Below are 113,463 nucleotides of genomic sequence, written 5' to 3'. Positions count from 1 at the left end.
ACGCGTCCCGGTACGGCAGTCTCTTCCCTCGTGGGGAGCGTTCCGTATCAGAGTGGTGTGCCGGACGGCACGGGCGTGCACATGGTGGTGTGCGGGGACGACGGGCTTGCGCACCGGTTGGTCGCCGAGTTGCGGGGGGTGTACGGCGAGCACGTGACGCTGGTCGTGCCGCCCTCCGAGCGCACGGTGCGGCCACCGGTGGTGGGCCGCACCCGCACGGCGTCGGCGCTGCTGGACCGGGTGGTGAGCGCGGCCGTGAACCGGGCGGGAGTCGGGGCCGGCGGCGCGGGCAACGGCACAGGCGGGGGCGCGGGCGGTGCCGCGGGCGGCCCACCCGCCGGTGCGAACCGGCTGTTGGAGGCCGCCGAACTGACCGAGGCCGTACTCGCGGACGCGGGTGTGGAGCGGGCGGCGGCGCTGGCCCGACGAGACCAACATCCGCGCCGCCCTGACCGCCCGCCGCCTCAACCCGCGACTGCGGCTCGTGGTGCGCCTGTACAACCGGCGGCTGGGCCAGCACATCGAGGAGCTCCTCGACCAGACCGCCGCGCTGGCGGTCGGCGGCGACCACGCGGCGGGCGCCGACGCGTCCACGACCGTGCTGTCCGACGCCGACACCGCCGCGCCCGCGCTGGCCGCCAGTGCCGTCGTCGGCACCAGCAAGGTCGTCCAGACCGACGGGCTGCTGCTGCGCGCGGTGGAACGGCCGCCGCCCGCGCCGGGACAGGTCGCCGACCCCGGGCTGTGCACACTGGCGCTGCTGTCCGCGACGACCAGCGATCCGGCCGGCGCGGACGGTTCCGAGGACAGCGGCGACCAGCGGCCGCAACTGCTGCCGGACGAGGCGGCGGTACGGGCGGCCACCGGGCGCGCGACCGTGGTGCTGGAGCAGGTCTCGTACGCCGCCGGTGCGCCGCTGTCCGCCAGGCGCGTGGTGGCGGCGGCCGTACCGCCGCTGACGTCGCTGTTCTCGCGGCGGCTGCGGTGGACGGTGGCGGGTCTGCTGGCGTGCGTGTTCGCGCTCGCGGTGGCGTTGTGGGTGGTGGCCGGGGTCCATCCGCTGGGCGCGGTGTACCTGACGTTGCTCGACCTGTTCGCCATCGACGACCCCGCGCTCGGCGAACCGGTCGGACGGCAGCTCCTGCAACTGCTGACCGGGCTGGTGGGTGTGCTGCTGCTGCCGGTGGTGCTGGCTGCGGTGCTCGAGGCGCTGGGCACGTTCCGGTCGGCGTCCGCGCTGCGCAGGCCGCCGCGAGGGCTCGGCGGGCACGTCGTCCTGCTGGGACTCGGCAAGATCGGCACCCGGGTGCTGACGCGGCTGCGGGAGCTGCGCATTCCCGTGGTGTGCGTGGAGTCGGACCCGGAGGCGCGCGGCGTGGCCACGGCGCGGCGGCTGCGGGTGCCGGTGGTGCTCGGGGACGTCACGCAGGAGGGCGTGCTGGAGGCCGCGAAGATCCACCGCGCGCACGCGCTTCTCGCCGTGACCAGCGCGGACACGACGAACCTGGAGGCGGTGCTGTACGCGCGGTCCGTGCGCCCCGATCTGCGGGTGGTGCTGCGGCTGTACGACGACGACTTCGCCACCGCGGTGTACCGCACCCTGCGGGCCGCGCACCCGAACGCCCTGACGCGCAGCCGGAGCGTGACGCACCTGGCGGCGCCCGCGTTCGCCGGCGCGATGTTCGGCCGGCAGATCCTGGGGGCGATCCCGGTGGAGCGGCGGGTGCTGCTGTTCGCGTCCGTGGACGTGGGCGGGCATCCGCAGCTGGAGGGCAGGACGCTCGCGGAGGCCTTCCGGCCGGGGTACTGGCGGGTGCTGGCGCTGGACGTGGGGATGACCGCGGACGAACGGCGGGATCCGGCCGCACCGGAGGCGGCGGGCGAGCACCCGGGCCGGGCCTCGGATCTGGTGTGGAACCTGCCCGGCACCTATGTCCTGCGGAAGGAGGACCGGGTGGTGCTCGCGGCGACCCGGCGCGGTCTGGCGGAGCTGCTGGGCCGCAGGTCGCGGGAGCGGCCGGGGACGCAGGGACCGTAGGAACGGGGGCCCAGGGAGCGTAGGAGGTGCGGGGGGCGCGGGTGGCTCAGGACGCGCGGTCCTGGACCTCCTGCGCCCCGCGGCTTCCCTACTTCGGCAGATGCCGCTCCGCGAAGTCCAGCTCCAGGCGGATCTGCTTGATGCGTTCGTCGACGACCAGGGAGCCGTGGCCGGCGTCGTAGCGGTACACCTCGTGGACGGCTTCGCGTGCCTTGAGGCGCTTGACGTAGTTCTCGATCTGGCGGATCGGGCAGCGCGGGTCGTTGACCCCGGCGGAGATGTAGACGGGCGCCTCGACCTGGTCGACGTAGGTCAGCGGCGAGGAGGCCTCGAAGCGCTCGGGCACCTCCTCCGGGGTGCCGCCCAGCAGGGTGCGGTCCATGGCCTTCAGCGCTTCCATCTCGTCGTGGTACGCCGTGACGTAGTCGGCGACCGGGACCACCGCGATGCCCAGCGCCCACAGGCCGGGCTGGGTGCCGAGACCGAGCAGGGTGAGGTAGCCGCCCCAGGAGCCGCCGGTGAGGATCAGTCGGGCCGGGTCGGCCAGCCCCGAACCGACGGCCCACTCGCGGACCGCCGCGATGTCCTCCAGCTCGATCAGGCCCACCCGGTGCTTGAGCGCGTCCGTCCACGCCCGGCCGTAGCCCGTCGAGCCGCGGTAGTTGACCCGGACCACCGCGTAGCCGTGGTCGACCCAGGCGGCGGGGCCCGCGGCGAAGGAGTCGCTGTCGTGCCAGGTGGGGCCGCCGTGGATGTCGAAGACCGTGGGGAGCGGCCCGGTCGCGCCCGCGGGCCTCTGCACCAGGGCGTGGATACGGCCGCCGGGGCCCTCCACCCACACGTCCTCCACCGGCACCGACCCCGGGGACTTCATGCCGGGCGGGTCGAGGACCACCCCGCCGTGCGTCGAGCGGACCGCGGAGGGCTCGGCCGCCGAGGACCACAGGTACTCCACGCTGCCGTCCGGGCGGGCGGTCGCGCCGGAGACCGTGCCGAGTGGAGTCGGGATCGTCGTCAGTTCACGGGTGGCCAGGTCGTAGCGGAACAGCTCGCTGCGGGCCTCGAAGCCGTGCACGACGAGCAGCCCGCCGCCGTCCGGGCACCACTCGGCGCTCACGTCGCCGGGCAGGTCGAGCGCCAGGTCGTGCTCCTCGCCCGTCGCCACGTCCCACACCAGCGGCTCCCACCGGCCGCGTCTTTGGTGGCCGACGAGCAGCCGCGTGTCCCCGTCGACCGGGGCGAAGCCCAGCACCTCGAGGCCGAGCTCGACCGTCCCGCCCTTGGTGTCGTCCAGTTCGGCGACCTTCGTGCCGTCCGGGCGCAGTACGCGCAGCGCCGAGTGCATCGCGTCGCCGTGCTCGGTGTGCTCCAGGGCGATGAGCGAGCCGTCGTGGGAGAGGTCGCCCACGCCCGCCGACTCACGGTGCCGGTAGATCTCCGTCACCCGGCCGTCGCGGGCCAGGTGCAGGGTCGTGCCGTCGTCGTCCGTCGAGCGCCCCACGACCGCCGTGCGGCCGTCCCGGCCGAGCGCGAGGCCCGCCGGATACGACGCCGCGAGGCCAGGCACGGCCGCCTCGTCGGCCCCGCCCTCGAAGGGCTGCCGCCGCCAGACGCCGAACTCGTCGCCGTCCTTGTCGTCGAACCACCAGATCCAGCGCCCGTCCGGCGAGAGCACACCGTCCGTCGTGCCGTTCGGCCGGTCGGTGACCTGCCGCTGACCGCCCGTCGCCCGGTCCCAGGCGTACAGCTCGTACGTCCCCGTCGCGTTCGACACGAACAGGGAGCGCTCCGGCGCGTCCTCCGCCCAGTCGGGCAGGGACACCCGAGGCGCGCGGAAGCGCTTCTCCCAGTCCGGCATCTCCTCGATGAGTGCCCGCCGGTCGAGTTGCTGCGGCGAGTCGGACCCGTTGCTCTCAGTCATGACCCCATACTGCCCGGTCCCGCCGACAAATCGCCGACCGGTCTCCCCAGCCTGTGGACAACTCCGCCCGGACTCTTCGCATCCTCTTGCGGTTTCCACACCTTTCCCACCCGCCGGGCGCCCCGCGTCCCGGCCACCCGGCGCCCCTGAGGGCCGACCCCGCGACCGGGGCGGAGCGTGCGGCACCGTACCGTTGAGGGCGTGTACCGGTTTCTGCTGACACCTCGCTGGTGGGGCATCAACGTCTTCGTGCTGCTCGCCATCCCCTTCTGCGTGTTCATGGGGTCCTGGCAGCTGAGCCGGTTCGAGGCCAGGGTGCAGGACCACCGGACCGCGACCGAGCAGGCCGCTTCCTACCGCGAGGAGGCGCCGCGCCCGCTGGACCGGCTGCTGCCCGTGGACAAGCGCACGTCCGGCATGCAGACCACCGCGACCGGCCGGTACGCCGATCAGCTGCTGGTCCCGGACCGCGAGCTGGACGGCAAGCCCGGGTACTACGTGCTGACGCTGCTGCGCACCGACTCCGGCAAGGCGCTGCCGGTCGTACGCGGCTGGCTGCCGGGGACCCCTGACCCGGCCCGGGTCCCGGCGCCGCCCACGGGCGAGGTCGCGGTCACCGGAGCGCTCCAGGCGTCGGAGACACCGGGTGACAACGGGGTCAGCGCCCGGGGCGGACTGCCGTCCGGGCAGACCGCGGCGATCAGCGCGGCCTCGCTGGTGAACCTCGTGCCGTACGGCGTGTACGACGCCTGGGTCACCCTCAACCACGCCGACCCCGGGATGACGGCGGTGCCGGCGAAGGCCCCCTACAACACCGGGCTGGACCTGAAGGCGTTCCAGAACCTCGGTTACACCGGCGAGTGGTTCGTCTTCGCCGGCTTCGTGGTCTTCATGTGGTTCCGGCTGGTGCGCCGCGAGGTGGAGGCCCTGCGGGACGCGGAACTGGGGCTGGCGCCCGCGGAGGCCGACGAGGCCCCGGTGCCGGCGCCCGTGTCGAGCGGCGCGTCCGGCGCCTGACCGGCCCCTACGACGCCGGGAGCACCCCGGTCCGGTAGATCGTCCCCGCACACGCGTTCGTCACCGTCACCGACGCCGAGGGCGAGCCTGCCTCCGGGGTGTGGGAGACCACGACGCTGCCGTCGGCCGTGCCGTCCGCCAGGAGCATCTGGGTGTTGGCGCCGCCCTCGCTGCCGGTGCTCGTGGCACCCGTGGTGCTCGCGCCCTGGGACGGGGACGGGTCGGCCGAGGGCCCGCCGGTCTCGTTGCCGCCGGTGCTGCCGCCGCCGCTGGTCGGACAGGTCTGGGAGGGCACCCAGGCGAACTTCACCTCGTACGCCGAGCCGGACGGCAGGAGCAGTCCTGGCACCTCGGTGGAGGGGTCGGGCAGTTCCGCCGCCGCGTCGCCGGAGGTGTGTGCGACCACGGTGATCCTGGTGGCGTCGGCCGCGCCCTGCGCGAGAGTGCTCACCGATCCGGAGCCGCCGACCCGGCAACTGCCGGCGGAGACGTTGGTGACGTGGAAGGTGCCGTAGACGACACCGGCCGAGTCGGGGGCGTCGGCGGTGGCCGTGGCGGGGCCGAGCTGGGCGGCCGTGCACACCGGGGCGTCGCTGCCGGAGGAGGCCGAGGGGCTTTCCGGACCGCCGGTGGGTCCGCTGTCGGCAGCCGTGTCCGGGCCGCCCTTGTGGTCGTCCTTCCGGTCCTCCGTGCCCCCGCCGGCGGCCTTGTCCGAGGAACCGCCGACGCTGCTCTCACCGCCGTCCGGGCCCTTGCCCTGGCTCGTACCGCCCTGGGCCTGGGTGGCCTGCCCGGCGATGGCCGGGTTGGCGTCGGAGTCGGCGGTGTGGGACACGTGCACGAGGGCGGGGATGGCGGAGCCGACGAACAGGGCCGCGGCCGCCATGCCGACGACGGCCTGCCGCTTGCGGGCCCTCCGTGCCGGGACCGCGCGCCGCAGGTGGTTCAGCGTGCCGTCCCGCGGCTCGACGTCCTGGACCGCCTGGTGCAGCATCCTGCGCAGTTCCAGCTCGTCCGAGTCGAGCCCGTCCGGGCCGAGTTCGTCGGGGCTGTGGTTCACGGTTACGTTCCCAGCGTGCGATTGCGTGTGCTCTTGATGCTCCGGCTCGCGCGAAGCGCCGGGTTCGTCCGGCTCGCGGTCGTCGCGGTCCTCGTCGTGCGTCCTCATGCCGACGCCCCCATCGCGACCCGCAGCGCCGCGATGCCGCGCGAGCCGTACGCCTTCACCGAGCCCAGCGAGATCCCGAGGGTCTCGGCGACCTGCGCCTCGGTCATGTCCGCGAAGTAGCGCAGCACCAGGACCTCGCGCTGGCGGCGCTGGAGGCCTTTCATCGCCTTGATCAGGGAGTCGCGCTCCAGCTGGTCGTAGGCGCCCTCCTCGGCGCTGGCCATGTCCGGCATCGGCTTGGACAGCAGTTTCAGGCCGAGGATGCGGCGACGCAGGGCCGAACGGGAGAGGTTGACGACCGTCTGCCGCAGGTAGGCGAGGGTCTTCTCCGGATCCCGGACGCGTTTGCGGGCGGAGTGGACGCGGATGAACGCCTCCTGGACCACGTCCTCACAGGAGGCCGTGTCGTCGAGGAGGAGCGCGGCCAGGCCCAGCAGCGAGCGGTAGTGCGCGCGGTAGGTCTCGGTGAGATGGTCGACGGTGGTACCGGCCGCCACGGTCTCCTCGGCGGCCTCACGCTGACTGGGTATGCGGGCGGGCCGCGCGGCGGGCATGGGCGCGATCACCGGCATGCCGCCGGCAACGCGCGGACGCAGCGCCGCGCGAGGCGGCCGCAGTGCGGTGCCGCGGGTCGCCGCTGGGGATACCTCCCGCTCGAAGAGCCTGGGAGTGAACTCGAGAACCTCTGCCACGCCAGTTGGACACGCCTCCCCCCACCGAGGTTGTACGTGCCGGGCAAGTCATTTGCGCCGTGTGACACGTCCGGCGACGTTCTCGCGGCAGGCGGCACAACCGAATGCGCCTGGTATGGCCTCATACGTCCCGCTCATCCCCTATGCCTGAATCACCGGGACGTCCCCACGTCCCGCAGCGTCCCCACGCCCCCGAAGGGCGACCGCAAAGACGCTCCCCGCCCTTCGTGCGGTTGCAAAGGACGGGGAGGCAAATCATCAGCCGCCGAACGGCATGGATCAAGTGGTCCAGCCCACCGGCCGGACCATGATTCTTACATGGATCCTACAAACAAACAGGCCCCTGGCCACGGTATTTCCGGCCGGGGGCCCACTCGCGCGACAGGAGTCACGGCGCCTCGGCCGCCACCAGTTCCGCGATTTGCGCGATGTTCAGCGCCGCGCCCTTGCGCAGGTTGTCACCGCACACGAAGAAATCCAGCGCCGTGGGATCGTCCAGCGCCCGGCGCACCCGCCCGACCCACGTCGGATCGGTGCCCACCACGTCGGCGGGCGTGGGGAACTCGCCCGCCGCAGGGTCGTCGTACAGCACCACGCCGGGCGCGGTGGCGAGGATCTCCCGCGCCTTGCCGACCGTGACCTCGCCCTCGAAGCGGGCGTGCACCGTCAGGGAGTGCGTGGTGACCACCGGGACCTGCACGCAGGTCACGGCGACCGGCAGCCGCGGCAGCCCGAGCACCTTGCGGGACTCGTCCCGCAGCTTCATCTCCTCCGACGACCAGCCCTCGTCGCACAGCGAACCGGCCCACGGCACGACGTTCAGCGCCACCGGCTCCGGGAACGGACCGGTGTCGTCCCCGACGGCCCGCCGCACGTCACCGGGGCTGGTCCCCAGCTCGGTGCCCGCCACCAGGGACAGCTGTCGGCGCAGGGTCTCCACGCCCTCGTGTCCGGCCCCGCTCACCGCCTGGTACGAGGAGAGGACCAGCTCGCGCAGGCCGAACTCGGCGTGCAGCGCGCCCAGCGCCACGATCATGGACAGGGTGGTGCAGTGGGGGCTGGAGACGATCCCGCGCGGGCGCCGCCGCGCCGCGTGCGGGTTGACCTCGGGCACGACGAGCGGCACGTCCGGGTCGGTGCGGAAGGCGCCCGAGTTGTCGACCACCACCGCGCCCCGGGCGGCGGCGAGCGGCGCCCAGTGCGCGGCTGCCTCGTCGGGGACGTCGAACAGGGCGATGTCCACCCCGTCGAAGGCGTCCTCGGCGAGCGCGGCCACCTCGACCTCCTCGCCGCGCACGGTCAGCCTGCGGCCGACCGCGCGCTCGGACTCCGCGCCGCTCGGACGCGGGTGGGAGTCCGGGGGAATGGCGAGCAGGCGGATGTCGCCCCAGATGTCCGCGCGCTGGGACAGGATCCGGAGCAGTACCGTGCCGACGGCTCCGGTCGCACCCACGACCGCGAGCGTCGGTCGGTCGCTCATCGCCCGGTGCCTCCGTAGACGACGGCTTCGTCGCTGTCGGAGTCGAGCCCGAAGGCGGTGTGCACGGCGCGCACGGCCCCCGGCACGTCGTCCTGGCGGGTGACGACCGAGATACGGATCTCGGAAGTCGAGATCAGCTCGATGTTCACGCCCGCGTCGGACAGCGCGGTGAAGAAGTCGGCGGTGACGCCCGGGTTGGTCTTCATACCCGCGCCGACCAGGGAGATCTTGCCGATCTGGTCGTCGTAGCGCAGGGAGTCGAAGCCGATGCCGGCCCGGTTCTTCTCCAGCGCGTCGATGGCCTTGCGGCCCTCCGCCTTCGGCAGCGTGAAGGAGATGTCCGTCAGTCCGGTGGAGGCGGCGGACACGTTCTGCACGACCATGTCGATGTTGATCTCGGCATCGGCGATCGTACGGAAGATGGAGGCGGCCTCGCCGGGCTTGTCGGGCACGCCGACGACCGTGATCTTGGCTTCGGAGGTGTCGTGTGCGACACCGGAGATGATGGCCTGCTCCACCTTCTTGTCCCCTTGCTGAATCGGCTCGCTGCTGACCCACGTGCCCTGCAATCCGCTGAAGGAGGAGCGGACGTGGATCGGGATGTTGTACCGGCGCGCGTACTCCACACAGCGGTGGAGCAGCACCTTGGAGCCGGACGCGGCCAGCTCCAGCATGTCCTCGAAGGAGATCCAGTCGATCTTCCGGGCCTTCGCCACCACGCGCGGGTCGGCGGTGAACACGCCGTCGACGTCGGTGTAGATCTCGCACACCTCGGCGTCGAGGGCGGCCGCGAGCGCGACGGCGGTGGTGTCGGACCCGCCACGCCCCAGCGTGGTGATGTCCTTCCGTTCCTGGCTGACGCCCTGGAAACCGGCGACGATGGCGATGTTGCCCTCGTCCAGCGCGGTCCGGATACGGCCCGGCGTGACGTCGATGATCCGGGCTTTGTTGTGCACCGAGTCGGTGATGACACCTGCCTGGCTGCCGGTGAACGACTGGGCCTTGCTGCCCAGGTTTTTGATCGCCATGGCCAGCAGGGCCATGGAGATCCGCTCTCCGGCGGTCAGCAGCATGTCGAGCTCGCGCCCGGCAGGCATCGGGGAAACCTGCTCGGCGAGATCGATCAGCTCGTCCGTCGTGTCGCCCATCGCGGAAACCACGACAACCACGTCGTTGCCGTTCTTCTTGGCTTCCACGATCCGCTTGGCGACGCGCTTGATGCCCTCGGCATCGGCTACGGAGGAGCCTCCGTACTTCTGCACGACAAGGCCCACGTGCGCTCCTCGCTCAGTCCGTGTCCATCGCACTCACGCATATGCGGTGCGGTCGGCTCAGTCTATCGAGCGTCCGAATTTCCCTTTCGCGATATCGCATGGTGAGATACCCGGCGCCCGTTCGTCAGAACGGCTCATGCCCAGGGAGTGGAATACCACTCGGAAAGTGCGCCGCGTCACACCGTGCGGTCAGCGCGCCGGCGCAGTCCCAGCGGATCCGCGATCTCCTCCGCCATGACCTTGCCGGCCTCGAACTCCAGGGTCTCGTCGCCCATGCCCTGGTCGGTGTCCAGGCCGTCCAGCTCCTCCAGGGGCTGGTTGAGGCGGACGTGGGCGACCAGGGACTGGAGGGCACGCAGCGTGGCGGAGGCCGTGGAGCCCCAGTTGGAGAAGTAGGAGAACTGCCACCACCACAGGGCCTCGGTGGTGCGGCCGGCGCGGTAGTGGGCCATGCCGTGCCGCAGGTCGGCCATGACGTCCGCCAGGTCGTCGGAGATACGGGCGGGCACGGGTGCCCGGCGCGGCTCGTAGGGGTCGAAGACCTCGGAGTAGACGTCGATCGGCTCCAGCAGGCGCGCGAGGTTCTCGCGGAGCTGGTCCACGTCCTGCTCCGGGCCGGAGTCGGGTTCGTAGCGCTCGTCGGGGACGATGTCCTCGTGCGCGCCGAGCCGACCGCCGGCCAGCAGCAGCTGGGAGACCTCCAGCAGCAGGAAGGGCACCGCCGAGTCCGGCTCGTCGCCCTTGGCGACCTCGGTGACCGCGACCAGGAAGCTCTCCACCTGGTCGGCGATCTGGACGGCGAAGTCGTCCGGGTTCTGGCTGGTGGCGTGCAGCGTGGCGTCAGACATCTAGGAGTCGTCTCCCCTCGAAGGCGCGGCCGAGGGTGACCTCGTCCGCGTATTCCAGGTCACCGCCCACCGGGAGGCCGCTGGCCAGGCGGGTGACCTTCAGGCCCATGGGCTTGATCATGCGGGCGAGGTACGTCGCCGTCGCCTCGCCTTCGAGATTCGGGTCCGTGGCCAGGATCAGCTCGGTGACCGTGCCGTCCGCCAGACGGGCCAGGAGTTCCCGGATGCGCAGGTCGTCCGGGCCGACGCCCTCGATGGGGCTGATCGCCCCGCCGAGGACGTGGTAACGGCCGCGGAACTCGCGGGTGCGCTCGATGGCGACGACGTCCTTCGGCTCCTCGACCACGCAGATGACCGAGGGGTCGCGGCGGCTGTCGCGGCAGATCCCGCACAGCTCCTCCTGCGCGACGTTGCCGCAGGTCGCGCAGAAGCGGACCTTCGCCTTCACCTCGAGCAGGGCCTGGGCGAGCCGCCGTACGTCCGCCGGTTCCGCCTGGAGGATGTGGAAGGCGATCCGCTGCGCGCTCTTGGGACCGACGCCGGGCAGCCGCCCGAGCTCGTCGATGAGGTCCTGGACCACGCCTTCGTACACCGGACTGCCGTCCTTCCTGCTCGCTTCGGTACGTACGGTAGTTGCCCGGAGCCCGCCTCAGAAAGGCAGACCCGGGATTCCGGTGCCGCCGCCCAGGCCCTGGGCCAGCGGGCCGAGCTTCTGCTGCTGGAGTGCCTGGGCGTTCTCGTTGGCCGCCTGGACGGCGGCGACGATCAGGTCGGCGAGGGTCTCGGTGTCCTCCGGGTCCACCGCCTTGGGGTCGATCTTCAGCGCGCGCAGCTCGCCGGAGCCGGTGACGGTGGCCTTCACCAGACCGCCGCCCGCCTGCCCGTCGACCTCGGTCCGCGCCAGCTCCTCCTGGGCCCGCTGAAGGTCCTGCTGCATCTTCTGAGCCTGCTGGAGCAGCTGCTGCATGTTGGGCTGGCCACCACCGGGAATCACGATCAGCTCCTGCTTTCGTACGGCTTTCCGGGCGGGGGGCCGATTCGCCGGTTCCCCGCTGGCACGAGCCTACGTGGTCCGGGCAGGCAGCGCCCCGCCACTCTTTCGAGTGAGTCCTGGATGAGTTCTATACCTGATCAAGGCCCCCTTACGGGCGGAAAAGCCGTACTTCCCGGCGCCTCGCCACCCATTGGGGGGTAGGAAGGGTCCGGCGTGTCAGCCAGCGTCACGGATCGTAATCAGTAGGGAGTGCCGGGTGGGTCAGCCGGAGATGCAGCCCGAGCGGCCGCCGCAAAACGGGCGGGACGACGGGGCGGCCGGGCTGCGGCCGGGCGATCTGACCGGGCGGCCGTTCCCGCTCGGCGACTGGGGCGAGCCGGCGCAGCGGCTGGACGAGCTGTACCGCTGGGTGGAGCGGGGGGCGCTGCAGACCGTGGCCTGGTATCTCGGGGAGCGGGTGTGGAAGCGGCGCGGGGCGCGTGCGCTGCGGGCCGGGGCTGCGGCGGGGGCGGTGACGGGGGCGGCGCTGCCCCTGCTCGATCTGACCGGGGCGGCCGACGGCGTGGCGCCGTGGGGGTATGTGGCGCTGCTGCTGTGCGTGGCGTGCGTCGGGATCGACCGGTACTTCGGGGTGACGGCCGGGTGGATGCGGGACGTGGCGACCGCGCAGGCCGTGCAGCGCCGGTTGCAGGCGCTGCAGTTCGACTGGGCGTCCGAGAACGTGCGGGAGGTGCTGGGCCCGGCGGAGGGAACGGCCGGCGAGGCCGCCGAGCGGTGCCTGGGGGTGCTGCGGCGGTTCTCGGAGGACGTCAATGAGCTGGTGCGCACGGAGACGGCCGACTGGATGGTGGAGTTCCACATCGGCTCGGCGCCGATGGGCCTTCAGGCGGCGGGGCCGGGGGCGACCGGGCGGTCCGAGCCGGGCGGCGGGCACGGGCGCCTGCCGCTGCCGCCGGGCGCCGCACGGCCGAACATGCCCCGGCAGCGGCCGCCGGAGCCGCGCTGACCCCGGTCACCGCCCGGTGGCACCGACTCCGGCACTGTCCGGTGGCGCCGACGCCGTCACTGCCTGGTGTACGCCAGCTTCTCCCCGCTGCCGGTGTTCACGCGCTGGAGCGTGCCGTCCGGCAGCAGGGTGACCTGCGTGGCAGCACCCGCGTTGCACCCCTCGCTCTGCTGTCCGATCGTGACGACGGAGGGGCCGATCTCCAGCGGGCCGCCGCCGCTCGGGCGCTGGGCGAGCCGGGCCTCGAACACGCAGTGATAGGTGCTGCCGCTGTCGGTGGGGCCGTCGGCGACGAGGGTGAGCACGGTGTCGCCCACGTTTCCCTGGGTGATGGTGAGCCGGCGGCTGTTCGCTCCGTAGGCGTTGTGGATCGTCGCCGTCCAGCTGCCGAGGTAGCCGGCCGGGACCACGCCGTCGGCCGGTGACGGGGACTCCGGCTGGGACGCCGCGGGTGACGGGTCGGAGCTGTCGGGGCCTGTGGCGTCGTGCGTGGTGGGCACGCTGACGGCCGGCGTCGGGCCGGCCCCGCCGCCCTTGTCGTCGCTGTGGCCGCCGCCGCGCATCAGGGCGTACACGGAACCGCCCGCGCCGAGCGCCACCACCAGTGCCACCGCGACCAGCGCCGCGGTGGAGCGGACGCTGCGGCGCGGCTCCCGGTCCGGGAGCGGGCTCGGGCCGTACGGCGAGGTCGAGCCGATCGGGGGCGGGCCGTACGGAGGGGTCTGGCCGAGGCCGCCGTACGGGTGGTGCCCGGGCGGCGCGCCCCAGCCGCCCTGCTGCGGGTGCTGCTGGGGGTAGCCGTACGGGACGGGAGCGGGCGTCGAGCCCGGCGGCACCTGTCCCGCGATCATGGTGGGCAGGTGATTCACCGGGGTGTGACCCCCGCCGCCGGGCTGCCCGGGCGGCGGCACGGAGGCGTCGGAGACGGGCGCGTGCTCGGGGGAGGCGTACGACTGCGCCCCAGCGGGACCGGCAGCGCCAGAGGCCGCACCCGACCCCTGCGAGCCACCCCCGGCGGCCCCGGAACCGGCAGCGGGCGCCCCGGAGACAGCCTCAGCCCCTCCAGGAGTCCCGACGGCTCCCTGCGCACCGGGCGGTACCGAGGCCCCATGGGGGCCGGGCGCACCCGAAGCGGCGGCTCCGAGCCCGGCAGCCGGGGCTCCCGACACTTCCCCGGGAGCCCCGGACTGTTCGTACGGGCCGGGCGCACCCGCCGCCTGCCCCGTGGGGCCCGTCGGGTTCTTGGTGAGGGGTGCCGCCGGCTCCCGCGGTTCCTCCGGGTTCTCCGCTTCCAGGAGTTGGACCGCGTGGCGTCCGAGCTGGGCGACCAGGGCGCTCGGCAGCCACGGGTCGCGCAGGCGGCCGTCGGCGATCGTGTGCTCGGCGCCGGTGCGCTGGATGATCTGGTCCACGGTGGGCCGGGCCGCCGGATCCTTCTTCAGGCAGGCGCGGACGAGGTCGGCGATGCCCTCGGGCAGCGCCTCGAGATCGGGCTCCTTCTCGGCGATGCGGTACATCAGCGCGTGCACTCCACTGTCGGCGCCGCCGAACGGAAGCGCGCCGGTCGCCGCGTACGCGAGGACCGAGCCCAGGCAGAAGACGTCGCACGCGGTCGTGACCCGGTCGCCGCGGACCTGCTCGGGCGCCATGAACCCGGGCGATCCGACCAGCGCGCCGGTCCGCGTGAGCCCGCCGTCCGTGACGGTCTCCAGCGCGCGGGCGATGCCGAAGTCGATGACGCGCGGCCCGTCGATCGTCACCAGCACGTTGGAGGGCTTGAGGTCGCGGTGGATGAGACCGGCGGCGTGGATGTCCTTCAGCGCACCCCCCAGCCCGGCCGCGAGGATCCGCACCGACCGCTCGGGCAGCGGGCCGTGGTCGTGCCCGACGACCTGCTGCAGGCTCGGCCCGGCGACGTACCCGGTGGCCACCCACGGCACGGCGGCCTCGGTGTCCGCGTCCAGTACGGGCGCGGTCCAGTACCCGCCGACCTGCCGCGCTGCCCGCACCTCCTGCCGGAATCGCGCCCGGAACTCCTCCTGCTGCGCCAGCTCCGGCCGCACCAGCTTCACGGCGACGGTCCGCCCCCGGTCCGACCGGGCCAGGAACACCTGCCCCATGCCGCCGGCCCCGAGCCGCGCCAGCAGCCGGTACGCGCCGATACGCTGCGGATCGCCAGGCCCCAGCCGCCTCTCCATGGCCGAACCGCCTCCCCCCGATATCCCCCGATACGGTCCCTGTGCGTCAGACCGACAATAGTGCGGCGCCCGTCCGGCCGGGCGCCCCGGTGTCTACGGTTCCGTAACAGGTCCGATCCGGAACAGGTCCGACCCGCGCGGGCCCCCTCCCGACAACCTGTCGCTAAAACCCCGCGTCCGCAGACAGGGCGCCGATGTCGCGCTCCCGTCCGCGCCGTTTACCCTCGGCCGCATGACCCCTCAGCCGAATCCCGAAGCCGGTGCAGTCGTCAAGGCCGCGGACCGGGCGCACGTGTTCCACTCCTGGTCCGCCCAGGACCTCATCGACCCGCCGGCCGTGGCCGGTGCCGACGGTTCGTACTTCTGGGACTACGACGGCAAGCGTTTCCTGGACTTCACCAGCGGGCTCGTCTTCACCAACATCGGCTATCAGCACCCCAAGGTCGTCGCCGCGATACAGGAGCAGGCCGCCACCCTGGCCACGTTCGCGCCGGCGTTCGCCGTCGAGGCACGGTCCGAGGCGGCACGGCTGATCGCCGAGCGGACGCCGGGCGACCTGGACAAGATCTTCTTCACCAACGGCGGCGCGGACGCCGTCGAGCACGCGGTGCGCATGGCGCGGCTGCACACCGGGCGGCCCAAGGTGCTCTCGGCGTACCGCTCGTACCACGGCGGCACGCAGCAGGCCATCAACATCACCGGCGACCCGCGGCGCTGGGCGTCGGACACCGGCTCGGCCGGCGTGGTGCGCTTCTGGGCGCCCTTCCTCTACCGCTCCCGCTTCTACGCCGAGACCGAGGAGCAGGAGTGCGCGCGGGCGCTCGAGCACCTGGAGGCGACGATCGCCTTCGAGGGGCCTGCGACCATCGCCGCGATCATCCTGGAGACCATCCCCGGCACCGCCGGGATCATGGTGCCCCCGCCCGGCTACCTGGCCGGGGTGCGCGAGCTGTGCGACAAGTACGGGATCGTCTTCATCCTGGACGAGGTCATGGCCGGCTTCGGGCGGACCGGTGAGTGGTTCGCGGCGGACCTCTTCGACGTCGTGCCGGACCTGATGACCTTCGCCAAGGGCGTGAACTCCGGGTACGTGCCGCTGGGTGGCGTCGCCATCTCCGGGAAGATCGCGGAGACCTTCGGCAAGCGGGCCTACCCCGGCGGTCTGACGTACTCCGGGCACCCGCTGGCGTGCGCGGCGGCCGTCGCGACGATCAACGTGATGGCCGAGGAGGGCGTCGTCGAGAACGCCAAGCGGCTCGGCGCCGAGATCGTGGAGCCGGGGCTGCGCGAGCTGGCCGAGCGGCACCCGAGCGTCGGCGACGTGCGCGGCGTGGGCATGTTCTGGGCCCTGGAGCTGGTGAAGAACCGCGAGACCCGCGAGCCGCTGGTGCCGTACAACGCGGCCGGGGAGGCGAACGCCCCCATGGCGGCCTTCGGCGCCGCCGCCAAGGCGAACGGCCTGTGGCCCTTCATCAACATGAACCGCACGCACGTCGTCCCGCCGTGCAACGCGACCGAGGCCGAGCTGAAGGAGGGCCTCACGGCGCTGGACGCCGCGCTGTCGGTGGCCGACGAGCACACCGCGTAGCGGCGCGGGCCGCGCGAGCCGGAATCGGCGGCATCCCGAACGCGTAAGGTGGCGTGCTCGTAGACATGGATGTACGAGTACGCCACCCGCACGCGCAAGGAGACGCCCCGACCATGCCCGGCATCAGCGGCAACGGCGCCGTGACGCGCAGCACCCTGCGGCAGCAGATCGCGGACGCGCTCCGGGACGAGGTGCTGGCCGGGCGGCTCCAGCCGGGGCAGGAGTTCACGGTCAAGGAGATCGCCGAGCAGTACGGGGTGTCCGCGACCCCGGTGCGCGAGGCGCTCGTCGACCTGTCCGCGCAGGGCCTGCTGGAGGCCGACCAGCACCGCGGCTTCCATGTGCGCGAGTACTCGCTGCACGACCTCCACGACATGATCAAGGCCCGTGCTCTGGTCACCGACGGCATGTTCCAGGCCGCCGTCTCGGCACCCGAGGCCTTCCGCCGGCCCGACGACCCGTACGTCAAGGCCACCCTCACCGGGGTGCGCCGGCGCGGCGAGGAGGCGCAGCGCGCGGCCACCGCCGGCGATCTGACCGTCCTGATCGGCTACGACCTGCGCTTCTGGCGGGAGCTCGGCGCCCTGTTCGGCAATCCCTACCTCTCCGACTTCCTGAACCGGCTGCGCGTGCAGTTCTGGGTGTGCGCGGTGCAGCACCTGCGCCGCCGCGGCGATCTGCGCGGCCTGCTGTGGTCAGCCCACACCGAACTCGTCGACGCCATGGTGAGGGGCGACGCCCCGGCCGCCCGGGCGATCGTCGCCGCCTACAACGCGCACGACCTCGCCCTCGTCGAGCGGCTGGCCACCGCATGAGCGGGACCGTCACCGGGACCGTCGACCTGTCCGTCGTCATCCCGGCCTACAACGAGGAACGGCGGCTCGGTCCCACCCTCGACGCGGTCACCGCCTACCTGGCCGACAACGAGGGCCGCTTCGGCTCGTGGGAGGTCGTCGTCGCCGACGACGGGTCCACGGACGGCACCGGCGGCCTCGTCACGGACCGCGGGGACCCGCGCGTCCGGCTCGTCGCCGGCGACCGCAACCGCGGCAAGGGCCACGCCCTGCGCCTCGGGGTGGCCGCCACCCGCGGCCGCCGGGTGCTGGTCACCGACGCCGATCTCGCCGCCCCCATCGAGGAGTTGGAACAGCTCGACAAGGCGCTCGGCGAGGGCGGCGCGGCCGCGATCGGCTCCCGCTCGGTGCCGGGCGCGACGATAGCCAGGCACCAGCACCGGGTGCGCGAACTGCTGGGCCGCGCCGGGAACTTGCTGATACGTCGCATCGCGGTGCCCGGCATCCGCGACACCCAGTGCGGCTTCAAACTCTTCGAGGGCGACCAGGCCCGCGAGGCGTTCGCCGCCTCCCGGCTGAGCGGCTGGGGCATAGACGTGGAGGTCCTCCAGCACTTCCGCCGCCGCGACTGGCCGGTGGCCGAGGTGCCGGTCCGCTGGTCACACCAGACCGGTTCGAAGGTCGGCCCGCTGGACTACCTCCGGGTCCTCGCCGAACTGGGCCGCCTCAAGGCCCGTTCCGTCCGCCCGGCCGACCTGTTCGCCGCCGCGCTCTTCCTGCTGATGGCGGTCACCCTCTACTCGGGCCGCCTCTTCGACCCCTCCCACCGCTACCTCCCCGACTCCCTCCAGGACCAGAACCAGTGGGAGTGGTTCTTCGCGGTCACCGCCGACAGCGTCGCCCATCTGCGCAACCCCCTGTTCACCGATCTCCAGGGCTTCCCCGACGGCGTCAACCTCATGGCCAACACGGTCATGCTGGGGATGTCCGTCCCCTTCGCCCCGGTCACGCTGGCCTTCGGTCCGGCGGTCTCGCTCAGCGTCTGCATGACCCTGGGGCTCGCGGCCACCGCGGCCGCCTGGTACTGGCTGATCGCCAGACGGGTCGTACGGCACCGGGGCGCGGCCTTCACCGGAGCCTGCCTGGCCGCCTTCGCCCCGCCGATGGTCAGCCACGCCAACGCGCACCCGAACTTCGTGATCCTGTTCATGATCCCGCTGATCGTCGACCGGGCGCTGCGCCTGTGCGAGGGCACCCGGGTGCGGCGGGACGGGATCACGCTCGGACTGATGACGGCGTACCAGATCTTCCTCGGCGAGGAGCCGCTGCTGCTCGCCGCGATCGGCATGACGCTGTTCGCCGCCGCCTACGGGCTCGTACGCAGGGAGGTCGCGCGGGAGGCCTGGCGGCCCCTGCTGAAGGGCCTGCTGATCGCCGCCGCGGTGTGCCTGCCGATCGTCGCCTACCCGCTGTACTGGCAGTTCGCGGGCGCGCAGAGCTACAAGAGCGTGCTGCACGGCGACAACGCCGGCAACAGTCCGCTCGCCCTGATCTCCTTCGCCGAGCGCTCCCTGTTCGCGGGCGACGCCCAGAAGGCGAACGCCCTGTCCCTGAACCCCACGGAGCAGAACGCCTTCTACGGCTGGCCCCTGCTCCTGCTCGCCTTCGGGATCACCGTACGGCTGTGGGAGCACGCGCTGGTGAAGGCGCTGGCGGTCACGACGGCCGCCGCGGCCCTGCTGTCCCTGGGCCCGAAGTTCCGCGTCCCGCTGACCGACACGGTCTACCCCGGCCCGTGGGCGCCGCTCGCCCACCTGCCGCTGTTCGAATCGGTCATCGAGGGGCGCGTGGCGATGATCTGCGCGCCGGCACTGGGCATGCTGCTGGCGATCGCCGTCGCCAGGATCACGGCGACCGGCCGCGTCGGCACGCTCTACGGCGGCCTGCTGGCGGTCTGCCTCGCACTGCTGCCGCTGGTCCCGGCGCCGCTCAAGGCCGTGGACCGCGCCCCGGTGCCGGAGTTCATCACGGCCGGCCTGTGGAAGTCCTACGTCCGCGACGGCGAGTCCCTGGTGCCGATACCGCTGCCCGACCCGGGCAACGCGGAGGCCCTGCACTGGCAGACCGCGGCCCACCTCGGCTTCAAGCTGCCCGGCGGCTACTTCAACGGCCCCTACGGGCCCGACCGCGTCGGCATCTACGGCGCCGTCCCCCGCTACACCTCCAACATGTTGCGGGACGTGAGCTACACCGGGTCCGTACCGGCCCTCGGCAAGGACTGGCGGGCCCAGGCGCGGCGGGACTTCGCCGACTGGCACGCCGGCGTCCTGGTCCTGGCGCCCCAGCAGCACGAGGAACCGCTGCGGGAGGCGGTGACGAAGCTGGTGGGCCGTCCGGGCACGTGGACCGGCGGGGTGTGGGTATGGGACCTGCACGAGGGGAGCTGAGCGGTTCCGCACCGACTACGCTTCTACACTCTTCTTCACGCTCTTCTTCACACTTTTCGACCACCGAACACGCTGGAAGCCCTGCCCTCCCGAGGAGCCCTCTTTGGCCTGTGACCTGTGGCTGGTACCGCTCGTCGACGTCTTGTGCCACACCCCGGACAACCCGTTCGCCGAGGAACTCGCGCAGTACAACAAGGTGCTCGCCGAAAACGGGCTTCCACCGGTGCCGGTGTACCAGTACATGCCCGGCCTGTCGGGGGAGGTGGCGCCGGTGGCCGGCTTCGACTACGACGCGCTGCACTTCCTGCGCCGCGCCTACCTCCTCCAGCTCTGCGGACTGCCGTTGACCCCGGTCGACGAACTGGGCGGCGACTACGAGCAGTTGCTGGAGATGTTCGAGACGACGGCCCAGCAGTCGCACCTGGTCTGGCACTACGACCACGCCGGCGCGTACGTCCCGCTGGACTTCCCGCACCCCTTGTCCAACGAGGAACTCCTTTCCGGCGGCGGCCCGTTGGGCTCCTCCCAGGCCCTCCTGCGTGAACTGGAGCACGTCGCCCCGTCGTTGGGCATCGACCCGGCCAACCCGCCGGCCGCCCCCGACCCGCCGCTCGGCCCCACGGAACTGGAACAGCCGGCCGCCCCCGCGCCGTACGACCCCAGCCCCTTCGCCCGCGAACGCCACGTCTGGCTGGGCCTCCACGCGGCGGCGACACGGAGCCTGGCCCAGGGCTCGATGATCGTCTTCAGCTGAGGTCGGATGACCCACTGCCCGCCGCAGATCGGCGGGCAGTGGGTGCACCCTCGCGACGAGCTGCCTTCCCGCCGGAGCCGACGGCACCCGCGATGCGACCGCGCCTTGTGACCACATAGGTCGAACGCGAGGGACGGCCTGTGCGGTGACTCCGCGCAGGCCGTCCCGTCGGACCTCCCGGAAGAGGGCGCCGTTCTAGAGGAACGAGTTGATCTCGATCGTCTCGTCGCGGCCCGGGCCGACGCCGATCGCGGAGATCGGGGCGCCGGACATGTCCTCCAGGGCCTTGACGTAGGCCTGGGCGTTCTTCGGGAGGTCGGCGAAGGTCTTGGCCTTCGTGATGTCCTCCTGCCAGCCGGGGAGGTACTCGTAGACGGGCTTCGCGTGGTGGAAGTCGGTCTGGGAGTAAGGGAGTTCCTCGACGCGCTCGCCGTCGATCTCGTAGGCGACACAGACCGGGATCTGCTCCCAGCCGGTGAGGACGTCGAGCTTGGTGAGGAAGAAGTCGGTGAGGCCGTTGACCCGGGTGGCATAGCGGGCGATCACCGCGTCGAACCAGCCGCAGCGGCGGTCGCGGCCGGTCGTCACACCCCGCTCGCCGCCGATCCGGCGCAGCGCCTCGCCGTCCTCGTCGAACAGCTCGGTCGGGAAGGGGCCGGAGCCGACGCGGGTGGTGTAGGCCTTGAGGATGCCGATGACGCGGCTGATCTTCGTCGGGCCGACGCCGGCGCCCGTGCAGGCGCCGCCCGCGGTCGGGTTGGAGGAGGTGACGAAGGGATACGTGCCGTGGTCGATGTCCAGCAGCGTTCCCTGGCCGCCCTCGAAGAGGACCACCTTGTTCTCGTCCAGCGCCTGGTTGAGGATCAGGACCGTGTCGGCGACGTACGGCTTGATCTGGTCGGCGTAGCCCAGCAGCTCCTCGACCACCTGGTCCACGGCGATCGCGCGCCGGTTGTACAGCTTGGTGAGGATCTGGTTCTTGGCGTCGAGGGCTGCCTCCACCTTCTGGGTGAGGATCGACTCGTCGTACAGGTCCTGAACCCGGATGCCGACGCGGTTGATCTTGTCCGCGTAGGTCGGGCCGATGCCCCGGCCGGTGGTGCCGATCTTCCGCTTGCCGAGGAAGCGTTCCGTCACCTTGTCGACGGTGACGTTGTACGGCGTGATGACGTGGGCGTTGCCGCTGATCAGCAACTTGGACGTGTCGACGCCTCGCTCGTTCAGACCGCTCAGCTCGGAGAGCAGGACCGACGGGTCGACGACCACACCGTTGCCGATGACCGGCGTGCAACCGGGCGAGAGGATTCCGGAAGGAAGGAGGTGCAGTGCATACTTCTGGTCACCGACGACGACGGTGTGGCCGGCGTTGTTGCCGCCTTGATATCGCACTACATAGTCCACGGAGCCACCGAGCAGGTCGGTGGCCTTCCCCTTGCCCTCGTCACCCCACTGAGCACCGAGCAGCACAAGTGCGGGCACGCGCGTACACCCCTTCCGGGCGGGGCATGTCCAGGGTCAGGGGCGTACGCGGAGGGTTCACCGCCGCGTGCACCGCGACCGTCGTCGGCCGCTCAACCGTCGGACCGGATGCCCCGGAATAGACGAAGCCCCCGGCGCAATAGCGCAAAGGGGCTCTTGCACAAAGATGCTACCCGAGGAAGCGAGGCAGGACCGAGGTGGCGACTTATCCGACGTCCGATCAGCTGCTGGTGGTCATCGACCCGGTCGCCCGGAGGACGGACGGGGAGTCCGTACGGATCGCGAAAGACGTGCTCAGCGCGGGTGCGGCCGCCAAGGTGTGCCTGCCGGACGGGCCGGAGGAGTTCACCCGGGCGCTGGCGCGGCGCGGCTCGCGGCGGCCGGTGGTGGTCGGCGACGACCGGGCGCTGCTGCGGGCGGTGTCGGCGCTGCACCGGCAGCGGGAGCTGGCCGGATGCGCGCTGTCGGTGGTGCCGGTCGGGGGCGCCCTGTCGCTGGTCCGCTCGCTGGGGGTGCCGACGGGACCGGTGGCGGCGGCCCGTGCGGTGCTAGAGGGCGCCGAGCGGCGGCTGGACCTGCTCGTCGACGACAGCGACGGGGTGGTGCTGGGCACGCTGCGCATCCCGCCGGTCCCCCCGCGCCAGGAGGATCCAGCGGGGTCCACGGCGGTCTCGTCCGGGGCGGGACATCCGTGGCTGCGGACCTGCCAGTCCCTCGTACGGACGCTGGTGACCCGCCCGCCGAGGGCCACGGCGGTCGCCGGGCCGGGCGGCCCCTCCCGGCTGCGGGTGGAGGTCGACGGGGAGACGGTCGTGGACCTGGAGCAGCCGGTGGAGGCGGTCTCGGTCACGCCGGGCGGCGGCACGGGGAAGGCCGAGGTGGAGGTGCGGCGGCTGTCGGTGGGCGCGGAGGCCTCGCCGCTGCTGGCCCAGGGCCGCACGGTGACCGTCTCGGGAGCCGGCTTCCGCTACCGGGCGGACACGGTGGTGGCGGGGCCGGTGCGGACGCGGACATGGCGGGTCGTGGAGGGGGCCTGGGGCCTGACGCTGCCGGTGACGGGGTGAGCAGGCCCCGGGGGGCCGGCCGGCCGCGTCACCCGCGGGGCTTCTCCTCCTGGTAGCGGCGCCAGCGCTCCATCATTCCGGCGACGTCCTGCTCGATGAACTCGAAGAAGGCCAGCGTGTCGGCCAGCCGACGTCCGGCCGGGGTCTCGACCCCCAGGTTGGCCACGCCTTCCCGCAGGGCGTCCTCCCAGCGCTTGATGAGCGCGTCACGGCTGGTGAGCGCCTCGTACCACTGCTCGCTGTGGACCCGGTAGCGCTCCCGACGCGAGCCGGGCTCCCGCTCGCGGGAGACCAGGTGCACCTGGGCGAGGTAGCGCACCGCGCCGGAGACGGCCGCGGGGCTGATCTTCAGCTGGCCGCCGAGCTCGGCGGAGGTCAGGGCGCCGGCGTCGGAGGCGAGCAGCGCGGCGAAGACCCGGGCCGGCATGCGCGGCACGCCCGCCTCGACGAGCTGGGCCGCGAAGTGCTCCACGAACTGCGACACCACCTCGGGATCCCGCTCCACCGCCGCTTCCCGCTCCGCCATCCCGGACCCTCTCCCCTGTTCGGACACCACCGTCGAGTCTAACCTTGCTTTTATACGCTTCCTTAACTTCACAAATTTGTGAAGTTAGCGTACGTTCCAAAGCATGACCACGGCAAACCCCGCCATCGAGGTATCCGGCCTGCACAAGTCGTTCGGCGGCACGCGGGCGCTGGACGGCCTCGACCTGAATGTCGCCGCCGGCGAGGTGCACGGCTTCCTCGGCCCCAACGGCGCCGGCAAGTCCACCACCATCCGGGTCCTGCTCGGCCTGCTGCGCGCCGACTCGGGCGCCACCCGGGTGCTGGGCCGCGACCCCTGGGCCGAGGCGGTCGAGGTGCACCGCCGGATCGCCTACGTGCCCGGCGACGTGACCCTGTGGCGCAACCTCTCCGGAGGAGAGGTCATCGATCTGTACGGCAGGCTGCGCCAAGGGGGCCGCGCGAAGCGCGTCAGGCAGGGTGGTGGTGGGCGACGGGCGGGCGGTCTCGACCGGCGGCGCCGGGACGAGCTGGTCGAACGGTTCGAGCTGGACCCGACCAAGAAGGGGCGGACGTACTCCAAGGGCAACCGGCAGAAGGTCGCCCTGGTCGCCGCCTTCGCCTCCGACGTCGACCTGCTGATCCTGGACGAGCCGACCTCCGGCCTGGACCCGCTGATGGAAGAGGTCTTCCAGCGGTGCGTGGAGGAGGAGCGCGACCGGGGCCGCACCGTCCTGCTCTCCTCCCACATCCTCAGCGAGGTCGAGGAGCTGTGCGACCGGGTGAGCATCATCCGCAAGGGCCGCACGGTGGAGAGCGGCTCGCTGGCCGACCTGCGCCACCTCACCCGCACCAGCGTCACCGCCGAACTGGCCGGACCGCCCAACGGGCTCGCCCGGCTGCCCGGCGTGCACGACCTCGACGTCCAGGGGCACCGGGTCCGCCTCCAGGTGGACACCGACAAGCTGAACGAGGTGCTGCGCTCGCTGAGCGAGTCGGGCGTGCGGTCGCTGACCTCCACCCCGCCGACGCTGGAGGAGCTGTTCCTGCGGCACTACCACGACGAGGCCGAGGCCGAGGCGGGCTCCGGGACCGGCGCGGAAGCCGCGGAGGTGGCGCGATGACCGCGGCCGTCTCCACGCCCGCCGCCGTACCCGCCGCCCGCTCCCGCAACCTGGCCGGCACCGGCACCCTGCTGCGGTTCGCCCTGCGCCGCGACCGCGTGATGATCCCGGTGTGGGTCGCGGTGAACGCGCTGATGGTCCTGTCCATGCCGAACACGCTCAAGGGCCTGTACGCCACCCCGGCCGAGCGCGCCGACCTGGTGCGCCAGATGGCGACGAACGCCTCCCTGCGCGCCATGGTCGGCCCGGTGTTCGGCGACTCGCTGGGCGCGCTGACGGCCTGGCGGGTGGGGGTGTACGCGGGTGCCCTCGCCGCCGTCATGAGCCTGCTCGTCGTCGTCCGGCACACCCGGGACGAGGAGGAGAGCGGACGGCAGGAACTGGTGTCGTCCGGGATGGTGGGCCGCCGGGCACCGCTGACGGCGGCGCTGCTGGCCGCGGCGGTCGCGAACGCGGCCCTGGCCCTGCTGATCACGGCCGGTCTCGCCGGGCAGGGCGCCGCCGGTGCCCTGGCCTTCGGGCTCGGGGTGGCGGGCGTGGGCATGGTCTTCGCCACGATGGCGGCGATCGTCGCCCAGCTCACGGAGAGCGCCCGGCTGGCCCGGGGCCTGACCTCCGCCGTCCTGGGCGCCGCCTTCGTGCTGCGGGCCGCGGGCGACTCCGGGACGGACGACGGTTCGTCGGTGCTGACCTGGCTGTCCCCGCTGGGCTGGCTGGAGGACCTGCGCGCCTTCGCCGCCGAACGCTGGTGGGTGCTGCTGCTGTTCGCCGCGGCGACCGCCCTCCAGGCGGGTATCGCCTACGACCTCGCCGGGCGCCGGGACCTCGGCATGAGCTTCCTGCCCACCAGGCCGGGACCGGCCCGGGGCCGCCTCGCCACGGCGGGCGCGCTGGCCTGGCGGCTGCAACGGGGCAGCGTGCTCGGCTGGAGCATCGGCTTCTTCGTCGCCGGAGTCGTCTACGGCGGGATGGCGGACGGCGCGGCCCAGCTCGTCGGCGACAACGCCAAGGCGCGGGAGATCTTCCAGCGGATGGGCGGGCAGTCCGGTCTGACGGACGCCTTCCTCGCCGCGATGGCCGGGATGCTCGGCCTGGTCGCCGCGCTCTACATCGTGGCGTCCGTGCTGCGCCTGAACGGCGAGGAGACGTCCGGCCGCGCCGAACCGGTACTGGCGGGCGCGGTGGGCCGGCTGCGCTGGGCCGCCGGGCATCTGCTGATCGCCTTCGGCGGCTCCGGCCTGATCATGCTCCTGGCCGGGCTGGGCATCGCGGTCGGCCACGGCAAGCAGGTCGGGCCGGTGCTCGGCGCGTGCCTCGTGCAGGTGGCCGGGGTGTGGGTGATCGGTGGCATCGCCGTCCTGCTCTACGGCGTCCTGCCGCGGGGTGCCGTGGCCGCGTGGGGTGTGGCCGGAGCGGTCCTGCTGATCGGCTGGATCGGCCCCGCCCTGAACGTCCCCCAGTTCGTGCTGGACCTCTCCCCCTTCGGCCACCTGCCGAAGCTGCCGGGCGGCCGGATGGAGTGGGGCCCGGTCGCCACCCTGCTCGCCCTCGCCGCACTCCTGGTGACCGGAGGACTGGCGGGCCTGCGCAGACGGGACATCAGCGGCTGAACGTGCGACGGGGCGTGCGGCTCGGCCGGCGCGGTGCTTGAGCTCCTCGGCGTCGAGTTCGATCGGATTCGATGCCGAGGAGCTCCCGATGCGTCAGCCCACCGCCACGTTCAGGCCGTGCAGTCCGCGGATCACGAAGTTCGGCTTCCGGTCCGGCTCCGCCGCGAGTGTGAGGGTCGGGGCTCGCTCCAGCAGGGCCTTCATGGAGGCGGCCAGTTCGATGCGGGCCAAGGGGGCGCCGATGCAGTAGTGGATGCCCGCGCTGAAGGAGATGTGGGGGTTGTCCCGGCGGGTGAGGTCCAGGCGCTCGGGGTCGGTGAAGACCGCCGGGTCGTGGTTGGCCGAGCCGAAGAGCATGGCGATCTCCGCGCCCCTCGGGATCGTGGTGCCCGCTATCTCGATCTCGTCCAGCACCCAGCGCTCGAAGAGCTGGAGCGGGGTGTCGTAGCGCATCAGCTCCTCGATCGCGGAGGGGATCAGGGAGTGGTCCGCGCGCAGGGCCGCCAGCTGCTCCGGGTTGCGGAACAGCGCCCACCAGCCGTTGACCGTGGCGTTCACCGTGGCCTCGTGACCGGCGTTGAGGAGCAGCACCGCCGTGGAGATCATCTCCTGCTCGGTCAGCCGGTCGCCCTCGTCGTACGCCGCGATCAGCCCCGAGATCAGGTCCTCGCCCGGCTCCTTGCGGCGCTCGGCGATCAGCTCCCGCAGATAGTCGGAGAACTCGACCGACGCCCGTACCGCCTTCGCCGCCGTCTCCTCGGACGGGTTCAGCTCGTACATCCCGCAGATGTCCGCCGACCAGGGCCGCAGCTGCGCCCGGTCCGGCTCGGGGATGCCCAGCATCTCGGCGATCACAGCCACCGGCAGCGGTTCGGCCACGTCCCTCAGCAGATCGCCGCCGCCCGCCGCCACCAGCGCGGCGACCAGCTCGTTCGCCAGGTCGTGCACGTACGGCTTGAGCCGCTCCACCGTACGCGGCGTGAACGCCTTCGACACCAGGCGCCGGATCCGGGTGTGGTCCGGCGGCTCCAGGTCGAGCATCCCGTGGTCGTTGAGGACGTGGAACGGCTCGTGCTCCGGCGGAGGCGGCGTACGGCCGAAGTCCTCGTGCGTGAAGCGGTGCTGGTACGTCCGGCCCAGCCGCCGGTCCCGCAGCAGCGCCGAGACGTCCGCGTGGTGCGGCACCAGCCACTGGTCGGTGGGCTCGTAGTGGAGCACGCGGCCCCGCGCGCGCAGCTCGGCGTAGGCCGGGTAGGGGTCGGCGAGGAACGCCGGGTCCCACGGGTCGAAGGCGAGGCCGGAAAGAGCGGACATGCCCGGACGTTAGCCCGGCCACCCCCGATCCGACCAGGGGTGTCGCCCACCTCGTACAGGGACCGCCCGGGGCGGCTCACCCCGGCGTGACCAGTCGCGCCTCGTAGGCGAACACCGCCGCCTGGGTGCGGTCCCGCAGGCCCAACTTGACCAGGACGCGGCTCACATGGGTCTTGACGGTCGACTCGGCGACCACCAGCCGCTCGGCGATCTCCGCGTTCGACAGGCCCTGCGCGATCAGCACCAGCACCTCCGTCTCCCGCTCGGTCAGCTCCCCGTACGCCGCCTGCGCGGTGGCCGCGAGCCGCGGGGGCTCGGTCAGCTTCGAGAACTCCGTGATCAGCCGCCTGGTGACCGAGGGGGCGAGCAGCGCCTCGCCGGCCGCGACCACCCGCACCCCGTCGGCGAGCTGCCGCGCCGAGGCGTCCTTGAGCAGGAACCCGGAGGCCCCGGCCCGCAGCGCCTGGTACACGTACTCATCCAGGTCGAACGTGGTCAGCACCAGCACCTTCGCCGTGCCGTCCGCGGCGACGATCTCCCGGGTCGCCTCTATGCCGTTCAGCTCCGGCATGCGGATGTCCATCAGTACGACGTCCGGGGCCAGTTCGCGTACCCGCTCCACCGCGTCGCGGCCGTTGACGGCCTCGCCGACGACCTCGATGTCCGGCATCGCGTTCAGCAGGACCGAGAAGCCCTCGCGCACCATCATCTGGTCGTCCGCGACCAGCACCCGGATCGTGCCCGTGCTCATGCGCCGGCCTCGTCGTCGTCCGTGCGCTCGACCACCGTGGCGACCGGCAGGAACACCGCCACCTCGTACCCGCCGTCGCCGGCCGGGCCCGCCGTCATCTCGCCGCCGAGCATCGTCACCCGCTCCCGCATGCCGGTGATGCCGTGCCCGGATCCGGGCGAGGGCTTGAGCAGGGACGGCTTGGGCGGCGGGCCGTTGACTATGCGCAGGGCCAGCCCGCCGAGGACGTAACCGATCTCGACGCGGGCGCTCGCGCCCGGCGCGTGCCGCAGGGTGTTGCTCAGGGCCTCCTGGACGATCCGGTACGCCGACAGCTCGACGCCCTGCGGGAGTTCGCGTACCGCGCCCATCGTCGTCCTGTCCACCGCCAGCCCGGCCTCCCGCACGTTCGCCAGCAGGGTGCCGAGGTCGGCGAGGGTGGGCTGCGGCGCCTCGGGGGCCTCGTAGTCCTCCGCGCGGACGACGCCGAGGACGCGGCGCAGCTCGGTGAGGGCCGCCACCGCGTTCTCCCGGATCGTGGCGAAGGCCTTCTCCAGCTCCGGCGGCGGGTTCTGCACCCGGTAGGGGGCGGCCTCGGCCTGGATGGCGACGACGGACATGTGGTGGGCCACGACGTCGTGCAACTCTCGGGCGATCGTGGTGCGCTCCTCCAGCAGGGTGCGGCGGGAGCGCTCGTGCGCGGTCACCGTCTGCTGGGCGGTCACCTCCTGCTCGGCGTCCTTGCGTATGTGCCAGACGGTGACGACGAGGAGGACGAGCGCGGAGAGGACCAGCATGGGTGCCGAGTTGTTGCCGTAGACGTAGCCGAACAGCGCGTCGCCGACCACGACGTAGAACGCGGTGGCCGCCCACATCCACGCCGCCGTGCGCGGCCGGGTGCGTATGGCCGCCACCGTGAGCACCGTCAGGTGCGAGATGTAGCTACCGGGCTGCCACGGCCAGGTCGAGTAGGACCCGACGAGCCACGTCGAGGCCGTGGCCGCCATCAGGGACACCCAGAACGCTCCGACCGGGCGGACCAGGGTGAGCAGCATCGGGGCGAGGGCCAGCAGACCCGGCAGCAGGGCCGCGCCACTGCCCGCGCTGCTCGCCCAGCCGACGAACAGCGCCAGCAGACCGGCCCCCGCCACCACGGCGTGCGGGGTCCAGGCCGCGTACGGACGTATACGGCCGGGCAGCCGCCGGGTCAGCGGGCCGTCGACCCTCATGGGCGGCAACGGACGGTAGGCGAAGGCGTCGTGGAACAGGTCCCGGCGCAGCCCGCCCAGAGCGTTCGCGGCGAGCTTGTACTCCGGGCTGCGCGGCTTGTACGGGCTGAAGGCGCCGTCCGGCGTCGTCTGCTGCGCCTGCTGCGTCTGCTGCGTATCGGTCACGCTGAAAACGGTAGGCGCAGGCGGCGGTCGCGGTCGTCCCCTGTGAGAGGGGTCCTTCGCGGTACGTCTCAAGTACTACGGGTAGTGCCCTGCTTCCCTCGTTCAGTACCCGGAGGGGCGGACCAGTCCCGACTCGTAGGCGAACACCGCCGCCTGAGTGCGGTCCCTGAGGCCCAGTTTCACCAGGATGCGGCCCACATGGGTCTTCACGGTCTGTTCGGCGACGACGAGATGTCCGGCGATCTCCGCGTTGGACAGGCCCTGCGCGATCAGGGCGAGCACTTCCGTCTCGCGTTCGGTCAGTACGCCGATACGCGACTTCAGCGGGGCGCGCGGTGTGTCCTTCAGCCGGGAGAACTCCGCGATCAGCCGACGCGTGATCCCCGGCGCCAGCAGCGCGTCGCCGGCCGCGACCACCCGGACCGCCTCGGCGAGTTGGTCCGCGGACGCGTCCTTGAGCAGGAAGCCGGACGCGCCGGCGCGCAGCGCCTCGTACACGTACTCGTCCAGGTCGAAGGTGGTGAGCACCAGGACCTTCATGTCCGGTGTGGCGGTCGTGATGCGGCGGGTGGCCTCGATGCCGCCGAGTTCGGGCATGCGGATGTCCATCAGGACGACGTCCGGGGAGACTTGCGCGGCCCTGGCGATGGCGTCCAGGCCGTCCACCGCCTGGCCCACCACTTCGATGTCCGGCTGTGTGTTGAGCAGCACGGTGAATCCCTGACGGACCATCTGCTGGTCGTCGGCGATGAGTACGCGGATGCTGCCGCTCGTCATGGAGTGTCTTCTCCTGTCGGGGACGGTGAGCCGGGTCCGGCGTCGGGGCCGGGGCGCGGGTCGGGGTCGGCGGGCGCGCCGGGCGGTTCGACGTGGACGACGAGGGTGTCGGCCGGGTCGGTGTAGATGACGGGCAGGCGGGGTGGGCCGATCCCGGTCACGGGCGCGATGCCGTCGCGGGGGAGGAAGGACGAGACCGCGAAGCCGCCGTGCAGTGTCCTGGCCGCCGTCACGTGCCCGCCCAGCATGGTCGCCCGCTCGCGCATGCCGAGCAGGCCGTGCCCGGCGCCCGGGGAGGGCTGGACGGGCTGTCGGGGGCGGGAGTTGACCACGCTCAGGAACAGGCCGTCGGGAACATGCGTGACTTCCACGCGGACCGTCGACCCCGGGGCGTGCCGCAGGGCGTTGCTCAGGGCCTCCTGGACGATGCGGTACGCCGACAGCTCCACGGCGGGCGGATACGGCCGGCGCTCGCGTCGCGAGTCCTCGGTGTCCATCGTGACCGTCAGACCGGCGGCGCGGGTGTTCTCGACGAGGGCGCCGAGGCGGTCGAGGGTGGGCTGCGGGGCGTCCGGGGCGGCCCTGGTGCCGGGTTCACCGAGGCCGTACGGGTCCTCGGGGTTCTCCGAACGCAGCACGCCGAGCACCCGGCGCAGTTCGGCGAGCGCCTCCAGCGCGTTCTGCCGGATGCCGTCGAGGTTCTCCTTCAGCTCCGGCGAGGGGTCCTGCGTGAGGTGCGGTGCCACCTGCGCCTGGATGGAGATCACCGACATGTGGTGGGCGACCACGTCGTGCAGCTCACGGGCGATACGGCTGCGCTCCTCCAGAAGCGTGCGGCGGGCCCGCTCCTCCGCGGTGAGCGTGGTCTGCTGCACCAGTTCCGCACGGGCCTCGCGGCGGCCGCGCAGGGCCGTGCCCAGCACCACCACGACCGCGAACAGCGCCGTCGCGAGAGCACCGGTGGGCTGGTAGTACGCCGCGCCCCACACACCCTGGAGGAGGTAGGTGACCAGCGCGGTCAGGGCCAGCGCCTCCGCGGCGACGCGGGTGCGCACCCGCAGGGCGAGCAGCAGCATGACGAACAGGTGGGCGATGATCCCGGACGCGGTCCAGGGCCAGGTGAAGTCGTTCACCTCGCGGGCGAGCAGCGGGCCGCGCAGCGCCACCGCCCCCAGCACCGTGGCCGCCGTCGACAGCCACCACGCCGGGATGGGCCGCCACAGGGCGAGCGCCACGGCACCGGCCTGTCCGAGCGCGATGAGGAAGACGTACCCGAAGGTCAGTCGCGCGTTCCCCTGGAGTTGGCCCGCGGCGCCCAGCAGCACCGCGAACGCGACCAGCCATACGATCCCGTGCGGCAGCCAGCGCAGCCAGACGGACGGGGGCAGCGGATCCAGCCGCGCGGTCCACAGGTCGTCGCGCAGCACCCGCAGTCCACGCCTGACGCGGCTTTGCCATCGCATCACGCGCCCACTTTAGGGTCTGGCGTGTGGGCCGCCCCGGGACGATGGGACCGGACCACCCGGGAACGGCGCCGGCCACCGTCCTGCTCACAGGTGCGGAAAGCGGCCCAGCACACGATCAGGGCGAGGGCGAAGACCGGGAGCCAGGCCAGCCGGGCCGCCACCCAGCCGAGGTCGTCGGGGAGCGTGTGCAGACCCGGGACGCGGCCGGCGAGCAGGCCCATGGCGGCGGTCGCCATCAGGGCCGTCTGATGCCAGAGGAAGATCGTCATCGCGGAGAGGTTGACCAGCACCACCGCCGCCCAGGCGAGCGGGCGGCCCATCGCGCGGCGCAGCCGCTCGCGCAGGAGCAGGGCCAGGCCGCACTGGGCCAGGCCGAAGGTGACGGCCGCCAGGGTCGGCGGGTTGAGGTTGGAGACCGCGGCCCCTGGTACGCCGACCATCGACGCCGGGTAGCCCGCCCAGGCGACGAGGCCCGCGGTCGCCGTCGCTCCGCAGGTCAGCAGTATCCAGCCCGCGCGGCGGCGGTCCAGCTCACCGCGGGTCCACGCCGCGCCCAGGGTGTACGGCACGAGCCAGCCTGCCGGCAGGTTCAGCCAGCCGAGCCAGGAGGGGGCGCCGAGGCCGAAGCGAAGGAGGTCCACATGCAGGACGACGGCCAGGGGCCACAGGGGGCTGAGCCGGGTGAGCAGGGGGGTCGCCGCCGTCAGCAGGGCGAAGACCAGGAGGAACCACAGGGGGGACAGAGCCAGCTTCACGAGGGTGCGGACGGTGTCGAGGTCCGCACCGGTCAGGAGGAGGGCGGCGGCAGTGACCGTCCAGAGGGCCAGTACGGCCGCGACCGGCTTGAACAGCCGGGACAGGCGGGCGCGGAGCCACCGCGGGTAGCTGGTCCCGCGGGCGCGGGCCGAAAGGTAGCCGCGGGTGGCGACGTGCCCGCCGACGAGGAAGAACACGGCGAGGGTCTGGAACGCCCAGGAGACCGGGGCCAGGGCGGGCAGGTAGTGGAGGGGGCTCGCGGTGCGCAGGGTGGGGTGGGGCTGGGTGCGGGTGTCCGCGACCAGGGCCGTGACCAGCCAGTGCCCCAGGACCACGCCGAGGATGGCGAGGGCCCGCAGGGCGTCCACCGCCCGGTCCCGGTGCGGCGGGGTCTGGTTGTGGAGGCGGTGGGCGGAGGATCGTACGCGGGCGAGTACCGGTGTGAGGCGGTCAGTCACCGTGCACCTCGTTCGTGGTGCCCAGGACGATCCGGGCCAGGTTGGTCAGGGACGGGGAGCCGGGCGCGAAGTAGGCGCTGTGGCCGCCGCTTCCGGCCGTGAACCTGCGGGCGCCGAAGGCGGGGTCCATGGGGTCGGTACCCAGACCGACGGTCGTGCCGAAGAGGTCGGCGTGGATGTGCGGCACGTTCGCCACCCAGTCGCCGGTGCCGCGGGCCGCCCAGACACGGGCCCGGGTGTGCAGCGCGGGCACGGAGTCCGCGCCGGTGCCGGGGCTGCCGATGAGGGCGATGTCGTTCACGTCCAGGCCTGCCGCGGCGCGCCCGCACACCACCGAACCGTAGGAGTGGCACACCAGGGTGATGTGCGGCGCCTGTCCCGCCACGGTACGCAGGTCGCGTATCAGCTCCCGCAGATGCGGGGCCGCCTGCTCGGCGCGGCCCGTGGTGAGCACCGAGGTGCTGACCGTGCCCGGCGTCTCGTAGCCGAGCCAGGCGACGACCGCTGGGCGCGGACCGGCCGCGGTCTCGCGGCCGAGCTCCTGGTACAGGGCGAGTGCGCCGTTCCGGAAGCGGTCGTAGGTGTCCAGCGAGGTGTCGGATCCTGGGACGAGGACCGCTGTGCGGTCGGCGTGCGCCAGGTCGCCGAACACCTCCGTCACGCGGCCGGAACCGCGGCCGTCGAAGGAGAGCAGACGACGGGAGGGTGACGCCAGCGCCCGGTCCACGGCCGCGCGGTGCGTGTCGCCGTGCGCCGCGGCCATGTCGGAGGCGCGGGCCGCGCCGGCGCGGTTCGCCCCGTAGGCCGCGTCGAGGGTGGCCCGGGTCAGGGGCGCGAGAGCCGCCGGAGCGGGCGCGGGAATCCGGGGACGGGCCGCGGCCGACAGAGGCACCACGAGGGCACCGGTGACGAGGAGGGCGAGCAGGGCCCGCCGCCATCCGCCGGCCCCGGCCCCGACACCGGGCATCGCTCCCGAACCGGCCCTCGGGCCCACTCCCGGGCCGACACTCGGACCCGCCCCCGGACCGGCACTCAGGCCCACTCCCGGGCCGACACTCGGACCCGCCCCTCGACGGGCACTCGGGCCCACTCCCGGGCCGACACTCGGGTGCGCTCCCGAACCGGCGCTCAGACCCGCCCCTCGACGGGCACTCGGGCCCATTCCCAGGCCGACACTCGGCGCCCCCGGACCGGCGCTCAGACCCGCCCCTGAACGGGCACTCAGGCCCACTCCCGGGCCGGCACTCGGACCCATTCCTGGGTCGGCAAGTGACCCCACTCCCAAGCCGGCACTCGGACCCGCCCCCGGGCCGGCACTCGGGCCCATTCCCGGGCCGGCGTGGGAGCCCGCTCCCTGACCGGCACTCAGGCCCGCTCCCGGACTCGCACTCGAACTCGCCCCCAGCCCGGCATCCGGCCCGGTCTCCGGGCCCGCGTCCAGTCCCGCAACCCCGCCCAGGCTCGCGGCTGTGCCCCGTCGCTCCCGCCCACGCCCCACGGCTCATCCTCCGGCTCCGACCGGCCGTCGGGCCGGTCCGGAAGGGAAATTACGGATCCGGAGGCGTAGCTCGCGTCACGCCAGGGAGGTGTTCGCGGCCGTAGCTCTCAAGTACTACGGGTACGACCGGGTTGCCCGGTCGGGACGGAGGCCGAAGTCACCACGCCAGTTGGGCGATCTCCTCCGCCACCACCGCGCACGCGTCGGCCGCCGGGTCGATCAGGGGGAAGTGGCCGACCGCCTCCAGGAGGGTCAGGCCCACCACCTCGCCCGCCTTCGCCGCGGCGTCGGCGTAGGACTCCGCGACCACCTGCGGTACGTCCAGGTCGTCGCGGCCCTGGACGAGGGTCGTGGCGATGCCGGTCGGCAGCAGCAGAGCCGGGTCGGCGTAGGGCTGCCGCTCGACGAACCCCTCTTCTCCGCCCAGCAGTTGACGGGCCGCCCCGCCGCACACGTCCAGCTTGTCGGCGACCGCGAAGTCGGCGATGGGGGCGAGTGCGACCACGCCCCGCAGCGGGGCGGGGCGGTCCGTGCGCCAGGGCGCGTCCGCGGGCAGGACGTGCCGGGCCGCCGCCCACAGGGCCAGATGGCCGCCCGCCGAGTGGCCGGTGAACACCGTGCGCCGCGTGTCGGCCTGCGGGAGCGCCTCCCGGGCCAGCGCGGGCAGCGCGTCGAGCGCCGCCGCCACGTCGTCGAACGTGTCCGGCCAGCGGCCCGCGACCGGGTCCTCGCCCGGCGCCGCCGGGGCGGCGCTGCCGCGCCGGTACTCGACGCAGGCCACGGCGTAGCCCCGGCGGGCGAGGAAGTCCGCGAACGGGGTGATGTGGCGACAGTCGTACGGGGCCCGCCAGGCGCCGCCGTGCAGCACCACCACGAGCGGGGAGGACTCCGAGGAGCCGGCCGCGCCGCGCGGGCGGTAGAAGTCGACGACCTGGTCGGGGTGGTCGCCGTAGGCGGCGGTGCTGTCGGGTGCGACGGGCGCGTGCGAGAAGACCGACTCCTCCTCCGCGGCGGCGCGCGCGGCCGCGTCACGGCCGCCGGAGTTCCCCGGTTCCGCGGCGGTGGGGGTTCCCTCCGCACGCTCGGACTCGAGCGCTCGGGGGAGGGGGGCGTCGGCTTCCGGCATGCTCCAACCTCTCAGCGGTGAAACGGTTTTGGCGGTCCGGGAAAGAAATCAACCGGCCGTTGGCCGGGACGGTATCAGGCCGGTGACGTGCGCCGACATGGGGATGTCACGCTGGGTGAGGCTGAACGGTTCTGCCGCACGATCCGGGACCGTGCGGCAGGAAACCTTCGTTCCGGTACGCCCGCAGGAGCCGGGCGTACGGCGGTGCGTCAGCCGGCCAGCACCTCCGCCAGCACCCGCGCCGCCCGCTCCACGTCCGCGAACCCGACGTAGAGCGGGGTGAAGCCGAAGCGCAGGACGTCGGGGTGCCGGAAGTCGCCGACCACCCCGCGTTCGATCAGCCGCTTCATCACGTCCCCGGCGTCCGGACAGCGCAGGGCCACCTGGCTGCCCCGCTCCTCGTGGACCGCGGGGGTCAGGGACTCCACGCGTCCGGCGGGAACGTACTCGGCGACGCACTCCAGGAAGAAGTCCGTCAACGCCAGGGACTTGGCGCGTACGGCCTCGATCGGCACCCCGTCCCAGACGTCCAGCGCCGCCTCCAGGGCGAGCAGGGAGAGGATGTCGGGGGTGCCGACCCGGCCGCGGACCGCGCCCGCCGCCGGTTCGTACTCGGGCCGCATGCCGAAGGGCTCGACGTGCGAGTTCCAGCCGGGCAGCGGGGAGTCGAAGCGGTCCTGCACATCGCGGCGGACGTACAGGAAGGCCGGTGAACCGGGGCCGCCGTTCAGGTACTTGTAGGTGCACCCGACCGCCAGGCGGACTCCGTGCCCGTCCAGCCCCACCGGCAGGGCACCCGCGCTGTGGCACAGGTCCCAGACGGCGTACGCGCCCGCCGCGTGCACCGCGGCGGTCAGGGACGGCAGGTCGTACAGCCGGCCGGTGCGGTAGTCGACGTGGTTCAGCAGGACCGCGGCGGTGCGCGGGGTCAGCGCCCCGGGCACCTCGGCCGGTGTCACCGGACGCAGCGCGCAGCCCGTCATCCGGGCCGCCGACTGCGCGATGTACCCGTCCGTGGGGAACGTCGTCGCGTCGACCAGGATCTCGTCCCGGTCACCGCCGCCGCTCTCCTCCCGGGCCATCCGGACCGCCGCCACCAGTGCCTTGAACACGTTGACGCTGGTCGAGTCGCCCACCACGATCTGGCCCGGCGCGGCCCCGACCAGCGGGGCGATCCGGTCGCCGACCCGCTCGGGCGCGGTCCACCAGCCGCTCTCCGTCCAGGAGCGGATACGCAGCTCGCCCCACTGGCGGCGTACGACGTCGGTGATGCGGTCCGGGACGTCCGCCGGGAGCGCGCCCAGCGAGTTGCCGTCCAGGTAGACGCCCTCGTCGAGGACGAACCGGTCGCGCAGCCCGGCGAGTTCGTCGGCGGCGTCCAGCTTCTCCGCTCGGATGGTCAACTCAGACATGGGACCTCGCCGTCCACAGCTCGGGAAAGACGTTCTTCCGGGCGCGCTTCTCCAGCCAGGCCACCCCGGCGGAGCCGCCCGTGCCGGACTTGGCGCCCATCGCGCGGCGCGTGGCGACGAGGTGGTCGTTGCGCCAGCGCCACACCAGTTCGGCGACGTCGGTCAACGCCTCGCCGAGCCGGGCGAGTTCGTCGTCCTGTTCACCGGAGTAGAGCGCCGCCCAGACGGCCTCGACCTCCTCGCTGGGCTCGTACCGCAGCGACACGTCGCGGCGCAGCACCGCGTCCGGGACCGCGTGCCCGCGCCGGGCGAGCAGCCGCAGCACCTCGTCGTACAGGCTCGGCTCGTGCAGCGCCTTCTCCAGTTCCGCGTGGGCGCGGGGGGCGCCGCGGTGCGGGACGAGCATCGAGGCGGACTTGTCGCCGAGCAGGAACTCCATGCGGCGGTACATCGCCGACTGGAAGCCGGAGCCCTCGCCGAGGGCGCCGCGGTAGCTGTTGAACTGGGCCGGAGTGAGTGCGGCGAGCGGCTTCCAGGAGGCGTTCAGCGCCTGGAGCTCCCGTACGGACCTCTTCAGCGCGGCGACCGCCGTCGGCACGTCGTCCGAGCGCAGGGCACGGGCAGCGGTCTCCCACTCGTGGACGATGACCGTGAACCACAGCTCCATCACCTGGGTGGTGACCAGGAAGACCATCTCTCCGGGGTCGTCGGAGAGAGTGTGCTGGAGGTGGGTGAGCACGTCCGCCCGGACGTAGTCCTCGTACGGCGTCGTGCCTGCGAAGTCGAGATGCGGGGTCTCGGGCTCAGGGGCCTCAGCGGGCTGAGAGGTCGAGTGAGCCGGTTGGGACATCGCTGTCTCCTGTTGTACTCCGGGTAGCGGTCCGCCCCTGCCGATTCCGGCACGGGGGCCCCGGTCCCCACGGGCATCCTGCGCATCACGTGGACAGATCGCAAGGCCCGCCTGGTCACACGGGCGGGCCTCGCGCTCGTACGGGGTCAGCCCAGGGTCCGCGCGGCCGTCTCCGAGGAGTCCTTCAGGAACTGCGTGCAGCGCTCGTACTCCGCCTGCTCGCCGATCGCCTGGGCGGCGCGCGCGAGGGCGTGCAGGGCGCGCAGGAAGCCGCGGTTGGGCTCGTGCTCCCAGGGGACCGGGCCATGGCCCTTCCAGCCGCTGCGGCGCAGGGCGTCCAGACCGCGGTGGTAGCCCGTTCGGGCGTACGCGTACGACTCCACGGCCGCCCCCCGCTCGAAGGCGTCGTCGGCCAGCTGCGCCCAGGCCAGCGACGACGCCGGGTACCGCGCCGCCACCTCGGCCGGCGAGGTCCCCTTCGCGAGGAGCTCACGGGGCTCGGGGTCGTCGGGGAGGTGCGTGGGCGGCGGACCGCCCAGGAGGTTCTCGTGAATGGTCATGGGGTCCAGTCTGCTGCATGGTCCGTGATCGGTAACGACTGCTCCCGGCCGGCGCGGAACGGCCCCTTCCACAGCTCACGAAGCCGGACCCGTACCGGAGGCCGCACCCCCGCGGCCCGTCTCCAGCGGCGGTGTCGTCACGCTGCCGTGGGTGCGGCACTCGGGCCGGCGGCAGCCCGGAGCCGGGCGGCGGACGGTGGTGAAGGCGAGGACCGCCCCCGCCACCAGGACCGCCGCGCAGATGGGCATGGCCCGGCGGAACGCGGCGTCGAAGGCGTCCGCCGAGCGGTACGCCTCCGGGCCCATCCCGGCCAGCAGCGGCAGCGCGGCCACCGCGATCAGGCCGGCCGCGCGGGCGGCGGCGTTGTTGATGCCGCTGGCCAGTCCGGCGCGGGAGGTGTCCACCGAGGCGAGCACGGTGGCGGTGAGCGGGGCGACCAGGGTCACCATGCCCGCGCCCATGACCAGCAGGGCCGGCAGCACGTCCGTGAGGTAGTCCGCCCCCTTGCCGACCCGCAGCATCAGCAGCAACGCCACCGCGCACAGCAGCGGCCCCACGGTGAGCGGCAGGCGCGGCCCGATGCGGTCGGCGAGGGCGCCCGAGCGGGCCGAGAACAGCAGCATGAGGGCGGTCGTCGGGAGCAGGGCGGTGCCCGCCTCCAGCGGCGAGTAGCCGGCCACCACCTGGAGTTGCAGGGCGGTGAGGAAGAAGAAGCCGCCGAAGGCCGCGTACACGCACAGCGTGACCAGGTTGACGGCGGTGAACTGGCGGGAGGCGAAGATGTCCGGCGGCACGATCGGATCGCGGCGGTGCTTCTCCACGTACACGAAGGCGACGGCGGCGAGCACGCCCGCGGCGGCGGTCAGGGCGACGGCCAGGGTGCCGCCGCGGGCCTCGATCAGGGCGTACGTCACCAAGGCCAGGGACAGGGCGCCGAGGGCCGCGCCCAGGACGTCGAAGCGGCCGTGCGCGGGGCCCCCACTGGACTCGGGGACGTGGCGCACGGCGATGGGAGCGCAGACCAGGGCCACCGGGACGTTGAGCAGGAACACCCAGCGCCAGCCGGGCCCGGCCACCAGCCAGCCGCCGAGGAACGGGCCGACGGCTGCGCCGATGCCGCCGAACCCGGACCACAGGCCCACGGCCCTGCCCCGGTCGTCCGGGTGGAAGGAGGCCTGGATGAGGGCGAGCGAGCCGGGGGTGAGAAGGGCGCCGCCGATCCCTTGCAGGGCGCGGGCGGCGACGAGGATGCCCACGTTCGGGGCGAGGCCGCACAGCAGGGAGGCGGTGGCGAACCAGACGACGCCGAGCACGAAGATCCTGCGGCGCCCGTAGCGGTCGCCGAGCGAGCCCCCGAGGAGGATCAGGCCCGCCAGGGTGACCATGTAGGCGTTGACCGTCCACTGGAGCGCGGCGAGGTTCGCGTCCAGGTCGCGGCCGATGCGGGGCAGGGCGACGTTGACGACGGTCGAGTCCAGCATGGCCATGCTGGAGCCGAGCACGGTGGTGAGCAGGATCCAGCGGCCGGTGGGGCTGGAGATCCTCACGGCGGGGGCGTGCTGTGCCGCGACAGCCATGAGGGGATCATCCCGCGCCGACCGGCTCCAGGCCAGGCGAAGGGACGGACGAGCTGCGGACGGACGGACGGACGACGGGCCCGGCGCCGAAGCACCGGGCCCGTCACGGGGAAACCGGGAGTTACTTGATCTTCGTGCCGGTCGAGCGGAGGTTGCCGCAGGCCTCCAGCACGCGCTTGGCCATCGACGCCTCGGCCACCTTGCCCCAGGTGCGCGGGTCGTAGGTCTTCTTGGAGCCGACCTCGCCGTCGACCTTGAGGACGCCGTCGTAGTTCTTGAACATGTGGTCGGCCACGGGGCGCGTGAAGGCGTACTGGGTGTCGGTGTCGATGTTCATCTTCACCACGCCGTTCTCCAGCGCCGTGCGGATCTCCTCCTCCGTGGAGCCGGAGCCGCCGTGGAAGACGAAGTCGAACGGCTGGCTGCCGGCCGGGCGGCCGAACTTCGCCGCGACGCCCTCGTTCAGCTCCTTCAGCAGGTCGGGGCGGAGCACGACGTTGCCCGGCTTGTACACGCCGTGCACGTTGCCGAAGGACGCGGCCAGCAGGTAGCGGCCCTTCTCGCCCAGGCCCAGGGCCTCGGCGGTGCGGATCGCGTCGTCGACCGTGGTGTACAGCTTGTCGTTGATCTCGTGGGTGACGCCGTCCTCCTCGCCGCCGGTCGGGGTGATCTCGACCTCGAGGATGATCTTGGCGGCGGCGGTGCGGACGAGCAGCTCCTGGGCGATCGCCAGGTTGTCGGCGAGGGTCTCCGCGGAGCCGTCCCACATGTGGGACTGGAACAGCGGGTTGCGGCCGCCCTTGACGCGCTCCTCGGAGATCGCGATCAGCGGACGCACGTACCCGTCGAGCTTGTCCTTCGGGCAGTGGTCGGTGTGCAGCGCGATGTTGACGGGGTACTTCTCGGCGACGATGTGCGCGTACTCGGCCAGGGCGACGGCGCCGGTGACCATGTCCTTGCTGTACTGGCCGCCCAGGAACTCCGCACCACCCGTGGAGATCTGGACGATGCCGTCGCTCTCCGCCTCCGCGAAGCCGCGCAGGGCCGCGTGCAGGGTCTGGGAGGAGGTGACGTTGATGGCCGGGTAGGCGAACTTGCCTGCCTTCGCCCGGTCGAGCATCTCGTTGTAGACCTCGGGGGTTGCGATGGGCATCTGTCCGCTCCTTGTATGTGCGGGGTGCGTTCTGCGTACTTACGGCCCTGACCTAGGGAGTGACGTCATCGTCGGCCCCATCTTCGCAGACGTCGACGGATGTGTCGGACACCCTGCCCGGCCGGTGGACGACCGGGTCGCGCAACACGGACTCGGGGCTGTCTCAGTCCAGACCCAGGTCGTCCTTCGAGTACGCGAAGACGTACGGCACACCGGCGCCCTCACTGATCTTCTCGGCCGCGCCCGTGGCCCGGTCGACGATCGTCGCCACGGCGACCACCTCGGCGCCGGCCTCCCGCACCGCCTCGACGGCGGCGAGCGGGGAGCCGCCCGTGGTGGAGGTGTCCTCCACCACCAGGACGCGGCGGCCCTTGATCTCCGGGCCCTCCACACGCCGTTGCAGACCGTGGGCCTTGGCGGCCTTGCGGACCACGAAGGCGTCCAGCCTGCGCCCGCGCGCGGCGGCGGCGTGCAGCATCGAGGCCGCGACGGGGTCGGCGCCCATCGTCAGGCCGCCCACCGCGTCGAAGTCGAAGTCGGCGGTCAGGTCCAGGAGCACCTGGCCGACCAGCGGAGCCGCCTCGCCGTCGAGAGTGACGCGGCGCAGGTCGACGTAGTAGTGGGCTTCCAGGCCGGACGACAGCGTCACCCTGCCGTGCACCACGGCCTTGTCCTTGATCTGCTGCAGCAGCTCGCCGCGAACGTCGCTCATGACAGCCAGCTTAAACGCGGCGCCAGGTCCAGGTCGTCGAGGCCTCCAGCGGTTCCAGCGGGGTGACCAGGCGCGGGAGGGTGTTCAGTCCGTCGGGCGGGCCGGTCTGCGGTTCCACGCACACGGCGGCCTGCTGCTCGTCGTAGACGACGACCCACTCCTCACGGCTGGTCACCCTCAGCTCCAGTTGGCCGGGCCAGGTGAACGTGACGTCGACGCCGCCGGGCATGCCGAAGCAGTCGTCCCAGGGGCCGGGCTTGGGCTCGACGCGGTGACCGGTGGGCAGATGGTCGTCGCCGCGCTCCTCCTGCCAGGCGGGCCGGAAGTCGACGCGGACGTCCTGGGCGCCGGCTCCCCCGAGGTTGCGGTGGAACCACGGGTGCCAGCCGATCTGCGCCGGGAAGGACGACTCGTACGTCTCCACCGACATCGTCAGGGTCAGGGCGTCCTCGGTCAGGGTGACGGCCTGGGTGACACGGCCGGGGTAGGGCCAGGGTTCGACGAGGTCGTACGTGATCACCGCCTCGCCCGCCGAGGTGCGGGCGGTGCGCCAGGCACCGTCGCGGGCGGTGCCGTGGATGGCGTGCGGTGGGGAGTTGAGCGGCATCTGGTGGACGATGGCGCCGTCCCGGAAGCGGCCGTCGCGGATCCTGCCGCACCAGGGGACCATCGGGAAGCAGCCGAACCGCTCTCCCTGGCGGAGCAGTTCGAGGCCGCCGACCCGCAGACTCCCGACGCGCCCGCCGTTCCCCGGCTGCACGACCACTTCCGCGTCGCCCGCGGTCAGCGTGATGTCTTCGTTACTCACCCCACGAGGCTACTTGTCCGATCAAGACGGCGTTCCGCGTCACGGTCGAACGGGTGGATCGAGCGGGGTGCGAGGAACAGGGCTGGAGCGGCCCAGCGGAAGGTGGGGACAGCGGAGATGGTCAACGGGGCGAGGACGGGGGCGTAACGCCCTGGGGGCGGGGACGGACGCCGCTCAACCGGGCGTGGGCCCGGAAACGGTGAGCGGAGCAGGAACGGGGGCGCCCAGTGGAGGCTGGACCCGGCGGAGACGGTCCCAGCCAGTAAAGGGTGGCCTGGCGAAGATGGGCAGCGGAGCGGGAGGGCGCGGAACGGCCGCGGTGCGGAGCCGGACGCCACTCAGCGACGGCGCCTCAGGGCCCGGCCCACGACGATCACCGACGCCACCACCAGCGCCGCCGCAGGCGCCGCCCAACGGAGCGTGGCCCGGCAGAGACGGTCAGCGGGGCGGGGACAGGGGCCCAACGCCCTCGGGGCGGAGCCGGACGCCACTCAGCGACGGCGCCTCAGGGCCCGGCCCACGACGATCACCGACGCCACCACCAGCGCCGCCGCAGGCGCCGCCCAGCGAAGGGTGGGCCCGGCAGAGACGGTCAGCGGGGCGGGGACGGGGGCGTAACGGCCGCGAGGCGGGGCGTGGTCCACCTCCTCGGCGCTGCGCCCGATCATCGTGCGCCGCGCGTGCGCCGCCTCGGCGGGCGGCTCGGCGGCCTCGGTGAAGTCCTCGGAGACGGGCGGCTCGTCGTCCTCGTCCTCCTCGTCGGCCAGCGGGTCGAGGGCGGAGGGCGGAACGTCGGCGTCGAAGACGGAACCGCGCCCGCCCGGCCCGGCCCGGTGCGCCTCGCCTTCGTCCCCGAGCGGCGGCGCCGGGGCGTCGTCCGCGTCCGGAGCGGCCTCGAAGTCACCACTCGCCAACGGAGCAAAGTCCTCGGTCGCCTCTTCGGCCAGCCCCACCACACCATGGGCCCCGGGCGCCTCGGGCCCGGCGTCCTGCGACTCGGTGGCTTCCGGCTCAGAGGCTTCCGCCTCGTCGTCATCCGCCCCGGCCGCAGCCGGCCCCGCAGCCGCTTCCGTGGACAGGTTTTCCGCGAAACGGTTCAGGAGGCGGGTCGTGGCGGTGTGTACGGAGTCCGGGGGCAGCTCGGTGACGCGGCCTTCGGCGGCGGCCGTGCCCTCGAAGGTGAGGGTGGAGCCGTCGTCGGTGTCGCGGAGGCGGAGCGTGAGCGTGAGTTTCACCGAGCCGGTGCCGCGGGACTCGGTCGCGTCGCCCTCCACGGCGTAGGAGCCGTCGTCGAGCGCGCGGACGCGCAGCGTGCCGCGGTAGGTGATGGAGTGGCCGCCGATCCGCATCTTGAGCCGGCCGCTGACGGGCTCGCCGCCCGCGTCCTGCTGGAGCCCGGGAACCGCCCGGGCAACCCGCGCGGGATCGGCGAGCGCCATCCGCAGCCGCCGAACCGGAACCGGAACGAACACCTCGTGCTCCATGTCAGCCGAGGGTACCCAGTGCTGCCCCCGATTACCCCCCCTCGCCCAGAACCCGTCCCCCGCACACCGCATAGGCCGGCGGCGGGCCCGGATCAGTCCGCGTACCGGGGGTGGACCAGCGTCGAGGGCGGAAGGCCGGGGACGCGGGTGCGGGCCGCGTCGCGGGCGGCCGCCGCGAGCGACGCCGGCGTGAGCGTGCGGGGAGCGGGGGCCTGCGGGTCCAGACGGAGGGCGGGCGGCATACGCGCCGCCAGGACGAAGCCCCAGTCGCGGGTGACACGCGGGGCGCCGGCCGTACGGTCGGGGCCGGCGGCGAGGCCGGCGTCGCGGCCGTCCACGCGGTATGGCAGGGTGCGCAGTCCGGCGGCCCGGACCGTGGCCTCCACCGTCCAGAACACCCGGGGCCGGGAGGAGACCGGCCCGGCGTGCGCCACCAGCCGCCCGCCGGGCGCCAGGGCCCGCCGGGCCAGGCCGTAGAACTCCTGCGCGTACAGCTTCGTGCTCGCCGTGATGCCCGGATCGGGCAGGTCCTCGATCACCACGTCGTACGCCGCCGCCGGCGCCCCGCGCAGCCAGTCGAAGGCGTCGGCGGTGCTCACGTGCACCCGCCGGTCGTCGAAGGCGTGCTCGTCCAGCCCGGCCAGTACCGGGTCGCCGCGCGCCAGCCGGACGAGGGCCGGGTCGCGCTCGACGACGTCCACCCGCTCGACGCCGGGGTGCCGCAGCACCTCGCGCGCGGCAAGGCCGTCGCCGCCGCCGAGGATCAGCACGCGCGCGTGCGGCCCGGTCATCGCGGGGTGGACCAGCGCCTCGTGGTAGCGGCGCTCGTCGCGGCTGCTGACCCGCAACCGCCCGTCGAGGAACAGACGCAGCGGACGGCCCGGGCCGCCGCCGGTGAGGACCACCTCCTGCTCGCCGGTCCGCAGCGCCACCCGGACGTCCCCGCCGTACATCGCCTGCCGCGCGGCCCGTTCGAAGTCGCCGACCAGGGCGGTGAGGGAGGCGAGCAGACCGAGCACGGCGAGGTTGGCCACGATCAGCAGCCAGCGGCCGCGCGGGGTCAGGTCCCGCGGGAACAGGCCGAGGACGAGGACACCGCCCGCCACGGCGTTGACGGCGCCGGTCACCAGCGCCCCGGTCAGCTGCCCCAGCAGCGGCAGCAGGAGGAACGGGAAGGCGAGCCCGCCGACGAGTGCGCCCACGTAGTCCGCCGCGAACAGGTCGGCGACCGCGCCGCCCGCGTCCTGGCGGCGGATCCGCTGGATCAGCTCCATCAGCAGCGGCACCTCCGCCCCGATCAGCAGGCCGATGGCCAGGGAGAAGGCGACCAGCAGGCAGCGCGGGCCGGCCGCCCACATGCCGCCCCAGCCGCCGGTCCAGGCGAACACCGCGTACAGCGCCATGGCACTGCACCCGCCGACCAGCGCGAGCGTCGCCTCGATCGCGCCGAAGGCGACGGCGGCGTGCCGGCGCAGCCGCTTCGCGGCGAGCGAGCCGATGCCCATCGCGAACACCATGACGGACAGCACGATCGACGCCTGGGTGACCGAGTCGCCGATCAGGTACGAGGCCAGCGCCACGAGTTCGAGCTCGTACACGAGTCCGCAGGCCGCGCAGACGAAGACGCCCGCGAGGACGAGGAACCGGCCGGTTCCCGGCCGGACGGGCAGTGCCGCGGGGCCGCTGAAGGACGGCGCCGCGCCGGGCGGGGCCGGGGCGGTCGGGGCCGGGGCATGCGGGGCCGGGGCGTGCGGTTCGATCACACCTGTGACGTTACGTCACCGCAGTGGTACGCTTCGTCACCCACACGTGTGGAAAAGGAAGTTGTCGCGCTTCGCATGTTTACCCGCGCTCAACTCGCTCCTGCCAGCGCGGAACGGCGCACCCCCACCCTGGTCCGGGTCGTCACCAACTGGCCGTCCTGCGGGTAGGCGTGCCAGGTCCGCCAGTGCACCTGGCCGTCGTACCACTGCGCCAGCATCGCGGTGAACGCGTTCGGGCTGCCCGGGAAGACCCCCGCCAGACCGTGTGGATGGTCGGAGACGAGGGCCAGCAACTCCTGGGCCCGGCCGGTGAACGACCCCGGCGAGAGGAACTCGACGCGGGCGGCGAACTCGTACTCCCAGTCGTCGGCCCGCTTGGCGACGCCGAGCGGCAGGGGTGTGCTGGAGCCCGGGATGCACGCCACGGTCTCCGAACAGATTCCCCGCTCCTCCTCGAGGAGCACCTGGTGGGACGCACCAAGAAGTCTCAACTGGAGTTTGGCGCCAGCCAGTTCGAGGTCCAGGGTGGCAAGTGCGGGCAGCGGCTCGCGTCCCAGGGCCCAGGCGAGGTCGGCCGCGCGCGTGTCGGTGTAGGAGGTGTTCAGGGTCGTGAGCATGGATCGGCTCCGCTAGCACGCAAAGAAAAAGAAGGAAGGAACGGGCCGGCACGCCCCGGTGGGCACGGGGACAACGGCCCGGCTCAGCCCAGCTCGGGAGGGGGTGTGCGAGACGTCCGAGGGGCTGCGTCGGTAGAGGCAATCATGAACCGCGGTTCCGCCACAGGGTTTTTACCCAACTTCGTGCGGTTTCCATCCCTCAGAGGGCCCCACAGCTCAACTGTTCAACCCTGGCATGCGCCAGGGCGTACGCGTGGGGGCCGGCGCACCCGCCGGAGACTGCCTCCCGACGGGCGCCGGCCCGGATGCGGTTCCCCTCACGGAGCTCGGCCGCCCCGGATCAGCTGCCCGGATCAGCTGCCTCCCCCGCATCCGCCTCCGCCTCCGCCTCCGCACGACGACCCTCCGCCGCACGAGGAGTTCCCCCCGCAGGAGTGACCCCCACACGAGTGGTGGCCCCCTCCCGAGTGACCCCCTCCCGAGTGACCCCCTCCCGAGTGATGGCCGCCACCGGACGAGCAGCTACTGCCGCCGCCATCCGACCCGGCCCACCAGCCGACGCCCCCGGCGCTCGCGCTGCTCCCGACCGACCCCTTGCGCCGGCCTCGGTACGACGTGGCGTACCGGTCGCGGCGGGCCTTGCGCCGCCCCGCCGCCACGGCGGTCACGCACAGCACCGCGATCACCGCCAGGACGATGCCCAGAACCATGGCGTCCTCCCTCCGATCCCCGGGACCCCGCCGACCGCGCCCGAGGTCGTTCCCCGGACGCCTCCGGACGTTCCCGGGGCGTTCCGCCGAAGCGGCCCCCCGTGGGCGCCTCGCAGCGTGCCCGGGAGATGCCCGGCCGCCGGACCGGCCAAAGCACACTTGAGGAAGTTCTGAGGGTCAACGCAAAGAAAAGGCCCCTGACCTGCACAGATTGGCAGATCAGGAGCCGTCCGAAGCACTCCTTGCCGTCAAGGGCGATCGACGCCGAGCTGCGGCGGAGTCCGTCCACGGCCGGCAGGGCGATACGCCGCAGTCGGCATCCCGAAGCCGCAGAAGCCGCCGTCCCGGCGCGGGGCCCGGCGGTCTGCGGCAGGCGCCCGCCCCTCGGACGGGAATGCTTTCAGCCCTCCTTGGCGAGGGCCGGGACGAAGCGGGCCGCGTCGATCGTGCCGACGCCGGTCGCCATGTCGTAGCCCTTCACCGCGGTGTGGCCGGTGACTCCCGCGTAGCTGTTGTTCGTGCCGTCCTTCACATCCACGATCCCGGTGGACGGGTTCCGCGAGGACCGCGCGGACAGCGAGTACAGCGCCTGGTGGATGTCACCCAGCCGGTGCCCGGCCACCTGGTCGGCCAGGGCCACAATGCCCGCAAAGAGCGGGCTGGCCGCGCTGGTGCCGACGTAGACATCCCAGCCGACCCGCTTCGGGTCGTAGCTGGAGTACACCCATGCGCCACCGTTCTTCGCGGCGGACATCGAAACGTCGGGGGTGCCGCGGCGCTCGCCGACCACCTGCTCGACCCCGTTCTGGTACGAGGGACGGGCGAAGACAGGGGACCGACCGCCGCCGCTCGCGCCGTCGTCGTTGTAGACACTGTCCGGCGCGATGCGGTCGCCCTTGGCGTCCAGGTGCAGCTGGGTGCCGCCGACCGAGACGGCCAGCGGGTCGGAGGACGGCCAGGAGTTGGCCTTGTACGGGTAGTTGGCGTTGCCGTTCGCGGTGGGGCTGGTGGCTCCGTCGTCGCCGGAGGCGGCGAGGACGGTCACATCGTGCCTGGCCGCGTCCTTGAAGGCGTACCGCAGGTTCTCAATGCTGGAGAAGTCACCGCTGCGGAAGCCGGGGAAGGTGTTCTCGGTCGCGCCGAAGCTCTGGCTGATCACATCGCCCACACCGCGGTCGATGAGCGACTTCTCGGCGTCCATCATCTCTCGCAGGCCGGTGGTGCCGTCCCCGTTCTGATTGATCCCGGTCTCCACCAGGACGATGTGCGCGTCCGGGGCGACGGCATGCGCCATCTCCACGTCAAGGGTGCTCTCCCCGGCCCAGTCGATGTGGGCGGGGTTGGCGGGGTCGAAGGGCGGGACGGTACCCCACTTGACCACGTCGACGTGGGTGCTCTTCATACCGAACCGGGCGCTGTAGACATCGAGGTCATGCTGGATGGTCGGCGAGCCGAAGGAATCCACGATCACGATCGTGCGCCCCTTGCCGGTGACTCCCGCCCGGTACAGCGGGTTCAGGTTGTACGCCTGCCGGATCTGGGTCGGGGTGTAACAGGAGATCTGCCACTTCGCCTGGCACTGCTCGGTGGTCAGCAAGCTGCGGGCCATGGTCCCCGATTGCTGCCCGGCTACTGCCGGCACGGCTTTGACCCCTTGCACCGAATGCACGGGTACGGCGGCCGCAGAACCGGACAAAATAGGTGATATCAGTGCGACATTGGCGAGGGTGGTGACCCAGGCCACTGCGACCGCGATGCGGCGTCGCGCGCGAACTCCGCGCATGGCTAATCCCCTTGCAAGGTGAGACCCCCACTCGAAAGTTGCCGCAATCTCACCCCGAGGCCATTCGCAGAGCAAGTACTTACCCCTGTGCGACTTCTCACTGATGTGCCGCTTATCACTGTTGTCCGATTCGGGACCGTGTGGCCATGCCGAGCTCGCACAGTACGACCCGGGTGGCATATCGAGACCCGCAAGTCGCCCCCGTTCTCGTGTAGCTGTAGCCGGGTGACAACTGGACCTTCAAGGGCTGTGGTTGTCTCGCGCACGGGTGGTGACGGCTGACCTGGCGTCCGCTGTATCGGCCAGTCAGCTCCATGCCACACTCAGGAGGCCCAGCTCGCGGGCGTACCTGACTCGGGAGTGCGCATGGATCCGCGCTTGAGGAGATTCGGCAACGGCCTGATGACCTGCATCGCCGTGGTCTGGTTCGGCCACCAGACCCTCTATGGCGAGGGGGTGCTGCGGATCTTTTCCGCCCTCATGTTGGTGATGAGCGTGATCGCGATTGCAGGCGCGGTCCTCAACGACATCCGCCCTCGACCGAAGCGCCGCCGATCCCGTGAGCGGGACGCTGGTTGAAATACCCGTGCCGCCACTTGCTCTCCAGGTTGATCTGCTTACAGGGCGCGAATCGGTGAAGCAGAGTTGAGGAAGTCCAGAACTTGGACGGAGGATGGCCGGCATGACCTCCAGCGCACGCCCGCTCCTCAACCGCCGGCTCGCCGAGTTCGGGACGACCATCTTCGCCGAGATGTCCGCGCTCGCCGTGCGGACCGGGTCGATCAACCTGGGGCAGGGCTTCCCCGACACCGACGGCCCCGAGGAGATCCGGGAGGCGGCCGTCCGCGCGCTGCGCGACGGGCGGGGCAACCAGTATCCGCCGGGCCCGGGCATCCCCGAGCTGCGCACGGCGGTCGCGGAGCACCAGCTGCGGCGGTACGGGCTCTCCTACGACCCGGACACGGAGGTGCTGGTCACGGCGGGCGCCACCGAGGCGATCGCGGCGGCGCTGCTCGCGCTGCTGGAGCCCGGCGACGAGGTGATCGCCCTGGAGCCGTACTACGACTCGTACGCCGCCTGCATCGCGATGGCGGGCGGGAAGCGGGTGCCGGTGACGCTCCGGCCGCACCAGGAGGGCGCCGGGTTCCGGCTCGACCTGGACGAGCTGCGCGACGCGGTGACCCCGCGGACCCGGCTGCTGCTCCTGAACACCCCGCACAACCCGACCGGCACCGTCCTCACCCGCCCCGAACTGGCCGAGATCGCCCGGCTCGCCGTCGAGCACGACCTGCTCGTGGTGACGGACGAGGTGTACGAGCACCTCGTGTACGACGACGCCGAGCACATCCCGCTCGCCACGTTCCCCGGCATGCGCGAGCGCACGGTGAGCATCTCGTCGGCGGGCAAGACGTTCTCGTTCACCGGTTGGAAGGTCGGCTGGGTCACCGCCGCCGCTCCCCTGGTCACGGCGGTCCGCTCGGCCAAGCAGTTCCTGACCTACGTGAGCGCCGGGCCGTTCCAGTACGCGGTCGCCGAGGCACTCGCCCTCCCCGACAGCCACTTCACCGGCTTCCGCGAGGACCTGCGCGCCAAGCGCGACCTGCTCGCCACCGGCCTGACCGAGGCGGGCTTCGAGGTCTTCCGCCCCCGGGGCACGTACTTCATCACCACCGACATCGCCCGGCTCGGCGAGAAGGACGGCATCGCCTTCTGCCGCGCCCTGCCCGAACGCTGCGGCGTGGTCGCCATCCCCAACGCGGTCTTCTACGACGACCGGGAGGCGGGCCGCACCCAGGTCCGCTTCGCCTTCTGCAAGCGGACGGACGTCCTGCAGGAGGCCGTCTCCCGTCTCCGGAGCCTCTGAGCCGGGATGCGCGCGGTCCCCGGTCCGCACGGCGAAGAGCCCGGTCCCGGTACGCAGCCAGTGGTGGCCTGCGTCCCGGGCCGGGCTCCCGTCCGGCTACGGCACGTATCTGCGCGCGCTCACACGGACACCGCTGTGGGCGATCGCCGAGGGACTACTCCTCGTCGTCCTCGGGCGTGTCCGCCTCGTTGATCTCCTGCTCGATGCCGAGCTGCTCGACGAGCCACCGGTCGAACTCGATGGCGGCCCGCACCCAGCTGACCGTCGAGGAGACGAAGTGCTCCAGGCTCACGCCCATGCCGATCAGCATCTGCGCCTCGCCGATGAGGCGGACGGTGCCGTCGTCGTGGGTGTGGCTGTACACCTTGGGCCACAGGGTGCGCCGGTTCCAGTCGTCGATGGACTCCAGCAGCTGCGGCTTCTCGTCGATCTTGTGGGGCCGGTCGTAGAACGTCCGCACCGAGAAGACCTGCTGGTCGGCCTCGCCGCGGAACATGAAGTACGTACGGAACTGCTCCCACGGCGCCGCGAGGTCGCCCTCGTCGTCGACGACGTACTTGAGCTCCATCTGGTCCAGGAGCTGCTTCACGAGGTCCTGATCCGGGACGACGGGGCCCGCCGCTCCTTGGGGCTGCGGCTCGGGCTGGCCCCCGAAGTTCGGAATCGAGGACGGGTCGATGCTCACCGTGTTTTTCCCTTCGTACGGATCTCGCCATCCTCCCTCATGCGGGGAGGGGGGTGGCAAGCCCTCCGGGAGGCTGTCAGCCCTGGGCTGACACGATCCGGCCGTCAGGTGGACGTCCGGCAAACGGAGGTGGGAGGTCATGACGCGGACACGAGGCGGGACGAAGGGACTGTGTCCTTCCTCGCCGCCTTCGCGGGCATCGTGCTGTCCGCCCCCGAGTACCCACTGAACGGCGGACCCACGGACATCCCCGCACCGGCCCCGACGCGGTTCCCGGCGTTCACGGTGTGACGCGGTCCGCCACCCACCGTGGTGGCGGACCGCGCCGGGGCTCACAGCGTCTTGCCGGTCGCCGGGCCCACCAGCAGGCCCTCGCCGAAGCGGTCGACGCGGACCGTGTCGCCGTCCTTGATCTCGCCGGCCAGGATCTCCTTGGCGAGGCGGTCGCCGATGGCGGTCTGGATCAGGCGCCGCAGCGGGCGGGCGCCGTAGGCCGGATCCATGCCCTCCTCGGCGAGCCAGGCCAGGGCGTCGGGGGTGACGTCCAGGGTCAGGCGGCGCTCCGCCAGGCGGCGGGCGAGCCGGTCGATCTGGAGCCCGGCGATCCGGCTCAGCTCCTCCTTCGTCAGGGCGGAGAAGACCACCAGGTCGTCCAGCCGGTTGAGGAACTCCGGTTTGAAGGAGACGCGGACCGTCTCGAGGACCTGCTCCTTCTTCTCCTCCTCGCTCGTCAGCGGGTCGACCAGGTACTGGCTGCCCAGGTTCGAGGTCAGCACCAGGATGGTGTTGCGGAAGTCGACCGTGCGGCCCTGACCGTCCGTCAGGCGGCCGTCGTCCAGCACCTGCAGCAGGATGTCGAAGACCTCCGGATGGGCCTTCTCCACCTCGTCGAGCAGCACCACGCTGTACGGGCGGCGGCGCACCGCCTCGGTGAGCTGGCCGCCCTCCTCGTAGCCGACGTAGCCGGGCGGGGCGCCGACCAGCCGGGCCACGCTGTGCTTCTCGCCGTACTCCGACATGTCGATGCGGACCATGGCCCGCTCGTCGTCGAAGAGGAAGTCTGCGAGCGCCTTGGCGAGTTCGGTCTTGCCCACGCCGGTCGGGCCGAGGAAGAGGAACGAGCCCGTCGGCCGGTCCGGGTCCGCGATGCCGGCCCGGCTGCGGCGTACGGCGTCGGAGACGGCGCGGACGGCCTCGCCCTGGCCGATGAGCCGCCTGCCGATCTCCTCCTCCATGCGCAGCAGCTTCTGCGTCTCGCCCTCCAGCAGGCGGCCGGCCGGAATCCCGGTCCAGGAGGCGACCACGTCGGCGATGTCGTCGGGGCCGACCTCCTCCTTGACCATGGTGTCCTTGGCGGCCTCCTCCTCGGCCTGCGAGGCGGCCTCCAACTCCTTCTCCAGGTCCGGGATCTCGCCGTACAGCAGCTTGGAGGCGGTGTCGAAGTCGCCGTCGCGCTGGGCGCGTTCGGCCTGACCGCGCAGGTCGTCCAGCCGCTCCTTCAGCTCGCCGACCCGGTTGAGGGCCTGCTTCTCCTTCTCCCAGCGGGCGGTCAGGCCGCGCAGCTCCTCCTCCTTGTCGGCGAGGTCGCGGCGCAGCTTCTCCAGCCGCTCGCGCGAGGCCGCGTCGGTCTCCTTGTCGAGCGCCAGCTCCTCCATGCGCAACCGGTCGACGCCGCGCTGGAGTTCGTCGATCTCCACCGGGGAGGAGTCGATCTCCATCCGCAGCCGGGAGGCGGCCTCGTCGACGAGGTCGATCGCCTTGTCCGGCAGGAAGCGGGAGGTGATGTAGCGGTCGGACAGGGTCGCGGCGGCCACCAGCGCGGAGTCGTTGATCTGCACCTTGTGGTGGGCCTCGTAGCGGCCCTTGAGCCCCCGCAGGATCGCGATGGAGTCCTCCACGCTGGGCTCGGCGACCAGCACCTGCTGGAAGCGCCGCTCCAGCGCCGGGTCCTTCTCGATCCGCTCCCGGTACTCGTCGAGCGTCGTGGCGCCGACCATGCGCAGCTCACCGCGGGCCAGCATGGGCTTGAGCATGTTGCCGGCGTCCATCGCGGAGTCGCCGCCGGCGCCCGTGCCGACGACGGTGTGCAGTTCGTCGATGAAGGTGATGATCCGGCCGTCGGAGTCCTTGATCTCCGCCAGTACGGTCTTGAGCCGCTCCTCGAACTCGCCGCGGTACTTCGCGCCCGCGACCATCGCCCCGAGGTCCAGCGCCACCAGCCGCTTGTCCTTCAGGGACTCCGGCACGTCGCCCTTGACGATCCGCTGGGCGAGCCCCTCGACGACGGCGGTCTTGCCGACTCCGGGCTCACCGATGAGGACCGGGTTGTTCTTGGTCCGGCGCGACAGCACCTGCACGACACGGCGGATCTCCTGGTCCCGGCCGATCACCGGGTCGAGGCGGCCCTCGCGCGCCGCCGCGGTGAAGTCCGTGCCGAACTTCTCCAGGGCCTTGTACTGGCCCTCGGGGTCGGGCGTGGTCACCCGGCGTCCTCCCCTCGCCTTCGAGAAGGCGTCCTGAAGCTTCCTGGCATCGGCGCCCTGCCCGGACAGTACCTCGCCGGCCGCGCCGCCCTTCGCGGCGATGCCGATGAGCAGGTGCTCGGTGGACAGGTACTCGTCCCCGAGGTCCCGCGCCCTGCTCTGCGCGTCCGCGATCACGGCGAGCAGCTCGCGGTTGGGCTGCGGCGGCGCGACCGTGGACCCGGTCACGCTGGGCAGTGACGCGAGCACGCGCTCGGCGCCGGAGCGGACGGAAGCCTGGTCGGCCTCGACGGCCGACAGCAGGTCGATGATGTTCTCGTTGTCCTGCCCCTCGAGCAGCGCGAGGAGCAGGTGGGCGGGGGTGAGGTCGGGGTGCCCCTCCCGTACGGCCCGGTTGCCGGCCGCGTTGATCGCGTCACGGCTCCTGTTGGTCAGCTCGGCGTCCACGGTCGCTTCTCTCCTCCTTGACGAGCGCTCTCTGCCACTTCTCCCAGTCCTGACTCAGTCAGCGTACACAAACTTGAGTCTATTCCACTCAAGGTCGGCGCGGGAGCTTTCCCGGAGAAGGGGGTTCGCGGCTCGCGGGGTACCGGGCGGGTTAGGTTGCGACTCATGGCCACCACCACGTACGCCCTCGACCCGGGCGCCCCCGACGCGTCGTATCTCGGCTTCTGGCGGGAACGGCACCTGTGCACGCTGACGACCCTGCGCCCGGACGGCACCCCGCACGTCGTTCCCGTCGGGGTGACCTACGACCCGGAGGCGCGGCTGGCCCGGGTGATCACGAGCAAGGCGAGCGCGAAGGCGGCACACGTCCTGGCGACCGGCCCGCAGGGCGCGCCGGTCGCGGTGTGCCAGGTGGACGGGCGGCGGTGGGCGACGCTGGAGGGACGCGCGTTCGTCCGCACGGAGCCGGAGCGGATCAGGGAGGCGGAGCGGCGATACGCCGAGCGCTACGAGCGGACCCCGGGGCCCAATCCGTCCCGCGTGGTGATCGAGATCGAGCTGACCCGGGCGCTGGGGCGCGGCTGAGCGGCGCTCTTTTTCAGCCAGCGATCGAATCCGCCGATACCCGGAGATTTCCAGGGAAAACTACAGCGGCGTCACCGTGTTCAGGTCACGGTGACGCCGCTGCGGGGGGAAGCACCTGAGCGATCTGTTACGACGGGGGAATCGCGTCAGGCACTGCGGGGGGTGGCGGTGATAGTCCTGAGGGCCGAGGGCTCCACTGCCACCTGGCGATGGTCCCTCTGGTCCAGGTTCACAAAGATCATTCCGTAACGGACGGCACACCGTACGGGCTGCGGCGCCCCCCGAGGCCGCCGCAGACACCGGTACGCCCGTACGTCTCCGTCCTCGTCCCGCGTAACGACGACCGGCTCACCGAAGACGGCCACCATCAACGAGTCACCGCTGTGGGGGAGGGCGGTGACCAGGTCGATGAAGTGCCAACCGGAGCGGTAGGCGGTGGCCATCTCACGGCGAAAAGAACGGTCGTCGGGTGGAGTGGTCACGTCAGCCCCCAGAACTCGTTGCCGAATCCGCAGGAGTTGTGTTCACGGCCACCGCCGGCCACTTGCTGTCCGCTCGGTCGTCGACCTTCTTCTCCATCTGGCCGCTCAGCGCCACGAGGGCCACAGCAGCGGAGAAGGTGGCGACAAGTATCGAGCGAAGCACTCTCTTACCCATAGTCGGCTTCATCCTCACTTGAAGGTCCCCTCTTCCCCCGTCGGAATACGACGATGGCTCATTCAGGCACGTCATGGCCACACAATCGGTGCATCATGTTCCTGCACGTTCAGGACCCTGGGGGGTGGAGATTTGACAACGAATCGGGCTAACGAGACACATCCCCATGGGGTGACCGAGATGTGCGACGAAGGTGGCCGACTTTATGCGAGTGCCCTGCGCGCCGGGCGCATCTCCCGCGCCGACGCCGAACCGGCCCCGTGCCTGATGGAGTTCGCCCTGCTCCATCCCGATCCCGACGATCCCGACTGGCTGCGCCCCGTCCCACCGGGCATCGCGCTGGCTCGGCGTCTCGGTCCGCTCGAGCGCGAGATCGCCGAGCGCCGACGGCGGTCGATCGAACTGTCCGATGCATTCGAGCCGTTCCTCTCACTCAGCGCGCAGACGACGTCCGCCACCCACGCCATCACAGTCCTGGAGGGCAGCAGCCGGATCAACACGTCGCTCGACCTGGCCACGTCCCAGTGCCAGGTCGAGATGCTCACCGTCCAGCCGAGCAACCGTTTCACGGAGCGGACCATCCTGCAGGGCCTGGAGCGTGACACGGCGCTGGTCGACCGCGGCGTGCGCATCCGCACCCTCTACCAGCACACGGTCCGCTACAACCTCGAACAGCTGGCTTACGTGGACCAACTCGCCAACGGCAAGGTGGAGTACCGCACGATCGACGAACTGGTGGAACGCCTGATCATCTGCGACGAGACGGTCGCCTTCATCCCCACCCGGGACGATCAGCAGGTCGCGCTGGAGCTGCGTCATCCGGGACTGGTCCGGTACCTCATCAAGGTCTTCGAGTTCATGTGGAACCGCGCGGTCCCGTTGAGTGCCGGCACCCCCTACGAAACGGCCCCCGACGGCATCACGGAGATCCAGCACTCCATCGCCAAGCTCCTCGTCGAGGGCCACGTCGACGAGGCCATCGCGCGTCGGCTGGGCATGAACGTGCGCACCTGCCGCGCCCACATAGCCAAGCTGGCCACGGCACTGGGCAGCGGCAGCCGGGCCCAACTCGGTTACCTCATCGCCCAGTCGGGGATTCTGGAGCAGGACCACTGACGGCGAGGGGACAAATGTCGTGACGTCGGCACCGCATCCGGACCACCGGCCGGAGGACCTGTGCTCCCCGGGCACGGCGCTGTACGAACGAGCCCTGCGCCAGGGGCAGGTGGCCGCTCGAGAGGCCGCCGTCGCACCCTGCCTGGTCGACTTCGGCCTGCTGCACCCCTCGGTCGCCGACGCGAGCCGGCTCGAACCGGTGCCGCCCGCCGCCGTCCTGCACCGGCTCCTGAGGGGCTCCGCCGAGCGCATCGCCGAGGAGCGACAGCGCGAGGAGCGGCTGACCGAGACGTTCGCGACGCTGATGCGCGTCGACGGACCGCGCACCGCCGGGCCGGACTCACCGGTACTCAGACTCCTCAGCGGTAACCGCCGGATCAACCAGGCCATCACCGAGACCATGGCCGAGGCGAGCTGGGAGCTGCTGTGCGTGCAACCGCACGCGGGCCTCGTCGGCCGACGCGTCGAGGAGGCCCGGGCCGTGTCGCTGGTGCGCGACCAGGCACTGCTGGACCGAGGTGGCCGCATCCGCACCCTCTACCAGCACACTCTGCGTCATGTGCCCTCGGTGCCCGCCTATCAGGAGCGGTTGACCGGCGACGTCGAGGCCCGCTCCCTCGACGAGGTCACCGCCCGCCTCGTCCTCGTCGACCGCCGGGTCGCCTTCATCCCCGCCAACGGTGACGCCACCCTCGCGCTCGAAGTGCGCCACCCGGCCCTCGTGGGGTACTTCGCCACCACCTTCGACCGGCTGTGGCGGCTGACCACCCCCATGTACCCACTGACCGTCCGACAGCCGTCCGCGGACGGCGTCACCCCCCGCCAGCGCGCCATCGCCGGCCTCCTCGTCGAGGGTCACACCGACGCCGTCATCGCCGACCGCCTCGGCATGAACGTACGCACCGCCCGTGAGCACATCGCCAAGCTCGCCGCCACTCTCGGCAGCGGCAGCCGGGCCCAGTTGGGCTACCTCATCGGCCAGTCGGGAATTCTTGACCCGGAACGGTGAACGGCCCCGCCACGGCGGTGCGCGGCGGCCCGTCCAGCCCCGCCTGGGCGATCCGCACGCCCAACTGCGTACGGCTGGCCGCGCCCAGCGTCTCCGACAGCCGGGCGATATGGGCCCGGCAGGTGCGGACGCTGATGCCCAGCCGCTCGGCGATCACCGCGTCCTGGTGGCCCTCGGCCAGCAGCGCCGCGATGGACCGCTCGCGGTGGGAGATGCCCTCGATGCCCGTGTCGGGCAGCGGCGCGGTCAGCGGGATCGCCAGCCGCCAGAGCCGTTCGAAGACCGTCCCCAGGTACTCCACCAGCGCCGGATGGCGCAGTTCCAGCGCCATGGTGCGGTCGGCGTTGGCGGGCACGAAGGCGACCGTGCGGTCGAAGAGGATCAGCCGGTCGATCACCTCGTCCAGCGTGCGCGCCTCGACCGCGTCGCCCATCAGCTCCAGGTAGTTGAGCAGCCCCTGGCCGTGCCGGGCCACGTGCGTGTACAGGTCCCGCATCCGCACCCCGCGCCCGCGCAGCGCCAGTGCCCGGTGCAGCCCCTCGGACAGCTCGTGCTCGCGGCGGATGCCGCCCGGCTGGACGGTCAGCACCTCGGTGGTGCACGCCTCGGTCGCCTCGTCCATAGCCGCCTGGATGCGGGACAGGCCGTCCAGGACCCGGATCGCCGTGCCCTCCACGGCCGCGGCGGACACGCGCACCTGACGGCCCAGCCCGGCGTACCGCTCGACGGCGGCCACCACCGAGCCCACCCGCCGGTGGCTCTCACTGACCTCGTCGTACATCCCGCGCAGCAGCCGGGTCATGACCTCCTGCGGCGCGGTCGGCACCAGGAAGTCCATGTCGTCGGGGTCCGGGTGCAGCAGGGCGAGTTCAAGCAGGCAGGGCACTGGCTCGGCGAGCCGGCGCGGCACCCGGCCCCGTCGTACGGCCCGGGAATACACGTGCTCGCCGGCCTCGCACAGTCGCTCGGCACCGTGTGGATGCTCCGCCGTCCCGTGCCCGGTCATGCCTCATCACACCCCCGGTCTCCGCGTCTTCCGCAGCGCAACTATGCGCGGCGCGGACCGGCTGTGCAACACGGCTCCTACCGGCGCGACCCCCGAAAACCAGCGGTTTCGACCGGTGTGCACCAACCTCCACTTGACGGACCGCAACGTGTCCGGAACCGACTGTTGAACCCGAACGGGTAACGACCGCACGGGAGTTACTTCAGAAGACCGATCGCCACGCAGGCCTCCCGGTACTTCGCGGTGCAGATGTCGGTCACCTTGTAGAAGTCGTCATCGATGACCGCGTCCTTGATGTTGTTCTTCGTCAGGGCGACCACGGAGACCAACTGGGCCGGAATGTTCCTGTGGGTGGGGCTGCTGACCCGGTCCCGGGTGAGGGAGTCGAACTGGATGTCCTTGCCCTGGACCTTGGCGACCGCCATCTGAGCGGCGGTCTGGGCCTCCGTCGGGTAGGACTTGTACACGCTCATGTACTGCTCGCCGGTGACGATCCGCTGCACGGCGTCGAGTTCGGCGTCCTGGCCGGTGATGTACGGCAGGTCGGTGACGCCCGCCGCCTTGAGGGCCTTGATGACGCCGCCCGCCATGCCGTCGTTGGCGGAGTAGACGGCGACGATGTTGTCCTTGCCCAGCGCGGCGATGGCCTGGGCCATGTTCGCCTCGGCGTTCTCGGGCTTCCAGTCCTTGGTGTCGTAGGACTTGTCGATCTCGAACTTCGGTCTGAGCTGGGAGAGCGCGCCGTCCTTGAACTGCTTGGCGTTCGGGTCGGTGGGCGAGCCGTTGATCATGACGATCTTGTCGTTGGTGCCGACGCCGGAACCCAGCGCCTCGAGCAGGGAGCGGCCCTGCACCTCACCCACCAGTTCGTTGTCGAAGGAGATGTACGCGTCGATCGGGCCCTCGGAGAGCCGGTCGTAGGCGATGACCGGGATGGCGGCGTCCTTGGCCTTCTGCACCATGTCGGCGATGGCGTGCGAGTCGACGGCGTCGAGCAGGATGACGTCGACCTTGTTGTCGATCATCCGCTGCATCTGGCCGGCCTGCCGGCCCGCGTCCGCGTCCGCGTTGGCGTACTCGACCTTGCCCTGGTGCCGGGTCAAGGCGGCGACCTTCTCCTTGATGATGGGGTAGTCGAACTTCTCGTACCGGGTGTTGGCCGTCTCCGGCAGCAGCAGACCCACCGTCAGGTCGTTGCCCTTGGTCGGGCTCGCGTCGCTGCTGCTCCCCGACCCGCCGAGCGCCCCGCAGGCGGCGAGCGAGAAGGTCAGCGTGGGCGCGACCACGGCTATGGCGATACGACGCATCGAGGTGCTCACTTCTGGTGCCTTCCGGACGTGGGCGCAGCATTGCGACCCAGGTGACTGAAAAGCCAACGCGGAGGCGACCACCGGCGTCAAGCGGAACCACTTAACGAGATGACAACGCAACGCTCCGCTGTGCGTGTGAAGACCTTGCGGAACCTTGCGGAATCGCCTCCAAACGCCCTTTACGGACCCCGCACTCGACGGCCGCCCGCCACCGGGCCAAGATCCGTACAACCAACTCCCCGCCACGCGAGTCGTGGTCACGGGAGCCTTGCTCCGGCGTTCCCGTCACGACCAGAGGACCGAATGAAGCCAGCCGGCCGTACCACGGCCACGACCGTCGCGCTCACCGCCCGGACTGCGACAGCGCGGTCAACGAGAACTGGGGCACGGGCGCACACGCCAAGGGCCTGCCGAAGGACAAGTTCGGCGTGCGCTGGACGGGACCGAGTCGGCGCCGGTGGGCGCCCACGCGTTCACCTGAGCCGGGCCGCGGCGGCACGACGAGGGGCCGGGAGGCTGTACGGCCTCCCGGCCCCTCGTCGTCGCTCGTGCCCGAGTGTGTCGTGCGCCGCCCGCGGCTGGGTGCGTGTCAGTCCGGCTGCTGCCGCTTGGGCCGCCACACCACCAGCGCGCTGGTCTGCTGGACCTCCTGGTAGGGGACCAGGTCCCGGCGGTAGGAGGCGTGGACGGCGGCCTCGCGCTGCCGCATCGCCGCCGCGGCGCCGTCCAGCGCCGCCTGGAGTTCCGCGATCCGGGACTGGAGCGCGGTGACCTGGTTCTCCAGTTCGATGATGCGCTTGATGCCGGCCAGGTTGATGCCCTCGTCCTGCGACAACTGCTGCACCTGGCGGAGCAGTTCGATGTCACGGGCCGAGTAGCGGCGCCCTCGGCCGGCGGTGCGGTCGGGGGACACCAGGCCCAGGCGGTCGTACTGACGGAGTGTCTGCGGGTGCAGTCCGGACAGCTGGGCGGCCACCGAGATGACGTACACCGGTGTGTCTTCCGTCAGTTCGTACGGGTTGCGACGGCGGCCGTCCATCACACTCATGCTCCCTTCGCGGCCTCGAACAGCTCGGCCCGCGGGTCCTCGCCCGCGGTGGCCTCGCGATACGCCTGAAGCGCGTCACGAGCCTTCCCCGACAGGTCCTTGGGGACACTCACCTCCACGGTGACCAGGAGGTCGCCGTGGCTGCCGTCCTTGCGGACCGCGCCCTTGCCGCGGGCCCGCATCGTACGCCCGTTCGGTGTGCCCGGGGGCAGCTTCAGCGTCACCGGAGGACCGCCCAGGGTGGGCACGCGGACCTCGCCGCCGAGGGCCGCCTCGGCGAACGTGACCGGCACGGTGACGGTGAGGTTGTCGCCCCGGCGGCCGAAGACCGGATGCTCCCCGACGTGCACCATCACGTACAGGTCGCCCGCGGGTCCGCCGCGCTCACCCGGGGCGCCCTTGCCACGCAGCCGGATGCGCTGGCCGTCGCTGACCCCGGCCGGGATGCGGACCTGCATCGTCCGGGACGACTTGGCCCGCCCGGAGCCCATGCAGACCTCGCAGGGGTTCTCCGCTATGAGTCCGCGGCCCTTGCAGTCCGGGCACGGGTCCGTCAGCGAGAACCCGCCGCCCGAGCCGCGCGCCACCTGTCCGGTGCCGACGCAGGTCGGGCACACCCGCGGTGTGCCGTTCTTGTCGCCGGTGCCCGAACAGGCCTTGCACGGCTGCTGGCTGGACATGCGCAGCGGCACCGTGGCGCCCTCGATGGCCTCCGTGAAGCTCAGCGTGACCTCGGACTCGATGTCCTGGCCGCGCCTGGGCTGGGCGCGCGTGGTGCCCGTGCCGCCCCGGTTGAACAGGCCCCCGAAGACGTCACCGATTCCGCCGCCGAAGCCGCCGCTGCCGCTCCCGCCCTGGGCGCCTCCGAAGAGGTCGCCCAGGTCGAAGTTGAAGGAGCCGCCGCCGGCGCCCGGCCCGGGGCGGAAGCCGCCGTTGCCGAACAGGGTGCGGGCCTCGTCGTACTCCTTGCGCTTCTTGGCGTCGCCGAGCACGTCGTTCGCCTCGGAGATCTCCTTGAAGCGCTCCTCGGCCTTGGCGTTGCCCTTGTTGGCGTCCGGGTGGAACTCGCGGGCGAGCTTCCGGTACGCCTTCTTGATCTCGGCCTCGGTGGCGTCCTTGGGGACGCCGAGGACCTTGTAGTAGTCCTTCTCGATGAAGTCCTTGGTGCTCATCCCCGACGTCCCTCCTCTCGTGCGTCGTCCGTTATTACGTCAGCCCTCCTCCGGGCCACCGCTCTCCTTGTCCTCGCCCTGCTCGGCGGCCTCGGCCGTGCCGGACTCCTCGGCCGACTTGACCGTCTGCGCGCCGGGCTGGGGCTCGGCCACCGCCACCCGCGCGGGGCGGATGGTGCGCTCGCCGATCCGATACCCGGGCTGCAGAATCGCCACGCACGTCGTCTCGGTGACGTCCGGTGCGTAGGAGTGCATCAGGGCCTCGTGGATCGTCGGGTCGAAGGGCTCGCCCTCCTTGCCGAACTGCTGCAGCCCGAGCTTCGCCACCACGGTCTCCAGCGACTCGGCGACGGACTTGAAACCGCCCACCAGTTCGCTGTGGTCCCGCGCGCGGCCGATGTCGTCGAGCACGGGCAGGAGCTCGGACAGGATGTTCGCGACAGCGACCTCCCGTACCGCGATCCGGTCGCGCTCGACCCGGCGCCGGTAGTTCTGGTACTCGGCCTGGAGCCGTTGCAGGTCCGCAGTGCGCTCGCCGAGCGCCGTGCGCACCTGGTCCAGCTGGGCCGTCGACGCGGCCGACTGGTCCGCGTCACCGGCCGGGGCCGCGCCCTTGTCCTGGGCGGCGGCCGGCGCGGCGTCCTCGGGGGTGGTGCCGGAGGCGGCGTCGGACTGCGGCGGAGGCTGCGGCTGGTGTTCCTCGAAGCCGGGGGTCTCCTCCGTCACGCCGCACCGTCCTTGCGCTCGTCGTCGACGATCTCGGCGTCCACGACGTCGTCGTCGGCCTTGGCCTGGCCCGCGCCGGCGTCACCGCCCGCGGCCTGCGCGGCCTGGGCGTCGGCGTACATGGCCTGGCCGAGCTTCTGGGAGACGGCGGCGACCTTCTCCGTGGCGGCACGGATCGCGGCGGTGTCCTCGCCCTTGAGCTGCTCCTTCAGCTCGGTGACGGCGGACTCCACCTCGGTCTTGATCTCGCCGGGGACCTTGTCCTCGTTGTCCTTGAGGAACTTCTCGGTCTGGTAGACGAGCTGCTCGCCCTGGTTGCGGGTCTCGGCGGCCTCGCGACGCTTGTGGTCCTCCTCCGCGTAGCGCTCGGCCTCCTCGCGCATGCGGTCGACCTCGTCCTTCGGGAGCGAGGAGCCGCCGGTGACGGTCATCTTCTGCTCCTTGCCGGTGCCGAGGTCCTTCGCCGTGACGTGCATGATGCCGTTGGCGTCGATGTCGAAGGAGACCTCGATCTGCGGGACGCCGCGGGGCGCCGGCGGCAGACCGGTCAGCTCGAACATGCCGAGCTTCTTGTTGTACGCGGCGATCTCGCGCTCGCCCTGGTAGACCTGGATCTGCACCGACGGCTGGTTGTCCTCGGCCGTGGTGAAGATCTCCGAGCGCTTGGTCGGGATCGTGGTGTTGCGCTCGATCAGCTTGGTCATGATGCCGCCCTTGGTCTCGATACCGAGGGACAGCGGGGTGACGTCGAGCAGCAGGACGTCCTTGACCTCGCCCTTGAGGACACCTGCCTGGAGCGAGGCGCCGATGGCGACGACCTCGTCCGGGTTCACGCCCTTGTTGGCCTCCTTGCCGCCGGTCAGCTCCTTGACGAGCTCGGCGACCGCGGGCATACGGGTGGAACCACCGACGAGCACGATGTGGTCGATGTCGTTGACGGAGACGCCGGCGTCCTTGATCACGTTGTAGAACGGCGTCTTGCAGCGCTCGAGCAGGTCGGCCGTCAGCTGCTGGAACTGGGCGCGGGTGAGCCTCTCGTCCAGGTGCAGCGGGCCCTCGGCGGACGCGGTGATGTAGGGCAGGTTGATCGAGGTCTCGGTGGACGAGGACAGCTCGATCTTGGCCTTCTCCGCCGCCTCACGCAGACGCTGCAGGGCCATCTTGTCCTTGGACAGGTCCACGCCGTGACCGGCCTGGAACTGCTTGACCAGGTAGTCGACGACGCGCTGGTCCCAGTCGTCACCACCGAGGTGGTTGTCACCGTTGGTGGCCTTCACCTCGACGACACCGTCGCCGATCTCCAGCAGCGAGACGTCGAACGTACCGCCACCGAGGTCGAAGACGAGGATCATCTGCTCGTCCTTGTCGAGGCCGTACGCCAGGGCGGCGGCGGTCGGCTCGTTGACGATGCGCAGCACGTTCAGACCGGCGATCTCGCCGGCCTCCTTGGTGGCCTGGCGCTCGGCGTCGTTGAAGTACGCCGGGACGGTGATGACCGCGTCCGTGACCTTCTCGCCCAGGTAGGACTCGGCGTCCCGCTTCAGCTTCTGCAGCACGAAGGCGCTGATCTGCTGCGGGTTGAAGTCCTTGCCGTCGAGGTTGATCTTCCAGTCGGTGCCCATGTGGCGCTTGACCGACCGGATGGTCCTGTCGACGTTGGTGACGGCCTGACGCTTGGCCACCTCACCGACCAGCACCTCGCCGTTCTTGGCGAAGGCGACGACGGACGGCGTGGTCCTGGCACCCTCGGCGTTGGTGATGACGGTGGGCTCGCCGCCCTCCAGAACGCTGACGACGGAGTTAGTCGTGCCCAGGTCGATGCCGACCGCACGTGCCATGGTGAATCCTCCAGCTGACTTGAGTGGAACGGACTCAAGTGTGCCCGAGGCTCACCGCCGGGTCAACAGACCTGAGCCGCATCGACTCAAGTCTTATCCATCCCTTATGCGCAAGGACGCTCTGACCTGCGGCGATGTGGATTGCCGGGGCGGAGGAGGCGGATATTCAAGTTGACGGCGAGGCACCTGAACGCCGGATGCGCCGGTCTCCGCGTCGTACGGAGCCCTGCCGCGCGGGGCTCTGGGAGCCCCCGCGCCGGACTGCCTCAGGGCACGGAGGACCCGGAAGGGCTCGGTGCGGGGACGGGCGCCGGAGGAGTCTGCGCGCACGCGTGGCGGCGCCCCGGAACCGGATGCGCCGGCACGCGCGCGCGTGGCGCCATCGGCGGTGGGCACGCCCCGGGCAGTCCGCTCCTCGGGCCGCCCACGGGTGCCGGGAACCCGGGACTGCGTGCGCGTACCGGAACCCGGGGTCTGCGCGCGGACGCTGTTGAGTTCGGTCGGCCGCCGCGGCGCGTACGCAGGCACCCGCAGCAGCCCGAGGACGACCGCCAGGGCCGCCCCGGCCACCCACAGTACGGCCGTCGGCTCGGCCCAGCCCGTGTGCACCAGCACCCCGACCAGCACCGCGGCGAAGGTGGCGAGACCGAACAGGACGGTCGCGCCCGGCGGAGTCGGCCCGAGCCGGCGCAGCCGGTGCGCGAGATGGTCGGGGCCGCGGCGCAGCAGGGGACGCCCGGCCAGCTTCCGCGACACGAGGACCAGCACGGCGTCGGCGCTCGCCGTGGCGGTGAGCGCGAACAGCACCGCCACGGTGGAGACCGTGCCGTACCCGGTACGGGTGAGGAGGGCCGCGGAGGCGACCACGAAGCCGGTGAACAGCGAGCCGCCGGACCCGAACGCGACCCGCGCCGGATGCCAGTTGTGCATCAGGAAGCCGGTGAGGGCGGCGGCCAGCACGCTCAGCAGCACCGCGAGGTCGTCCATCACCTCGGCCGCCGCGCACACGCCCACCCCGAACGCGGTGAGCACTCCCACGGTGCCCGCGAGGCCGTCCGCGTGATCGAGTCCCCGGAAGGCGGCGGCCACACAGGCGATCCAGACCACGGCGGCGATCCCGGCCACCGGCCCGATCTCGTCGTACGGCACCACGCAGGCCGCCGCGAGGGCCGTACCGACGAGCAGGAACGGCGTCTTCAGCCGCCATACGTCCGCGGCGGTCCCGAGTACGGCGACCGCCGCGCCCGCGGCGAGCAGCCTGCCCACCCCGTCGCCCAGCGGGGCGGTACCCGTCCAGCCGCCGGCCGCGGCGACCAGGCAGGTGCTGAGCACCACGGCCAGGCCGCCGAGCAGCGGCAAGGGGCGTGCCCGCCTCCTGCGGTCGACGAGACCCAGCCGGAGCGCGAGCACTCGGAGCAGCGCCGAGAGCAGGGCGGCGAGGAGGAGAGCGGTGATGGCGGTGGCGATCCCGTATAGCACGGTTCTTAAATTAGGGGTATATGGGGCGATCGGGTGCGAATAACACGATCGGAACGCGACTGGATTCCCGGGCGGCCCCCAGGCACCCCCCGGACGGCCCTCAAGGTGCCGCTCAGCGACCCAGATCACCCCGCGCCCGGCTGCATTGCGACAGAGGATGGGGGTAGTCTCAGACGGACTACATAAGTTACCGCTCAGTAATCTCGAGGCCGCCTCAGGAGCCCCCATGCAACTCGCCGCGATCATCGTGTCGCTGGTCCTGACCGTGGTCGGCGTCGCGCTGCTCGCCCGTGCCATCGGCCAGTTCATCCGGTACTTCAAGCTGGGCCAGCCCGTACCCGCCGGCACCCGTACCGACAACCCCTACCAGCGCAGCGTGACCCTGGTCCGGGAGTTCCTCGGCCACACCCGGATGAACCGGTGGGGCATCGTGGGCGTCGCCCACTGGTTCGTGGCCGTCGGCTTCCTGACGCTGCCGCCCACCCTCGCGCAGGCGTTCGGCCAGTTGTTCCGGGCCGACTGGACGCTGCCGGTCATCGGCGACTTCCTGCCGTTCGAGATGTACATCGAGTTCATCGGCGTGATGACCGTCCTCGGCATCGCCGTGCTCATCGCGATCCGGCTGCTGAGCCTGCCGTCCCGGCCCGGCCGCAAGTCCCGCTTCGCCGGCTCCAAGGCCGGCCAGGCGTACTTCGTCGAGTACGTCATCCTCACCATCGGCCTCGCGATCTACGTCCTGCGCGGGCTGGAGGGCGCGCTGCACCACGTGGAGCACTACGAGGCCGGGTACTTCGCCTCGTACCCGCTGGTGCTCGCCTTCAAGGGCCTGTCGGCCGGCACCCTGCAGAACCTGGTCTACCTGACCGCGATGATCAAGATCGGCACGTCCTTCGTGTGGATGATCGTGGTCTCCCTGAACACCAACATGGGCGTGGCCTGGCACCGCTTCCTGGCCTTCCCGAACATCTGGTTCAAGCGCGAGGCCGACGGCGGTACGGCCCTGGGCGCCCTTCAGCCCATGACCTCCGGCGGCAAGGCGATCGACTTCACCGACCCCGGCGAGGACGACGTCTTCGGCGTCTCCCAGGTCGAGCAGTTCTCCTGGAAGGGCCTGCTGGACTTCTCCACCTGCACCGAGTGCGGCCGCTGCCAGTCGCAGTGCCCGGCCTGGAACACCGGCAAGCCGCTCTCCCCCAAGCTGCTGATCATGTCGCTGCGCGACCACGCGCACGCCAAGGCCCCGTACCTGCTGGCCGGCGGCGGCAAGTCGATGGAGGGCGAGGAGAAGGCGTCCGCCGAGCAGCTGAAGGACGTCCCGGCGGCGGCGCTCGCGGAGGCCGAGCGCCCGCTGATCGGCACGCTCGAGGCGAGCGGCGTCATCGACCCGGACGTCCTGTGGTCCTGCACCACCTGCGGCGCCTGCGTCGAGCAGTGCCCGGTCGACATCGAGCACGTCGACCACATCGTCGACATGCGCCGCTACCAGGTCATGATCGAGTCCTCGTTCCCGTCCGAGGCGGGCACGATGCTCAAGAACCTGGAGAAGAAGGGCAACCCCTGGGGCCTGGCCAAGAAGCAGCGCCTGGAGTGGACCAAGGAGGTCGACTTCGACGTCCCGGTCGTCGGCAAGGACATCGAGGACCTCTCCGAGGTCGACTACCTGTACTGGGTCGGCTGCGCCGGCGCCCTGGAGGACCGCGCCAAGAAGACCACCAAGGCCTTCGCGGAGCTGCTGCACATCGCGGGCGTGAAGTTCGCGATCATGGGCGGCGACGAGAAGTGCACCGGTGACTCCGCCCGCCGCCTCGGCAACGAGCCCCTGTTCCAGGAACTCGGCATGGAGAACGTCACCGCGCTGAACATGGCCTTCGGCGAGGAGACCGACGACGAGGGCAACGTCACCCCCGAGTCCAGGAAGCCGAAGTCGGCGAAGAGGATCGTCGCCACCTGCCCGCACTGCCTCAACACGCTCGGCAACGAGTACCCGCAGCTCGGCGGCGACTACGAGGTCATCCACCACACCCAGCTGCTCCAGCACCTGGTGGACGAGGGCAAGCTGGTCCCGGTCACCCCGGTCGAGGGCATCATCACCTACCACGACCCCTGCTACCTGGGCCGCCACAACAAGATCTACACGCCTCCGCGCGAGATCATCGGCAAGGTCCCGGGCCTCAGGAACGAGGAGATGCACCGCCACAAGGAGCGCGGCTTCTGCTGCGGCGCCGGCGGCGCCCGGATGTGGATGGAGGAGCGGATCGGCAAGCGCATCAACGACGAGCGCGTCGACGAAGCCCTTTCGCTGAACCCGGACATCGTCTCGACGGCCTGCCCGTTCTGCCTGGTCATGCTCACGGACTCCGTGAACGGCAAGAAGAACGACGGAAAGGCCAAGGAGTCCGTCCAGGTCGTGGACGTCGCCCAGCTGCTCCTCGACTCCGTCAGGACGCCGGTCGACCCGGCGGGCGAGGCGGCCGACGAGAGCGAGCCGGAGCCCGCGCCGGTGAAGTAGGCGGCCCGGCGCCCCCGCGTCCGACGCCCCCGTGCCCGTACGGGCACGGGGGCGTCGCCGTGTTTCCGGGAGCGCTACGCGCTCTTGGGCGCGGCCTGCTGCACGACCTCGAAGGACCACAGGGTGGAGCCGGTGGCCGCGGGCTTCGGCCGCTCCCCTCCCTCACCCCCGCCGGCGCCCTGATGCGCGGCCTTCATCGGCCCCTCCAGCCAGGCCCGGAACGACTCCTCGTCACGCCAGCGCGTGTAGACGAGATAGGTGTCGGTGCCCTCGACAGGGCGCAGGAGCTCGAACCACTCGAACCCGTCGGAGTTCTCGACCGCGTGCGCCCGGGAGGCGAACCGCTTCTCCAGCGTCTCGCGCTGCTCGGCGGGCACGGTCAGTACGTTGATCTTGACTACGCTCATGGTCCCATCCTGCCCGGTGGCCCCCGGGCCGCCACTCAGCGCCTCCGTGGTCGCCGCCATGGTCCGGAAAGCTCCCGCCCGACGCCTCGGAGCACCCCGTGAACGCCCCTGAGAAGAGCCCGGAACGCCCCCTAGGGGATGTCACAGCTCGGACCCAAAGCCCTGCCGGAACACCCGGCCCCGCACGCGACTTGCCGGGCTCGGGTACGTTCGATGACGTGGCTGGATTCAGGAGCGGACGCGGCGGCAGGAACGACCGTGCCCCGCAAGCGCGGACCCAACGACCTCCGTACGGGCGGCAGGCGCCCCAGGCCCCCTCGTACGGCTATCCCCCGGCGCAGCAACGGCCGCCGTACGGAGGCGGCGGCGCCCAGTGGCCCCAGGCCGACGGCAGCGGCTACGGCGGCGGCCAGGGCGAGCCGGAGTACTTCGGCGGCGGCTACCCGCAGGGCGGCCCCGACCCGTACGCGGCCAACAACCCAGGCCACACGCAGGCGTTCGTCGTCGGCGAGGACCCCTACAGCCAGAGTGGGACCTACCGCGCGGGCTCGGCGCCGGCCGGCCCGATCGGCCCGCGTCTGCACTGGACGGACCTGCTGCGGGGCATAGTCCTGTCCCCCAAGCAGACCTTCCTCCAGATGCGCGACTACACGATGTGGGGCCCCGCCCTCATAGTGACGTTCCTCTACGGACTGCTCGCGGTCTTCGGCTTCGACGGCGCCCGCGAGGACGCCATCAACGCCACCCTCTCCAACGCGGTCCCGATCGTCCTGATCACCGCCGTGGCCATAGTGGTCAGCTCCTTCATCCTCGGTGTGGTCACCCACACCCTGGCCCGCCAGCTCGGCGGCGACGGAGCTTGGCAGCCCACGGTCGGACTGTCCATGCTGATCGCGTCGATCACGGACGCGCCGCGTCTCCTCGTCGCCATGTTCCTCGGCGGCGACGCGGGCTTCGTCCAGCTCGTCGGCTGGGCGACCTGGGTCGCGTGCGGCGCCCTGCTGACCCTCATGGTCAGCCGTTCCCACGACCTGCCCTGGCCCAAGGCCCTGGGCGCCTCGGCGATCCAGCTGATCGCACTGCTGTCGATCGTGAAGCTCGGCACGTTCTAGCGTTCCGGCCTTCCAGCAGCCCACCAGCACACAAGGGGCCCGGCGACGATGCGCCGGGCCCCTTGCTCGTCCTCTGCTGTCAGAGCTTGCCGCCGATCTCACACGCCCTGCACGGCGGCTGCCCGCAGGTGCACTGCATGACGGCCTCTACGACCCCGCGGTCGTGGTACAGGCACTCGTCCTTGCAGGTGTGGCGCGGGATGAAGCCCGCCGGGATCTCGCCGGGCCACGGCTCGTGGCCGTCCCGGCAGCGGGCGAACCGCTCGGGATCGGTGGAGTGCAGGTCGTGCATGCTCGACCGTGCCTTGTCCTCCAGCTCCCGCACTCGCTCCACCAGGCTCTTCAGCTCGGCGGCGATGCCGACGTACTGGTCGGTGCCGGTCCTCACGTGCGCGGCCCGCAACGCCATCGCCGCGTTGCCCAGAAACCTGCCGGCGTCCTGAAGGTCGGTCACGTGATGCAACTGAATGCCGTTCACGCCTCGTACCCACACGGCGTCCATGTTGCTCACCGATCCGCCCTCCTTGGTTTTCTGCGAGACAGTATGCGTGGCGCCGGTGCCTCCGCATAAGAAAAATCAATCTATTTACCGAAACTAAAGGTCTCGGTCGCCACCGTCCAGCAAAATTCGGAGTGAGTCGGCTCACTCCTCCCCTCACGGTGGATCTTCCACTGGCCCCCCGCGGCGCCCGGCTGATCAACGAGGCCGCTCGATCATGTGCTGATGCGCACACCGCGGGCTGCCGGAGCAAGAGAAGGGCGGGCGACCCCTCCCCCGACTTGACACGCCCATTGACGAGACGTCTCCTTGAAGAGCGGAAACAGTTGCGGCGATCGCTTTTCCAGCGCGCCGCACACTTCGTGAGCGTCCAGTGGTTTCCGGAGCAATAATGGCCACTTACGAATATCTATGCAGCCATTGCGGCCCTTTCGATGTGAAATTGACGATCGGAACGGCACCCAAGACATATGGCTGCCCTTTCTGTGCGGACGCCGCGAGGCGTCTGTACTCCGCGCCCGGCCTGTCGACGACCTCGAGCGCGTCCGCCGCCCTCCATGAACGGGAGGAGCAGGCCCGTGAGGCCCCGGCAGTGGTCTCCGAAGTGCCGCCGCGCACAAGGCCGGAGCCGCGACCGCACCCCGCGCTCTCGCGGTTGCCGCGTCCCTGACTGTCTCCACCCCACGCGGAGTCAGGAGGTGCGTCCCGGTGGGAAATGTGGGACTCCTCTTTGTCGGTGCAGTGCTCTTCATGAATGGGTTGCTGCTTCTCGGCAAGGTCGACGCCCGAGCAGGAGCAGTGTTCAACCTATTCGTAGGCACCCTGCAGGTAGTGACGCCGACTTACCTCATCTTCACCTCCGGCGGCGACCCCAAGAAGATCCTGGCGGCATCCGGAATCTACCTGTTCGCCTTCACCTACCTCTATGTGGGTATCAGCCTGCTCGCCGACCTCGACACCACCGGGGTCGGCTATTACTCATTGTTTGTGGCAATTGCCGCCCTGGGATATTCGTACGCCAATTTCCGACTCTTGAAGGACTACCCCTTCGGGGCCATCTGGCTCTACTGGGCCTTGCTGTGGTTCCTGTTCTTCCTGCTGCTCGGTCTCAAGATGGACCACCTCAGGATCTATACGGGCTGGATCACCGCGATCGAGGGCTGGGTCACCGGTGTCATTCCCGCGGGGCTGCTGCTCTCCGGCTACTGGAAGCACCCCACCGAGACCGCCATCGCCCTGGGGGTCTTCGGCGTGCTGATGTTCGTGGGGCTGTGGCCGCGCACCCGTCAATCGCCTCAGCCCACCCAAGCCGCTCCGCCGGCCAATGGTGCGGGCGCTCCAACGTCACCGGATCAGAAGTGAGGAGCTGTCATGCCCGAAATCCTCTTCAGCGTGGACCAGAGCAAGTCGATGCGTGAGCAGGACGTTCCCGGACACAACAGGTGGCACCCCGACATCCCCAGCGCCACCATGGTGAAGCCGGGAGCGGAGTTCCGCATCGAGTGCCGCGACTGGACCGACTGCCAGATCGGCAACAACGACTCCGCCAACGATGTGCGCGACATCGACCTGACCGTCCCTCACATGCTCAGCGGGCCGATAGGCGTGGAGGGCGCCGAACCCGGCGACCTGCTCGTCGTCGACATCCTCGACCTCGGTCCCGTGCCGCAGCAGAGCGGGGACGCGGCCGGCCAGGGCTGGGGCTACACCGGCATCTTCGCCAAGACCAACGGCGGAGGCTTCCTGACCGACTACTTCCCGGACTCCTACAAGGCCGTCTGGAACTTCCACGGCCAACAGGCGGTCTCCCGCCACCTGCCCGGCATCCGCTACACCGGAATCACCCACCCCGGGCTGTTCGGAACGGCCCCGTCCGCCGAGATGCTCGGCCGCTGGAACGCCCGCGAGAAGGCGCTGATCGACACCGACCCGAACCGGGTCCCGCCCCTCGCCATACCTCCGGACGCCAGCAACGCGCTCGCCGGCACGGCCACCGGAGACCTCGCCAACCGCATCGCCGCGGAAGGCGCACGCACGGTGCCGGCCCGTGAGAACGGCGGCAACCAGGACATCAAGAACATGACCCGCGGTTCGCGGGCCTTCTTCCCCGTGTACGTCAAGGACGCCAAGCTCTCCGCGGGCGACCTGCACTTCAGCCAGGGCGACGGAGAGATCAGCTTCTGCGGCGCCATCGAGATGGGCGGCTTCATCGACTTCCACGTCGACCTGATCAAGGGCGGCATGGAGAAGTACGGCATCACCACCAACCCGGTGTTCATGCCCGGTAACGTCGAGCCGCGCTACACGGAGTTCATCAGCTTCATCGGTGTCTCCGTCGACCACGACACGGACACCAACTTCTACATGGACGCGACGCTTGCCTACCGGCGGGCCTGCCTCAACGCGGTCGAGTACTTCAAGAGGTTCGGCTACAGCGGCGAGCAGGCCTACCTGCTGCTCGGCTCCGCGCCCATAGAGGGACGCATCAGCGGCATCGTCGACATCCCGAACGCCTGCTGCTCGCTGTACGTGCCCACCGCCATGTTCGACTTCGACGTCCGGCCGTCCGCCACCGGCCCGGTGAAGGCCGACCGCGGCCAGGCGGCACTGACCACCGCCTGACCGGACCGCGCACAGGAACGGCCCCGCAGCGCGTGCTGCGGGGCCGTACGGCGTTCGAGGCGGCGCTACGGGATCTCTCGCTACAGGGCGTCCTTCGAGGGCGTGATCGGCGTACCGGCCTTGCGGCACGGGGGCAGCACGGACCACGGGAAGTTGATCCAGTCGTCGGTGCGCTTCCAGACGTACTCGCACTTCACGAGCGACTGGGACTTCTCGTAGATGACGGCGCTGCGCACCTCGGCGACGGTGTCCAGGCAGAAGTCGCGGACCAGCTTGAGCGTCTTGCCGGTGTCGGCGACGTCGTCCGTGATCAGGACCTTCTTGTCGGAGAAGTCGATGACGTTGGGCACGGGCGCGAGCATGACGGGCATCTCGAGCGTGGTGCCGACGCCGGTGTAGAACTCCACGTTGACCAGGTGGATGTTCTTGCAGTCGAGGGCGTAGGCGAGGCCACCGGCGACGAAGACACCGCCGCGCGCGATGCTGAGCACGATGTCCGGCTCGTACCCGTCGTCGGCGATGGTCTGCGCGAGCTCGCGCACGGCGACACCGAAGTCCTCGTAGGTGAGGTTCTCTCGTATCTCGGTCATGTCGTGGGTGCCCCTCACACCTGCGTGCGGTGGAAGTTGACGTAGGAGCGGGAGGCGGTGGGCCCGCGCTGCCCCTGGTACCGGGAGCCGTAGCGTTCGCTGCCGTACGGGGCCTCGGCGGGCGAGCTGAGCCGGAACAGGCACAGCTGCCCGATCTTCATCCCGGGCCAGAGCTTGATCGGCAGCGTCGCGAGGTTCGACAGCTCCAGGGTCACGTGCCCGGAGAACCCGGGATCGATGAACCCGGCGGTGGAGTGGGTGACCAGCCCGAGCCGCCCGAGCGAGCTCTTGCCCTCGAGCCGGGAGGCGAGGTCGTCGGGAAGCGTGATGACCTCGTACGTCGAAGCGAGGACGAACTCACCCGGGTGCAGGATGAACGGCTCGTCGCCCTCCGGCTCGACCAGCCGGGTGAGGTCGGGCTGCTCGACGGAGGGGTCGATGTGGGGGTAGCGGTGATTCTCGAACACCCGGAAGTAGCGGTCCAGCCGCACATCGATGCTCGACGGCTGCACCATGGATTCGTCGAAGGGATCGATCCGCACCCGCCCGGCGTCGATCTCGGCCCGGATGTCCTTGTCTGAGAGAAGCACGTAGCGAGGATACGCAAGGCGCGCGGAGCCCCCACAATCAGGACGGCTCCACGCGCCGGTACCGCGATGCTGCCGCTACCGCTTCTGAAGTGCCACGGGCACCGCACTGCGGAGCCTGGCACACCGTGGACACCTCATGAGCCGGCCGGGGCCGAGCCGCTCGGCCTGCTGCATCGGGAACGAAGCGGTGCTGAACACGTGCCCCTCGGCACAACGGACGACGGTGCGCTCCATCAAGTCCCTAAAGTCCCTTCCCCAGAACCGCGTCTGGCCTCTCGCCGCCTGACGACAAAAGCCACAGTACGGGATCAAAGAGACGTGCCACCAGACGGCACTCCGGCCTCACAGGACCCCTCTCGCGCACCCCCACCGTACGCCCCAACTCCGTTCCCCCGCAGCGCCACTCCCCTCTTCGAACGCACGCCGGCCCCACGGCTCAAACACCGGGGGCCAGGGATGGGGTACAGTGAGCGCCGGACCCGAACTCCGGTCGGCGTCTTACGCGGGTGTAGTTTAATGGTAGAACATCAGCTTCCCAAGCTGAGAGCGCGAGTTCGATTCTCGTCACCCGCTCCAGCAGAAACCCCCAGGCCAAAGGCCCGGGGGTTCTTTGTTGTCCAGACCGGTAGGCGGCTATCGCGCCCCAGGAGGGACAACACACCACCGACTACGGCTCGCGACCTGCTCAGCGCCACTCCGCGGCCCGTCGGCCGTGGAACCGCCGCTACTCGTTCACCAGCACCGGGATGGAGACCACGGCGGCGGCAGGGGTGCCATGGATGCCCTTGGCGGGGATGGTGAAGTCGATTCCCTCGTTCTCGGCCTGCGGGCCGGAGTGCTCCCCGTGGGCGTGGGCCGCCTCGCCCTCCTCGGCGTGCTCGAAGCTGCCGGTGCCCAGCAGGCGGCCCTGGGCGTCGTAGTAGGCGGCACGCAACTCGAGGGCGATGAGGTCGCTGACGTCGGAGGTGACGACCAGGTGTCCGGTGACGGCGGCCGGTCCCTTGGCGAGGGCGAGCTTGGTGATCCGGACCCGGTCGGTGAAGGGCCCGTCCGAGATACGGACCTCACCGGGGGTGGCGGCGGGGCTGAGGCTGGCCGCCGGAGCGGGGGCGGAACGGGGCGCGGGCAGGGCGAGTTCGCTGGACGTGGCCGACGACGCCGTGCTGTGCGGCCGGCTGTCCTGACCGTTGTCGGCGGAGCAACCGGTGAGTGCGCCGAGCACGAGGACACCCACGGCCGTGGCGGAGGCGACGCGAACACGGGTACGACTGCGGGGGCTGGCGGGAAGGGGCATGGATAGGACTCCTGGTACGTACTCGGGACGGTCGGCGCCCGGCCGACGGCTTCCACGACCCTGGGCTGCCGGCACTGGCCGGTCGGCCTTCGACAGAAGCGGGTGCGGAAACCGGACGGGGCCGGGAACGCGGTATGCGCTCCCGGCCCCGCTTCACGTGATCAGTGCTGCTGCTTGGCCGGCTGCGAGCGGAACAGCGACGTGTACATCTTCCGGTACAGGTCGGTGTTGTCCTGGCTGGCGCCGAAGACGTCGGCGCCGGGGCCGAAGGCGTAGATCGGCACGTCGGCACCGGTGTGGTTGCCCGACAGGTAGGTCAGCCAGAGGCTGGCCTCCGGGGAGCCGTCCTTGACGCCCGCGGGGTCGTCGGCGGTGCGGAAGGTGGCCGGGGCGAAGTTCTTCGCGTCACCCGCGCCGGCGCCGTTGACGATGCCGGTGGAGCGGGTCCGGTCCAGGACGTTGCCACCGGCGCGCGACGGCGTGGAGTTGTTCGCCGTGTTGCCCGAGTCGACGTTCACCGGAGGCGCGGCCGCCTCGGCGTTGGTGAAGCTGCCACGCTCGATGATGTTGAAGCCGGCGCACTCGTGGTCGGCGGTGACGACGACCAGGGTGTGGCCGTCCTTCTTGGCGAAGTCGACCGCGGCCTTGACGGCGTCGTCGAACGCCTTGACCTCGTCAAGGGTCTGCTCAGCGTCGTTGGCGTGCGAGCGCTTGTCGATCAGTGCGCCCTCGATCTGGAGCAGGAAGCCCTTCTTGGAGGCGCCGTCCAGCAGGGAGATGGACTTCTTGGTCATCTCCGCCAGGGTCGGCTCCTGCTTCTCGGCGGCACCCGCCGGAAGCTTGGCCTTGGCGTTCTCCACGGTCAGGTTGCCGCGGTTGAACAGGCCGACGACCTTGCCCTTCTTGGCCTTGTCAAGCTCGGACTTGGTGGCGACCTGCTGGCTGGCGGCGGTCTGCTCGCTGAGCCCCGCGTCACCGAAGCTGCCGAGGACCTGGTAGCCCTGGGCCTTCATCGCCTTCTCGTCGTCCGGCTGGAAGCGGGACAGGCCGCCACCGAAGATGACGTCAGCGACGCCGTTGCGGGCGATCTGCTGGGCGATCGGGGTGATCAGGGTCGTGTCGGCCGGCTTGTTCTCGTACGTGCCGTCAGCGTTCTTCGGCAGGCACGCGGCGTCGGAGTAGGTCGGGCCCTGGCAGCCGCGGAGCAGCGCGTGGCTGAACATGCCGGCCGGGGTGGCGTCGGTGATCTCAGCGGTGGAGACGTTGCCCGTGGCGAAGCCGGCCTTCTTGGCCTGCTCCATCAGGGTCGGCGTGGACTTCTCGTACGAGTCCACGCCGATGGCGGCGTTGTAGGTCTTCACGCCGGACGCCCAGGCGGTGGCCGAGCTGGCGGAGTCGGTGACCAGTGCGGGCTGGTCGCTGTCCTTCTCGACGGCGTACGTCGAGACGGCGCCGTAGACGGGCAGGCGCTCCATGTTGAGCTTGCCCGCGGCGCCGTAGAAGCGCTCACGCCCGGCGGTGACGTGGGTGCGGCCCATGCCGTCGCCGAGCAGGTAGATGACGTTTCGGATGTCCTTGCCCTTGGCAGGGGTGTCCTTGGGCGCGGAGTTGGCCGCCGCCGGCATGCTGGCGGCCAGCGCGCCCGCAGTGGCGAGGACCGTCAGGATTCTGACGGATTTGCGCATCGCCGATGCTCCTCGATCGATGAGGCGTTCACGGCTCCTCTTGTGGCAGCCATGAACGCGCCCGGCGGGATACCGGGTAAAGGCACGTTAAAGGCGGGTCGTGAACCGGCTGCCACCGTTGGGTGTACTGAACCCGAACACGTCCGAGGAATGTTGGAGCAATGCACCGATATGTCCTTCGAAGAGAGCCCCAGACCTGCGCACGCCGATGCGCGAGTCGGAACGGCGGGTCGCCAGGATCTCGTCCAGCCGCGAGAGTTCCTGGAAGTTGTCCGCGTTCACCGCGACCCCCAGGCTCAGTGCCCGGACCAGTTCGGCCCGTGTCTTGGCGGGGGAGTCGAACACGATGTGTGCGGGTTCGAAGCCCGCCTCCAGCGCCTGGGCGCCCTGGAGCCGGGAAAGGGTCCGCTTCAGCGCGGCATCGTTGACCCTCGGATGGATGACCTCGACGAGTACGGCAGCCGAGGTGAAGACCGGCAGATCGGCGTCACGGCGCCGCCTCCGAGGTCCTGCCCGCTGCTACCGGCCAGGCACTCCAGCGGTACGGCCTAGAAGCGGCGCGCGGGCTCCGGCTGTTTCGAGTGCGGAGGCCCTGTGGAGTGCTCCACAGGGCCTTCGCCGTCCACCGGTCAGACGTTGTCCGCGGCCTTGCGGCGGCGTACGGCGAGAACCGCTCCGGCGCCGAGTACGACGGTGACGGCGCTCGCGAGAGCGAGCGGCGCCATCGCGGAGGACGTACCGGTCGCGGCGAGGTTGCCGTCGGTGTCGGTTCCGGTGGGCGTCACCTGCACCGCCTGCTTGGACGTGCCGCCCTGTGGCGAAGCGCCCGTATCCGTGCCGGGCTTCGCGGCGTCCGGCCGCTTGTCGTCGTCCTCGCCGGGCTGGCCGGGCTCGGCTTCGTCGACCGGGCCGGTCTTGCTGCCCGCGGGCAGAAGTTCGAAGTCGTAGCGCTTCATCGGGCCCAGGACGCAGGGGTTGTACGCGTCGGAGGCGTCACCGGCGAACAGGGCGAAGGCATCGGCGGCCTGGGCCGCGGAGTCGACCTGCATCCGCAGTTTCACGTCGTTCTGCTCGCCCGGCTTCATGGTGTCGATGTGCGCGATGTGCTCGGGACCGTCGCCGTTGAGGGCGTGCCAGCCCGAGCCGTTGGACCATTCCACCTCCAAGTCACTCTTCTCACCGCGGTGTTCGTCGGTCACATGGAAGAACACCAGGGGGTCCACGGTCAGCGTGCGCTCGGTTCCGTTGGTCACGCGCAGGGTGAAATCGACGGTGGTCCCGGCAACGACCTCGGACGGCAGCCCCACCGCGAGCGAGGTCAGCCCGTCCTCACGGACGCACTCCTTGGCGGTGGCGAGTGCTTCTTCGGCGGCCTCCTTGGCCTTGAGGGCCTCCTTGGGAGCGTCCTGGACCAGGCTGTACTCGCGGAAGGCCGCCACCCTGGCGTCGTCCAGCGCGGTGTGCGCGTCCTTTGCCGCGGCGTCGGCGCCCTGCTTGGCCTCGACCGCCTTCGCCAGATCGCTCTTGGCGGCCTCGAGGGCTTGCTGCGCCTCGGCCTTCTCGGTGTCGTCCTGGGCCGCTTCCAGCTTGGCCTCGGCGTCCGCGACGGCCTTCTCGGCCGCGTCCTTGGCGCCGGACGCTTCCTTGGCCGCCTTGTCCGCGGCGATCGTGGCCGCCTTGAGCGGGTGCGTGTCGGAGTCCAGGGAGTCCAGGGCGGCCTTGAGCTTCTTCTGCCCTTCCTCCTTGGCGATGACGGCTTCCTCGTACGCCTTCTGCGCGTCGGAGGCGGCCTTCACCAGTTCCGCGTACGTCGGCTGGTTCTGCGTCTGTGCCGCGGACGTCCCGGCGGCGAGTGCCGGAGTGGCGGCGAAGAGCACAACCTGCGTGGTTGCCGCCACGGCGACGGCCACGGCGAGGGTACGGCGATATTTCACGGGCGCCCTTTCTTGGTCGGAGACGAAGGAGAACGGCCACCGAAAATCGCGCATAGGGCAGCCTGGATCCCGGCGAGCGTATAGGCCAAGTAAAGGGTGGGGTGGTGTTTTTCCGTCCTGCACATCCCCATGAGGGAAAGCATCACGGATGAAAGGGGCGAATGCGGATGGTTGTTCAGGACGCCTGCATTTCTCTGTGACTTATATCACTGACACGCAGGCGGCGTCCGAGGCATCCGGGCGCTGCGTCCGGGCTGCCGGGCCGGCACGCTTCGCCTCCGGCACGAGTAAGCGAGCACTGACGAGCCATGGCAGCCACGGGTGTTGGCGGGCGGATCACCGTGGCCGGGCCCAGAGGCTTGGCTCCTCTGCGGTACGGATCCCTTCGCCGTCTCCGTAGAACGAGACGCTCCGCACGGAGTGTGGATTTTGACATGCCGAATCGTGGAGCTTTCTCGCCGGCGCCGCTCATGAGGCAGAGAACAAGCGCGCCGCGGTGCGCGGGATTGGATTTCTCCCAGGAATTTCGGCCACCGGAAGCGCCTCCGGAAAAGACCGGCGAGTTCCTGCACGTCCCGGTCATGGGCACAGGAGCGGCAGGTGATCAGATGTCGGGCCGGCCGGGCTCGGGGCGGGGGGCTTCCAGGCGCAGGACCAGGGCGCGCAGGGCGCGGAGTTCGGCGTCCAGTGCCTGGGCGCCGGCGCGGGTGAGGGCCACCCAGGTACGGGGGCGCCGGCCGGCGTAGCCCTTCTCCAAGGTGATCAGCCTGGATTCCTCCAGCACCTTCAGGTGCCGGGAGAGATTGCCGTCGGTGACGCCGAGTTGCTTCTTCAGGAAGCCGAACTCGACCCGGTTGGCCTCTCTGGCGATGGTGAGGATGCCGAGCCGCACGCGCTGGTGGACGGTGTCGTCCAGCGACTGGGTCGGATGGGGTCCTTCCAGTTCGGCCCGCGCAGCGGTCGAGTCCCCGACGCTCATGAGGCAACCGTACTCGCGTCGACGGAGCCGAGCGTGGCGCGATGACGGGCCGCCGCCCGCTCGACCACGCCGGCGACCAGCAGGATGGCGGCGAGCAGGAGCGCCTTGGCCTGCGGTCCGTCGGTCCAGCCGGGGTGGGCGGGGTTCTGCCAGAAAAGCCATCCGGTGCCCCAGGAGGCACCGAGGTAGGCGGTGAGCAGCAGGCCATGAGCGATGCCCGCGGCCACGGCGATCCAGCTGCGTTCGGCCACCCCGAGGGCGAGCAGGCCGATACCGACCAGGTACCACGGGGAGGCATAGCTGTTCTCCAGCAGGTGGACCTCCCAGGGCTGACGCATGGCGAACAGCAGGGCCATCAGGGCGCCCGTGATCGCCACGGTGGCGATGGCGGTCGTACTGATCCACACGCGGCGGCGGGGGACGACACCGCGGGCCTCGCCACGCAGGCGGTACCAGCGGGCGAAGACGAACCAGGCCAGGGGGAGGAGCGCGAACCACACGCCCCACGCCGCGAAGCGCAGGACGGCGCCGTCGAACTCGCCCCTCAGACAGGGGGTTCCCGGTTCGTGGACGACGCACAGGCCGGTCAACTCGGCGTAGGCGAAGGCCGGATAGGAGCCGATGCTTCGGCCGTGGGCCCCGAAGTTGAAGGCGTACCGGGCGATCGGAGCGGCCGCCAGCGCCAGAAGACCGAAGCCCAGCAGGGAGACCCACGAGCCGTTCATCTGCGCGCGGGTACTGGCCCGCAGGCCCTCCGTCGCCGCCAGCAGGCCGGCCGCGCGCGCCCTCGGTTCGGATCCCGCGCTGCTCAACGACGGTGTTCCCATTCCCACGATGTCCCCCCTGCGGTCGCGCTTCGAACAGCGCTGGGCAGCAGGCCGCCGGTCGGCCTGCTCCCACCCCAACTACTCTGCAGCGCAGAGTACATGGTGTGCAAGAGTAAGTGGCCGCACGGCGACTGAAACGGTGACCGAAGCCGTGGTCGAAGCGGAACCCGCCGCGGCCGAAACCGTGATCGAAAGAGCCGAACCCGCCGCGGCCGTGCCGGCTGTGCCGATCGCGGCGCCGCCGGCCATCACAACGGTGGCCGCGGACGCGGCGGCGAGGCGCCGTGCGCTTTGTACTCGCACGGTGAACGCACTCTTCCTTCTGCCGCATCGGCCCGTGCCGCCGTGGCCTGCGCGGTCTTGGCGGTGCGAGACGGACGACCGCCGCCGCGGGAGGCGGCGGCACGGTCTTGGGCGCCATCCCGGGCGTTCGGGGAGCGCGTCTCGCATCCGGATCCCCGCCGCACGGGAGCCGGCCGACCAGGGAGGTGTCCACAGGTTGCAGCCGTACTTCGCGTACGTGAGCGAGGCCCTTTTGGATTGCTGCTCCGGCGGTCCGACCCGCCGCAGTGAGCCGCGGACGGCGGGTCAGGATCCGCGGTGCATCAAGGCGTTCCGGTCCAGGGTGGCCAGGACGGTGTTGACCGCGACCACGACGGCGAAGACGGTGGCCCACCTGTCCCGGCCGACGGCGTACAGGGCAGCCACCGCGGCGCCGAACACCAGCGCCTTCACGGCCAGAACGCCCAGCAACGGCAGCGCCACCCGGGCCTTCGGGGCGGCGAACAGACCCCACACGACGGCCGCCGCCGCGGGAGCGGCGACGGCGAGGACGAGACGCGCGGCCGTGTGGTCCGCGCTCTGCCACCCCCACCAGGCGAGGGCGGCCAGGGCCAGCACCTCCAGGAGGAACGCCAGCCCTTCATTGATCACGTGCGACGAGCCGGGAAGCGTCACCGGGAGTCGCCCTCCGTCGCCTTCGTCACCTTCATCGCCTTCGTCACGTGCACGGCCGCCAGTTCCAGCAGTTCGTCGACCGACCACTGGTCGTAGACGTGCTCACCGTACTTGGCGGCGAGGACCCGGCCGTCGGGTGCGACGAGGAAGTCGGCGGGGAGGCCCATCCGGCGATCGTCCCGCTCGCCATCTCCCACCGGCACCACTCCCTCGGGGTGCTGCGCTGGTCGGAGGCCGTGCTCGCCGTCCTCACCGAGGCGGGCGTCACGGGCGAGCGGCGGGTCGTCGCCCTGCGCGGACTGCTCAGTTACGTCATCGGGGCCATCCAGCTCGAACAACTCGGGGCCCTGTCCGGTCCGGGCACCGTGGCCATCATCGAGCTGCCGTCCGCCGAGTTCCCGCACATGGCGGAGACCGCCCGGGACGCCCGGAACGTCGGCGCCGACCAGGAGTTCCTGGGAGGACTCGCCCTGTTCCTCGATGGCCTCGGCGACCTCGACGCCTGACGACTGCCTGAAGGCGGCCTGAGGCGCACGGCGTGCCTGACGGCATGCGCCGTCCGTGCCGACGGCGACCGAGCCGTGCCCGCCCGTGAACACGCCGTGCACCGTCCTGGCCGGACCGCTCGGCAGAGGCCGGGTGTGACGGGATAGGGCCTCCATACGCTGAGGCAGTCGGAATGAGCAGCGAGGGCGTCGGATCCGTAGAGCGAACGAGTAGCAACCGCATGGGATGGACACGGGTATGGGCGACCGATACAGCGACGGTGGGGGCGTGGACCGCCGACGCGCCGGCACGGGCGGCCGCGGGCCCGGCGGCGACGGCGACACCCGCGCCACCGCGCTGGAACCCGCCCTCCGCAGCGCCCTGTGCGCCGAGGCCCTCGACGCGTCGGCCGAACAGCGGGCCGTGGCCGCCTTCCGGGCCGCCCGGGCGGAAGGCGTCCACCAGCAGGCACGGGTGCGGAGACGGGACGACTGGCGACCGCGGCGCGTCCCGGGGCGGCGTTCGGTGCGGGCCGCCATCGCCGTGTTCTTCGCCGGCCTGACGTTCAGCGGCGTGGCGATCGCGGCGATCGGCTCACCGAAGTCCGACGGGAAGGCGGGGGACGACGATCACGCACGGCGGCATCCGTCGCCCACCGCTCCCCAGGCTCCGTCGCCCGACCGGTCGCCCGCACCGGCGCCCGCCGACGCCGCACCGTCCGGGCCCGCCTCCCCCACTCCCGTTCCCTCCGTGACCCGGGACCACCCGCCGACGGCCAAGGACATCCAGGCCCACTGCCGCGCGTACGCGGCGGTGAAGGACCGCGGCAAGGCGCTGGAGTCGACGGCCTGGAAGCGGTTCATCGAGGCCGCCGGAGGCGAGGACAACGTCGACGCCTACTGCGCCGACCAGTTGGCGCAGACCGAGACCGGCAACCCGGGCAAGGGGAGCGGCTCGGACAACGGGAACGTCCCCGGAAGCGGGAACAGCTCCGGGAGCGGGAACAGCCCCGGGAGCGGAAGCAACCCCGGCAGCGCGAGCGACCCGAGCAGGGAGAACGGACAGCCGAACGGCAACTCGGCCGTCGAGAAGAACGCGAAGACCGCGAAGACCGCGAAGAACGAGAAGAACGGACAGACCAGTCCACCGGGCCGCGCTCCCGAGGCCGGCGCGGCGAAGACCGGGCAATCCGGCGGCCAATCCGGCACGTGAACGCTTGGAATCGCATGGAATTCCGTGGAATCACGTGGAATGCGGCATGCAAGTTGTGACGCACTGAGTGACGCGATGAGCGCCTTACTGCACAGTTGTGTCGACTTCGTGTCAGTGCACCGGGACCCGTGACATTCGATGCTCCAGCAGCGCTGAACCTAGTGACCCCGGGCGGGGTCAGGCCGCCTGCTCTCCGGGGGGAGGTACGCGGGCGGCATCGTGGCAGGGGCAGACTCGTTCGCACCCCCCCGTGGCGGGTCTGCCCCTGCTTCATCACTTGGCCGGTGTTTCGTCACTCGGCCGGCCCGGCGGCCGCATGAGCCCGCCGCCGGAGCGTTCCCCGCGGATTTGCCTGGTCGTGGCGCTGCCGTGCGGGCCGGGCTGGACGGCCGCGAGCGCGAGGACGCCCTTGGCCGCGACCGCCCGCCCTCAAGAGGCCGTGATCGGCCCGGCGGCAATACGACGGCGCCTGAAGCAACCCGATCTCCAACTGCTACCGTCTACCAATCTGTAGACGTTCATCCCTCGGACGGCCAGACTTCACGAGGGTTCCACTTCTGCGTCCGCGTGTGTTCACACGCGTTCCCCGGAGCGCTCACGCACGTGGACCCATGGCCCGGAGATCCACCTGATGACGACTTCCTCCCCGCCCGCCACGGGGCTCGACGGCGCGGCCATCGACGGCGGCCTCTACACCGACGTCACCAACTTCGCTCGGGACACGCACTGGCTGAACGAGCCCGCCGCGCTCTTCTCCGACCTCGGCATGGGCCTGTTCGCGCTCTTCCTGCTGGTGGCCTGGTGGCGTGCCCGGCGCCAGGAGAACACGGTCATGGCCGCCGTACTGGCCACGCCGTTCGCCGTGGTCCTGGCGTACGTCGTCAACAGCGGGATCAAGAACGTCTTCGAGGAACCGCGCCCCTGCCGGGCCCTCCCGCACGACTTCCTCATCGAGGCGTGTCCCCCGGTCGACGACTACGCCTTCCCCAGCAACCACACCACGGTCGCCTTCGCGTTCGCGGTGGCCCTGCTCGTCATCAACCGGTGGCTGGGGTCCATCGCCCTGCTCGCGGCCGTGGCGATGGGGGCCTCGCGCGTCTACGTCGGCGCCCACTACCCCCATGACGTCGGCGTCGGCGCCCTGGTGGGGACCGTCGTCACCCTGATCGTCGTGCTGATGGCGCGCCGGTTCGCCCCGCCGCTGGTGGAACGGCTGGGCGCCGGGCCCCTGGGCCCGCTGCTCGTCGCCCGGACCGCGAAGCGGGCCCGGCCGACGGCGCGCACGGGCCGGGCGGCGGCGCGGGCCCGGATCTAGCGTCCCGACAGGCAACGGCGCCTCTCGTCGGATCAGGAGCGGACCGCCCGGCCGGCTCTGGCCCAGTTCGCGTGCAGCTTGTCGAGGTAGGACCGGGCCTGGCTGCCGGGGGTGGCCCCGCGGGCGAAGGCGAGCATGTTGCCCTGGCCGGTGTTGTAACCGAGGGCCAGCAGATCGCTCCTGCTGTACGGGGCCGGCCAGTGGGCGGGCAGCACGGCCGCGAGGTCGTGCAGGTACCAGGCCGCGGCCTCGACGGCGAGGTCGCGGTCGTCGGGCAGCTCGTCCCAGGAGCGGTTCGCGAAGTCACGGTTCTTCTTGGTGGCGTCGAAGGTCACACGGTGCATGTTGGCGATGCCGAAGGCGGCGTCCGGCTTGTACTTCTGCCAGGCCCGTTCGAGACCGGGCTCGTGGGGCTTGTACGACTCGTTGTAGAGGATCGCCATCAGCAGCTGGGCGCTGACGCCCGCCTGGCCGGCCCTCCGGCGCACCTGGGTGGCGTGGTCGGCCGGGTCGTACGGTCCCGTGGTCGCCGTCGCCGAGGGTCGCGCCGGGCCGGTGGACGGGGCCGGGACCGCCGGCGCGGGCCGGGGAGCGGAGCCGGAGGGCAGCCCGCCGACCGCGCGCACGGCGATGTAGCAGGCGGCGGCCAGAAGCACCACCGCCGGCCAGCGCCGGCGCGACCGGGTACCGGTCATGTCCCGTCCTCTCCGTCCCGCTCCCCGGGCCCGACGGAGCCGGTCACTCCTCGTAGTAGTTGTTGATCACCACGTCCGGCTCGTCGTCGTCGAACGCCTCGTTCAGCAGGGCCCCGCCGACCAGGCCGGCCGCGCCGGCGCCGATGAGCGCGCCGGTGCCGAAGCGGCGGCCGCCCTGCTGCTGGTCGCCCTGGGGAGCCGGGTAGCCCTGCTGCGGGTACCCCTGTTGCGGATAGCCCTGCTGCGGATAGCCCTGCTGGGCCTGGGGATACCCGGAGCTCATCGGCTGGGGCGGGGTGTAGAACGGCGGCGCGGTGGTCTGGACGCGCTGCGCGCACTCGGCGCACGCCTGGACCGGCCGGGGCACGCCCCACTGCGGGTACCAGCTGACGCTCGTCGTGCCGGGGCCGTGGCCGGGGTCGAAGAAGCAGGTCATGTCGGGGCTCCTCGTGGGGTGCGGCGGTGCGGCGACGGCCGGCGGCTGGGGGGACACCAGGGTCGGTGTCGGCGTCACGAGGACGGCGGGCAGGGGCGGGGGCGTGGGCATGGGCGCCGGCGGGGTCGTCCCGTACGCCCCCGCACCGGGGCCCGGGATGGACGCGGCCGGGCTCGGAGCCGGACTCGGGGCCGGGTCGGCCCTCTCCCGCAGGACGTCCACGCCGTAGTCGGCGGCGATGCCCGCGAGGCCCGAGGCGTACCCCTGGCCGACCGCCCGGAACTTCCACTCCGCGCCGTGCCGGTACAGCTCGCCGAAGACCAGCGCCGTCTCACCGGCCAGGCCGCCGGCCGCCAGGTCGTACCGGGCGAGTTCGGCACCGCTCTCCTGGTCGAGCACGCGGATGTGGGCACGCTGCACTTGGCCGAAGGACTGCCCGCGGGCCGCTCCCTCGTAGAGCGAGACCGGGAAGACCACCTTCGTGACCTCGTCGGGCACACGGGTCAGGTCGACGCCGATCTCCTGGTCGCCGCCGACGACGGGGCTGCCGCCGCTGTGGCGGACCGAACCGTCGGGGCTGCTCAGGTTGTTGAAGAAGACGAAGTGCCGTTCGGACAGCACCTTGCCGGACGCGTCGCACAACAGCGCGCTGGCGTCCAGCTCGTATCCGGCATCCGCCTGCCAGCCCAGCCCGACCGTGACCGCCCTCAGGCCGGGAGCCTGCTTGCTCAGCGAGACGTTGCCGCCCTTGGTCAAGGGCACACTCATCGAACTCCTCCGCAGCTTTTCCGGTCCCCCGTGTTCATGGAGGTCAACGCGCGTGCCCTCCTCGGCAGTTCCAGGATTGCGCAATAATGAAAATATGTGGCTGGATGCGGATCGGCCAGGCAACCACGGGCGCCGTACCTCGCGTCCTGGCCATAGCAGGCATCCGGAACCATGCGATCGGGTAACCAACACTCCTGGAGGACAGGCGACGTGAGCATCATCGGCTGGATCATCCTCGGACTGCTAGCCGGGGCCATCGCCAAGATCCTGCTGCCGGGGCGGGACCCGGGCGGACTGATCGGCACGACTCTCATCGGCATCGCGGGCGCGTTCGTGGGCGGGTGGCTCTCCGCCAGGTTCCTCGACCGGCCCGTGGAGAGCAACTTCTTCGACCTCTACACCTGGGGCGCGGCCATCGGCGGCTCGCTCGTGCTGCTCATCGGCTACCGCCTCCTGTTCGGCAACTCGCGGAACTGATCGGCGGCACCGCCCGGGAAGCGCTCACTCCTCCTCGGCCGGCGACGGGCACCGGTAGGCGTGGGCCCGGCGGCGGTCGCGGCGGACCAGAACGGTCGTACTGGCCGCCACGATCAGCGTGGCGGTGCTGAGCGGGACCAGGAAGGGCGTCATCAAGGCTATCGCCGCGATGACCGCCGTCATCGTCTCCATCGTGGTCACTCCTCCTTTGCGTGCTCGGCCGCGTGCCGGGCCCGGGAGGCGGTGCGGCCGGTCAGGGCGGCCTCGATGGCACCCATCCGGTCGGCCAGCAGAGCAAGGGCGGCGGTCGCGCGCGTGAGGGGATCCCCGGCCGGGCCGCCGAGGGCCTGCGCACGGACGTGGGCCGACTTCAACTCGGCCCAGCGAGTGGCCTGGTGCGAGGTCAGGGTGCCGCGCAGTTCGGCCAGTTTCAGCAGGTTGGCCTCGGCTCCCGTGGTGAGGGTCTGCGCCTCGGCGGTGAAGTGGTCGTCGAGGACGGCGGACAGTTCGGCGCCGTTCATGACGGGCCGCAGCCGCTGGGCGATCTTGTTCATGGTGCGGTAGGAGCCCTGGAGCCGGAACGGCGGCTCGGTGCGCGTCGCATCGGACTGGGCGGCGGAGGCGATGTAGGCGGCGTTGACCGCGAGGACCGTCTCGCGCGCGCTGAGCAGATGGCGCAGCACGGACACGATCTGCTCGACCTCGGCGGGCGCGTAGGGGTGCCCGAGCCGGTCGGCGCGGGCCGCGGGGTCGTGGCCCGCGAGCCGGAGAAACAGGTCCAGGTCGCGGCGGTCGCGGCCGGCCAGCGGGGCCAGCACCGGGTTCGCGGTGAGCGCGTTCTCCAGGAAGCTGAGCGCGAAGACGTCCTCCTTGCCGGTGAGGACGTCGCCGAGGTTCCAGACGTCGGCGCGGTTGGCGAGCATGTCGGGGACGCGGAAGCGCTCGCCCGACTCGGTGTACGGGTTGCCGGTCATGCAGACGGCGAACCGCTTGCCGCGCAGGTCGTAGGTGCGCGCCTCGCCGTTCCGGACGCCCTCGACACGGCGGGTGGCGTCGCACAGCGGGATGAACTTCTGGAGCAGCTCCGGTGAGGTGTGCTGGATGTCGTCCAGGAGCAGCAGGGTGTTGTTGCCCGCCGCCAGCGCGAAGTTGATCTTCTCGATCTCCTGGCGGGCGGTGGCGTTGGGGGCCTCGGCCGGGTCCAGCGAGGTGACGGCGTGGCCGAGCGCCGGGCCGCTGATCTTGACCAGCATCAGGCCGAGGCGGTCGGCGACGTACTCCATCAGCGTGGTCTTGCCGTAGCCGGGCGGCGAGACGAGCAGCAGCAGGCCGCCGGTGTCGGTGCGCTTGGTCTCGCCCGCGGTGCCGAGCTGGCGGGCGAGGCTGTCGCCGATGAGCGGCAGGTAGACCTCGTCGATGAGCCGGTTGCGGACGAACGCGGCCATGGAGCGCGGGCGGTGGTCGTCCAGGCGCAGCCGGGCCCGCTCGGTGTCGACCAGGGCGGTGCGGCGGCGCTGGTAGGCACGGAAAGCGGGTGCCTCCCGTGTCTCGAAGCGTTCGGTGCGGGCCAGGAACTCGTCGATCCGCAGGGTGAGGTTGCGGCCCTCGATGCGCGGGTGGGTGCCGAGCAGGCCCTCGACCGTGGTCACCGGGGAGACCTCGGACTCGTAGCGGGGCAGGTCCGGGCACAGCTCGGCGGCCACCGCCTCGGCCAGGTCACCGGCGGTGGTCTCGGTACCGGTGGAGGTGACGTACGCCGACAGCCACGCCTCGGCCAGCTGGCGCCGAGCGGCGAGGTCGTCGAGCGCGGCCAGGTCCTCGTCGTAGGCGGAACTGCCCACGGTGCGCCGGAACTTGTCGAGCAGGGTGCGAGTGGCGACGCTGATGACGAACCCCTCGGGTCCGCTCGTCAGCTCCTGGAACAGATACGCCGCGGCAGCGGGCGCCAGATCGCCCGCGCCCAGGGAGGCCGGTCCCTGGCCGCCCGGGGCGGCCGGCCAGGTCTCGAGGGCCGCCGCGAGTTCCGCCGCGAGTTCGGCGATGGCGGGGGACGGGCCGAAGGCGTCGCGGGCGCGGGCCAGGGAGGCCGCTCGCCGGGTCCAGGCCGTACGGGCCTCGGCGGTGGTGCCGTGCGCCCAGAACAACTGGGCGGCGGCCCGCGCGGCGGGTTCGTGGCGCAGGGGTCCGGCCTGCTCGTACAGGGGGAGCAGGGCGGTGAGGATCGCCGTCGCGTCGTGGTCGTGGACGCCGCGCTCGTAGCCCTCGTCGTACGCCTCCTCCGCGGCCCCGCGCACCAGGGCCGGCAGGTCGGCCTCGGCCGGCGCGGCCGCGCCGTGGCGGCGCAGCAGCCGGGCGGCGAGGTGTTCGGCGCGGTAGACCTCGGGCGACTCGGACGGCAGCCGCCGGTCCCAGTACGGGCGTGTGTCCGCGAAGCCCGGGTCGGTGACCGGGGCGCGGTAGTCGGTGCCGGACAGGGCGAAGGCGAGGCCGTCGCCGTGCGGGACCAGGGTGAGGTCGAGCGGCTGGGTGGTGACGGCGAAGCGGTGGGTGCCCAGGCGAAGGGTGCGGCCGCCGTCGGCGTACAGGTCGGTGCGGTCGCGCAGTGCGCGGGCCGCCTCCTGGCGGGCGGACTTCAGGCGGCCGCTCAGTTCTTCCGCCCGTACCGGGTCGCCGAGTTCGCGCAGTTCCTCGGCGGTGCGGCGGGCCTTGGCGACCAGCGGGTCGGAGGCGAAGAAGGTGCTGACGGCGTCGGCGTCGGCGAGCGTGGCCGCGCGCCGGGCGATCGTCTCCAGCACCCGGCCCGCGGACGCGGCGAGTTGTTCGGCGCGGCGGGCGCGGGCGTCCAGGAGGCCCTGCTTGCGGCCGGAGAAGGCCTCGTAGATCTCGGTGCGCTTGTCGGTCAGCTCGCCGACGAAGTCGTCGAACTCCGCGAAGCGGGACTCCAGGTTCTCCAGCCGCACCAGCATGGAGGCGAGTTGCTCGTCGCAGGACTCCGGATCGTCCGCGGACGCGAGCGCGCCGGTGACGGCCTGGCCGAGCAGCGCGAACTCGGCCGCGAACTCGGCGCGTCCCTCCTGGTCGCGCAGTTCGCGGCGGCGGGCGTCGAGCAGGGCACGGGCTCGGTTGGCACCGCCCAGCACCTCGGCGACGCGTTCCAGGACGGAGGTGCGCACGGTGGCGTCGCCGATGTCGAGGCCGGCGACGACCTCGGTGACCGTGCGCAGCGAGCCGGCGAGGTCGTCGAGCCGGCCGGCGACCGGTGCCGCCTCGGCGACGCTGCCGATCGACTCGGCGTCGGCGGCAAGGCGTTCGACCTCCCCGTGGTGGTCGGCGAAGGCGTCCTCGCGGGCCAGGAAGGCGACCGCCCGCTGCCCGAACGTGGCGAGGTCGGCCTCCGCCTCGGCGGCCAGCTCGTCGATGCGGGCGGTGTCGGCGTACCGCATCTCCTTCAGGGTCAGCAAGTGGCCCTGGGACTGCCTCAGTTCGCTCAGGCCGCCGACCCAGGCGGCGGCCCCGCGCGGTGCCTCGCCGCGCAGTCGGCGCACCACCGCGGCGAGCCGGCCGGCGGCCGCTTCGAGCGCGTCGGCGGCCTGCCGGGTCAGCGCCTGTACGGTACGGAACTCCTCCAGCACCTGTTCGGCGGTGGCCCGTACGGCGTCCAGCGGGGTGCGCAGGTCCCCCAGTTCCTCCTCGCCCAGCCAGTGGTGGCTGTCGAGGGCGCGGACGCAGGAGGCGGCCAGCGCCTCGTACACCTCGGTGGTCGGCGTGGTCTCGGCGACGGCGCGGCTGATGGACAGGCAGTCGGAGATGCCGCGTACCAGGTCGGCGTTGCCGACCCGGCGAATGGGGTCTCCCCTGTTCGAACGAAGTTGAGAACTTGGGGAAGGTCCGGTGCCCGTGGATCCCGCGTGGGTGTCGGAGACGTAGGGGGAGCTCCACAGCTGGAGGGGGTGCACGCGGCCCGGCTCGTCGGGGCCGGCCGAGGGGTCCGTGCGCAGCGCCATCAGCGTGCCGTCGTCGAACAGCGCCCAGCCGTGGCAGGACAGCGGGGTGGCGACCTCCTCGCGGATGGTGTTGTACGACAGCAGCAGGCTGCGTCCCTCGGCGGGCGCGTGGAAGGCGTACAGCACGTCCTCGCCGTAGGGCGAACGCACCTCGCGCTCGAACTCCAGGCCCGTGCTGTCCAGTTCGTAGGCCTTGTGGGCGCCGGTGGCCAGGCAGTAGCCCCCGGGGAACACGATGCCCTGGTCGTCGGGCAGGCGGCGGCAGGCCTGCCCGATGCCGTCGAGGCGGACCACGGCCCTGGTGAGGGTGTGGAAGACGAGGTAGCGGTGGGCCTGCTCCTTGTAGGGGCGGATCCGCAGCAGGATCAGCGGGCCCACGCTCGCGTGCGCGATGTCCGCGTCGGCGAGGGCCTGCAGCGGCTCGTCGACCGGCTCGCTGTGGATGCCCTCGCCGGTCTCGGTGTCGTCCTCCGTCTTGACGGTGAGGTGGCCGCCGACGGTGGAGACGAAGATCTCGCCGCGCACGGAGACGTGCGGGTGGCGGCCCAGGACGTGGTCCCCGCGGCCGGTCGCGGTCCACTCGAAGTCGTGGGACGGCGGCGGCACATGGTCGCGTTCGCCGCGCCCGTCCACGAACGCCGCCCGGCCGTCGGCGGTGAGCGTCCAGCGCAGCACCCGGATGTCGCCGGCCTTCTCGCCGGTCCGGAAGACGGCCAGCAGCCGGCCCTCCAGGCGGCGCAGGCTCAGCAGCCGGGCCTGCCGGTAGTAGCGGTGCAGGGCCCCGAACTCCCGTACGAAGGCGGGGTCGTCGAGGAGTCCGGGCACCGCGTCCTCGGGCAGCCGGTTCAGTTCCCGGTCGTACAGCGCGAAGACGTCGCCGACCTCGGGTTCGGGCCGGTTGCCGTTGTATCCGAACAGCAGGCGGTCGCCGACGGCCACGACGTCGCGGGGCACGCTGGGGTGCTCGGTGCGCAGCCGGCCGGTACCGGTGAGGTCCAGGCGCGGGGCGCCGAACTCCTCGGCCCGTCGGGCGTTGAGTCGCTCGGCCCCGCGGGCGAGCTCGGCGGCCTGCGCGGTCAGCCGGTCGCGCAGCACCTCGTACGTTCCGGTGTCCACGGAGTCGTACGAACCCGTCTCCAGGGCGGTGGCCATGGGTGGTGCGTCCCTTCGCGAAGAGGTGCGGGCCCGGGGCCCGGCCTGTCCGGCGGATCAGGCCGGCTCCCGCCGGCGGGGCGTCCCGGCCCCGTGATTCCGGCATGATCCGCGGGGCGGGCCCTCAACCGCCGCCCCCCGGCGGCGGCTTGGGGCCCGTCCCGCGGGTCGTCAGACCCGGGCGGTGCCGTTGAGGGCGGTGCCGTTGAGGGCGGTGAGCGGGGTGTCGGCGAGGCCCAGCTCACCGGCGCGGTCGAGGAGTTGCTGGAGCTGACCGGCGTTCGTGCCGCCCGACTGCATCATCTTCATCAGCAGCGCGGAGACCGTCAGGTTCTTGACGTCGGCCGAGTTGACCTGGCCGAGGATCCGGGCGAGGTCGTCGGGGAAGCTCGACGAGCCGTCCAGCCAGGGCGCCGCCAGAGCCTGCGCCGTACGGGAGTTCTCCACGAAGCCGTCGACGCCCTTGCCGAACGAGATGGCACTCATCAGACGGTCGAAGAAGATCGACTCACCGCCGACGATGTCGATGTCGGCGTGCTCCAGGCCGGTCGCGATGACCGTGGCCTGCGCCTCGGCGACCTGCCGCTGCGCCTCCAGGCCGGCCAGCCGGATCTCCTTCTCCGCCTGGAGCCGCAGCCGGTACTCCTCGTGCTCGCGGGAGGCCTCGTCCAGGGCGGCCATCGCGGCCGCCTTCTCGGTCAGGCCCGCCGCCTCGGCCTTCAGCTTCTCGCCGATCGCGGCGGCCTCGGCGAGCGCCTTGGCCTGGGCGCCCTCGGCCTCCGCGCGCAGCCGTGCCTCGATGCCCTGGGCCTCGGCCAGCGCCTTGGCCTGCATGGCCTCGGCCTCGGCGCGGCCGGCCTTCTCGATGACCTCGGCCTCCTGCTCGCGGACCTGGATCGCGGCCAGTCCCTCCGCGGCGGCCTCGGCCTTGACGGCCTCCGCCAGGCGCAGCTTGGCGCGCGCGTCGAGGTCGGCGGTCTTCAACCGGGCCTCGGCCATGGTGAGTTCCTCGGCCGCGCGGTGGGTGGCGGCCTGCTCGGCGGCCTCGGCGGCCTTGATGTCCTTGACCAGCTTCTCCTGCGCCTCCGCCTCGGCGGCGATGATCACGGCCTGGCGCTCGCGCTCCGCCTCCTCCACGGCGCGCAGCTTCTTGATGGACTCCTCCTGCTCGGCGACCGTACGGTCCACCGCGACCCGCTCGCGGACGACCTCGGCGATCTCCCGCTTCTCCGCCTCGACCTCCTTGTCGGCGGCGATCCGGGTGAGCTGGGTCTCCCGCTCCCGGGCGATGACCTCCAGGAGGCGGTCCTTCTCGATGCGCTCGTTCTCGATGGCGATGACGCGCTCGCGGTTCTTCGCGGCGACCGCGACCTCACGGGCCTGGTTCTCACGCTGGACGCCGAGCTCCTCCTCGGTGTGCAGGAAGGCGCTCTGCGCGCGCAGCCGCTCCTCCTCCACCACGCGGGCGGTCTCGGCCTCCTCGCGGGCGCGGGAGGTCTCGATCTCCCGCCTCTGCTTGATCTCGGCGTCCGCCTGGCGGCGCTCCAGCTCCAGGATGGCCTCGCGCGCGTCGACGTTCTGCCGGGTGATCTCCTTCTGCTCGGTGCGCTGCGCCTCGTTGGTGCGCACGTGCTCCACGGCCGTCAGCTCGGTGATCTTCCGGATGCCCTGGGCGTCGAGGACGTTGCCCGGGTCGAGCTGGGTCAGCGGCGTCTGCTCCAGGTAGTCGATCGCCGCGTCCTCGAGGTGGTAGCCGTTCAGGTCGACACCGATGACCTCGATGATCTGGAACCGCAGTTCCTCACGCTTGGTGTAGAGGTCGGTGAAGTCCATCTGCTTGCCGACGGTCTTCAGCGCCTCGGAGAACTTGGCGTGGAACAGCTCCTGCAGCGTGTCCCGGTCGCTGGCGCGGGCGGTGCCGACAGCCTGGGCGACCCTGACGACGTCCTCGACGGTCTTGTTGACCCGTACGAAGAACGTGATGCGGATGTCGGCGCGGATGTTGTCCCGGCAGATGAGCCCCTCGCGGCCGGTGCGCGTGATCTCGATGGCCTTCACCGAGATGTCCATGACCTCGGCCTTGTGCAGCACCGGCAGGACGACCTGGCCGGTGAAGGTCACGTCGACCTTGCGCATCTTGGAGACGATCAGGGCCTTGCCCTGCTCCACCTTCCGGAACAGCCGGGAGAAGGTGAACAGCGTGAGGAGTACGAGGAGCAGGCAGGCCGCGACGAGTGCGCCGATGACATCCATGGCATACGTCCTTGACGGTAAGGAACGGTGAGTAAGGGAGAGACCGGGTGGCCGGGTCCGGCCCCCGCCGTGTCCCGGCGGCTGAGGCGCCGGGCGGCGGGCGGCGGGTGCGCCGCGGAATCGTCGAGCCCCCTCTTCCCCCTGCGACGCACCGGGCGGCGGTACTTCCCCCCTGCCGGCCCCGGCACCGGACATCTGCCGGTGTCCGGCACCGGAACCGTCCGCGGTGCTCCCCTCGCAACATGATGCCCGATCGGGCCCACCTCGCACATTGCCGGTCTCCGGCAGTGTTCGGCGGTACTTCCTGCCGGTGACCTGATAGTGCAGCATCAAGATCGGGAATCCGGGCTCGGAAAGTGGGACTCGGAAAGTTCGGAAAGCGCCACCGTCTTCGCGGGCCGTACCGGATGCGACACGGCGCGGCCCGCGCCGCCCGCACCCCACGATCACGGGGATGGCGGCCAGCGGGGGGCCGTGCAGGCCCAGGCGCTGTCCCAGGCGGCCAGGTTGCGGCGGCGGAGCAGCAGGCCGGCGGCGCCGTACGCCGCGGCGCCGGCGACCGGGACGGCCAGCGCGGCGAGGATCGCCCAGCCCGTGCTGTGGCTGCGGACCTGGGCGGTGGTCAGGGGCGGCTCGGTGATGCGTCCGTCGGTGCCGGCCCATATGTCGACGGAGCTGCCGGCGGGCAGGCCGGGCTCGACGTCGGTCCTGTCGGTGCGGGCGAGCCCGCCCGGGTCGGTGAAGCGCACCGGTACCGGGTAGCGGGTCTTCTTCGCCTCCTCGGAGCCCGGCTCGGGATGGCGGGGAGCGGCGTGCAGGAGGACCGCGGTGGTCTGTCGCCGCGTCTTCTCCTGGTGCTCGGCCGCCTGCTCGTAGTAGCGCAGGGCGGTCTTGCCGACGAAGAACATGGCCACGGGCGCGCCGGTCACCACGACCAGCAGGATGCCGAGGCCGATCCACGCCTGGAGCAGGTCGCTGGGGCGGCGCATCGGGTTGCGCCGAAGGCGCCAGAGCACGCGGCTGGGGAGTTCGTCGGGGAGCGGGTCGTCGGGGAACAGCCCTTCGGGGGGCGGCTGGGCCCGAGGGATGCCGCCGGCCATGGTGCGGCCCTCCTTCCGTGTCCTCGTCGTTCTGGTGGTTCTGGTGGTCTGGTGGTCCTCTTCTCCGTGCGCGGTGGGGACGGGGGCTGGTCTACGGGGCGGGCGACTTGGAGGGCTCGCCCGCCGGACCCTCGAGGTGGTCGTGCGCGGAACGCAGCAGGGTGGCGGCGCCGCGGACGGCGGCGGTGTGCGGCGCCGCCACGGCCTTGAGCGGCGCGTGCAGCCTGCCGGTGAGGTGGTAGGTGATCTCCGGGCGCAGGGCTCCGCCCCCGGCCAGCAGCGCGCCGCGGCGCAGCGCGTCCACGGTGAGCGACGTACGGTCCTGCCGCAGCATCGCGGTCACCATGGTGGCCACCGCCTCGCAGATCTGCACCGGTGGGGCGGAGTCGAGGTCGCTGGTGCCCAGCGCGGTGCGGCGCGCGTCGACGACGGCGCCCTCCGACAGCAGCACCACCTCGGTCAGATGCGCGCCGATGTCCACCACGAGCAGTGGGCGGGACAGGTCCGCGCGCGCGGCCAGGGCGACGGCCCGCGCGCTGGGAATGGTCAGCACGCCGCGCGGCCGCAGCACCTCCACCGCCGTACGGGCCTCGTTGCGGAAGGCCACCCCGTCCAGGACGGGGGCGGTGAGGACGACCAGGGGGCGGGTGAAGCGGGGCAGCCGGTTGCCGAGCAGGCGGTCGAGCATCCGGGCCGTGCCCTCGGTGTCGATGATCGTGCCGCGCTGGATCGGATACACCGCCCCGGAGCCGGGGAACGTCACCGTGGGGACGTCCAGGACCAGCCCCCGCCCGGCGACCCAGGCGCGGGTGCGGGCGCTGCCCATGTCGAGGGCGATGCCCCAGCCCTGCCGGCCCAGCGGCCACGGCCGGTGCCGGGTGGCCGCGGCGGCACGCGAACGCTGGGTGACGGTCACCGTCCGGCCTCCCTGACCTGCTGGCAGCGCGCGCAGTAGCGGGCCTGCGGCACGATCTCCAGCCGCTCCCGCGCGATGGGACGCCGGCACAGGTGGCAGGTGCCGTAGCCGCCCTCGTCCATGCGGGCCAGGGCTGCCTCGACGTCGGCGAGGACCATGCGGGCGGAGGCCGCGAGTTTCACGCGGACCTCCACCTGCGAGGCGGCCTGCTGCTGGAGGAGGGCGTCCGCGCGGGACGTCGCGGCGGCCGAGATCTGCTCCAACTGCTCCTGGCGGAACGTGAGCTGCTCGTCGAGGTTCGCGCGGAGCGCGGCGAGGTCCTCGGCCGTCAGGTACGTGTCACGGTCGCCGATGATCTGGTTGTTCACCGTTTCACCCCTTGGGCAGGGCGGAAGACGAAGGCAGGACGGACGGGGCGGGCAGGGTCAGGCGGTACGGCGCCGGCAGGCGACGCAGTGCCCCGTGTACGGCAGGATCTCCAGGCGCTCCGCCGGGACCGGCTTGCCGCATTCCAGGCAGGTCCCGTAGGTGCCGTCCTCGATACGGGCGAACGCCTCGTCGATCTCCTTCAGCACCCGCTGGATGGCCTCGCGCTGGGAGGACATCAGGTGGTCGTCCGCCGTCTGCCCGGTCTCGCCGAGGGCTTCCAGCTGGACCAGCCGGGTCCCGCGGGCGTGTTCAAGGCGCCGGCGGGCCTCCTGAGCGGACAGGCGCTCGCGGGGTTCGGTCCGGGCGGCGTCGAGCGACATCGTCAGTGCCCTTCTTTCTGCAACGGGGGACGGGGGTCGGTCACATCAACCCTGGTCGAACCCGCCGCGGTTTCCCATCGGGTCCAGAGCCCATTTGCGGCCGGTCGGGGGATCCACTCGACACGCGCATGGGTAGGCCGCACCCGGCGAAATGGGGACCGTGCCCCATCGCTCCCGGCGGCCGGCGGAAGGCAGACTGGCAGCAGGCCCGGTCGGGACCAGGGACCGCGGCTCGTCCAGGATGCGCGATGCCCGACAGTAGAGGCAGAACGCATCACGCAAGGAGGCTCAACCCTGGTGTCCCTGTTCTGGCGGATCTTCGGGCTCAACGCAGTGGTGCTGGGCACGGCCACCGCGCTGCTGCTGTGGGCCCCGGTGACCGTCTCGGTGCCGGTCGTGCTGACCGAGGCCGTCATCCTGGTGGGCGGTCTCGCCGTCATGCTGGTCGCCAACGCCGCCCTGCTGCGCTGGGGGCTGGCCCCGGTGGACCGGGTGACGAAGCTGATGACCACCGTCGACCTGCTGCGCCCAGGACAGCGGCTGCCCGAGCAGGGCGGCGGTGAGGTCGCGGAGCTGATCCGCACGTTCAACGCCATGCTCGACCGGCTGGAGAACGAGCGGGCCACGAGCAGCGCCCGGGTCCTGCTCGCCCAGGAGGCCGAGCGGCGCCGTATCGCGCAGGAGCTGCACGACGAGGTGGGCCAGAGCATGACCGCGATCCTGCTCGCGCTCAAGCGGGCAGCGGACGAGGCGGACGCGCTGCTGCGCGACGAACTGCTCCAGGCGCAGGAGATCACCCGGGGAAGCCTGGACGAGGTCCGCCGGCTGGTGCGCCGGCTGCGGCCAGGGGTCCTGGACGACCTCGGTCTGGTCGCCGCGCTGACCTCGCTGACCACCGACTTCGCCACCCACACCGGGCTGCAGGTGGTGCGCCGCTTCGACGCCGACCTGCCCGCCCTGGAGCCGGAGACGGAGCTGGTCCTCTACCGTGTCGCCCAGGAGAGCCTGACCAACGTGGCCCGGCACGCGGACGCCGAACGGATCGAGGTCAGCCTGCGGCACACCGACGGCGCCGTGGAGCTGGCCATCACCGACGACGGGCGCGGCATCAAGGCGGCGCACGAAGGCGCCGGCATCCGCGGCATGCGCGAGCGGGCCCTGCTCATCGGGGCCGGCCTCGACATCGCCCCCGCCCCCGCGGCCGGAACCGAGGTCCGGCTGACCGCGCCCGTCGTCCCCAGGAAGCAGACCTGACCATGTCCGAGCCGACCACGATCCGCATCCTGCTCGCCGACGACCACGCGCTGGTACGGCGGGGGGTGCGGCTCATCCTCGACCAGGAACCGGACCTCGAGGTGGTCGCCGAGGCCGGTGACGGCGCGGAGGCCATCGAGATGGCCCGCACCCACGACATCGACCTCGCCGTGCTGGACATCGCGATGCCCCGGCTGACCGGGCTCCAGGCCACCCGCGAGCTGGTCGCGCTCAAGCCGGACCTGCGGATCCTGATGCTCACCATGCACGACAACGAGCAGTACTTCTTCCAGGCCCTCAAGGCCGGTGCCAGCGGGTACGTGCTGAAGTCCGTCGCCGACCAGGACCTGGTCGCCGCGTGCCGGGCGGCGATGCGGGACGAGCCGTTCCTGTACCCGGGCGCGGTGACCGCGCTCATCCGCAACTACCTGGACCGGGTCCGCCACGGCGAGGAGACCCCGGACCAGGTCCTGACGCCCCGCGAGGAGGAGGTCCTGAAGCTGGTCGCGGAGGGGCACTCCTCGAAGGAGATCGGCGAGATCCTCTTCATCAGCATCAAGACCGTCCAGCGGCACCGCGCCAACCTGCTCCAGAAGCTCGGTCTGCGCGACCGGCTCGAACTCACCCGCTACGCCATCCGGGCCGGTCTGATCGAACCCTGACCGCCCGCCCCACGACCACCTGGGGTCCCGGCTGCCCACTCCCCGGCCGGGATCCCGGGTACGACACCCGCGTCCGCCACGAGTGCCACCACGAAACACGAAAGGGGACGGTGCATGCACCCAGCGCCGAGCACCGCCCCCGCGTCCCGTGCCCTGGCCCTCCTGACGGCCGCGCTGCTCACCCTGCTGGCGGTCCTCACCACCGGCAGCCCCCCGCCGCTGCCCGCACCCGCCACCGCGGCGGCGTCCGTCGCGCACCTCGCGCCCGGACCGCACTCCGGCTCCGCGCCCGGCGGCGGCCACTCCGGGACCGATGAGCGTCCCGCGGACGCCCCGCACGCCGGGCAGGGGTGCACCGTCGTCTGCTCCGGGCAGGACGGCACCCGGCAGGAGTTCCACGGGGACCGGCCCGTCGCGCACGGGCAGTTCGCCACCGCCGAGGACGTCACGGACGTCCCCCTCCCCGCACCCGGGCGGACGCGACCGGTCCCGGTGACCGTCGCCGCCCGCACGGTGCACGTGGTGCAGGACGGCGGTCGGGCGCCGCCGCGGGCCTTCGGCATCTGACGTCCCCCGTTCGCCCCTCGACCGCCGTGACCGCGTCGGCCGCAGTCGCGGCGTGCCTGCCGGAGGCCTCCGTTGAAACGCACGAAACCCACGAAACGCACGAACCGAACCTCCCGGGTGAGAGCGCTGTTCGCCCTCGCCGTGATCGCCCTGTCCGTGTACGTCACCGCCACCGTTCCCGTCCGCCTCGGACTCGACCTGCAGGGCGGCACCCAGATCGTCCTGGAGACCCGCTCCACCCCGACCGCCAAGGCCGACCGCGAGGCCACCGACCGCGCCCTGGAAGTGCTGCGCGGCCGGGTCGACGGGCTCGGCGTCGCCGAACCGTCCCTCGTCCGCTCGGGCAGCAACCGGATCATCGTCGAGCTGCCCGGCGTGCAGGACCCCAAGAAGGCGGCCGACGTGCTCGGCCGTACCGCCCAGCTGACCTTCCACCCGGTGATCGGCGTCGCCGACGGCACCGAGGACCCCGCCACGGCCAAGCCCGAGGCGTCCAAGGACCCCAACGACCCCAAGGAACCCCGCGCTTCGAAGGAACCCGAGGCGTCCAAGGACCCCGACGCGTCCAAGGAACTCGTCCTGCCCGACGATTCGGGGCAGAAGCTGCGCCTTCAGGGCAGCGCCATGACCGGCAAGGACGTCAAGGGCGCCCAGGCCCGCTTCGAACAGGAGACGGGCGCCGGCTGGACCGTCACCGTCGACTTCGACAAGGCGGGCCGGGCCGCGTGGGCCAAGCTGACCAGTGAGGCCGCCTGCCGCCAGGTGGGCGACCCCGCACGCCGGGTCGCCATCGTGCTCGACAACCGGATCATCTCCTCGCCGCAGGTCGCCCCGTCCGTCGCCTGCGGCACGGGCATCGCCGAGGGCTCCACGCAGATCACCGGCTCCTTCGACGACGCCGAGGCCCGCGAACTGGCGCTGCTCATCAACGGCGGCGCCCTGCCCGTGCCGGTCGAGACGGTCGAACAGCACACCATCGGCCCCACCCTCGGCGCCGGCGCCATCAAGGCCACCGCCTGGGCCGCGGTGATCGGCACCGCCCTGACGATCCTGTTCATCATCAGCGTCTACCGCCTCACGGGCTTCCTCGCGGCCCTGGCCCTGCTCTGCTACGGAGTGCTCTCCTACGCCGCCCTGGCCGCCCTCGGCGCGACCCTGACCCTGCCGGGCCTGGCCGGTTTCGTCCTGGCGATCGGCATGGCCGTGGACGCCAACGTGCTCGTCTTCGAACGAGCGCGTGAGGAGTACGCCGGTATGCACCGGCCGAGTCCGCGCTCGGCCCTGACCGCCGGATTCCGCAACGCCTTCAGCGCGATCGCCGACTCCAACATCACCACCCTGATCGCGGCCGGGCTGCTGTTCTTCCTGTCCACCGGGCCGGTGCGCGGCTTCGCCGTCACGCTCGCCCTCGGGGTCATCGCCTCCATGTTCAGCGCCCTGGTGGTCACCCGAGTGCTCGCCGAGTTCGCGGTGTCCCGCGCGTCGGTGCGCCGCCGCCCCCTGCTCAGCGGCCTCGCGAACACCGGCTGGATCCGCAACCTCGTCGTGCGCCGCGACCCGCAGATGATGCGCCACCCGCGCCGCTGGCTGGCCACCGCCGCGGTCGTGCTCGTGCTCGCCGGGTCGGGCATCGTGGCCCGGGGCCTCAACTTCGGCCTGGAGTTCACCGGTGGCCGGCTGATCGAATACACGACCTCCTCTTCCGTCAACCCCGACCGGGCCCGCGCCGCCCTCGCCGACGCAGGCTTCCCCGGCGCGCTCGTCCAGTCCTCCGGCGACAACGGACTGACCGTACGCACCGAGGATCTGACCGACGCCGAAGCAGCCAAGGTCACCGACACCGTCAGCGCCCTCGGCGGTGAGACGGAGAAGGTCCGCGACGAACAGATCGGCCCCAGCCTGGGCGAGGAACTGCGCCGCAACGCGCTCATCGCCCTCGCCGTGGCCCTGGGTGCCCAGCTGCTGTACCTCGCCGCCCGCTTCCGCTGGCTGTGGGGCACCGCCGCGGTGACCGCGCTCGCGCACGACGTCGTCATCCTCGTCGGCATCTTCGCCTGGCTCGGCAAGCCCATCGACGGCGTGTTCCTGGCGTCCCTGCTCACCGTCATCGGCTACTCGGTCAACGACTCGGTGGTCCTCTTCGACCGCATCCGGGAGCTGCTCGGACGCGACCGCAAGATGCCGCTGCCGCAACTCGCCAACCTGGGGATCCAGCAGACACTGCCCCGGACGATCAACACCGGCATGGGCGCCCTGCTGATCCTCGCCTCCCTGGCGGTGTTCGGCGGAGACTCGCTGACCGACTTCGCGCTCGCGCTGCTCATCGGTCTCGTGGTCGGCACCTACTCCTCGGTGTTCACCGCCACCCCGTTGGCCATCGAGATGCACCGCCGCCAGAGCCGGACCCCGGGCCGCACTCCGGGAAGCACGCAGCGCCGCAGGCCCGCCCGCCGGTCCGCACCGGCCGCCCGGGTCTGAGGCAGCCGTTCCGGTGGGCGGCGGTGCACCCCGCCGCCCACCGGAAATGGGTACTGCGACCGATGGCCGCATCTCGCGCGCGCGGCCACGCTGGAGGGTCAGGAGGGGGGCCGTACGTCACCGCGGCCCCCCTCGTCACCGGCTCTTTTGCCAGAAGGGACCGTATCGCCGATGTCGTGGGAGACCACCAGCAGTGCCTCCGCGGCCGAGCGCCTGAGCGCGCACGATGCCCGGCAGCGCCTCGAACACGAGCGCAACTCCCGCCTCGCCCAGCTGCGGGCGGTCCAGGAGGGCGAGGACGGCGGTCAGGAGGCCGACGACCTCCTGACCGCGCAGAGGAACGCCCTGCAGCGGGCGCTGAAGGACATCGAGGCCGCCTTCGCCCGGCTGGACGACGGCTCCTACGGGAACTGCGAGGACTGCGCCAAGCCCATCCCGGTGGAGCGCCTGGAGATCCTTCCTTACGCGCGCTGCTGCGTGCCCTGCCAGCAGCGCGCCGGCTGATCCGGCCCGCGCGCCCGACGGCGCCGTCGCGCGGTGCGGCCCGTGCCCGCGTCCCCTGCCCGAGGTGAAGGAGGCCGACCGGTGATCCTCGGCGACAGCACGGTGACCGCCGCCCCGGGGGGCCGCAGGCCCATCGGGCCGGTCCGCGGGCGCGGTCCGGGCATAGCCCTGGACCTGGGCAGTGCCCGGACCCGGGTCTGGGCGGAGGGCCTCGGCGGCATCCTCGACGTGCCCACCGTCACCCACCAGGGCTCCGCCGCAGCCCGCCCCGTCCGGCGCGGCACCGTCGTCGACCCGGCCGGCGCGACCCGGCTCGTCTCCCGGCTGCTGGCCGACCGCGTCCCGCACGACGCCCGGCCCGTCGTCGTCCTCACCACCCCGGTCCTGAGCGGGCCACGGCCCCATGCCACCGCCGTCGGCTTCCTTCAGGTACTGCGGCCACGGGCCGTACTGACCATCGACAGCGTCCGCGCCGCCGCACTGGGCGCCGGCGCCGACCTGTCCGGCCCGCTGCTCGTCATCGACGTCGGCGCCCAGCTCAGCGAGGTGGCCCTGCTCACCGACGGCCGGGTGGCCGCCGCCCGCCGGGCCACCATGGGCACCGACGATGTGCGCGCCGGCGCCCTCGCCGAACTCGGCACCGCCGTCACCGCGTTGGTCACCGGACTGCTGCGGGACGATCCCCGGCCCGCACTCGTCGACGCCCTCGACCGCGGCCCCCTGCTCGTCGGCGGCGGCGCCCTGCGCCCCGAGCTCGCCTACCGGCTCTCCGCGCGGCTGCACAGCCACGTCCGGGCCGTGCCGCGGCCACAGACCGCCGCCGTGCGCGGCGCCGCCGAAGCCCTGCACTCGGTCCTGCGCCATCCCGCCCTGAGCCCGCCGCGGCCCCTGCCGCCGCTGTGACGCCGTCGTGTGGGAACGCGGCAGGCCCGATTGCGGTCCATACGGTTGTGCGCACGATGGGGTGGGGGAACTGCTAAGGAGCCGAACGGCGGTGCAGTGGCACAGCGGTACGAAGCCATGGACGGGGGAGCCCGGGGGTCCGGGGGAGCCGACGGATCCGGGGGGACCGGCGGACGACGAGTGGCGGGGCCGCGGACAGCGGACCGGCCGGTCACCGGACAGCGGACCGGAGGACGGCGGACCGGTGCGGGTGCGTGACGCGGCCGCGCGGTTCGCCCGGTTCGCCGGGCGGACGCTGCGCGCCGAGTGGCACGGCATCGTCGTCGACCCCGTACGGCAACTGGCGCGCCGGGGGCTGTCCGGGCTGGTGCTGGCCTTCGTGGCGGCCTTCGGCGTGATCCTCTTCCACGAGGTGGCGCAGCGGCCGGCCGGGGAAGCGGTGGTACGGATCCTCGGCGGTGTCCAGGGCGACCTGCCGCTGTGGCTGACCCTGCTGCGCACCCCGGTGTCGCTGTACGTCCCGGCGCTCGACCTGCCGGTGTGGGCCGGCATCACCCAGCTGTTCCTCGCGTTCGCGCTGGCCGAGCTCACCCTGGGCCGGGGCCGGACGCTGTTCATCTCGTACGCGACCACCCTGGCCGGCACCCTCACCGTGCGGGCGATGATCGCGATCGGGCCCGGCGGGTGGGGGTTGGGGCTGCCGCCCGAGACCGGCCGGATCCTCGACACCGGGCCGTCCGCCGCCGTGGTGGGCCTGTTCACCTACCTGTCCGTGGTGCGGCGCGCCCCGGTCGTGTTCTTCCTGACCGGCGGCTCGATGGTGGCGGAGTCGGTGGTCAGGCCCAACCTGGCCGGCCGCGAGCACCTCATCGCGGTGGCCGCGGCGATCGTCCTCGCGCTCTTCCACGGCCGCGGCCCGAGATGGCTGCCGGGCCGGGCGGCCGTACTGGATCGATGGCGGCGGGCCCCGGCCCCGGCGGGTGCCCCGACGGGCCCGCATCCGCACCACCGGCCGCAGCGTCCGCGACGTCACCCGGCCCTGCCGGGCGCGAATGTCCGGGACTCCTCCTAAAATCACGATGGACTCCGCAGGGGGAAGGGTGAGGGCCGATGGGCTGGTTCTGGGCGGCAGTGATCATTTTCTGGACCGGCGGTTTCGCCTGGGTCGCCGACAACGTCCGCACCGCGCTGCGCAACCGGCATGAGCGCAAGCTCGAACTGATGGAGGCGGCGAAGGCCGAGCGGCTGGCGGTCGAGACGGCGCACAAGCCGCCGGAGCCGGTGTGCGGATGCACCCACCATCTGGCCAAGCACGACAAGAACGGCCGGTGCCACGAGCGCGTCGAGGTGCCGACGGCCTGGGACGAGAACAAGAAGCCGCTGCGCTTCGAGCCGGGGGAGTGCAACTGCCAGCAGTACGTGGGTCCTCAGCCGCTGTCGCAGGTGTACGCCGACGAGCTGACCGACCGCGCCTGACGGTCCGGCCGGGCCCGAGTGGACGTACACGCTCGGGCCCGGGTGCCGGGAATCCGCGCAGGAGCGTCACACAGGCTGCACACAGTCCCTCGCGAGCCTTGTTAGCGTGACTGGCCGCTCGGCAGGCCTAGTCAGGAAGACCGGATGGACTACTGCTCCACGTGCCGTAGGCACCTCAACGGCGCCCTGGTGTGCCCCGGTTGCGGTGCGTACGCACCGGACATAGCACCGGACGTCACGGCGCCCCTCACGACCGATACCGCGACCGATTCCGCGACGGCCCGCACGACCGGCCTCGCGACGGGCGGGGCCGCAGGCCTCGCCCTCGGCGACATCCCCGCCGATGTCCCCGGCGACATCCCCGCCGGCCTCGCCGCAGACGCGACGGACGCGCCGCCACCGCGGCAGCGGCCCGGGCGTGCGGCCCGGCGCCGTCAGCTGGCCCGCTGGAAGAAGACCCAGCGCAGGGCTCTGGTGGCGACCGCCGTCGCTCTCGTCGGGGGAGGTCTGACCGTCGCCTCGATGGACCGGCACTCCACCGACCGCACGCAGGCGGCCCCGGCACCGGAGGCCCCGCACACGGGCACCGTGGGGGACAGCCGGCCGGCGCAGCACGGCGACCCGTCCTCGCCGCCCTCCGGCGCCCGGCAGTCCCCGCCCGCGGCCGGTGTGCCGCACCAGCGGTCGGCGCCGCGGGGCACCACGCCGCAGGACGTACGCCCGGACGCCGCCGCTCCCCGTACCGTGCAGGCCCCGTCCGCGGTGGCCGGCGCGCACGAGGCGCCGACGCGGACGGTGCTGTCCGCACCGCGGCCGGACAACACGGCGCCGGCCGCCGGGGGCTCCAGCTCCGCCGCCCAGCCGGGCCAGTCGGCCCCGTCCGCCCAGCCGGGCCAGTCGGCCCCGTCCGCCCAGCCGGTCCCGTCGGGCCAGTCGAGCCAATCGGGCCAGTCGGCGTCCCGGTCGTCCTCGACGGCGACCCAGCGGACCGCGCCCGGGGCCGGCTCGTCCGACGGCAACGCCCAGCAGACCCCGCAGACGAGCCCCACGGACACGCCCACGTCGCCGTCCCACCTCTGCCTGCTGGTGATCTGCCTCGGCTGACCACCCGGCCCGCAGGTGCGGGCGGTTGAACAGTCAGGGCCCGGCGGGTCCGGCGGACTCGCCGGGCCCGCCGGAGTCGTCTGCGAAGCTGGCGAAGTACGCCGCGGCCATGTCCTCGTCTGCATGGCCCCCCGCGGCGGCGCGAGCGAAGCGTTCGGCGCTCGCGGCGGCCACGTCGAGGCGGACGCCGTGGGCCTCGCCGGCCTGGACGATCAGGCGGGCGTCCTTCTCCGCGGTGGCCACCGCGAAACTCGGGGGCAGGTACGCACCGTCGAGGATGAGGCCGGCCTTGGCGTGCAGGTAGCCCATGTCGAGCGGGCCGTCGGCGATCAGGTCGAAGAAGCCCTGGGGGTCCACGCCGAGCCCCTTGGCCAGGGCCAGTGCCTCCCCGGTCGCCGCGGTGGCCGCGATGACCCAGCTGTTGGCCACCAGCTTCAGCCGGGTGGCGGTGGCCGCCGCGGCATCCTCACCCGTCCACACCGTGTGGGCGCCGACCGCCTCGAACACCGGCGTCACCGTCTCCCGGCCCTCGGCCGGCCCCGCCGCCAGCACGGTCAGCCGGCCCGCCTCGGCGGGCTGCCGGGTACCGAGCACCGGGGCGTCGTAGAGGACCAGTCCGTACTCACGGGCGAGGGCGGCCAGCTCACCGGCCGCCTCCAGGCCGACCGTGGTCGACTGCGCCCAGACCGTGCCCGGACGCAGCGCGGGGGCGGCCTCGCGCATGACCTCCAGCACCGTGCCGCCGTCGTAGAGCATCGTCAGGACCACATCGGCGCCGCGCACCGCCTCGGCGGGGGTGTCCGCGACGTGTGCGCCGTCGGCGGCCAGCGACTCGGCCTTGGCCCGGGTGCGGTTCCACACCCGGACGGTGTGCCCGGCCTTCGCGAGGTTGCGGGCCATCGCGGCGCCCATGATCCCGGCGCCCAGGACGCCCACGGTACGGATGTCGGTCATGCCGTCCTCCTCCTGATCGATGCGGTGAGTATCGCCGGGCCCGGGCCCGGCGTCCGGCGAAGCGGCTCGGCCACGGGGCCGCACGGGTGACACGAAGGTGCGGGTACCCGTGCCCGGCGGTTCACTTGAGGGGCAGCCGGTCCCTCCTCCGCGCGAGGGGCGGGCGAACGGGCAGTGGGAGGCGACATGGCCGGTCACCGGGCACGCTGGACGACGGGCGCGGCGCTCGCGGTGGCCGTGGCCCTCGCTACGACCGGCTGCTCCGGCGGCGACAGCACCCCCTCCGGCAGCGCGAGCGACGCGGCGTCCGCGGTCTCCTCGCTCGCCTCGCAGGCCGACGAGATGCTCTCCTCGGCCACCGCGGAGGCGGGCCGCAGGCTGGACGAGGTGAAGAACGGCATCGACGCCCGGAGCGCCGTGGCCCTGGGCACCCCGGCCACCGCCTCGGACGGGCACGCCACCGTCGCGGTCAGGGTGGAGAACAGGGCGGGCTCCGCCAAGTCCTTCGCCGTGCAGGTCGACTTCAAGGACAGCGGCGGCAACCTGCTCGACACGGTGGTCGTCACCGTCCGCGACGTACCGGCCGGGAAGACCGCCTCGGCCACCGCCCGCAGCATCCGCAAGCTGTCCGCCCCCGTCAGGGCGGAGGTGGGCACCGCGCTGCGGTACTGATCCGCCGCGCCGCGCGCCCCGTGCGGCGCACCTGAGGGCCGGGTCAGGCCATCCAGAAGAAGACCGCCGTCATGCGCTTGTCCTCCAGGCTCCGACCGCAGTAACCGGTCGCGCTGTGCATGAGGTTGGCGTGGTAGAGGAGCAGCCGGTTGGCCTTGTGCGGCACGCGGACGTCCTCCTCGAAGGCGTCCGGCGCGACGAACCGCGTGCCGAGCGCCTCGACGAGGGTGTGGTGCGGGGGCTGCACGACGTTGCCGCCGAGCCGGCCGCCGGGCAGGCGCTGACGGTAGAAGCTGGTCCCGCAGTCCTTGGGCACCGAAGGGTTGAGGTAGAGCACGGCCGCGTACCGGCACAGCGCCCGCGAGTCGGTGTGCGGCCTCGGTTCACTCTCGCCCGCGCCCACCACCTGGACGCAGTTGTGGTTGAGGGTGCCGCCGTCGGGCGCCTGCTGCACCCACAGCTCCTTCGCTCCGGTCGCCTTCTTCACCAGCCGCTCGACGCGAGCGAGTTCGGACGGCTCCAGACCGGGCATGGTCCGCAGTCCGGGCCAGGTCTGGGAGGTGTACGGGTAGCCCTTCACCCAGTCGTCCTCGGCCAGGCAGCGCTGCCGTACGGCGTCCGCGTCGGGCAGGACGTCGTCCAGCACCCAGTAGTCACGGCCCTTGGTGGGCTTGCGGTAGGGCAGGACGGGGAGCGCGGTGGGCACACCGCGGGGCTGTGGGGGCATGCGGCCGAATGTAGGGCGGGCATCCCCCAGGGCTCTCCCCAGAGTCGGTCAATGTTGCGTCAACCTTGCTTCTGCCCAGCGGACTTGGATGCGGCGACCGACGGAGGGGGCCCAACTGCCCGCAGGCGTGAGCAGCCTCACATCACGTCCGGTTCTTTTTGCCAAATCAAAAGGTTCTTTACGCTTCCCGGCCCGTACATGTGGATGTCCGAACCGCCCACGGCGGGACCATGACCGGGCAGGAGGCACGGTGCGCTTTTCGCGGAACGCGACGGGAACTCTTTTCGTGGGCGGTGCCCTCAGCCTGACCCTGGTCGCGCTCGCCTACCCCAGCATGCTCGGCCTCGAGAAGGTCTCCAGCGACGGCTCCCGGGTCATCGCCCAGACCCAGTGGGGGCCGCTGACGGAGGCGGACCGGGACTTCGTGGTCAAGGTGCGCGCGGCCGGGCTGTGGGAGTACCCCGTCGGCGAGATGGCGGTGAGCAAGGGGACCACCAAGGAGGTCGTCAAGGCGGGCAAGCACCTGATCGACGGGCACGCGCAACTGGACGTGAGCTGCCGCAGGATCGCGCCCATGCTCAACATCACGCTGCCGAACGTGGCCAGCCCCCAGCAGCAGGGCTTCGTCACCCAGCTCGCCGGGGACACCGGCAAGCAGTTCGACTCCGACATGGCCAACATCCTGCGCGTGACGCACGGCTCGATCTTCAACACCATCGCGAAGATCCGCTCCACCACCAAGAACAGCCTGGTCCGCGAGCTGGCCAACCAGGCCAACGCCACCGTCCTGGACCACATCACGGTCATGGAGGAGACGGGCCTGGTCAACTTCGACCAGGCGCTCTTCATGCAGACGACCCCGCCCAAGCTGCCCAACTCGGACCTGACCCCGCCGCCCCCCTCCGGCGGGCAGCCCGAGGTCGTACTCACCCCGCCGCCGAACGCCACGTCGAGCCCGCTGGTGCTGCCCGGCGACCCGAGCCCCAGCCCGGCGGCGGGCTGAGGCGGAACCCGCGCGCGGCAAGGAACCCGCGCGCGGGGAACTACGCGAGCCACACGGTGGTGTCCGGGTCCAGCCGGCGCTCCGTCAGGGGCGAACTGCTCAGCAGCACCTCCCCCGGCGGCAGCGGCACGGCCCGGCCCGACAGATTGGTGACGCACCGCCGGCCGCCGGAGCGGGCGAACGCCAGCACCCCGGCCGGGCCCTCCTCCACCCAGGTCAGCGACTCGCCCTCCAGCAGCTTGCGGCGCAGCCGCAGCGCCGAGCGGTACAGCTCCAGGGTCGAGCCCTCCACTCCGTCCTGCGCCTGGACGGCGTACGCGGCGAAGCACGGCGGCTGCGGCAGCCAGGCGGCGCCCGGACCGAAGCCGTACGACGCCCCGGTGGCGGTCCACGGCAGCGGCACCCGGCAGCCGTCGCGCCCCTTGCGGGTACGGCCGGTCTGCTCCCACACCGGGTCCTGGAGGACCTCGGCGGGCAGGTCGGCCACCTCCGGCAGGCCCAGCTCCTCGCCCTGGTAGAGGTAGGCCGAGCCGGGCAGGGCCAGCATCAGCAGCGTCGCCGCGCGGGCGCGGCGCAGCCCCGCCGCCTCGTCGACGGCCGGGGCGCGGCCGCCGGACAGCAGCCAGGCGTTCTCGTCGGTGCCGGGCGGGAGCATCAGACGCGAGGCGTGCCGTACGACGTCGTGGTTGGACAGCACCCAGGTGGCCGACGCCCCCGCGGCCCGCGCCGTGGCCAGCGACTCGGTGATGACCTGCCGCAGTCGGCCGGCGTCCCATCCGGTCTGCAGATATTCGAAGTTGAAGGCCTGGCCCAGTTCGTCGGGCCGGGCGTACAGCGCACGCCGGGCTCCTGGCACCCAGGCCTCGGCGACCGCCGAACGCGGCGGGGAGTAGGAGTCGAGGATCCGCCGCCAGTCGCGGTAGATCTCGTGCACCTCGTCCCGGTCGTAGTACGGATGGCTGCCGGGCGGCACGAGCGGCAGCGCGCCCTCGCCGGTGGCGCCGATGTCCCCGACGTCCCGCAGCGGCTCGTCGAGGTCCTTGGCCAGGGCGTGCGCCACGTCGACACGGAAGCCGTCCACGCCGCGGTCGGCCCAGAACCGCAGCGTGGTGCGGAAGTCGGCGCGCACCTCCTCGCTCTCCCAGTTCAGGTCCGGCTGCTCGGACGCGAACAGATGCAGGTACCACTGCCCGTCCGGCACCCGCCGCCAGGCGCTGCCGCCGAAGACGGACTGCCAGTCGGTGGGCGGGAGTTCGCCGTGCGCGCCGCGGCCGTCGCGGAACACGTAGCGGTCGCGGGCTGGGGAGCCGGGGCCGGCCCGCAGCGCCTCCTGGAACCAGGGGTGCCGGTGGGAGGTGTGGTTGGGGACGAGGTCCACGATCACCTTCAGGCCCAAGCGGTGCGCCTCGGCGGTCAGGGCGGCGAAGTCGTCCAGGGTGCCCAGGCGCGGGTCGACGTCCCGGTGGTCGGCGACGTCGTAGCCGCCGTCGGCCAGTTCGGAGGGGTAGAAGGGGCTGAGCCACACGGCGTCCACGCCGAGGGCGGCGAGGTGCGGCAGCCGCCCGGTGATCCCGCCGAGGTCGCCGAGCCCGTCGCCGTCGAAGTCGGCGAAGCTGCGGGGGTAGACCTGGTAGACGACGGCCTGCCGCCACCAGTCCGGGTTCCTGGACGACAGGTCGGGCGCGGTGTCCTGCGGGGAGTCGTGCGTGGGGGCGGGATCGGTCACGCGGTCTCCTCTTCGGTGCGTACGGCGGACGTACGGATGGTTAAGGGCGACACGAGAACTCTGTCCACATCGCCCGAAAAGTGAACACCGACCCCGTGACGGAGCGAGTGGCTCCCTATGTGGCACAAGTGTGATGAAGGCGTGAAGTCCCTTTGCGTTCCGGCAAATTGACAGGCTCAGCCGCACACACGACCATGACCTCACACTGTGACGCATGTGACCGATGGGCCCGTTGTTCTTCTCGGCCTCCCGTCGGCCCGTCCTGGTCCGTGCCGTTGCGCCGCGACCAGCCACCCCCCGCACAAGCAAGATGGGATCCGTATGTCCATAGCCAGTCGTGTCTCCGCCGCCCGCCTGCTGGGAACGGGCGCCGCGACGCTCGTCCTGTGTGCCGCCTCCGTCGCCGCCGCCTCCGGTGCCTGGGCCCACGGCGCGCCAGGCGGCGAGGGCTGGAAGGGCGGCGGCCGTTACCAGCCCGGCACGGGCGCCGGCACGGTCACCGAGAGCGACCGCTGCCAGTTCTCGCTCGACGGCAAGAACTTCTACGACGCCGTCAAGGTCGACGACCAGAACCTGCGGCCCACTGAGGACGGCAAGGTCCACATCGCGGTCCGCACCGCCCACGACGCCACGACCTGCACCGCCTCCCTGGCTTCCTACCTCGCCCACGGCGCGACCTTCGCCACCTCCGGCGAGCAGGTGTTCGTCGACTTCGACACCGTGACGGTCAAGCGGGGCGAGACCGGCTCCCTCGACATCGCCGTCCCGGACGCGGGCTGCTTCGCCCAGGTCGACCTGTACCGCGGCGCGGTCAAGTTCGACGGCAGGACGGAAGCGAACGACGGCTTCGAGCACGGCGACCTGCCCAAGGGCCCGGACCGCCCGGTCATCAAGGACAAGCTGATCGCGGCCTGGAACGGCGGCACCAAGGACTGCACGGCCGCCGAGGAGCAGCCCCCGGCCACGCCGCCGGCCCCGTCCGCCCCCGAGTCGTCGGCCCCGGCCGAGGAGCCGACGCTCCCGGCCACGAAGAGCCCCGCCGAGACGGAGAGCCCGTCGTCGGCCCCGGCGACGCCGCCGAGCGAGGCCCCGGCCCCGACGGCTTCCGAGTCCACCACCGCACCCGCCCCGGCACCGAACGGCGGCAGCGGCGACCTCGCCGAGACCGGCGGCGGCAGCGGCACCGGCCTCGTCGCCGCCGGCGCGGCGGTGCTGCTGGCGGGCGGCGCGGCGCTCGTCGTCACCACGCGGCGCCGGGCGGCGAAGCCGGCCTCCTGACCCCCGCGGAACGGCTAGTGCTGTGACCGGAAAGGTTTGCCGGGAAGCTCGCGGCGTCCGGTGCTGGGGGTACCTCCCACGCCGTTCAGGCTGTGGGGGAGCATCGCAAGGCGGAGCGTCGCCCGCGTACTGGATGTACTCGGGTGATGCGACAACGCGGCTGGGGGTCCCCCCTGCTCGAAGAGCTTGGGGGAGCCGTGCCGGGCGTCGCGA

100 protein-coding genes, 1 tRNA gene and 2 pseudogenes are annotated in these 113,463 nt (G+C 71.9%); 37 read left to right on the top strand and 66 right to left on the bottom strand.

The annotated features are described in order from the left end of the window. Positions 1 to 47: 47 nt before the first annotated feature. Complete coding sequence (locus ACIQFZ_RS19185) at positions 48 to 293, bottom strand: hypothetical protein (RefSeq protein WP_402691748.1); 246 nt, start codon at positions 291 to 293, stop codon at positions 48 to 50. Positions 294 to 397: 104 nt separating this feature from the next. Here ACIQFZ_RS19185 and ACIQFZ_RS19180 point away from each other — a divergent pair, with 104 nt between their 5' ends. Further along, a complete protein-coding gene (locus tag ACIQFZ_RS19180) occupies positions 398 to 2,038 on the top strand; it encodes a potassium channel family protein (RefSeq protein WP_402691747.1) in 1,641 nt (546 codons plus the stop codon). Positions 2,039 to 2,126: 88 nt separating this feature from the next. Here ACIQFZ_RS19180 and ACIQFZ_RS19175 read toward each other — a convergent pair whose 3' ends face one another. Further along, positions 2,127 to 3,959: a prolyl oligopeptidase family serine peptidase gene (locus ACIQFZ_RS19175; RefSeq protein WP_365429256.1), complete on the bottom strand. Its 1,833-nt coding sequence runs from the start codon at positions 3,957 to 3,959 to the stop codon at positions 2,127 to 2,129. 201 nt (positions 3,960 to 4,160) lie between these two features. Here ACIQFZ_RS19175 and ACIQFZ_RS19170 point away from each other — a divergent pair, with 201 nt between their 5' ends. After that, the gene (locus ACIQFZ_RS19170; protein WP_402691746.1) at positions 4,161 to 4,976 is read left to right on the top strand and encodes an SURF1 family protein; all 816 of its coding nucleotides are present in this window, start codon (positions 4,161 to 4,163) and stop codon (positions 4,974 to 4,976) included. A 7-nt stretch (positions 4,977 to 4,983) separates the two neighbouring features. Here ACIQFZ_RS19170 and ACIQFZ_RS19165 read toward each other — a convergent pair whose 3' ends face one another. The 7 genes from ACIQFZ_RS19165 to ACIQFZ_RS19135 all read right to left on the bottom strand — a co-directional run bounded on the left by ACIQFZ_RS19165 (position 4,984) and on the right by ACIQFZ_RS19135 (position 11,432). Beyond that, positions 4,984 to 6,036 carry a hypothetical protein gene (locus tag ACIQFZ_RS19165; RefSeq protein WP_365429251.1) on the bottom strand — a complete coding sequence of 351 codons (1,053 nt, stop codon included), beginning with the start codon at positions 6,034 to 6,036 and terminating at the stop codon, positions 4,984 to 4,986. Positions 6,037 to 6,140: 104 nt separating this feature from the next. After that, positions 6,141 to 6,716, bottom strand: coding sequence for a SigE family RNA polymerase sigma factor (locus tag ACIQFZ_RS19160; protein WP_141366402.1), 576 nt, complete (start codon positions 6,714 to 6,716; stop codon positions 6,141 to 6,143). A gap of 508 nt (positions 6,717 to 7,224) precedes the next feature. After that, complete coding sequence (locus ACIQFZ_RS19155) at positions 7,225 to 8,316, bottom strand: aspartate-semialdehyde dehydrogenase (protein WP_376652453.1); 1,092 nt, start codon at positions 8,314 to 8,316, stop codon at positions 7,225 to 7,227. Continuing rightward, positions 8,313 to 9,590: an aspartate kinase gene (locus ACIQFZ_RS19150; RefSeq protein WP_365420692.1), complete on the bottom strand. Its 1,278-nt coding sequence runs from the start codon at positions 9,588 to 9,590 to the stop codon at positions 8,313 to 8,315. Before ACIQFZ_RS19150 ends, ACIQFZ_RS19155 begins: the two co-directional genes overlap by 4 nt. Before the next feature lie 176 nt (positions 9,591 to 9,766). Next, positions 9,767 to 10,438, bottom strand: coding sequence for a DUF5063 domain-containing protein (locus tag ACIQFZ_RS19145; protein WP_365420689.1), 672 nt, complete (start codon positions 10,436 to 10,438; stop codon positions 9,767 to 9,769). Then, entirely contained in the window at positions 10,431 to 11,030 is a 600-nt protein-coding gene (gene recR / locus ACIQFZ_RS19140; RefSeq protein ID WP_141359690.1) for a recombination mediator RecR, read from the bottom strand. Before recR ends, ACIQFZ_RS19145 begins: the two co-directional genes overlap by 8 nt. Positions 11,031 to 11,087: 57 nt before the next feature. Then, the gene (locus tag ACIQFZ_RS19135) at positions 11,088 to 11,432 is read right to left on the bottom strand and encodes a YbaB/EbfC family nucleoid-associated protein (protein ID WP_365420685.1); all 345 of its coding nucleotides are present in this window, start codon (positions 11,430 to 11,432) and stop codon (positions 11,088 to 11,090) included. Between the two features lie 256 nt (positions 11,433 to 11,688). Between ACIQFZ_RS19135 and ACIQFZ_RS19130 the strand changes: the two genes are divergently transcribed. Then, positions 11,689 to 12,438 (top strand): SLATT domain-containing protein, encoded by a 750-nt coding sequence (locus ACIQFZ_RS19130; RefSeq protein WP_365420682.1) that lies wholly within the window; start codon positions 11,689 to 11,691, stop codon positions 12,436 to 12,438. A 56-nt stretch (positions 12,439 to 12,494) separates the two neighbouring features. On the opposite strand, the gene ACIQFZ_RS19125 is transcribed toward ACIQFZ_RS19130, so the two are convergent. Beyond that, positions 12,495 to 14,636 carry a protein kinase gene (locus ACIQFZ_RS19125; protein WP_402691745.1) on the bottom strand — a complete coding sequence of 714 codons (2,142 nt, stop codon included), beginning with the start codon at positions 14,634 to 14,636 and terminating at the stop codon, positions 12,495 to 12,497. A gap of 232 nt (positions 14,637 to 14,868) precedes the next feature. Here ACIQFZ_RS19125 and ACIQFZ_RS19120 point away from each other — a divergent pair, with 232 nt between their 5' ends. The 4 genes from ACIQFZ_RS19120 to ACIQFZ_RS19105 all read left to right on the top strand — a co-directional run bounded on the left by ACIQFZ_RS19120 (position 14,869) and on the right by ACIQFZ_RS19105 (position 20,219). Beyond that, complete coding sequence (locus ACIQFZ_RS19120; RefSeq protein WP_376652450.1) at positions 14,869 to 16,224, top strand: aspartate aminotransferase family protein; 1,356 nt, start codon at positions 14,869 to 14,871, stop codon at positions 16,222 to 16,224. Positions 16,225 to 16,337: 113 nt separating this feature from the next. After that, positions 16,338 to 17,039: a GntR family transcriptional regulator gene (locus ACIQFZ_RS19115; protein WP_141359694.1), complete on the top strand. Its 702-nt coding sequence runs from the start codon at positions 16,338 to 16,340 to the stop codon at positions 17,037 to 17,039. Beyond that, positions 17,036 to 19,465: a glycosyltransferase gene (locus ACIQFZ_RS19110; RefSeq protein WP_402691744.1), complete on the top strand. Its 2,430-nt coding sequence runs from the start codon at positions 17,036 to 17,038 to the stop codon at positions 19,463 to 19,465. Before ACIQFZ_RS19115 ends, ACIQFZ_RS19110 begins: the two co-directional genes overlap by 4 nt. 103 nt (positions 19,466 to 19,568) lie before the next feature. Then, on the top strand, positions 19,569 to 20,219 hold the full coding sequence (locus tag ACIQFZ_RS19105; RefSeq protein ID WP_383055759.1) for a hypothetical protein: 651 nt from the start codon (positions 19,569 to 19,571) through the stop codon (positions 20,217 to 20,219). Positions 20,220 to 20,414: 195 nt separating this feature from the next. On the opposite strand, the gene ACIQFZ_RS19100 is transcribed toward ACIQFZ_RS19105, so the two are convergent. Then, positions 20,415 to 21,698 carry an adenylosuccinate synthase gene (locus ACIQFZ_RS19100; RefSeq protein ID WP_141359700.1) on the bottom strand — a complete coding sequence of 428 codons (1,284 nt, stop codon included), beginning with the start codon at positions 21,696 to 21,698 and terminating at the stop codon, positions 20,415 to 20,417. Positions 21,699 to 21,895: 197 nt separating this feature from the next. On the opposite strand from ACIQFZ_RS19100, the gene ACIQFZ_RS19095 reads away from it, so the two are divergent. Beyond that, positions 21,896 to 22,762 (top strand): diacylglycerol kinase family protein, encoded by an 867-nt coding sequence (locus ACIQFZ_RS19095; protein ID WP_365420667.1) that lies wholly within the window; start codon positions 21,896 to 21,898, stop codon positions 22,760 to 22,762. A gap of 28 nt (positions 22,763 to 22,790) precedes the next feature. On the opposite strand, the gene ACIQFZ_RS19090 is transcribed toward ACIQFZ_RS19095, so the two are convergent. Beyond that, positions 22,791 to 23,288, bottom strand: a complete 498-nt coding sequence (locus ACIQFZ_RS19090) for a MarR family transcriptional regulator (protein WP_365420664.1) — start codon at positions 23,286 to 23,288, stop codon at positions 22,791 to 22,793. 103 nt (positions 23,289 to 23,391) lie between these two features. Here ACIQFZ_RS19090 and ACIQFZ_RS19085 point away from each other — a divergent pair, with 103 nt between their 5' ends. Together ACIQFZ_RS19085 and ACIQFZ_RS19080 are read left to right on the top strand one after the other, a co-directional pair. Further along, positions 23,392 to 24,390, top strand: a complete 999-nt coding sequence (locus ACIQFZ_RS19085; RefSeq protein WP_402691743.1) for an ATP-binding cassette domain-containing protein — start codon at positions 23,392 to 23,394, stop codon at positions 24,388 to 24,390. Further along, positions 24,387 to 26,000 (top strand): ABC transporter permease, encoded by a 1,614-nt coding sequence (locus ACIQFZ_RS19080; RefSeq protein ID WP_365420658.1) that lies wholly within the window; start codon positions 24,387 to 24,389, stop codon positions 25,998 to 26,000. The genes ACIQFZ_RS19085 and ACIQFZ_RS19080 overlap by 4 nt, the downstream gene beginning before the upstream one ends. A gap of 93 nt (positions 26,001 to 26,093) precedes the next feature. Here the strand turns inward: ACIQFZ_RS19080 and ACIQFZ_RS19075 are convergent, their stop codons facing one another. The 20 genes and pseudogenes from ACIQFZ_RS19075 to ACIQFZ_RS18980 form a co-directional block, all read right to left on the bottom strand. Next, entirely contained in the window at positions 26,094 to 27,314 is a 1,221-nt protein-coding gene (locus ACIQFZ_RS19075; protein ID WP_365420656.1) for a cytochrome P450, read from the bottom strand. Between the two features lie 76 nt (positions 27,315 to 27,390). Further along, positions 27,391 to 28,065, bottom strand: coding sequence for a response regulator (locus ACIQFZ_RS19070; protein ID WP_376652446.1), 675 nt, complete (start codon positions 28,063 to 28,065; stop codon positions 27,391 to 27,393). Beyond that, a complete protein-coding gene (locus ACIQFZ_RS19065; RefSeq protein ID WP_402691742.1) occupies positions 28,062 to 29,438 on the bottom strand; it encodes a sensor histidine kinase in 1,377 nt (458 codons plus the stop codon). The genes ACIQFZ_RS19070 and ACIQFZ_RS19065 overlap by 4 nt, the downstream gene beginning before the upstream one ends. A 102-nt stretch (positions 29,439 to 29,540) precedes the next feature. Next, a complete protein-coding gene (locus tag ACIQFZ_RS19060; protein WP_365420647.1) occupies positions 29,541 to 30,215 on the bottom strand; it encodes a response regulator transcription factor in 675 nt (224 codons plus the stop codon). After that, positions 30,212 to 31,678, bottom strand: a complete 1,467-nt coding sequence (locus tag ACIQFZ_RS19055; RefSeq protein ID WP_402691777.1) for a sensor histidine kinase — start codon at positions 31,676 to 31,678, stop codon at positions 30,212 to 30,214. Before ACIQFZ_RS19055 ends, ACIQFZ_RS19060 begins: the two co-directional genes overlap by 4 nt. Further along, positions 31,678 to 32,895, bottom strand: a complete 1,218-nt coding sequence (locus ACIQFZ_RS19050; protein ID WP_402691741.1) for an acyltransferase — start codon at positions 32,893 to 32,895, stop codon at positions 31,678 to 31,680. Before ACIQFZ_RS19050 ends, ACIQFZ_RS19055 begins: the two co-directional genes overlap by 1 nt. Then, positions 32,888 to 33,862 carry an alpha/beta hydrolase gene (locus ACIQFZ_RS19045; RefSeq protein ID WP_402691740.1) on the bottom strand — a complete coding sequence of 325 codons (975 nt, stop codon included), beginning with the start codon at positions 33,860 to 33,862 and terminating at the stop codon, positions 32,888 to 32,890. Before ACIQFZ_RS19045 ends, ACIQFZ_RS19050 begins: the two co-directional genes overlap by 8 nt. Positions 33,863 to 34,550: 688 nt before the next feature. After that, a complete protein-coding gene (locus ACIQFZ_RS19040) occupies positions 34,551 to 35,519 on the bottom strand; it encodes an alpha/beta hydrolase (protein ID WP_402691739.1) in 969 nt (322 codons plus the stop codon). Positions 35,520 to 35,728: 209 nt separating this feature from the next. Next, a complete protein-coding gene (kynU, locus tag ACIQFZ_RS19035) occupies positions 35,729 to 36,931 on the bottom strand; it encodes a kynureninase (RefSeq protein WP_402691738.1) in 1,203 nt (400 codons plus the stop codon). Then, positions 36,924 to 37,781 carry a tryptophan 2,3-dioxygenase family protein gene (locus ACIQFZ_RS19030; RefSeq protein WP_365428840.1) on the bottom strand — a complete coding sequence of 286 codons (858 nt, stop codon included), beginning with the start codon at positions 37,779 to 37,781 and terminating at the stop codon, positions 36,924 to 36,926. Before ACIQFZ_RS19030 ends, kynU begins: the two co-directional genes overlap by 8 nt. Before the next feature lie 146 nt (positions 37,782 to 37,927). Next, complete coding sequence (locus ACIQFZ_RS19025; RefSeq protein ID WP_365428837.1) at positions 37,928 to 38,341, bottom strand: DUF3151 domain-containing protein; 414 nt, start codon at positions 38,339 to 38,341, stop codon at positions 37,928 to 37,930. 75 nt (positions 38,342 to 38,416) lie between these two features. After that, positions 38,417 to 39,919 (bottom strand): MFS transporter, encoded by a 1,503-nt coding sequence (locus tag ACIQFZ_RS19020; protein WP_402691737.1) that lies wholly within the window; start codon positions 39,917 to 39,919, stop codon positions 38,417 to 38,419. Between the two features lie 121 nt (positions 39,920 to 40,040). Beyond that, positions 40,041 to 41,072: a class II fructose-bisphosphate aldolase gene (gene fbaA, locus ACIQFZ_RS19015; RefSeq protein ID WP_365428831.1), complete on the bottom strand. Its 1,032-nt coding sequence runs from the start codon at positions 41,070 to 41,072 to the stop codon at positions 40,041 to 40,043. Between the two features lie 163 nt (positions 41,073 to 41,235). Next, the gene (gene pyrE / locus ACIQFZ_RS19010) at positions 41,236 to 41,784 is read right to left on the bottom strand and encodes an orotate phosphoribosyltransferase (RefSeq protein WP_383055746.1); all 549 of its coding nucleotides are present in this window, start codon (positions 41,782 to 41,784) and stop codon (positions 41,236 to 41,238) included. 10 nt (positions 41,785 to 41,794) lie between these two features. Continuing rightward, on the bottom strand, positions 41,795 to 42,592 hold the full coding sequence (locus ACIQFZ_RS19005) for an aldose 1-epimerase (protein WP_383055745.1): 798 nt from the start codon (positions 42,590 to 42,592) through the stop codon (positions 41,795 to 41,797). A 338-nt stretch (positions 42,593 to 42,930) separates the two neighbouring features. Then, a pseudogene (locus ACIQFZ_RS19000) lies at positions 42,931 to 43,073 on the bottom strand (carbon monoxide dehydrogenase); the annotation flags it as partial. A gap of 10 nt (positions 43,074 to 43,083) precedes the next feature. Then, positions 43,084 to 44,076 carry an SRPBCC domain-containing protein gene (locus ACIQFZ_RS18995; protein ID WP_383055743.1) on the bottom strand — a complete coding sequence of 331 codons (993 nt, stop codon included), beginning with the start codon at positions 44,074 to 44,076 and terminating at the stop codon, positions 43,084 to 43,086. 92 nt (positions 44,077 to 44,168) lie between these two features. After that, a complete protein-coding gene (locus ACIQFZ_RS18990) occupies positions 44,169 to 45,839 on the bottom strand; it encodes a polyamine aminopropyltransferase (RefSeq protein ID WP_402691736.1) in 1,671 nt (556 codons plus the stop codon). An 89-nt stretch (positions 45,840 to 45,928) separates the two neighbouring features. Then, positions 45,929 to 46,456: a DUF2617 family protein gene (locus ACIQFZ_RS18985; protein WP_365428823.1), complete on the bottom strand. Its 528-nt coding sequence runs from the start codon at positions 46,454 to 46,456 to the stop codon at positions 45,929 to 45,931. 1,110 nt (positions 46,457 to 47,566) lie between these two features. Continuing rightward, the gene (locus tag ACIQFZ_RS18980) at positions 47,567 to 48,949 is read right to left on the bottom strand and encodes a S8 family serine peptidase (RefSeq protein WP_402691735.1); all 1,383 of its coding nucleotides are present in this window, start codon (positions 48,947 to 48,949) and stop codon (positions 47,567 to 47,569) included. A gap of 366 nt (positions 48,950 to 49,315) precedes the next feature. Here ACIQFZ_RS18980 and ACIQFZ_RS18975 point away from each other — a divergent pair, with 366 nt between their 5' ends. Further along, the gene (locus ACIQFZ_RS18975) at positions 49,316 to 49,528 is read left to right on the top strand and encodes a hypothetical protein (RefSeq protein ID WP_365437615.1); all 213 of its coding nucleotides are present in this window, start codon (positions 49,316 to 49,318) and stop codon (positions 49,526 to 49,528) included. A 94-nt stretch (positions 49,529 to 49,622) separates the two neighbouring features. Beyond that, on the top strand, positions 49,623 to 50,813 hold the full coding sequence (locus tag ACIQFZ_RS18970; RefSeq protein ID WP_402691734.1) for a pyridoxal phosphate-dependent aminotransferase: 1,191 nt from the start codon (positions 49,623 to 49,625) through the stop codon (positions 50,811 to 50,813). Positions 50,814 to 50,967: 154 nt separating this feature from the next. On the opposite strand, the gene ACIQFZ_RS18965 is transcribed toward ACIQFZ_RS18970, so the two are convergent. Continuing rightward, positions 50,968 to 51,498 (bottom strand): YbjN domain-containing protein, encoded by a 531-nt coding sequence (locus ACIQFZ_RS18965; RefSeq protein WP_365437922.1) that lies wholly within the window; start codon positions 51,496 to 51,498, stop codon positions 50,968 to 50,970. Between the two features lie 332 nt (positions 51,499 to 51,830). Further along, a complete protein-coding gene (gene clpB, locus ACIQFZ_RS18960; protein ID WP_383055737.1) occupies positions 51,831 to 54,428 on the bottom strand; it encodes an ATP-dependent chaperone ClpB in 2,598 nt (865 codons plus the stop codon). 165 nt (positions 54,429 to 54,593) lie between these two features. Between clpB and ACIQFZ_RS18955 the strand changes: the two genes are divergently transcribed. Next, positions 54,594 to 55,013 carry a pyridoxamine 5'-phosphate oxidase family protein gene (locus tag ACIQFZ_RS18955; protein ID WP_383055736.1) on the top strand — a complete coding sequence of 140 codons (420 nt, stop codon included), beginning with the start codon at positions 54,594 to 54,596 and terminating at the stop codon, positions 55,011 to 55,013. A gap of 146 nt (positions 55,014 to 55,159) precedes the next feature. Here the strand turns inward: ACIQFZ_RS18955 and ACIQFZ_RS18950 are convergent, their stop codons facing one another. Next, a complete protein-coding gene (locus ACIQFZ_RS18950; protein ID WP_365430166.1) occupies positions 55,160 to 55,495 on the bottom strand; it encodes a hypothetical protein in 336 nt (111 codons plus the stop codon). Between the two features lie 355 nt (positions 55,496 to 55,850). Between ACIQFZ_RS18950 and ACIQFZ_RS18945 the strand changes: the two genes are divergently transcribed. Beyond that, entirely contained in the window at positions 55,851 to 56,786 is a 936-nt protein-coding gene (locus ACIQFZ_RS18945; protein ID WP_365430164.1) for a helix-turn-helix transcriptional regulator, read from the top strand. Positions 56,787 to 56,805: 19 nt separating this feature from the next. After that, entirely contained in the window at positions 56,806 to 57,795 is a 990-nt protein-coding gene (locus ACIQFZ_RS18940) for a helix-turn-helix transcriptional regulator (RefSeq protein ID WP_402691733.1), read from the top strand. Here the strand turns inward: ACIQFZ_RS18940 and ACIQFZ_RS18935 are convergent. From ACIQFZ_RS18935 to ACIQFZ_RS18905, 7 genes are all read right to left on the bottom strand, one after another. Further along, complete coding sequence (locus ACIQFZ_RS18935) at positions 57,758 to 58,801, bottom strand: helix-turn-helix transcriptional regulator (RefSeq protein WP_365430160.1); 1,044 nt, start codon at positions 58,799 to 58,801, stop codon at positions 57,758 to 57,760. The genes ACIQFZ_RS18940 and ACIQFZ_RS18935 overlap by 38 nt on opposite strands. 197 nt (positions 58,802 to 58,998) lie before the next feature. Next, entirely contained in the window at positions 58,999 to 60,108 is a 1,110-nt protein-coding gene (locus tag ACIQFZ_RS18930; RefSeq protein ID WP_383055915.1) for a sugar ABC transporter substrate-binding protein, read from the bottom strand. 592 nt (positions 60,109 to 60,700) lie between these two features. Beyond that, entirely contained in the window at positions 60,701 to 61,150 is a 450-nt protein-coding gene (locus ACIQFZ_RS18925; RefSeq protein WP_361422654.1) for a heat shock protein transcriptional repressor HspR, read from the bottom strand. Positions 61,151 to 61,155: 5 nt separating this feature from the next. Beyond that, positions 61,156 to 62,331: a molecular chaperone DnaJ gene (gene dnaJ, locus ACIQFZ_RS18920; RefSeq protein ID WP_365430156.1), complete on the bottom strand. Its 1,176-nt coding sequence runs from the start codon at positions 62,329 to 62,331 to the stop codon at positions 61,156 to 61,158. A gap of 39 nt (positions 62,332 to 62,370) precedes the next feature. Further along, the gene (gene grpE, locus ACIQFZ_RS18915; RefSeq protein ID WP_402691732.1) at positions 62,371 to 63,057 is read right to left on the bottom strand and encodes a nucleotide exchange factor GrpE; all 687 of its coding nucleotides are present in this window, start codon (positions 63,055 to 63,057) and stop codon (positions 62,371 to 62,373) included. Beyond that, the gene (gene dnaK / locus ACIQFZ_RS18910) at positions 63,054 to 64,895 is read right to left on the bottom strand and encodes a molecular chaperone DnaK (RefSeq protein ID WP_376397732.1); all 1,842 of its coding nucleotides are present in this window, start codon (positions 64,893 to 64,895) and stop codon (positions 63,054 to 63,056) included. Before dnaK ends, grpE begins: the two co-directional genes overlap by 4 nt. Before the next feature lie 93 nt (positions 64,896 to 64,988). Beyond that, positions 64,989 to 66,374 carry an undecaprenyl/decaprenyl-phosphate alpha-N-acetylglucosaminyl 1-phosphate transferase gene (locus tag ACIQFZ_RS18905; RefSeq protein ID WP_402691731.1) on the bottom strand — a complete coding sequence of 462 codons (1,386 nt, stop codon included), beginning with the start codon at positions 66,372 to 66,374 and terminating at the stop codon, positions 64,989 to 64,991. A 226-nt stretch (positions 66,375 to 66,600) separates the two neighbouring features. Between ACIQFZ_RS18905 and ACIQFZ_RS18900 the strand changes: the two genes are divergently transcribed. Further along, entirely contained in the window at positions 66,601 to 68,883 is a 2,283-nt protein-coding gene (locus ACIQFZ_RS18900; protein WP_402691730.1) for a (Fe-S)-binding protein, read from the top strand. Positions 68,884 to 68,957: 74 nt separating this feature from the next. Here ACIQFZ_RS18900 and ACIQFZ_RS18895 read toward each other — a convergent pair whose 3' ends face one another. Beyond that, positions 68,958 to 69,290 carry an antibiotic biosynthesis monooxygenase family protein gene (locus ACIQFZ_RS18895; protein WP_402691729.1) on the bottom strand — a complete coding sequence of 111 codons (333 nt, stop codon included), beginning with the start codon at positions 69,288 to 69,290 and terminating at the stop codon, positions 68,958 to 68,960. A 218-nt stretch (positions 69,291 to 69,508) separates the two neighbouring features. Here ACIQFZ_RS18895 and ACIQFZ_RS18890 point away from each other — a divergent pair, with 218 nt between their 5' ends. Then, positions 69,509 to 70,402 (top strand): Yip1 family protein, encoded by an 894-nt coding sequence (locus tag ACIQFZ_RS18890; protein WP_402691728.1) that lies wholly within the window; start codon positions 69,509 to 69,511, stop codon positions 70,400 to 70,402. A gap of 79 nt (positions 70,403 to 70,481) precedes the next feature. On the opposite strand, the gene ACIQFZ_RS18885 is transcribed toward ACIQFZ_RS18890, so the two are convergent. Further along, the gene (locus ACIQFZ_RS18885; protein ID WP_365429024.1) at positions 70,482 to 70,904 is read right to left on the bottom strand and encodes a hypothetical protein; all 423 of its coding nucleotides are present in this window, start codon (positions 70,902 to 70,904) and stop codon (positions 70,482 to 70,484) included. Between the two features lie 388 nt (positions 70,905 to 71,292). Between ACIQFZ_RS18885 and ACIQFZ_RS18880 the strand changes: the two genes are divergently transcribed. The 3 genes from ACIQFZ_RS18880 to fmdA are packed head-to-tail and all read left to right on the top strand — an operon-like array spanning position 71,293 to position 73,523. Further along, positions 71,293 to 71,571, top strand: a complete 279-nt coding sequence (locus tag ACIQFZ_RS18880) for an FmdB family zinc ribbon protein (RefSeq protein WP_402691727.1) — start codon at positions 71,293 to 71,295, stop codon at positions 71,569 to 71,571. Positions 71,572 to 71,609: 38 nt separating this feature from the next. Further along, positions 71,610 to 72,263, top strand: coding sequence for an AmiS/UreI family transporter (locus ACIQFZ_RS18875; RefSeq protein WP_383055726.1), 654 nt, complete (start codon positions 71,610 to 71,612; stop codon positions 72,261 to 72,263). Between the two features lie 9 nt (positions 72,264 to 72,272). Then, the gene (gene fmdA, locus ACIQFZ_RS18870) at positions 72,273 to 73,523 is read left to right on the top strand and encodes a formamidase (protein WP_365429018.1); all 1,251 of its coding nucleotides are present in this window, start codon (positions 72,273 to 72,275) and stop codon (positions 73,521 to 73,523) included. Positions 73,524 to 73,603: 80 nt separating this feature from the next. On the opposite strand, the gene ACIQFZ_RS18865 is transcribed toward fmdA, so the two are convergent. Further along, positions 73,604 to 74,113, bottom strand: a complete 510-nt coding sequence (locus ACIQFZ_RS18865) for a phosphoribosyltransferase (protein ID WP_361427147.1) — start codon at positions 74,111 to 74,113, stop codon at positions 73,604 to 73,606. A gap of 14 nt (positions 74,114 to 74,127) precedes the next feature. Next, the gene (dcd, locus tag ACIQFZ_RS18860; protein ID WP_361427150.1) at positions 74,128 to 74,703 is read right to left on the bottom strand and encodes a dCTP deaminase; all 576 of its coding nucleotides are present in this window, start codon (positions 74,701 to 74,703) and stop codon (positions 74,128 to 74,130) included. A 502-nt stretch (positions 74,704 to 75,205) separates the two neighbouring features. Here dcd and ACIQFZ_RS18855 point away from each other — a divergent pair. After that, positions 75,206 to 75,279: transfer RNA gene (locus ACIQFZ_RS18855), tRNA-Gly, on the top strand. Positions 75,280 to 75,427: 148 nt separating this feature from the next. Here the strand turns inward: ACIQFZ_RS18855 and ACIQFZ_RS18850 are convergent. The 8 genes and pseudogenes from ACIQFZ_RS18850 to ACIQFZ_RS18815 form a co-directional block, all read right to left on the bottom strand. After that, positions 75,428 to 75,997, bottom strand: a complete 570-nt coding sequence (locus ACIQFZ_RS18850; protein ID WP_365419468.1) for a hypothetical protein — start codon at positions 75,995 to 75,997, stop codon at positions 75,428 to 75,430. Positions 75,998 to 76,158: 161 nt separating this feature from the next. Continuing rightward, positions 76,159 to 77,682 carry an alkaline phosphatase gene (locus tag ACIQFZ_RS18845; protein WP_365419471.1) on the bottom strand — a complete coding sequence of 508 codons (1,524 nt, stop codon included), beginning with the start codon at positions 77,680 to 77,682 and terminating at the stop codon, positions 76,159 to 76,161. An 87-nt stretch (positions 77,683 to 77,769) separates the two neighbouring features. Then, the gene (locus tag ACIQFZ_RS18840) at positions 77,770 to 78,057 is read right to left on the bottom strand and encodes a hypothetical protein (protein WP_402691776.1); all 288 of its coding nucleotides are present in this window, start codon (positions 78,055 to 78,057) and stop codon (positions 77,770 to 77,772) included. Between the two features lie 254 nt (positions 78,058 to 78,311). Continuing rightward, complete coding sequence (locus ACIQFZ_RS18835; RefSeq protein WP_402691726.1) at positions 78,312 to 79,616, bottom strand: hypothetical protein; 1,305 nt, start codon at positions 79,614 to 79,616, stop codon at positions 78,312 to 78,314. Between the two features lie 604 nt (positions 79,617 to 80,220). Beyond that, positions 80,221 to 80,595, bottom strand: coding sequence for a transcriptional regulator (locus ACIQFZ_RS18830; RefSeq protein WP_402691725.1), 375 nt, complete (start codon positions 80,593 to 80,595; stop codon positions 80,221 to 80,223). After that, positions 80,592 to 81,407, bottom strand: a complete 816-nt coding sequence (locus ACIQFZ_RS18825; RefSeq protein WP_402691724.1) for a hypothetical protein — start codon at positions 81,405 to 81,407, stop codon at positions 80,592 to 80,594. The genes ACIQFZ_RS18830 and ACIQFZ_RS18825 overlap by 4 nt, the downstream gene beginning before the upstream one ends. A gap of 603 nt (positions 81,408 to 82,010) precedes the next feature. Then, positions 82,011 to 82,379: a YrdB family protein gene (locus tag ACIQFZ_RS18820; protein ID WP_383055719.1), complete on the bottom strand. Its 369-nt coding sequence runs from the start codon at positions 82,377 to 82,379 to the stop codon at positions 82,011 to 82,013. Further along, positions 82,376 to 82,549, bottom strand: a pseudogene (locus ACIQFZ_RS18815) (AhpC/TSA family protein); the annotation flags it as partial. The pseudogene ACIQFZ_RS18815 and the gene ACIQFZ_RS18820, both read right to left, overlap by 4 nt. Positions 82,550 to 82,594: 45 nt before the next feature. On the opposite strand from ACIQFZ_RS18815, the gene ACIQFZ_RS18810 reads away from it, so the two are divergent. The 3 genes from ACIQFZ_RS18810 (at position 82,595) to ACIQFZ_RS18800 (ending at position 85,392) form a co-directional block, all read left to right on the top strand. Beyond that, the gene (locus tag ACIQFZ_RS18810) at positions 82,595 to 82,885 is read left to right on the top strand and encodes a TetR/AcrR family transcriptional regulator C-terminal domain-containing protein (RefSeq protein ID WP_383055718.1); all 291 of its coding nucleotides are present in this window, start codon (positions 82,595 to 82,597) and stop codon (positions 82,883 to 82,885) included. A 268-nt stretch (positions 82,886 to 83,153) separates the two neighbouring features. Continuing rightward, positions 83,154 to 84,077, top strand: coding sequence for a hypothetical protein (locus ACIQFZ_RS18805; protein ID WP_402691723.1), 924 nt, complete (start codon positions 83,154 to 83,156; stop codon positions 84,075 to 84,077). A 631-nt stretch (positions 84,078 to 84,708) separates the two neighbouring features. Then, entirely contained in the window at positions 84,709 to 85,392 is a 684-nt protein-coding gene (locus tag ACIQFZ_RS18800) for a phosphatase PAP2 family protein (RefSeq protein WP_365419491.1), read from the top strand. A gap of 32 nt (positions 85,393 to 85,424) precedes the next feature. Here the strand turns inward: ACIQFZ_RS18800 and ACIQFZ_RS18795 are convergent, their stop codons facing one another. Both ACIQFZ_RS18795 and ACIQFZ_RS18790 read right to left on the bottom strand, forming a co-directional pair. Continuing rightward, the gene (locus tag ACIQFZ_RS18795; RefSeq protein ID WP_402691722.1) at positions 85,425 to 86,087 is read right to left on the bottom strand and encodes a transglycosylase SLT domain-containing protein; all 663 of its coding nucleotides are present in this window, start codon (positions 86,085 to 86,087) and stop codon (positions 85,425 to 85,427) included. A 43-nt stretch (positions 86,088 to 86,130) separates the two neighbouring features. Beyond that, a complete protein-coding gene (locus ACIQFZ_RS18790; RefSeq protein ID WP_402691721.1) occupies positions 86,131 to 87,291 on the bottom strand; it encodes a TerD family protein in 1,161 nt (386 codons plus the stop codon). 210 nt (positions 87,292 to 87,501) lie between these two features. Between ACIQFZ_RS18790 and ACIQFZ_RS18785 the strand changes: the two genes are divergently transcribed. Then, positions 87,502 to 87,768, top strand: a complete 267-nt coding sequence (locus ACIQFZ_RS18785) for a GlsB/YeaQ/YmgE family stress response membrane protein (protein ID WP_141359764.1) — start codon at positions 87,502 to 87,504, stop codon at positions 87,766 to 87,768. A 24-nt stretch (positions 87,769 to 87,792) separates the two neighbouring features. Here the strand turns inward: ACIQFZ_RS18785 and ACIQFZ_RS18780 are convergent, their stop codons facing one another. From ACIQFZ_RS18780 to ACIQFZ_RS18750, 7 genes are all read right to left on the bottom strand, one after another. Next, entirely contained in the window at positions 87,793 to 87,960 is a 168-nt protein-coding gene (locus ACIQFZ_RS18780) for a hypothetical protein (RefSeq protein ID WP_365419499.1), read from the bottom strand. Between the two features lie 5 nt (positions 87,961 to 87,965). Beyond that, entirely contained in the window at positions 87,966 to 92,924 is a 4,959-nt protein-coding gene (locus tag ACIQFZ_RS18775) for a DNA repair ATPase (protein ID WP_402691720.1), read from the bottom strand. Between the two features lie 171 nt (positions 92,925 to 93,095). Further along, positions 93,096 to 95,177, bottom strand: coding sequence for an SPFH domain-containing protein (locus ACIQFZ_RS18770; RefSeq protein ID WP_402691719.1), 2,082 nt, complete (start codon positions 95,175 to 95,177; stop codon positions 93,096 to 93,098). Between the two features lie 446 nt (positions 95,178 to 95,623). Beyond that, complete coding sequence (locus tag ACIQFZ_RS18765) at positions 95,624 to 96,277, bottom strand: hypothetical protein (RefSeq protein WP_402691718.1); 654 nt, start codon at positions 96,275 to 96,277, stop codon at positions 95,624 to 95,626. Positions 96,278 to 96,368: 91 nt separating this feature from the next. Further along, positions 96,369 to 97,193: a rod shape-determining protein gene (locus ACIQFZ_RS18760; RefSeq protein WP_383061332.1), complete on the bottom strand. Its 825-nt coding sequence runs from the start codon at positions 97,191 to 97,193 to the stop codon at positions 96,369 to 96,371. Next, complete coding sequence (locus ACIQFZ_RS18755) at positions 97,190 to 97,561, bottom strand: TraR/DksA C4-type zinc finger protein (protein WP_365419513.1); 372 nt, start codon at positions 97,559 to 97,561, stop codon at positions 97,190 to 97,192. Before ACIQFZ_RS18755 ends, ACIQFZ_RS18760 begins: the two co-directional genes overlap by 4 nt. A gap of 57 nt (positions 97,562 to 97,618) precedes the next feature. Then, on the bottom strand, positions 97,619 to 97,942 hold the full coding sequence (locus ACIQFZ_RS18750; RefSeq protein WP_225076525.1) for a TraR/DksA C4-type zinc finger protein: 324 nt from the start codon (positions 97,940 to 97,942) through the stop codon (positions 97,619 to 97,621). A gap of 297 nt (positions 97,943 to 98,239) precedes the next feature. Here ACIQFZ_RS18750 and ACIQFZ_RS18745 point away from each other — a divergent pair, with 297 nt between their 5' ends. The 9 genes from ACIQFZ_RS18745 (at position 98,240) to ACIQFZ_RS18705 (ending at position 106,890) form a co-directional block, all read left to right on the top strand. Continuing rightward, on the top strand, positions 98,240 to 99,196 hold the full coding sequence (locus tag ACIQFZ_RS18745; protein WP_376652424.1) for a HAMP domain-containing sensor histidine kinase: 957 nt from the start codon (positions 98,240 to 98,242) through the stop codon (positions 99,194 to 99,196). 2 nt (positions 99,197 to 99,198) lie between these two features. After that, the gene (locus ACIQFZ_RS18740) at positions 99,199 to 99,858 is read left to right on the top strand and encodes a response regulator transcription factor (protein WP_100568361.1); all 660 of its coding nucleotides are present in this window, start codon (positions 99,199 to 99,201) and stop codon (positions 99,856 to 99,858) included. Positions 99,859 to 99,972: 114 nt separating this feature from the next. Then, complete coding sequence (locus ACIQFZ_RS18735) at positions 99,973 to 100,425, top strand: hypothetical protein (RefSeq protein WP_376652423.1); 453 nt, start codon at positions 99,973 to 99,975, stop codon at positions 100,423 to 100,425. Positions 100,426 to 100,497: 72 nt separating this feature from the next. Further along, positions 100,498 to 102,903, top strand: a complete 2,406-nt coding sequence (secD, locus tag ACIQFZ_RS18730) for a protein translocase subunit SecD (RefSeq protein ID WP_402691717.1) — start codon at positions 100,498 to 100,500, stop codon at positions 102,901 to 102,903. Positions 102,904 to 103,074: 171 nt separating this feature from the next. Next, the gene (locus tag ACIQFZ_RS18725) at positions 103,075 to 103,407 is read left to right on the top strand and encodes a TraR/DksA family transcriptional regulator (protein WP_383061337.1); all 333 of its coding nucleotides are present in this window, start codon (positions 103,075 to 103,077) and stop codon (positions 103,405 to 103,407) included. Between the two features lie 81 nt (positions 103,408 to 103,488). Continuing rightward, the gene (locus tag ACIQFZ_RS18720; RefSeq protein ID WP_383061338.1) at positions 103,489 to 104,310 is read left to right on the top strand and encodes a rod shape-determining protein; all 822 of its coding nucleotides are present in this window, start codon (positions 103,489 to 103,491) and stop codon (positions 104,308 to 104,310) included. A 244-nt stretch (positions 104,311 to 104,554) separates the two neighbouring features. Further along, positions 104,555 to 105,382, top strand: a complete 828-nt coding sequence (locus ACIQFZ_RS18715) for a hypothetical protein (RefSeq protein ID WP_402691716.1) — start codon at positions 104,555 to 104,557, stop codon at positions 105,380 to 105,382. A 38-nt stretch (positions 105,383 to 105,420) separates the two neighbouring features. Continuing rightward, on the top strand, positions 105,421 to 105,786 hold the full coding sequence (locus ACIQFZ_RS18710) for a hypothetical protein (protein ID WP_365435288.1): 366 nt from the start codon (positions 105,421 to 105,423) through the stop codon (positions 105,784 to 105,786). A 144-nt stretch (positions 105,787 to 105,930) separates the two neighbouring features. Next, complete coding sequence (locus ACIQFZ_RS18705; protein ID WP_402691715.1) at positions 105,931 to 106,890, top strand: hypothetical protein; 960 nt, start codon at positions 105,931 to 105,933, stop codon at positions 106,888 to 106,890. A gap of 33 nt (positions 106,891 to 106,923) precedes the next feature. Here ACIQFZ_RS18705 and ACIQFZ_RS18700 read toward each other — a convergent pair whose 3' ends face one another. Further along, entirely contained in the window at positions 106,924 to 107,844 is a 921-nt protein-coding gene (locus ACIQFZ_RS18700) for an NAD(P)-dependent oxidoreductase (protein ID WP_402691714.1), read from the bottom strand. Positions 107,845 to 108,030: 186 nt separating this feature from the next. On the opposite strand from ACIQFZ_RS18700, the gene ACIQFZ_RS18695 reads away from it, so the two are divergent. After that, positions 108,031 to 108,516, top strand: coding sequence for a hypothetical protein (locus tag ACIQFZ_RS18695; protein ID WP_365434122.1), 486 nt, complete (start codon positions 108,031 to 108,033; stop codon positions 108,514 to 108,516). Positions 108,517 to 108,559: 43 nt separating this feature from the next. Here ACIQFZ_RS18695 and ACIQFZ_RS18690 read toward each other — a convergent pair whose 3' ends face one another. Further along, positions 108,560 to 109,243 (bottom strand): DUF6445 family protein, encoded by a 684-nt coding sequence (locus tag ACIQFZ_RS18690; protein WP_365434125.1) that lies wholly within the window; start codon positions 109,241 to 109,243, stop codon positions 108,560 to 108,562. 286 nt (positions 109,244 to 109,529) lie between these two features. On the opposite strand from ACIQFZ_RS18690, the gene ACIQFZ_RS18685 reads away from it, so the two are divergent. After that, positions 109,530 to 110,246 carry a DUF4142 domain-containing protein gene (locus ACIQFZ_RS18685; protein ID WP_402691713.1) on the top strand — a complete coding sequence of 239 codons (717 nt, stop codon included), beginning with the start codon at positions 109,530 to 109,532 and terminating at the stop codon, positions 110,244 to 110,246. A 40-nt stretch (positions 110,247 to 110,286) separates the two neighbouring features. Here the strand turns inward: ACIQFZ_RS18685 and ACIQFZ_RS18680 are convergent, their stop codons facing one another. Beyond that, complete coding sequence (locus ACIQFZ_RS18680; protein ID WP_402691712.1) at positions 110,287 to 111,972, bottom strand: glycoside hydrolase family 13 protein; 1,686 nt, start codon at positions 111,970 to 111,972, stop codon at positions 110,287 to 110,289. Between the two features lie 321 nt (positions 111,973 to 112,293). Between ACIQFZ_RS18680 and ACIQFZ_RS18675 the strand changes: the two genes are divergently transcribed. Continuing rightward, positions 112,294 to 113,250: an LAETG motif-containing sortase-dependent surface protein gene (locus ACIQFZ_RS18675; protein WP_402691711.1), complete on the top strand. Its 957-nt coding sequence runs from the start codon at positions 112,294 to 112,296 to the stop codon at positions 113,248 to 113,250. Positions 113,251 to 113,463 lie beyond the last annotated feature (213 nt).

The organism is Streptomyces sp. NPDC093064, assembly GCF_044754605.1.
In the GTDB taxonomy this organism is placed as follows: domain Bacteria; phylum Actinomycetota; class Actinomycetes; order Streptomycetales; family Streptomycetaceae; genus Streptomyces.
This window is presented reverse-complemented; position numbering and strand designations above follow the sequence as displayed.

Coding starts and splice junctions, on each gene's coding strand:
- ACIQFZ_RS19175 (WP_365429256.1), bottom strand. CDS start 3,959: ATGACTGAGAGCAACGGGTCCGACTCGCCGCAGCAACTCGACCGGCGG.
- ACIQFZ_RS19160 (WP_141366402.1), bottom strand. CDS start 6,716: ATGCCGGTGATCGCGCCCATGCCCGCCGCGCGGCCCGCCCGCATACCC.
- ACIQFZ_RS19155 (WP_376652453.1), bottom strand. CDS start 8,316: ATGAGCGACCGACCGACGCTCGCGGTCGTGGGTGCGACCGGAGCCGTC.
- ACIQFZ_RS19145 (WP_365420689.1), bottom strand. CDS start 10,438: ATGTCTGACGCCACGCTGCACGCCACCAGCCAGAACCCGGACGACTTC.
- ACIQFZ_RS19125 (WP_402691745.1), bottom strand. CDS start 14,636: ATGGAGAGGCGGCTGGGGCCTGGCGATCCGCAGCGTATCGGCGCGTAC.
- ACIQFZ_RS19120 (WP_376652450.1), top strand. CDS start 14,869: ATGACCCCTCAGCCGAATCCCGAAGCCGGTGCAGTCGTCAAGGCCGCG.
- ACIQFZ_RS19115 (WP_141359694.1), top strand. CDS start 16,338: ATGCCCGGCATCAGCGGCAACGGCGCCGTGACGCGCAGCACCCTGCGG.
- ACIQFZ_RS19110 (WP_402691744.1), top strand. CDS start 17,036: ATGAGCGGGACCGTCACCGGGACCGTCGACCTGTCCGTCGTCATCCCG.
- ACIQFZ_RS19090 (WP_365420664.1), bottom strand. CDS start 23,288: ATGGCGGAGCGGGAAGCGGCGGTGGAGCGGGATCCCGAGGTGGTGTCG.
- ACIQFZ_RS19085 (WP_402691743.1), top strand. CDS start 23,392: ATGACCACGGCAAACCCCGCCATCGAGGTATCCGGCCTGCACAAGTCG.
- ACIQFZ_RS19080 (WP_365420658.1), top strand. CDS start 24,387: ATGACCGCGGCCGTCTCCACGCCCGCCGCCGTACCCGCCGCCCGCTCC.
- ACIQFZ_RS19075 (WP_365420656.1), bottom strand. CDS start 27,314: ATGTCCGCTCTTTCCGGCCTCGCCTTCGACCCGTGGGACCCGGCGTTC.
- ACIQFZ_RS19070 (WP_376652446.1), bottom strand. CDS start 28,065: ATGAGCACGGGCACGATCCGGGTGCTGGTCGCGGACGACCAGATGATG.
- ACIQFZ_RS19060 (WP_365420647.1), bottom strand. CDS start 30,215: ATGACGAGCGGCAGCATCCGCGTACTCATCGCCGACGACCAGCAGATG.
- ACIQFZ_RS19055 (WP_402691777.1), bottom strand. CDS start 31,678: ATGCGATGGCAAAGCCGCGTCAGGCGTGGACTGCGGGTGCTGCGCGAC.
- ACIQFZ_RS19045 (WP_402691740.1), bottom strand. CDS start 33,862: ATGCCCGGTGTCGGGGCCGGGGCCGGCGGATGGCGGCGGGCCCTGCTC.
- ACIQFZ_RS19040 (WP_402691739.1), bottom strand. CDS start 35,519: ATGCCGGAAGCCGACGCCCCCCTCCCCCGAGCGCTCGAGTCCGAGCGT.
- kynU (WP_402691738.1), bottom strand. CDS start 36,931: ATGTCTGAGTTGACCATCCGAGCGGAGAAGCTGGACGCCGCCGACGAA.
- ACIQFZ_RS19030 (WP_365428840.1), bottom strand. CDS start 37,781: ATGTCCCAACCGGCTCACTCGACCTCTCAGCCCGCTGAGGCCCCTGAG.
- ACIQFZ_RS19025 (WP_365428837.1), bottom strand. CDS start 38,341: ATGACCATTCACGAGAACCTCCTGGGCGGTCCGCCGCCCACGCACCTC.
- ACIQFZ_RS19020 (WP_402691737.1), bottom strand. CDS start 39,919: ATGGCTGTCGCGGCACAGCACGCCCCCGCCGTGAGGATCTCCAGCCCC.
- fbaA (WP_365428831.1), bottom strand. CDS start 41,072: ATGCCCATCGCAACCCCCGAGGTCTACAACGAGATGCTCGACCGGGCG.
- pyrE (WP_383055746.1), bottom strand. CDS start 41,784: ATGAGCGACGTTCGCGGCGAGCTGCTGCAGCAGATCAAGGACAAGGCC.
- ACIQFZ_RS18995 (WP_383055743.1), bottom strand. CDS start 44,076: ATGGAGCACGAGGTGTTCGTTCCGGTTCCGGTTCGGCGGCTGCGGATG.
- ACIQFZ_RS18985 (WP_365428823.1), bottom strand. CDS start 46,456: ATGCTCACGACCCTGAACACCTCCTACACCGACACGCGCGCGGCCGAC.
- ACIQFZ_RS18980 (WP_402691735.1), bottom strand. CDS start 48,949: ATGCGCGGAGTTCGCGCGCGACGCCGCATCGCGGTCGCAGTGGCCTGG.
- ACIQFZ_RS18975 (WP_365437615.1), top strand. CDS start 49,316: ATGGATCCGCGCTTGAGGAGATTCGGCAACGGCCTGATGACCTGCATC.
- ACIQFZ_RS18970 (WP_402691734.1), top strand. CDS start 49,623: ATGGCCGGCATGACCTCCAGCGCACGCCCGCTCCTCAACCGCCGGCTC.
- ACIQFZ_RS18955 (WP_383055736.1), top strand. CDS start 54,594: ATGGCCACCACCACGTACGCCCTCGACCCGGGCGCCCCCGACGCGTCG.
- ACIQFZ_RS18945 (WP_365430164.1), top strand. CDS start 55,851: ATGTGCGACGAAGGTGGCCGACTTTATGCGAGTGCCCTGCGCGCCGGG.
- ACIQFZ_RS18935 (WP_365430160.1), bottom strand. CDS start 58,801: ATGACCGGGCACGGGACGGCGGAGCATCCACACGGTGCCGAGCGACTG.
- ACIQFZ_RS18930 (WP_383055915.1), bottom strand. CDS start 60,108: ATGCGTCGTATCGCCATAGCCGTGGTCGCGCCCACGCTGACCTTCTCG.
- ACIQFZ_RS18925 (WP_361422654.1), bottom strand. CDS start 61,150: ATGGACGGCCGCCGTCGCAACCCGTACGAACTGACGGAAGACACACCG.
- dnaJ (WP_365430156.1), bottom strand. CDS start 62,331: ATGAGCACCAAGGACTTCATCGAGAAGGACTACTACAAGGTCCTCGGC.
- dnaK (WP_376397732.1), bottom strand. CDS start 64,895: ATGGCACGTGCGGTCGGCATCGACCTGGGCACGACTAACTCCGTCGTC.
- ACIQFZ_RS18900 (WP_402691730.1), top strand. CDS start 66,601: ATGCAACTCGCCGCGATCATCGTGTCGCTGGTCCTGACCGTGGTCGGC.
- ACIQFZ_RS18895 (WP_402691729.1), bottom strand. CDS start 69,290: ATGAGCGTAGTCAAGATCAACGTACTGACCGTGCCCGCCGAGCAGCGC.
- ACIQFZ_RS18885 (WP_365429024.1), bottom strand. CDS start 70,904: ATGGACGCCGTGTGGGTACGAGGCGTGAACGGCATTCAGTTGCATCAC.
- ACIQFZ_RS18880 (WP_402691727.1), top strand. CDS start 71,293: ATGGCCACTTACGAATATCTATGCAGCCATTGCGGCCCTTTCGATGTG.
- fmdA (WP_365429018.1), top strand. CDS start 72,273: ATGCCCGAAATCCTCTTCAGCGTGGACCAGAGCAAGTCGATGCGTGAG.
- ACIQFZ_RS18865 (WP_361427147.1), bottom strand. CDS start 74,113: ATGACCGAGATACGAGAGAACCTCACCTACGAGGACTTCGGTGTCGCC.
- ACIQFZ_RS18850 (WP_365419468.1), bottom strand. CDS start 75,997: ATGCCCCTTCCCGCCAGCCCCCGCAGTCGTACCCGTGTTCGCGTCGCC.
- ACIQFZ_RS18845 (WP_365419471.1), bottom strand. CDS start 77,682: ATGCGCAAATCCGTCAGAATCCTGACGGTCCTCGCCACTGCGGGCGCG.
- ACIQFZ_RS18830 (WP_402691725.1), bottom strand. CDS start 80,595: ATGAGCGTCGGGGACTCGACCGCTGCGCGGGCCGAACTGGAAGGACCC.
- ACIQFZ_RS18800 (WP_365419491.1), top strand. CDS start 84,709: ATGACGACTTCCTCCCCGCCCGCCACGGGGCTCGACGGCGCGGCCATC.
- ACIQFZ_RS18795 (WP_402691722.1), bottom strand. CDS start 86,087: ATGACCGGTACCCGGTCGCGCCGGCGCTGGCCGGCGGTGGTGCTTCTG.
- ACIQFZ_RS18790 (WP_402691721.1), bottom strand. CDS start 87,291: ATGAGTGTGCCCTTGACCAAGGGCGGCAACGTCTCGCTGAGCAAGCAG.
- ACIQFZ_RS18780 (WP_365419499.1), bottom strand. CDS start 87,960: ATGGAGACGATGACGGCGGTCATCGCGGCGATAGCCTTGATGACGCCC.
- ACIQFZ_RS18775 (WP_402691720.1), bottom strand. CDS start 92,924: ATGGCCACCGCCCTGGAGACGGGTTCGTACGACTCCGTGGACACCGGA.
- ACIQFZ_RS18770 (WP_402691719.1), bottom strand. CDS start 95,177: ATGGATGTCATCGGCGCACTCGTCGCGGCCTGCCTGCTCCTCGTACTC.
- ACIQFZ_RS18765 (WP_402691718.1), bottom strand. CDS start 96,277: ATGGCCGGCGGCATCCCTCGGGCCCAGCCGCCCCCCGAAGGGCTGTTC.
- ACIQFZ_RS18750 (WP_225076525.1), bottom strand. CDS start 97,942: ATGTCGCTCGACGCCGCCCGGACCGAACCCCGCGAGCGCCTGTCCGCT.
- ACIQFZ_RS18740 (WP_100568361.1), top strand. CDS start 99,199: ATGTCCGAGCCGACCACGATCCGCATCCTGCTCGCCGACGACCACGCG.
- ACIQFZ_RS18735 (WP_376652423.1), top strand. CDS start 99,973: ATGCACCCAGCGCCGAGCACCGCCCCCGCGTCCCGTGCCCTGGCCCTC.
- ACIQFZ_RS18725 (WP_383061337.1), top strand. CDS start 103,075: ATGTCGTGGGAGACCACCAGCAGTGCCTCCGCGGCCGAGCGCCTGAGC.
- ACIQFZ_RS18710 (WP_365435288.1), top strand. CDS start 105,421: ATGGGCTGGTTCTGGGCGGCAGTGATCATTTTCTGGACCGGCGGTTTC.
- ACIQFZ_RS18705 (WP_402691715.1), top strand. CDS start 105,931: ATGGACTACTGCTCCACGTGCCGTAGGCACCTCAACGGCGCCCTGGTG.
- ACIQFZ_RS18700 (WP_402691714.1), bottom strand. CDS start 107,844: ATGACCGACATCCGTACCGTGGGCGTCCTGGGCGCCGGGATCATGGGC.
- ACIQFZ_RS18695 (WP_365434122.1), top strand. CDS start 108,031: ATGGCCGGTCACCGGGCACGCTGGACGACGGGCGCGGCGCTCGCGGTG.
- ACIQFZ_RS18690 (WP_365434125.1), bottom strand. CDS start 109,243: ATGCCCCCACAGCCCCGCGGTGTGCCCACCGCGCTCCCCGTCCTGCCC.
- ACIQFZ_RS18675 (WP_402691711.1), top strand. CDS start 112,294: ATGTCCATAGCCAGTCGTGTCTCCGCCGCCCGCCTGCTGGGAACGGGC.